Source organism: Arthrobacter sp. LAPM80, from assembly GCF_046736435.1.
Lineage (GTDB): Bacteria > Actinomycetota > Actinomycetes > Actinomycetales > Micrococcaceae > Specibacter.
Map to the genome: position 1 here is coordinate 1 of NZ_JBCHVD010000002.1, position 114,029 is coordinate 114,029.

The window sequence follows — 114,029 nt, forward strand, 5'->3', positions numbered from 1 at the left end:
CTAAAAATGACCCTTTGTTAGGGCTGGGGTTCCGCGGAAGGTGCAGTGCCGCTCGGAAGATCAGCCGCCTAGGACTGTTGATATGGCCTTGAGGCAGCTCATGAAATCTAGCGTTTTTGGGTTTTTGGAGACTGCGCTGCTTTTAGTCGACCCTTTGCAAGTTGATTTGCCGGGTCGGCTGGGTCTTCATATTAGTAGGTCGTTGTTGAATGGTGCCGGGGACTCTGCCGTGCATTCGTTAGCTGTGCATCTCAAAACATATCCGTTATTATGCTTTCGAGTCACAAGAGCTTACACCGGTACTTGCTTTCTCCTTGCCCCGAGAGCGCCCTTGCCCAAAATGATTAAGCGGAATTCATCAGCGCATGGCGTGACGGCGAATCCCGCCCGGACACTGGTCAGAACGTTTGAGCCCAGGGCTGCCGAATACGGCGATTTCCTGTCCGACTTGTGGCGTTTCTGCGTGGTTAGCTTCCCCTCTGCCGTAACAAGGTTCTGGACATCCCTGCCCTAAGAGTCCTTACGTCACTGCGCACCCCTTTGAACTACTGATCTAGGCCAGGGACAGGAACAGCTTCTCCAGCTTTCCGCTGTCAAGGTCTTCGCTTTTGCCGGAGGCGAGGCACTCCTTCAGGCTGCCCGCCACGAGGCCGAAGCCGGCACGGTCAAGGGCTTTGCTGACGGCCGCCATCTGCATCACGATGTCCTCGCAGTCGCGGCCTTCCTCAAGCATGCGGATGATTCCGGCCAGCTGGCCATTGGCGCGGCGGAGCCGATTGATGATGGGCTTTGAGGCCTCGTCGGAGAGTTGCATGATGGTCCTTTGTGGGTCAACGTCGTTTTTGGCATCATACCCCCGGGGGCATGTACGCTTGAAGTAGCAGATACCCATTGGGGTATCGAAAACCAAGGAGAAATCATGTGCCGTGCCGTGAAATGCCGTTCCTGCAAGAAGACCACCTGGGCAGGCTGTGGCAGCCACGTTGACGACGTCATGCGCCACATTCCCAAGTCCGAGCGTTGCTCCTGTGATCCCAACGCGTCCAAGGAAAAAGCCGGCGGCTGGTTGAGCAAGATCTTCGGTGGAAAGTAGGCGGTCGTGACCAACAAGGAAATGCCGTCTTCACCGCTTTTGAACGGGCGAACACGTTTCCTTCGCCCACTTCGGCCTGCCGTATCACGTGGGTGGCGTCATCGCAGATCGGGAAGATCTGCTCCTGCGCAGCCCCGTGTCGCTGAAGGCGGGATTCAACCTTGACATGCACGTCCGCCACGAGGTCACGGCCGTCAACGTCGACGCCAAAACTGTCACCCCGCCCCGGCAACCTCATCACGGGTGAAAGCTACAGTCGGACCCACCACGCGCTGGTCCTTCCGCCGTCGTAACGGGCGATCCACTCGTGCCCGGCCAACCACGCCGGCCATTACCCGGGCGCCATGGGGTTGTCGTTGAAACTGCTGGTGGATACGGCAACTGACACCATTCTCGGTGTGCAGGGCGAAGGCGTGACAAAGCACATCGACGTTATCGCCACGGCCTGGTGCGCCGGCATCACGGCAGGCGGACTTGCCGACCTTGAGCTTGCCTACGTGCCGCAATTTGACTCCGCGAAGGACCCCGTGAACATGCTCATCGTCAGCAACCTTGACGGCGGATTCCTCACCTGGCTCCGTGGCGTGAAAACCCTGGTTCCCGCTCACGCCTTGGCGGATTCCTACACCGGACCAGCAGCGCTCCCGCGGAACCTGGACAATTTTATTTGTCGGTGAAACAATGAAGCCATGTTGGACATAGCAGTCATTGAGGACGCGGCGGCCGCCGAGGCCGCACTCGACCCCCTGCGTGCCGCTATCCTGGCCGAATTGCGAGAACCGGGATCCGCAGCGTCGGTGGCAACCCGTCTGGGGCTGCCCGTCAAAAGGTGAACTACCACCTGCGAACCCTTGAAATACACGGCCTGGGTGAGCTTGTGAGGGAGCACCGGCGGGGCAATGTCACCGAGCGCATTATGGGCGCCACCGCCCGCTCCTATGTGATTTCCCCGGCCGCACTTCCCGCTGTGGATCCCGACCCTGCGCTTGCACCGAACAGGCTTTCGGCCCGGTGGATTCTCGCCCTCGCCGCAAGGCTTGTCAGGGATGTGGGCACCCTGATCACCGGGGCCGGCCGCGCCAAGCAGCGCCTTGCCACCTTCGCCCTCGACGGCGAGGTGACGTTTGCCAATGCGGCGGACAGGGCTGCCTTCGTAGCCGAACTCTCGGCAACCATGGCGGTGCTGGCGGAAAGATACCACAGCGACACCACCGCCGGCGGGCGCAAACACAGGATCGTGCTCGCACTTCACCCCAGCGTGAGGCAGAACCCGGCAACGGAACTGAAGGAGTAAGAGATGGCCAAGGAATTCAAGATTGTCCACGAGTCGGAGATCGAGGGCACGCCCCGGCAGGTCTTCGACGCGGCAACTCAGGGCACCTCCGGCTGGATGTGGCCCATGGAAATCGAGCCGAAACTCGGCGGCGCGGGACCGTTCGGCAGCACAGTCACCGTATGGGAGCCGCCGCACCGCTACGCGAACCACATGGAGGGCGAGAACGGCTTCTTCAACGATCGTCAGTTCGACATCTCCGAGTTTCCCGGCGGCAAATCATGGCTGCGCTACATCCACAGCGGCGTGTTCTTCGAGGACTGGGACAACCAGTACGACGGCGCCGCCAAGCACACGGCCTTCTACCAGCACACCCTGGGCCAGTATGTGCAGTATTTCGCGGGGCGCCAGGCCGCCTTCGCCGACGTCCAGGGCCCCCGGCATCCTCGACGCCGGAGGCCTTTGAGGCGGTAAAGGCCGCGCTGGGCATTCACGACGCCGGAGCGGGCGGACACGTCAGCGTCGCCATTGCCGGGCTCGGAGCTGCCGGGCTCGGAACGCTCGAGGCCGAGGTGGATTACCTTGACCCGAACTTTGTGGGGCTGCGCACGGAGAACGCGATGTACCGCTTCTTTGGCCGCAACGCCTTCGGCTCGGTGGTGGGCATGACGATCCACCTGTTCGAGGACGGCGCTGACGCCCAGGCGCAGGCCGCAGCCTGGGGAACGTGGCTGAACGGGCTGTTTGCCTAGCTGCCGGCCACTGATTGCCCGACCATGACGTCGAAACGGTCATCCGCTGCTGAAATATCACTAGCGGATGACCGTTTCGACGTCATGGCGGGATTCCGCCGTCGGTGCCAATCTGGTCCTCGGTGCCCAACCATTCTTGACGAGCGGGTAGTGCAGCAGATTTCCCGCGGACGTGCGGGCCAGGCCGCCCTGCCCGCCGGTGCCCCTGTAGAGCCGTATCTGGCCAGCCACAGTCTTGGCCAGCAAGTCCTGGCGGCCATCGCCATCAAAGTCCACACCACGATCATCAGCGGGCTCCAGCCAGCCTTCGTGGTCTTGACATAGCCACGTCCAATGTCGGTGGCACGCTTGTTCAGCAGGGCGCCCGGTGCTGGGCCGAGCCCATCCACCAGTCCACCACCTGATCGGCGGTGCCGTTGATGGACTTCAGGACCTGCGCCACGAATTCATCGTTCGCCACCGGTGCCCTCGGGGCCGGAGTAGGCGTCGGTGAAGGAGCCGCCAAGGGTGCAGCGCGGGGTGCGACGGGAGAGGTGGTCGCGGGCGCCGCGGCCAGGCGTCAGCCCGGGAGCAGTTGCTTGCTCATCCGCCGGGTCTCCTGGAGGAACGCGGTGAGGACGGCCTGCACGGCGGGGGAGCGCATCGACTCCGGCCGTGCGGCGGCCCAGAACTGGACGCGCTGCTCCACGTCGTCGGGAAGCACCCGGACAAACCCATCTTGGCCCTCGACCATGAAGGCAGGCAGCATGCCCAGCCCTGCGTTGGACCTGACGGCTTCAATCTGCGCGAACACACTTGTTGCCTGGAACTGTGCGGGCTCGGCCGTCAGGGACCGGCGTTGCAGGGCCAGTTCGGAGACCTGCAGGGTTGATTCCACATAAGAGATGAAACGGTGGCTGGCCAGGTCCGCCACCGAATCAGGCGTGCCATGGTCGGCGGCGTAGCCGGTCCCGGCGTACAGCCGCAATGAGTAGTCTGACAAGAGCACGGTTTCGGCGCGCCCTGCGTCGACGCTCCCGGCGACCACCTCAATGTCCACGCCGGAACGGTTTTGCCTCAGCCTGCGGGTGGCGCTGAGCAGTTCAACACGCAGCGATGGGTGTTCTTGCTGCAGCCGGACAAGGGCAGGGGTGGCGATGATCGCACCGAAACCGTCCGTGGTGCTCACCCGCACCACGCCCGATACGTCATCCATGCCGTCGCTGATGCCCGCAGTCAGGCGGCTGAGGCTCCTCTCGATCCCCTCGGCGGCGACGACGGCGGCCCGCCCAAGCTCCGTCAGTTCCCAGCCTTGTGGCGTCCGCTCCAGCGTGCGGCCGCCCATCTGCTTGTCCAGGGCAAGGATGCGCCGCGAAACAGTGGTGTGCGTGGTTTCCAGGGCGTCGGCGACAGCCGTAAAACGGCCCAGCCGGGCCACTGTCAACAGGATCAGCAGGTCCTCGGGACTGGGAAACCTCTTGAAATCCACCATCGGCCACTCCTTATATAGGGCTGCGCCATACAGGGCTGCGCCGCAGGGGCCCCGTTCTGCGCGGCCCGACTGCGCGGCCCGACTGTGCATATATGCACATACCCTCTGCTATTTTCGGTCTTGTTTGCACCATAGCAGAATGTGATGCTTGTCATAACCTGCCGATGGAAGACGGTCGGGGACATAATGGGAATCGTCAGCAAGGGAGCTTTCATCATGGCAGTTGTGGCATGGATCGGTTTGGGCAACATGGGCGGGCCCATGACGGCCAACATGGTCAAGGCCGGGCACACGGTCCGCGGCTTTGACTTGAGCGCTGCCGCCCTGGGCGCAGCCGTCGGCAACGGTGTCACCCCGGCAACGTCAATCCTCGACGCTGTCGCCGGCGCCGACGTCGTCTTCACCATGCTCCCCAAGGGCGACCACGTCCGGAGCGTCTACTTCGGCGACGCCGGCATCCTGGCCAACACCGCCAAGGAAACCCTGCTCATTGATTCCTCCACGATCGACATCGAGTCAGCGCAGGCCGTGCACGACGCCGCTGCTGCCGCAGGCTTCCGCTTTGTCGACGCCCCCGTATCGGGTGGCATGACCGGCGCGAGCGCTGGCACACTTACGTTCATGATTGGCGGCGAAAAAGGCGCGGTGGCCGACGCCTCCGCCTACATCGAACCCATGGCCGGGAACATCATCCCCACTGGCGGGCCCACCACCGGCCAGGCCGCGAAGATCTGCAACAACCTGATGTTGTTCATCAACCTTGCATCCACCGCTGAAGGCGCCGTGTTGGCGGACCGGCTCGGCCTGGACAAGCAGGTCTTCTGGGACATTGCCTCCGTCTCTTCGGGCGACAGCTGGGCGCTGCGCACGTGGTACCCGATGGCCGGAGTGGTGCCCAGCGCCCCCGTCAACAAGGACTTCGCACCCTCCTTCACGGCCGAGCTGGCCAATAAGGACATTGGCCTGGCCATTGCCGCGGCCCGAGCCACGGACACCCCGCTGGAAATCGGCGAGCACGTCCAGCAGCTATTCCAGCGCCTCATCGACGAGGGCGAGGGCGGCAAGGACTGCACCCGGATTGTCTCCCTCGTGGACGGGTCCCTGAAAACGTCCGCTTCCACCGCTATTGCCTAAGGAAAATGCCATGACTGATGTACAAGCAACCCACGCGGTCAAGGACTGGCCCATGTGGATCGGCGGCGAGGAAGTTGCCTCAAGCAGCGGGCAGTGGCGCTCCGTGGAGAACCCCGCCCGGCGCGACACAGTCATTGCCCGCGTCCCGTCAGGCAATGAAGCCGACGTGGACCGTGCCGTCGCCGCTGCCCGTGCGGCCTTCCCTGCCTGGCGCGCCCTGCATTTCACCGGCCGCGCGAAGGCCCTGCTGGACATCGCCGACGAACTCGAGGCCCGCACCGAGGAATTCGCCAAGCTCACGGCGCTGGACACCGGCAACGCGCTGCGCACCCAGGCCCGACCCGAGGCCGCCAGCATGGTCTCGATGTTCCGCTACTTTGCAGGGATTGCCGGGGAAGTTAAAGGCACCACACTCCCTGCCGGAGAGAACCAGTTGCAGTACACGCGTTTGGAGCCGCTGGGCGTGGTTGCTGCGATCCTGCCGTGGAACTCGCCGCTGTTGATTGCCGCGTTCAAGATCCCCGCAGCACTGGCAGCGGGCAACACCGTCATCATGAAGGCGGCCGACGACGCCCCGCTCACCATTTTGCGCCTCGCCGAGGTGTGCAACAACCACCTGCCGGGCGGCGTCGTCAATGCCATGACGGGCCGCGGATCGGTCATCGGCGAAGCCCTCGCCAACCATCCCGGCGTGGACAAGGTGTCCTTCACCGGATCCACCGAGGTGGGGCGCGGGGTGGCCGCCAAGACCGCGGCGCGCCTGGCCCACATGTCCCTGGAGCTGGGCGGGAAGAACCCCTCCATCGTGTTCCCCGATGCGGTCGACGACGAACTCATGGACGGGCTGCTGCTCGCCTCGCGCTTCACCCGCCAAGGCCAAAGCTGCACCGCCGGCTCGCGCCTGTTCCTCCATGAAGACATTTACGACGACGTGCTGACGCGGCTCACAGCCAAGCTCGGCGCGCTGAAGGTCGGCGACCCGCTCGATGAGGCGACCGACATGGGTGCCATCATCAACGCCAAGCAGCATTCCGCCATTACAGGCTATTTGGATGAAGGACGGGCCACCCCTGGCATGAAGGCGGTGCTCGGCGGCAACGCACCGACCGAAGGAGCGTTGACCGAGGGCTACTACCACCTGCCCACCGTTTTTAGCGGCGCCCGGAATGACTTCCGCCTGGCCCGGGAGGAGATCTTCGGCCCCGTCCTGGTGGCGATCCCGTGGAAAGACACAGCGGAGGTGATCCGCATGGCCAACGACACCAATTACGGGCTCGCCGCCTATGTGTGGAGCCACAACCTGGACGATGCCCTGAACACCGCCCACCAGGTTCAGGCTGGCTGGGTGCAGGTCAACCAGGGCGGCGGACAGGTGGCCGGGCAGTCCTACGGAGGCTACAAGCAAAGCGGCATGGGCCGGGAAGTCTCATTGGAGGGCATGCTGGTCGGGTTCACCCAAACCAAACAGATCAATGTCAGGCTGCGCGGGGTGCCCCATGGGTAAAGGATCAAGGAGCCAGCCGGTGCTGCCGCTGGAGAGCATCCGCATCATCGACCTCAGCCGCGCCCTGGCCGGACCGTACGCCACGTCGCTGTTGTCGGACCTGGGGGCGGAGATCATCAAGGTCGAGAGCATCAGGGGCGGCGACTCAAGCCGTGCCTGGCCGCCCTTCGAAAACGACCACAGCCTGTACTTTGATTCGGCCAACCGGGGCAAGCAGTCAATTGCCATCGACTTTTACAGCCAGCGCGGACGGGAGCTGTTGTGGAGGCTGGCCATGAGTGCCGACGTGGTCGTTGAGAACTTCCGTCCCGGGGTGTTGGCCACCATGGGCCTTGACCCTGACGAACTGCGTGCCGCCAAGCCGGGGTTGATTCTTGCCTCGGTGAGCGGCTTCGGCGCCACGGGACCCCTGTCGCAGGCGCCAGGGCTGGACCAGGTTGCCCAGGGGATGAGCGGACTCATGTCGGTGACGGGCCCCGACGCTGCGAATATGTACCGAATGGGCGTGCCCATCGTTGACATGGTCTCGGGCATCAACACGGCCCTTGCCATCGCCGCGGCACTCGTTGGCAGGGCCCGCACCGGGGAGGGGATGGAGGTTTCGACGTCGCTCCTTGAAACAGGGCTCGCCTTGGGCGCCTTCCAGGGGCAGAGATACCTCAGCACCGGCCAGGTGCCAGTGCCGCTGGGCAACACCCATCCGGCACTGACCCCGTATGGGGTGTTTGCCACGGCAGACATTCCCATCATTATCGCCGTGGGCAATGAAAAGCAGTGGCAGCAGCTGTGCGCGCTGCTCGGCGCCCCGGAGCTGGTGGACCGTGCAGAGTACGCCACCGGCAAGCTGCGCCACGGCAACGAGACGGCGCTCAAGGTTGAACTTGAGGGGCTGCTGGCCCACCGCAGCGCCAACGAATGGCTCCCTGTGCTGCGCGCAGCCGCCATACCTGCAGGCCCCATCTACAACTACGAGCAGGCCTTTGCCGACGAACAGGTCAAGGCCCTTGGCATGGTGGAAACCGTGCACAGGGCCGACGGATCCGAGCTGCCGCTGGTGCGCGGACCCATTTCGGTCAACCGGAAGTCGACGCGCATCCGCAAAGCGCCGCCGTCTCTGGGGGAGGACACCCTGGCCGTCCTGGCGGGACTGTCGCTGAGCGGGGAGCAAATTGCCGGGCTGGTGGAGGCCGGGATCGTGCTGCCGGCAGCCACGCCGGTGGTGAGCCCATGAGTGCTGACGTTGTGGAATCAGAGGGGCGCCCCGGTGTGCTGCGCATTGAACAGTCGGGGCCGGTGGCTACGCTCATCATGGACAACCCCGGCATGCGCAACGCCATCACGGCGGACATGTGGCAGCAGTTCGAGGATCGGCTGGCACAACTGGATGCCGACGATTCAGTCAAGGTTGTGGTGGTCCGCGGGGCAGGGGAACACTTTTCCGCCGGTGCGGACATAGCCTCGGTGCAAAGGATCCTGCACGATCCGGCCACCGGGCAGAGCAGCGGCGGTGACATCACTGTGGCGGAAAATGCGCTGGCGCACTTTCGCAAGCCCGTGATTGCCGCCGTTGACGGATACTGCGTTGGCGGCGGCTGGCAGATCGCCGGCGCCTGCGACATCCGGCTGGCCTCCGAACGGGCCACGTATGGAATCACCCCGGCCAAGATCGGCATCGTGTATCCGCTCTCAGGCATCAAGAGGCTCGTGGAATTGGCTGGCCCGGCAACGGCAAAATACCTGTTGTTCAGCGGGGACTTTGTGGACGCCCGCGAAGCGCAACGGCTGGGGCTGGCCACCAAGGTGCTCGCCATGGACTCCTTTTGGCAGGAGGTCCACGCCTTCGCGCTGCACCTTGGAGCGCGCTCGCAGTTCTCCGCGCAGGGACACAAGGCACTGATCAATGCGATGAGTGCCGGTGCCGGCGACGCTGCCGTGGCAGAGCTCAGTGCGTATTGGCAGGGCCAGATGGCTGTCAGTGAAGACGCGGCCATCGGTGTTGCCGCGTTCCTGGCCAAGGAAACCCCCACCTTCACCTGGCTCCGCCCCCGCAATCCATGACCCCACTTTTAGACTGACCCGCAATAAACGGCGACAAACACGCCCAATTTTCGTGTGGGCACAGCGTCAGGTGTGACGCAAAGCATGCAGAAGTGTAAAGTTTGCACTTGTGCAAGTTATGCGTGAGTGCATATACTGGGAGTATGCAAAAAACATCGATGCCACTGCGCGAACGCAACCGGCTGGATACCTGGGCGTTGATCCATAACGCGGCGTCATTAATGGCGTGTGAGCAGGGGATGGCCAAAACCACCGTGGAGGCAATTGCCGATGCGGCGGGAATCTCCAAGCGCACCTTCTTCAACTATTTCCCCACCAAGGAAGACGCCATCATGGGTCTTCAGCAGCCCACGCTGTCGGAGGAAACCCTGGCGGCCTTCCGGATGGAAAGCTCAGAGGACCTTTTTGGTCGCACAGTGCGCCTGATGCTCACTGTCATCCGCTCAATGTTTCCGGCAGAGTCCAGGTCTGACCGCCGGAAAATTTTGAAGGCGAAATATCCCGAGCTGAGCAAGCGCATCTTCGACCACTTGCGCGATTCCGAGGAATTGGTGGAAGCCGTTCTCCTTGAACGCTACCCGGACCCGGCACAGGAACTTGCCCTGCCGGGGTCCCTGCCCGGCAAAGACTCGGCGCTGGCCTTGTTGATGATGGCAGGAACCGTTATCCGGTTCGCCTTCTCCAAGGATTCAGGCGCCGCCACAAACGAACAAAGCACGGCCATCGATGAGGCCATTGAAATTTTCCGAGAGGCAATCAAAGCAACCTTATGAGTACCAAAACCATTTTTGAAGCACCGGTGGATCCGGGCCAAAAACGTAAAATAATCCTTCTCTTTTCCGGCCTGATGGTCACGATGCTGCTGGCGTCGCTGAACCAGACAGTGCTCTCCAGCGCCCTGCCCACCATGGTGGGCGAGCTCAACGGCGTCGAACACATGGCCTGGGCCATCACGGCCTTCATCCTCGCTTCCACCATCATGATGCCCGTCTACGGCAAACTGGGCGACCTCTTGGGCCGCAAGCCCATGCTGTTGTTCGCGATCTCCATCTTCACGGTGGGCTCCGTGATCGGCGCGCTGGCGCCTGACATGGGCACGCTCATCGTTGCACGCGTCATCCAGGGCCTGGGCGGCGGCGGTTTGATGATTCTCTCCCAGGCGACCATTGCCGACGTTGTCCCTGCCCGTGAACGCGGAAAGTACATGGGCGTCATGGGCGGCGTCTTTGCCTTCTCCTCAGTGGCCGGACCGCTCATTGGCGGCGGCTTGACGGAAGGGCCCGGCTGGCGCTGGACGTTCTGGATGAACGTGCCGCTGGCTCTGCTGGCCATTATCGCCACCGTGTTCCTGCTCCACATCCCCAAGGTTGTCCACGCCACGCGCCCCAAGATTGATTACCTTGGCATGATGCTCATTGCCGTGGCCACCACGGCGCTGGTTCTGGTGGGCACCTGGGGCGGTTCGCAGTACGACTGGAATTCCCCTGAAATCATCGGCCTGGCCGTCATTGCCGTAGTGACCGGTGTCCTGTTCGTGTTCGTGGAAAGCCGCGCCACTGAGCCGGTTATGCCCTTGATGCTCTTCAAGAGCCGCAACTTCAACCTGACCACACTGGCTGGCCTGCTCACAGGCATCGCCATGTTTGGCGCCATCGGCTACATGCCGACCTACATGCAGATGGCCACGGGCTACTCTGCAACCCAGGCCGGCCTGCTCATGATCCCTATGATGGCCTGCATGCTCGTCACCTCCGTGATCATTGGACGCCGCGTCTCCGCCACGGGCCGCTACAAGATGGCCCCCATCGTCGGCTCCGCAATCCTGGGCGTTGCGTTGGTGCTCCTGTCAACCATCCACGCCGACAGTCCCATCTACCTGATTTGCGTCTACCTGGGCGTCATGGGCATCGGCCTCGGTGCCAGCATGCAGATCCTCACGCTCGTGGCGCAGAACTCCTTCCCGCTAAAGTTTGTGGGCACGGCCACCGCCGGGCAGAACTACTTCCGCCAGGTCGGCGCAACCCTGGGTTCGGCCGTGGTGGGTGCCATGTTCGCCAGCCGCCTCAAGAGCATGATCGCCGAGAAGCTGCCCACAGGTTCCGGGGCCCCCGGCGGCGGAAACTCCTTCACCCCCCACCTGGTCAACAGCCTGCCGGAACCCATCAAGAACCTCATCATCGAGTCCTACAACGAGGCCCTGATCCCGATGTTCCTGTGGATGGTGCCGCTGGCCGTGCTGGCTGCGATCGTGCTGTGCTTCGTCAAGGAAGAGCCGCTGGCTACCAAGATCCAGCGCGAAACCCCCGTGGAGATCGCACCGGAAATGGCCGAGTTTGAAGCGGACGTCATCGTGGCAGAGCTGAAGAACGACGCCGGCCGTGACGGTGAGTTTGAAACGGCAGCTTCCAGCTCGCCCAAGTAAGCACCGCCCCACCCGTCTGTGACGCAGTAACTGCACCGAAAACCGTTGGAATACGGTTTCCGAGTGCAGTTACTGCGTCACAGTTGTTTAAGGCGGGTAGTCAGGCGTCCACGGGGTTCGCTGTCTTCGCTGGCACGGATCACCTTGGGCGTGTGGCCAGTGCCCAGGCAATGGCCAGGCGCTGCTGCTTGCCCCCTGAAAGCCGGTTCGACTTGCGGCCGTGCATGTCATCTGTCAGCCCCACCTGGTTGAGCAGTTCGGCTGGGCGTGCTCTTCGCTCGGCATGCGAAACCCCCGCAAATTCCCTATGCGGCATGACGTTTCCCAGGGCCGACAGGATTGACAGCAGTGTGCTCTTGCCGCTGCCGCTCTTGCCAAGGAGGGCTGCGAAGATGCCTAGCACGGAGCACCCTCGCGGTGGCCGTTCGTTTCCATGTTGTTCACATCCCTGTGGCGTTCATTGTGGGTCGGCTGTGAGTGGGCTGTGAGATGGTTGGCCGTTAGACTGGAGGCAGCGAACAACAGTCAACGTAATTGAGGGTCACTTGCCAGAATTTACTGCCCGATTTGCCACCGCCGCCGAGATTGACCAGTGGGACACGCTCGTCACGGCCAACCCGAACGGGGGCAATCTGCTGCAATCCGAGGCCTTTGCGGCCGTCAAGCGGAACTATGGCTGGGACATCCAGTACTTGGCTTTTGAGGGGCCCGACTACACCAGCTACAACCTCGTGCTGCAAAAGTCGTTCCCCTTCCTAGGTAAGCTCTGGTACCTCATCAAGGGTCCGGACGTTGCCGATGTAACCGAGATTCCCGCCATGCTTCAGGCCCTGCGTGCCTTCGTGAAGCGTGCCCGGCTCAATGTTTTCGCAGCCAAGATTGAACCCGACGTGGTGGCCTCCGAGGAGGCAGGTCCGGTGCTCTCGGGCGCCGGCCTGGTCAAGGTTCCCGACCTGCAGCCCAACGACAACACCGCCTTGCTCGACATCTCCGCTGAGCCGAACCAGTTGCTTCGCAACCTGCATTCACGCGGACGCAACGCCGTGCGAAGGGCCCAGCGTGAAGAGGTCGAGGTGGTCCGGATGGAACCCACCGAAGAAACCATGCGGACCATGTATGAGCTGATGGTCGGCACCATCACGGTCAAGTCCACCAGCAAGGCCCGCGACTTCGAGTACTACCGTCAGTTCTGGACCGAATTCACCAAGCGCGGCCAGGGACACTTCTACTTTGTGTTTGAAGACGGCGTCGCCTCCGTCGGTGCGTTTGTCATCAACTACGGATCCAAGGCAACGTACAAGGATGGAGGTTCGCTGCAAAAGCGCAAGCAGTACGGCGACTCGCACCTGGTGCAATGGGTGGCCATCAACGACATGAAGGAACTCGGGGCCGTACAGTACGACTTCTGCGGTACGCCGCCCTCGGACAGGCTTAAGGACCCCACCCACCCGCACCACGGCCTGGGCCTGTTCAAGACAAGCTTCTCCAAGACGGTCACCGACTTCGTAGGTTGCTACGACCTGGTGCTCAGCCCCATGCGGTATAAATTGTGGACGGTCGCGGGCGAACGGGTGTTCAGGCAGTTGTACTCCCGCCGCACCGGAAAACAGTTTTACTAGCCAAATCAACGGCACTGACCCACGGCACGCAAAGGCAGCAGATCCTGCCATTGGTGTCAGGAAAAAAGCCACAGGGAGAAGCAATGAGCGACAACACCGGCGGCCGGGAGCTAGGCGGCGCGGGCGGCACAAGGCCGCAGAACCCCAAGGTGCCCTTCGCTGGCATGATCCCGGTGGTGCCTGCTCCCCGGGCCAACAAGGCTGCGCGTTCGGTCCTGCGCAAATTGGTGCAGGGGGAGGCCCCGCCCACGGCGCCCATGAACATCGTGGACAGGCTGGCCGGAAGCCCGTACGCCAACTTCACCATCCAGGTGGGCAAGGCCGAGGAGTCAGCCCGGAAAACCATTGACTTTGCGCTGCGCATGGCCGAGACAATGTTCAGGTACGGCGCAGGCGCCCTCGAGGTTGAAACGTCCATCATCGCCGTTACCGCCGCCCTAGGGCTGCGCAACATCGAGGTCGACATCACGAACCAGTCGGTCATCATCAACTACGCGCCGCGCGACGCCGTGCCCATCACGCTGCTGCGGGTGGTGCGCTCCTGGACAAACAACTATGCGGGCCTGGTGGAGGTCCACGAACTTGTCACCGACATTGCCTCAGGCGGCGTCACCAGGGATGAGGCGCACAGGCGCCTTGACGTCATCATCCGCAAGCCCAAGCCGTTTCCGCGCTGGATGGTGTCAATGGCCGAGGCGGTATTCGCCGCAGCCGTTGTAGGCGTCATCGGCGGAACGGGCTTCGGCATGCTTGTGGCGTTCCTGACCATCCTGCTGGCGGGGCAGGTGGCCCGGATCCTTGGCAAGTGGCGCGTGCCCGACTTCTTCGTCACCGCCATCAGTTCCTTCATCGTCACGATGGTGGCGTTGCTGTGCTTCATTGTCCAGGTGCCGTTGAGTCCCTCGATCGTTGTGGCAGGCGGCATCCTGCTGATGCTGCCATCGGGCAGGCTTGTCTCCGCAGTGCAGGATGCCATCAACGGCTTCCCCGTGACGGCCGCCGGCAGGTTTCTCTCGGCGTTTCTTACCTTTGGCGCCATTGTTGCAGGCATAGCCGTTGCCCTCGTCACCGGCGCACTCTTTGGCGCCGACAGGCTCAGCGTTGCCGAAACAATCTCCGGAACCCTGCCGCTGACAGGGGTCCTTACCCTGGTCGCCGTGGCCACGGTGGCCATCTGCATTGCCGAACAAACAGCGATGAAGCTGCTGCTGCCGACCACGGCCGTAGCCCTGCTCGGCTACCTCGTGTACTATGCCGGCATGGAATTTGGCCTGGGCGGACGCTTTGCGCCTGCCGTCGCCGCCGTGGTGATCGGCATGCTGGCGCGGGTCATTGCACTGCGGCTGGGTGCGCCGCAGCTGGTGGTTGCCGTTCCGTCCATCATTTTCCTGCTGGTGGGGCTGTCCATCTTCCGGGCCATGTTCGTCATGACGCTGACGCCTGAGGACTCCGTCACCGGTGCCGTCGGCCTGTTCAACGCCCTCGTGGTCATCCTTGCCGTCGCCGCCGGGGTGGTGCTCGGGGACAACGCCGCGCGCCCCTTCACCCGCAGCAACGGCCAAAGGGACAAGCGCAGCAACCGCCGCCGTTAGGGAATTGTGCCGGGCTACAGGATCTGGCCGATGGGCTGCTTCTTCTCGGCTTGGAAGTAGTCCTCCGTGCGGCCGTACGCCCAGTAGCCGGAGAGGGAGACCTGTGAGCGCGCCAGCCCGCGCTGCTTGAACAACAGGTCGCGCAGTTGCTTCATGTATTCGCGTTCGCCGTGGACAAAGGCGTGGACGGTGCCCTCGGGCCAGGGGCCGTTCGCGACGGCGTCCAGTAGGACAGTGCCCTGGTCCGGGGCCGCGCCGTTGCGGAACACCCAAGTGAGTTCAACGCCGTCGGGCTTGTCCAGGATCAGGATGTCGGCAGCAGTGTCCACCTCGAGGTAGGCGTGGCCGCGGGTGTCCGCGGGCAGTGACTCCAACGCTGCGGCGATGGCCGGAAGCGCGGCCTCGTCACCGGCGAAAAGCTGCCAATCGGCGTCGGTGTCCGGCTTGTACGCACCGCCGGGGCCGGACATAATGATCCTGTCGCCGGGGGAGGCCGCCGCAGCCCACGGCCCGGCCAGGCCGGAATCGCCGTGCAGGACGAAGTCAACCGCGATCTCCCTGGCCGCCACGTCCACCCAGCGGACGGTGTAGGTGCGGGTGGTGGTCCAGTGCTCGCGCGGCATCGATTCGCGCAGACCAAACACGTCGACAGGCTCCGCATACTCCACCCCTGGCTGCAGGAAATGAATCTTCACATACATGTCGGTGGCGTCTTTAGGCGTGAAATTGGACAGGTCGGGGCCGCCCGCAATGATGCGTACCATGTGCCGGCTGAGCTGTTCGGTGCGGACCACGCGCAGTGTGTACTGGGCGCGCGGTTTGGCGGCGGGCGCCACGAACGGGGCGGCGGTGTCAGCTGTTCTCACGGTGGGCTCCTGGTGCCGGGCACGCGCCCGGCCGTGTGGGCGCGGGAGTCGCGCCAAGTTAGGTTCTCCTAACCATTCTAGTTCACGGGGAGGGCCCAGTCGATCGGGGCCGTGCCCTGTGCCGTGAGCAGATCGTTGACACGGCTGAACGGCTTGGATCCGAAGAAGCCGCGGGAGGCCGACAACGGGCTTGGATGCGCCGACTCAATGATCGCCGTTCCCTCCAGTAGGGGGGCAAGGCGCTGGGCATCCTTGCCCCACAGCACGCTGACAAGGGGCGTGTTTCTGGCCGCCAGTGCCGTGATCACGGCTTCGGTGACCTCCTCCCACCCGCGACGGCGGTGCGAACCTGCCTCTCCCGGCGCCACCGTGAGCACCCTGTTGAGCAGCATGACGCCCTGGTCGGCCCAAGCGCTGAGGTCGCCATGGGGCGCGGGGGTGATGCCAAGGTCGGTGTTCAGCTCCTTGTAGATGTTGCTCAGGCTGCGCGGCAGCGGGCGCGTTGCCCTGTCCACAGAAAAGGCCAGGCCCACCGAATGCCCCGGCGTGGGGTACGGGTCCTGGCCCACAATCAACACCTTCACCCCGGCCATGGGCGTGCCCAACGCACGCAGCACCTGGGTGGGCAGGGGCAGGAACCGGGTTCCGGCGTCGTACTCGCCGGCCAACATGGCACCGAGTCTGCGCAATGTCGCATCAAGGGGGGAGAGGGCCTGGGCCCAATCGGGGGCCAAGCCACTCAGGGGCGCCGTGCGCAGTGTGGCGAGCGCCTTGAGCTGGCGGCTGTCCCACGGTGCCGGGGCGGGGAGGTCAAAGAGGCCGGGTGCACTGTCCATGCAATCCATTGTGGGCCCTGCGAGCCGGGGGCGACATTGCTCCACAGGGGGAGCTTATGGCCCGGCCGTCCACCGCGGCCCAAATGACATCGCTGTAGTTCGCCCTTATTATGGATAGGGCAGGCCATGCATTGTGGCCCCGGTCGCGCGAGAATTCGGAAAGGAGGGCTGTTGTGGCCGAAGCAGTCCAGCACGGGCCCGACCCGCAGGACAACGCCGCACCCTCCGCCAGTGGACTCAGCGAACGTGATGCGCAAATGCTTGACCTTGAACGGCAGTGGTGGAAGTACTCCGGCGCCAAGGAACAAGCTATCCGGGACATGTTCGACCTCTCAGCGACCCATTACTACCAGGTGCTGAACGCGTTGATCGACACGGATGCGGCCCTGGCCCATGACCCCATGCTGGTCAAGCGGTTGCGTAGACTACGTACGTCCCGCCAGCAGGCCCGTTCTGCCCGCCGACTGGGCAATTGACGCGCCCTTCACCCAACGCACCCACAAGGACAGCACTGCACAATGAGTAATTACCCGCGGGATGAATTCGACGCCGTTGAGGAAAATTCGGCACGCCATGGCGTCCACAGGTCTTCGATGGAACTGCAGGGGCGCTCGCTGATGCCGCTGATGGTTGTCGGTGTGGCGGCCCTGTGCATCGGGCTGCTGGCGTTCTTCGTCATGCCCAAGGTCCTGAACAGCCCCGCAAACCCGCCGGCTGCGTCGACGTCGGCCCCCGCCGCTGCTGCCCCTTCCGCGACGCCGTCGGCAACAACGAACCCCACGCCGGCCCCCACCACGGCACCTGCCCCCTCTCCGACGCCAACCCCCACACCCGACTCGGTCGTCAACAAGGCAACCCCCGTGGCCATCTTCAACGCAACCGGCGTATCGGGTCTGGCTGCCCAATACGCAGGACAGGCCACCGGCGGCGGATGGTCGGTATCCCGGCAGGCGAACTGGGCAGGACAGCCGCAGACAGCATCCGTCATCTTCTACGACGGCATCGAACAGAAGGCCAACGCCGAAGCGCTCGGTAAATTGCTCAACATTCGTTCCCTGGTCGATACCGCAGAGCTGGGCATACCACTGGCCGTGGTGCTGGGCCCCGGAGCCTAAGCAGGCAACGTCCAAGAAACGCAGCGAGCGAGGGAAATGGCGGCCAACCCTGCGGGGTGGCCGCCATTTTCGTAGAATCGTCAAGTCAGGCGCGGGCTCCGTTCGGTCCCGGCCTTGGCGCTAGTCCTTGAGCGGGACGCCATTGCCGTCGGTGCGGTAATTCTCCTGGCCGATCAGGATCATGATGCCCTCGATGAGGCCCCACACGGCCATGAAGAAGTACAGTATGCCGAAGCTGATGACGGAGACCAGAAGCTGGATCAAGGCGATCTTGGTCTTGCCCAGGTAGAAGTTGTGGATGCCGAAGCCGCCAAGCAGGATGCCGAGGATGCCTGCAACCAGCTTTGACTTCTGCTCGACGCCCTGAGCCACTCCGTACGGGGGCTGCTGGTATCCCTGCTGGTAGCTCTGCTGCATTCCGGGCGGCGGGTAGGCCTGCTGCATGTTTTCCTGCGGGTATCCCTGCGGCACCCCCGACTGGGGGTATTCGGGGGTGGGGGCCGCTGCGGGCACTTCGTAGCTTGGGGCGGCAGGTGCGACATAGGGGGCGGGCTGCTCATAGCGCGGCGGCGCCTGGTAGCCCGGGGCGGGCTGATCGTAACCGGCGGGGACGTCAGTGCCGTTGGCCGGAGTTTGTTCGGGCTGAATATTTTCACTCATGGTGTCTCCTGGTACTGATGCTGAGTCACAAGGTGCTGCCGGAAGGCAGCGGTTCCAGCGCTTATGCGCAACTAGGAATATGTACAGACCCAACGCTAGTCGTTTGTGCCCGCCGCCGGTAGGGTACGCTGCGGTCCGTGGGAAATATGTCCGTTTGCCAGGCTTCCCCTCACGGGCAACGGTGGACCTCCGAGCGTTCGCCCGAAGCTCACAGCGGACCCTCCGCTTGCACTCTGGGGTGTCGAGTGCTAATTATTGACTTAGCACTCTGAGGCGGTGACTGCCAGTTATTGGCCGTTTCGCCGCCGTCGGGGTATTGAATTTTCCTCATGTGGTGAGGGTTCGTGGCCGTTGTAAAGAGATCAGCGGCTGCCGATCCGTCCGTCGCGGGCACCTCTGTGGGGATTTTGTATCCGAAATGACTGTCCCGAAAGGACTGAAGCCTCCATGGCCAAGCTCATTGCATTTGATGAAGAGGCACGCCGCGGTCTTGAGCGTGGGTTGAACATCCTCGCCGACGCCGTCAAGGTCACCTTGGGCCCGCGCGGTCGCAACGTTGTTCTCGAAAAGAAGTGGGGCGCCCCCACAATTACTAACGATGGTGTTTCCATCGCCAAGGAAATTGAACTTGACGATCCTTACGAGAAGATCGGCGCCGAGCTGGTCAAGGAAGTCGCCAAGAAGACTGACGACATCGCAGGCGACGGCACCACCACGGCAACCGTGCTGGCCCAGGCCCTCGTCAAGGAAGGCCTGCGCAACGTAGCCGCCGGCGCCGATCCGCTCTCCCTCAAGCGCGGCATTGAGAAGGCTGTTGCAGCCGTCATCGAGCAGCTGCTGGCTTCAGCCAAGGAAATCGAGACCAAGGAAGAGATCGCCGCGACCGCGTCCATCTCCGCCGGTGATCCCGAGATCGGTGCCCTCATTGCAGAGGCACTGGACAAGGTTGGCAAGGAAGGCGTCATCACCGTCGAGGAGTCCAACACCTTCGGCCTGGAGCTTGAGCTCACCGAAGGCATGCGCTTCGACAAGGGTTACATCTCCGCTTACTTCGTAACCGACACCGAGCGCCAGGAAACGGTTCTTGAAGACCCGTACATCCTGATCGTCAACTCCAAGATCTCCAGCGTCAAGGATCTCGTTGCAGTCCTGGAAAAGGTCATGGCTTCGAACAAGCCGTTGCTGATCATCGCCGAAGACATCGAAGGCGAAGCACTTGCCACGTTGATCGTGAACAAGATCCGCGGCCTGTTCAAGTCCGTCGCCGTCAAGGCTCCGGGCTTCGGCGACCGCCGCAAGGCCCAGCTGGCAGACATCGCCATCCTCACCGGTGGCCAGGTCATCGCCGAGGAAGTCGGCCTGAAGCTGGAAAACACCACCCTTGACCTGCTGGGCAAGGCCCGCAAGGTTGTTGTCACCAAGGACGAGACCACCATCGTTGACGGTGCCGGCGACGCAGAGGCCATCGCTGGCCGCGTTGCACAGATCCGTGCCGAAATCGAAAACTCCGATTCCGACTACGACCGCGAGAAGCTGCAGGAACGTTTGGCCAAGCTGGCCGGCGGCGTGGCAGTCATCAAGGCCGGTGCCGCTACCGAAGTTGAGCTCAAGGAACGCAAGCACCGCATCGAAGACGCTGTGCGCAACGCCAAGGCTGCTGTCGAAGAAGGCATCGTCCCCGGCGGTGGCGTTGCCCTGATCCAGGCCGGCGTGAAGGCCTTCGAAAGCTTGAACCTGACAGGCGACGAAGCAACCGGAGCCAACATCGTCCGCGTTGCCATCGATGCACCGTTGAAGCAGATTGCCTTCAACGCAGGCATGGAGCCCGGCGTTGTTGTTGACAAGGTTCGCTCCTTGCCCAACGGCCACGGCCTGAACGCTGCAACCGGCGTCTACGAAGACCTGCTGGCTGCCGGCGTCAACGACCCGGTAAAGGTAACCCGTTCAGCACTGCAGAACGCGGCTTCCATTGCCGGTTTGTTCCTGACCACCGAAGCCGTTGTCGCGGACAAGCCTGAAAAGGCCGCTCCGGCTGGCGGCGGCGGAGACGACATGGGCGGCATGGGCGGTTTCTAGCCCCCCGCACATCGTGCAAAAAAGGCGCCCCTGCTTTTCGGCGGGGGCGCCTTTTGCATGTCCCGGACAAACCCGAGGGTGACCGTAGAATGACAGCAAGGTGGCCAGTAGAAACCCGCCCGACGCGTGAGAGGCCCAGACATGTCAGACCCGAGCGACCTCATTGACTTCGACGCACTGCTCAGCGCGGAGGAACGTGCAGTGCGCGATTCCGTGCGGTCTTTCGTGGACAGCGACATCAAGGCGCACATTGGGCAGTGGTACGACAAGGGTGTTTTCCCACTCGAGATCGTTCCCGAACTCGCCCGGCTTGGCCTGCTGGGAATGCACCTTGAGGGCTACGGCTGTGCGGGCCGCTCCGCCGTCGAATACGGACTGGCCGGTGCGGAGCTGGAGGCGGGGGACTCAGGCCTGCGCACCTTCGTTTCGGTCCAGGGATCCCTGGCCATGGGTGCCATCCACAAACATGGTTCGCAGGCGCAGAAGGCCCAATGGCTGCCGCTGATGGCCGCCGGTGAAGCCATCGGCTGTTTCGGGCTGACGGAACCGACCGCCGGATCCGATCCCGCGGCCATGACGAGCTATGCCCGTCGCGACGGCGGCGACTGGGTGATCAACGGGACAAAGCGCTGGATCGGGCTTGCCTCCGTGGCGCAGATCGCGATCATCTGGGCACAAACCGACGACGGCGTGCGCGGCTTCCTCGTCCCCACCTCCACCCCGGGGTTCACCGCCACCCCGATCGAAGCAAAGCTCTCCATGCGGGCCTCGATCCAGTGCGACGTCGAGCTCGTCGATGTCCGCCTGCCCGCGGATGCGGTGCTGCCCGGCGCCGTCGGGCTCAGTGGGCCGTTTTCGTGCCTGAACGAGGCGCGGTACGGGATCATGTGGGGTGCCATGGGCGCCGCCCGCGACTCGTTCGAGGCGGCCCTGGCGTACTCGAAGGAACGGCTGCAGTTCGACAAGCCGCTGGCCGGGTACCAGCTGACGCAGCAGAAGCTCGTGAACATGGCCCTTGAAATCAACAAGGGCTTCCTGCTGGCCCTGCACCTGGGCCGTATGAAGGACGCAGGCAGGCTGGCCCCTGAGCAGATATCCGTCGGGAAGCTGAACAACTGCCGCGAGGCCATCAAGATCGCACGTGAGGCCCGCACCATCCTTGGCGGCAACGGCATCACCGTGGATTATTCACCGCTGCGCCACGCCAGCAACCTTGAATCGGTGCGCACCTACGAGGGTACCGACGAGGTCCACACCCTCATCATCGGCAACAAACTCACGGGCATCCCCGCGTTCCGCTGAGGGCGACTGCCGGGTGTTTTGTGATGCGTCCGGCATCGGCGGTGTCCGCCAATGTCGGTGGAGTCTGAAAGTATGGACTCATGACAATTGTTGCTGCCGCGGATGGTTCGGCTTTAGGAAATCCCGGGCCCGCCGGCTGGGCCTGGTACGTCGATGACAACTGCTGGCGCGCGGGGGGCTGGCCCCACGGCACCAACAACATGGGCGAGCTCATGGCGGTGCTGGACCTGTTCCGGTCAACGGCCCACCTGCCCGATGAACCGCTGCACATCCTGTGCGACAGCCAGTACGTCATCAACTCCGTCACGAAGTGGATGCCCGGCTGGAAGCGCAAGGGGTGGCGCAAGTCGGACGGCAAGCCCGTGCTGAACATCGACCTGCTCAAGGACATCGACGCCGCCATATCGGGCCGGAAATACACCTTCGAATGGGTCAAGGGCCACGCAGGCCACGACCTCAACGAGGCGGCGGATGACCGCGCCCGTGACGCCGCCACCGCCTATCAGGCCAAGCGCACCCCCAATGCAGGTCCGGGTTTCCCCGGAGCCAACCACAGCTCGCCGAGTGGAACGTCCGGTGCCGGAACGTCCGCCCCGGCGAAAAAGCCGCCTCTTGCGGACCGTGCCACGGCGGCAACGCTCCTTGATGACGGCGCGCTCTTTGCCGATCCGGAACAACCGGACCTGTTCTCCATGCTTGACGACGAACTGGATCCGGCCTTCGCCGCGCCCCTCGAGACAGTGCTGGAGACCGTCGTGGAGCTGGAACGGCTGCTCCTGGACCCCGCAGTACGTGCGGACCCTCTCCGTGCGGGGGAGCTCCTGCACCCCGACTTCGAGGAGATTGGTGCCTCCGGCAACCGCTGGTCGCGGCAGGACGTGCTGGAGATGCTCGAGGATGAGGAACCTGCCGGCTCTGACATGGAAGTCCTCACACTCACCAAGTTGGACACAGCCACCGCGCTCCTGACGTACAGGAGCTTCTCGCCCGACGGCAACGCCCTGCGCAGCTCCCTGTGGCAGCACAATAACGGCCAGTGGCGACTGCGCTTCCACCAGGGAACTCCGGAGTCGTAGCCGCCGCCTCACAGTGGGCGCCGCCGACCAGCCGCAGTGGCGGGGCAGTCGTCAGCGGGCCGTGAACATCCGGGTGTTGGCGTCCTCGGCCTGGGCGTATTGGGTTGCCGCCATCGACAGGGCCCCGTTGATGCTCTCCAATGAGGCTTCAACCCTTAACTCGGTGGCGTGCCATTCCTGCATGAGCGCGTGAAAGTTGGTGGCCGCGGCCCCTGTCCAGGTCGATTGCAGGTCCAGAAGGTTGCGCTTCATGGCGTCGACCTCCATGCGGATCCTGTCCACCGAACCCTTGACCGCCGTGCTCTTAAGCGCGAGGTCGTCGCTGTTGACGTTGAACTGTGCCATGGATGCTGCCTTGTCTGTGAAGAAGCTGACGGGAATGCCCTGACAAGGTCCAGCCTAGGATCAGCCGGCGGGCATGGCGACCGCACTTCAGGCAACCGTGGACACACAGGGTGCATGCCCCGGCTGTGGAGGAATCAACCACCTTGCAACGGTTCAATCCTGGAAGGAGTCGAAGTCGTCCTGGCTGCCGTCAGCATCGTCGTCGGAAGGCATCGGCTGGTACGGGAGTTCAATGGCCATGGTTGCACCGCCGCCGGGGGTCTGTTCAAGCCTGACGGTGCCTTGGTGAGAAGCAACAATGGCTGAGACGATCGCCAGGCCGAGCCCGCTGCCGCCGGTGTTCCTGTCGCGTGATGAGTCGGCGCGGTAGAAACGTTCGAAAATGCGGGGTGCCTCCTCATCGGAGATGCCCGGACCGTGGTCGCGGATCTTGATTACCGAGAATGCCGCGTCACCCTCAAAACGGGTGCCCACCATGATCTCGATGGGGGAACCCTCCGGGGTGTAGCGCAGCGCGTTGCCCATCAGGTTTGCCACGACCTGGCGCAATTTCGCCTCGTCCCCGACACTCGGCGCGGAGGTGCCTGGTCCGCCGTCGAGCCCCACAACGGCGAAGGTGCGATCACGTGCAGTGGCCCTGGCATCCAGTACGGCGTCGTGGCCAATGATCAGCAGGTCAACGGGCCTGAGCTGCAGGGGGCGCTGCTCGTCGATGCGTGCCAGCATGAGGAGGTCTTCGACGAGCTCGCCCATTCGCTTGGCTTCGCTCTCGATGCGGCCCATGGCCGTGCCGATGTCTTCGGGCGTCTGCAGGGCCCCATGGCGGTACAGTTCCGAGAACCCCCGGATGGTCACCAGCGGTGTGCGGAGTTCATGGGAGGCGTCGGCAACGAAGCGGCGCATCTTCTTTTCCGAGGCGGTCCTATCGGCAAAGGCCCGCTCGATGTGGGCAAGCATGGTGTTCAGGGAACCCGAAAGACGGCCCACCTCGGTGGCGGGATTTTCAATGTCAACGCGCCGGGAGAGGTCACCGGCGGCAATGGCTGCGGCCGTCTTTTCCACCCGGCTCAACGGGCGGAAGGACCGGGTGACAGTCCAGTAGGCGATCATGGTACCCAGCGTGATGGTCAGGATGGCAACCCCGGCGATGACAACGGCCAGGCGCTCCATGGTGAGATTCAGGCTTTCATACGGCAGGCCCACCACCACGTAGCCCTGGTACTCGGGCCGGCTTTGGGTCAGGCCTGCCGGTCCGAAGTTGAACTTCTGCGGTGCGATGACGGTGATCCGCCAGGCCGCCCCGCCATCACTGCTGGGAACGGTGAACTTCCTGCCGTTCAGGGCCTGCGCCTGCGCCATGGTGTAGGCGGGGTAGACGGGTTTGTCCTTGCCTGACCGGTTTTGGTCGGCCAGGGTCCCATCGGAAAAGTGGAAGCCCACGTAGTAGTCAAAACTAAAGGGAGCCTGGCCGGTGCTTTGGGAGTCAACCGTTCCGTTGACGATGATCGACTTCTGTGAAGTCGTCAGCTGCGTGTCCATCTGGTCTTCCAGAAAGGAGTGCAGCAGAAGAAACGTTGTGGCGCCCAGTGCCAGCAGGGACACGCAAAGGAGCGCGCTGATGATGGCCACCAGCTGGGAGCGCAGGGAGGCGTTCTTCCACAACGTAATCAAGGTGTCGGCTGTGCGCTAGCGCTTGTCGGCCGTCCGCAGCACGTAGCCCACGCCGCGCTTGGTTTGGATGAGGGCAGGCAGCGAGGCGTCAATGTCGACCTTGCGGCGCAGGTAGGAAATGTAGGACTCAACGATGGAGGCATCGCCGTTGAAGTCGTACTCCCACACATGGTCAAGGATCTGGGCCTTGGACAGCACGCGGTTGGGGTTGAGCATCAGGTAGCGCAGCAGCTTGAACTCGGTGGGGGAGAGCTCCACCGTCTTGCCGGCGCGGCGTACCTCGTGGGCGTCGTCGTCGAGCTCAAGGTCGGCAACGCGCAGGACCGCGTCGTCATCCTCCGTGGGCTGGGTACGGCGCAGGACCGCACGGATGCGGGCCACCACCTCGTCAAGGCTGAAGGGCTTGGTGACGTAGTCGTCCCCGCCGACCGTCAGGCCTGTGACCTTGTCTTCGGTGTCGTCGCGGGCGGTGAGGAACAGGACGGGGAAGTGCCGTCCCGCGGCACGGAGCCTGCGGGTCACGGTGAATCCGTCCATGTCCGGAAGCATGACGTCCAGGACCGCGAGGTCCGGGTTGTGTTCCTCGGCTGCAGCCAGGGCGTCACGTCCATTGGCTGCGGCAATGACCTCAAAGCCCGCAAAGCGCAGGGAGGTCGATAGCAGCTCACGAATATTTGGCTCGTCGTCCACAACAAGCAGCTTGGCTTCAGGTCCGGTCTTTTTCACCATTTCAGTCTCCGACCATTGGCTGGGAATATGCTGGGCATTCCGTGGGTAAGTACTGTCAGCTTACGCCCAGTTGGTTCCCAGCTCTAGTAGGGAACCCGAAAGATTTCCTGATGCTTGCCCTGCGAGGCCGACTCTGGCAGTACCAGCCGCTTCAGGAACTCACCATCCCCGGTCCCCTCGCACCAGCGCAGCAGCGCCGCGCGCATCCTTTCAAGCACGGGGGCAAACGCGCTTTCCACATGGACCGATAGGCTAACGTACTGCTCTCCTCGGCTGCCCCTACTGTCGGTGCCACCACCCTAGGCAGTGCGGGCCAATGATGTACCCGCCAGGATGGCCAATATCTGTGCGAAACGGGATTTAGTATTCATGGAATACACCTCGTGAAGTAGTTGTGTGGTGGCTCAGAACTTTGTGACATGACTCGAACAGCGTCGAAAGAGAGGAATCAATGAGTACTTTCAAAGTTCCTTTCCGGTCGTTCTTCTGTCGTGTGGCGTAACTCCGGGGCTGGCCTTGGTTGACGGGTGCAATCCAAGGGAGGGTTGTACCAAATGAGTCTTAAATACACCTTAGTTCTAGGCATTGGCCGATGAACTGCGCCGAGGAATTTTGGCAGGCACGTGGGCCGTGGGGGCCAAGTTGCCCACGAATGCACAGCTGTCGGCCGAGACCGGGCTGTCGCTGACCACTCTGCGCAGGGCATTTGACGAATTGGGGGAGACGGAGGTTGTGGGGCGCCGGTAGTTTTGTCGCCGATCGCCAACTCGGCTGGCGTAGTTCCCGGTTTACAGTGGGAGCGCTCCTGCCCGACACCCAGCTCTACTATCCACGTGGGCTGTAGGGCATCGAGGAAACACTGCCGGCCCAGGACGTTGGCGTGCAGCTGGCAACTTATAACTACCAGCCGGAACGGGAGGACTCGTTCATAGTGTTCCTCGTCGAGTTCGGCGTGGAAGGATTGATTTTTGTCCCCACGCTGGGCGGGATCGCTGATCCGCAGCAGCGGGTCAGCGAGCTGACCTCGCTGACCCGGACCCAGACCCCCATTGAACCAGCAATCGTTGCCGGCGACGAGCGTGCCTGTGCAGATCTGGGCTTTGCGACGTTGCCCCTTCGGGTCTTGAAGAAGGACTGGGAAGCCGGCGCCGCAGAGGGCCTGCTGGCGCAATTGCGCGAGGCAGGTGCAACCGCCGCCCACTGTGCAGGTGTCCAGGTCCCGCTGACGGCCGTTTCCCCGGCCAAGCACCGGATGGGAAGAATGGCCGCGGAAATTCTGCTGCGCTGCCTAGTGGAGGCGGACGCTTGCCCCATCCACCAAGTGAGGCTGCGCCCGCGGCTTGTTGTCAGGGAATCTTGCAACCCTGACCGAATCTCACCGTTGGATCACGTTTTGAGTGCCACCAAGTCTGGTGGTGATGAGGCGGGCGGTCTGCGAGCAGACCTCGCCCAAGGTCTGTAACCGTTCAGGGGAGACACGGAAACGCGGGGCTGGGATCAACACCGCCGCCACCAGGTCGCCGCGGTGGTCGAGGACGGGTGCGGCAACGCCCACCTCGTCCAATGAGGATTCGCCGTAGTTGGTGGCATAGCCGCGTGCGGCGGCATCCTTGAGCCGGAGGATGTACGCCTCTAGGCTGGCCTCGTCCACGCCGGCGTAAGTGATGGTGCCGTCCAGGATCAGGGCCCGCACGCGTTCTTCGGGCTCCTCGGCGAGGAACACCTGCACGGAAGCACTCATCGCGTCATGATAACGCGCCCCTAGCGGGGCGGTGTGTTTTACCTGTTGCGGGCTGGCAATTTGTTCCACGCACATGCTTTCGCGTCCGGTCCACACCATCAGCGCGCTGGTCTCCGACGTCCGTTCGGTTAGCTGTCGCAGAACGGGATAGGCCACGCGCCGTTCCTCCAATTCGGCCAGCAAGGGTCCGGCCACTGCGATCAGTCCAAGTCCCAGCTTGTAACGGCGAGATTCCGAATCCCGCTCCACCAGGTCCTCCTGCTCCAGCGTGGCAAGTATGCGTGAAACTGTACTTTTGTGCATGTCCACTCGCTGGGCGATTTCGGTGACGCCCAGCAAAGGTTCGGCGGCGGAGAAGCAACGCAGAACGGCAATGGCGTTCACTATGACCGATGCGCCGCGAGAGTCTGAGGAACCGTTGCCGGCGTCGGCCTTGCTTGCTGATGTCGTCATGGTCACCATCTTTCCCTATCTGAACGAAGTGTAGATGCACCTGCGGCGGCCCACGGGCCGCCGCAGGTGCATCTGCTAGGCGCCGATGATGTTGTGCTCCGGGCCAAACGGGAATTTGGTGATGTTCTCGGCACCATCCTCACCGACCACCAGGATGTCGTGTTCGCGGTAGCCGCCGGCGCCCGGCTGGCCGTCCAGAACGGTGATCATCGGTTCCATGGAGACGACCATGCCTGGTTCGAGGACGGTGTCGATGTCCTCGCGCAGTTCCAGTCCGGCTTCGCGGCCGTAGTAATGCGAAAGGACGCCGAAGGAGTGGCCGTAGCCGAAGGTGCGGTTGGCGAGCAGGCCGCGGTCCACGTAGATTTCGTTCAGTTCCGCGGCGATGTCCTTGCAGACGGCGCCGGGCTTGATCAGTTCCAATCCGCGACGGTGGACCTCGACGTTGACGTTCCACAGTTCCAGTGAGCGGGCGTCGGGCTCGCCAAGGAACAGGGTGCGTTCCAAGGCGGTGTAGTAGCCGCTGGTCATGGGGAAGCAATTCAGCGAGAGGATGTCGTGCTCCGCCAGCTTGCGGGTGGTGGCCCAGTTGTGGGCGCCGTCGGTGTTGATGCCGGACTGGAACCAGACCCAGGTGTCGCGGATTTCGGAGTTGGGGAAGGTGCGTGCGATCTCGTGCACCATGGCTTCGGTGCCGATCAGGGCGACTTCGTATTCGGTGATGCCGACCTTGATGGCATTGCGGATGGCTTCGCCGCCGAGGTCCCCGATGCGGGCGCCGTGCTTGATGACCGCAATTTCTTCCTCCGACTTAATCATGCGCTGGCGCATGGCGTCCTGGGCCACGTCGACCAAGGTGGCGCCGTCGAAGGCCGCTTGGAGCTTGTTGCGGTTATCCAACGGCAGGGAGTCGTCCTCCACGCCGAGACGCCGGACCTTAACGCCGCGGGTGCGCAGGGCTTCCTGGATGGCGAAGATGTAGTTGTCCCGGCGCCAGTCAGTGTAGACGATGTTTTCGCCATAGCCGCGGCGCCAGGGCATGCCGGCGTCGATGTTGGCGGTGACGGTAACCGTGTCATTGGGTGTGACGACCATGGCGTAGGAGCGGCCAAAGTAGGTGAACAGGAAGTCGGAGTAGTACTTGATGCCGTGGAAGCTGGTCAGCACGACCGCGTCGAGGTCCTTTGCTGCCATGATTTTGCGCAGGCCGGCGATGCGCCGCTCCATTTCGGTATCAGAGAACGTCAGTTCCACCTTTTGTCCGTTGTGCAGGACTTTCAGGCGCTCCAACTCTGCAACGGAGGTGGCGGTTTCCGGGGTGGTGATGCTCATAATGACTCCTTGTTGATTGTGCTTTTGTAGAGTGAGGTAAGTTGTGGGGGACGTGTGCCGGCGGAAGCCGGTATGGTCCGGGACTGCTAGTGCTTCAAGGGAGCCTGGGAGGTTTCCTTGGCCAGGGACACTGCGATCAGGGAGACGACAGCGGCCGCCATCAAATACCAGCCCGGGGCCAGATTAGAACCTGTGAGGTTGATCAGCAGCGTTGAGGCGAACAGTGCCGTACCACCAAAGAGTGCGTTGGTGAGGTTGAAGCTCACAGCAAACCCGCTGTAGCGGACCTTGGTGGGGAACAGTTCTGCCAAGAAACTAGGAAGTGTTCCGTCGTTGAGGGTCAGCATCGCACCCAGCAGGATCTGGACTAGGAGGATCACCAGGAAGTTTCCGGTACCCAGAAGCATGAATGCCGGCACTGTGAGCAGCACGAACAGGATCGAGGCAGACATCAACACTCGTTTCCGGCCGAACCTGTCCGATGCCATGCCGGTGAGGAAGATGAAGCCAATGTAGGTGGCGAGGGCAACGGTGGTGGCAATGAAGGACAGGGACGCGTTCAGTCCCACCACCTCGCTGAGATAGGTCGGCATGTAGCTGAGTACCACATAGAAGCCCACTGCGTTCAGAACCACCGCGCCAACTGCAATCAAGAGCGGGCGCCATTGTTCCTTGAACAAGGACAGGACAGGGGCCTTGATCGCCTCGTCTTCCTTTTCAAGGGCAAGGAACGCCGGGGTGTCCTCGAGTTTGACGCGAATATAGCGGCCGATCAGCCCCATCGGTGCCGCCAGCAGGAACGGCAGGCGCCATCCCCAGGAGTTGAGCTGGTCAGGTGAGAGGGAAATGGAAAGCAGCAAGGCGATGAGGGAGCCCAGCAGCAGCCCCGCGGCCGTGCTGGCCGGCACCACGGCGGCGTAGAGGCCGCGCTTGTTCGGCGGTGCATATTCAACCAAAAACGCGGAGGCGCCCGCGTATTCTCCTGCCGCTGAGAAGCCCTGCACTACACGGATGATCAGCAGCAGGATCGGTGCCCCAATGCCAATGATGTTGTAGTCCGGAATGAGGGCGATGGCGAAGGTTGCGGCGGACATGATCAAAATCGATAGGGACAAGGCATTCTTGCGGCCCACCCGGTCGCCGATGTGCCCCCAGATGAATCCGCCGAGGGGGCGGACGAAGAAGGAGATGGCAAAGAGGCCGAACGTCAGCAGCAGTCCGGTCTGCTTGTCTGTTTCGGGGAAGAAAGCGTGGGCGATGGTGACGGCCAGATAGCCGTACACGGCATAGTCAAACCATTCAACAAAGTTACCGATGAAGCTGGCGCCAACCACTCGGCGCAGGGTGCTTTTGGAAACCCCCTTGCCGTCATTGGGGCGGGGCTGGCCACTCAAACTCAACTGTTCGGGCGTGGTCGGCATCGTTGCCGACCGCCCGGTACTTGTGGGGTGCTCATTTGTCATTGGATCCACCAAGTGTTTGGGGTTGCGCCTAACGCAACGCTGTTGCACCAGACTATGTGTGGCCTGAGTCACTGTCAATGGTATTTCAAGCAGATTTTTCTATTTACAGACAAAACGCCGCCGCGGGACTTCATCCGCGGCGGCGCCTTTGTTGCATTCTGTGCAATTGTGTTGACCAGAATAATTACGGCACCTAGGCTACTACCCCCGCCGGTTCACGGATCAGCTCGGCGGCCAGGTCCAAGGTCAGGTGCTCAACTACTTGTTCGTACAGCAGGATGCCCTTGCTCTCGCTGGAACCAGCCGCGGATGACAAGCAGCCCGTGGCGGGTGTCCGCTCCGGCACCACCGGGAGTCGGTCGAAACGAGGCAGCACCGCGGCCGGACCGTCCGCCAGCCGGTCCAAGGCGACCCTGGCTGGTTCAAGGTGAAGCATGAGTGAGGTTTCCAGAACCCCGCCATGCTCGATGTCCCAGCCGGGGAAACCATCCGGGTAGACCAGAGCGAGCGTATCTTGGCTGACAAAGTCCCAATAGGACAGGAGCAACACGCTCTGGTGCGCCCCGGAGCCGATCCCCAAATCTTCCAGAGCAAGGTCGATCCCCTCGTAGAGGAACTGATAATTCTCAAAGTGGCCGTTGATAAATATCACGTGCCGGACGCCCTGATTGAGGAAGGACTTGACCAGATTCCGCGCCACACCGATCAGTGAGGCGCCATCCAGGCTGGTGGTTCCGGAGAGGTGATTTCCGCCCCCGGACTTCTGCTGTGACTTGTACCCGTATGCGATGGGCTGGGCAACAAGTGCACCCAGTCGCGTGGCGACACCCTCCGCGAATCGCGAGGACAAGATGGTGTCCGTCCCAAGTGGCAGGTGCGGCCCATGCTGTTCCAGCGATCCTACGGGGATTAAGACAATCGCGTCCCCGGATGCAAGGGCTTCCCGGTAGGCGAAGGCGTCCATGTCTTCCAGAAATACTGAGTCGTCCACGGTGATGATTCTCCTCATTGCATGTGGCTTATGAACTAGCGGGGTTGTGGCGCCATTTTGGGTCCGTGGCGCCGCGGATGAGTGCTTAGGGGTTGATGATGTTGTTGTTGGGGCCGTAGCCGAATTTGGTGATGTTTTCGGCGCCGTTTTCGTCGATGACGAGGATGTCGTGTTCGCGGTAGCCGCCGGCGCCTGGTTGACCGTCGAGGACGGTGATCATCGGTTCCATGGAGACGACCATGCCTGGTTCCAGGACGGTGTCGATGTCTTCGCGCAGTTCCAGGCCTGCTTCGCGGCCGTAGTAGTGGGAGAGGACGCCGAACGAGTGGCCGTAGCCGAAGGTGCGATTAGCGAGCAGTCCGTGGCTGATGTAGATCTCGTTGAGTTCGGCGGCGATGTCTTTGCAGACGGCGCCGGGCTTGATGAGTTCCAGGCCGCGTTCGTGGACTTCGACGTTGACGTTCCATAGTTCCAGGGAGCGGGCGTCGGGCTCGCCCAGGAACAGGGTGCGTTCCAAGGCGGTGTAGTAGCCGCTTGTCATGGGGAAGCAGTTCAGGGAGAGAATGTCTCCGCGCTGAAGCTTGCGGGTTGTGGCCCAGTTGTGGGCGCCATCGGTATTGAGGCCGGACTGGAACCAGACCCAGGTGTCGCGGACTTCTTGATCGGGGAAGGTCCGGGCGATTTCGTGGACCATGGCTTCGGTGCCGATGAGGGCGACTTCGTATTCGGTGATGCCTTCGCGGATGGCGGCCTTGATGGCTTCGCCGCCGAGGTCGCCGATGCGGGCACCGTGTTTGATGACTTCGATTTCCTCGGCGGACTTGATCATGCGCTGGCGCATGGCGGCCTGGGAGACGTCCAAGAGAGTCGCGTCGGGGAAGGCGGCCTGGAGTTTGTCGCGCAGCAGTACGGGTAGGGTGTCGTCCTCTACGCCCAGGCGGGTGGCTTTGATGCCGCGGCGGTTCAGTGCTTCCTGAAGGCCGAAGTAGAAGTTGTCGCGGCGCCAGTCGGTGTAGACGATGTTGTCGCCGTAGCTGGTGCGCCAGGGCATGCCGGCGTCAATGTTGGCTGTGACGGAGACGGAGTCGTCCGGGGTGACGACCAGTGCGTAGGAGCGGCCGAAGTAGGTGAACAAGTAATCGGAGTAGTACTTGATGTTGTGGTAGCTGGTCAGGACGACGGCGTCGAGGCCTTTTTCCGCCATGATCTGGCGCAGCCCTCCCAAGCGGCGTTCAAATTCTGCGTCGGAGAATGTCAGCGGCGACTTGGTGCCGTTGTGGAGGGTCTTCAGGCGCTCCAGTTCAGAAACGGACGTGGCGGCGGAGGAGATATCGATGGTCATGGTGTGTTCCTTAGTGTCTTGAGGATGAAATATAGGAGGCGGTGCTAGGAGATGTGAGCTGGCTCCACGTGCTTCTCCGCAGTGGCATCGCCGTGCTTTGCCAAAACGTCGTCTTCATGCAGTCCAGCGCGGATGCCGAGGGGTACGCCGGCCCTGATGCGCTTGCGGAAGCGGGGGTATCCAAGGACGAAGTAGAGGCCCGCCGAAGTGACTGTGCCGGCCAGCCAGGAGAGGTCGATTCCGCCCATAGCCGTTGCGATGGGTCCCTGAAGTGCCGGAATCCCGCCGTACATGAACATCCAGGTCATGAGGATTCCCACAAAGAACGCGATAAAAGCGATCGGATTAATGTTCTTCAGGGAGGTGGATTTCGGATCCAAGAACAAGTACGAGTAGTCCTTGTGGTGTCGTTCAAAGACGAAATAGTGGACTGCCATGATGCCGCCCCAGGTGGCTACCCAAGCCACAATGGTGCCGAGCCATGTGTCAAGGATCGTCGCGAAGTCCTCCGCGAACATGAAGAAGATGACGGCAATCATGGACAGGATTCCCACCATGATGGAAAGCTTGCGACGGGAGAGCTTCACATCCAGAGCCTGGAAAGCAACGCCAAAGGTGTAGAGGTTGATGATGTTGGTGGCAATGGGGCCGTGGATCACCAATAGGATGACAGGAATGGCCATGGTGCCGAAGTTGGAGACAATCAGTTCCCCGGGATCGGCCGAACCGTTCTTGGTTGCGAGGCTGGCCCCAAGGATGCCCAGCCATACGACCGGCAGGAACTGACCCAGAACGCTGACCAGGAACAGCTTGGCCGGTTTGACTTTACGGCTGACAAACCGGGAGTAGTCGGGGGCGTAGGTGAACCAGCCGATTCCCCAGCCAATGCCGATCACGGTCATGATCGCGGACATGGCCGCGATGCGCGGCATGCCCTCCAAAACGTGGCCGGCCGGTCCTGCGTAGCCCCAGTTGATGTCAAGGTGCGTCCACGCGATGATGGACATCGCTATCAGGACGATAACGGTAGGAGGCATTGTGATGCGCTCGAACTTGGCGATGGCACGGTAGCCGCGGTAACAGATGGCCACCTGAACGGTCATGATGACGGCGGCGACGGCGATGCGAACCAGCAGGTTGCGCTGGCTGGGGTCAACCCACCCGATCATGCCGAACAAGGCCATGACTAGGTCCAGGATGACCCACGTGTTCACGGCTGACCAGCCAATGGCGATGCTCGCCTGGATGGCGGCCGGGAGGTAAGCGCCCCGCCGGCCAAAGGCTCCGCGGGCCAGCAGCATGCCCGTAGCCCCGGTCCGCTGGCCCAGGATCACGAAGAATCCGAAGCCCGCCATGCCGATGGCGTTTCCGACGATCAGCACGATCAGGGTGTCGCGCAGGCCAAGACCGAGTTGGATACCCAGTGCCCCGAGTATCCAGTTGATCGGGGCCACATTGGCCCCTGCCCAGATCCAGAACTGGCCGGAGAGTTTGGTGGTTCGTAACGATTCGGGGATGGGTTGCAGGACGTCTTCAACCTCGACAATCGTAGTTTCCTGCGACTGTCGGCTAACTTTGCTCATGCAAATCTCGATTCACTTCGTCGTGATTGGTTTGGAAGATGGCTCCAGCTTATTAGTGACCTGAGGCACATGCCATATACATTTTGATTACACTAATTACAGATGTTGCGACATTTTGTCCACAATCAATGGCGGGATATTTATGATCACACTGGCAGAAGTCCTTGCTTCCACGGCCATGTCGGAGGCAGACCCGACGCTGCGCGGGAATGTTCCCGGTACGTTGCAGCGCATTGTCCGGTGGGTGCATTCAAGCGAAGTGCTTGAGATTGCCCCGCTTCTGCGAGGAGGAGAGTTGCTGCTCTCTGCCGGGGCGGCGCTGCTGGCCCTACCCCCGCAGGAGCAGGAACTCTACGTTCGGAGCCTGGCGACCCGGAACATCGCGGCACTGGCCCTGCAGACGGCCGGGCAGGGCGCACCCCTCTCTGCAACGCTCATAGCGGCTGCAGACAGCTATGGACTGCCCCTGATCGAGTTGCGCTCGGTAGCGCCGTTCGTTGACATCGCCGAGGCGGTGAACCGCCTTGTGGTCAATGAGCAAGCGGCTGCCCATCAGGTGGTGGATGACGTCTCCCGCCGCATTGCACGCCAGATCACCGATAAGGGCCCCCACCTGCCCTCGATCCTTGAAATGGTTGCCACGGCCTTGGCGGCTGAGGTGTCCATGGCCGCTTCTGACGGTCTGCCCATGGGCCATGCAGGCAGCGCCATCGCTGGGGACGGGCCAACAGTGGTGGCTGGCATTGTGGTTGGCGGGCAGCTGGCCGCCGAACTGACTCTCCGTTCGCGGTCGGCAGACCCATTTTTGTTGGAGCTGGCAGCCGATCGACTCTCTGGCATTCTGGCACTGGCACTAGCGCAGGCTTTTCGACCCACTCTGGCGCAAGTAGCCAATGCACGGCTGATGGAGGCCGTGATCGAGGGAGGCGGTGTCGGAACAGTCGAACGGCTATGGCTGGCGGCCGAGTTGCCGCCGGGGCAGGCGTCGGTCATGGCCGTCTTTCGGGCCGCAGGCAGGGAGGCTAACTTCTCCGCCGTTGAGAGGGTCCTCCGTGCCGGGGGAAGGAATTTCAAGTCGCATTTGTGGGACGGGGACCTGGCAGTGCTGTTCCCCGTGCCCCGCAACAAGGCGCGGAAGTCACGTGAAGCGCTGCTCCATGCCGCGCGTGAGGCCGTGCAGAACACTGACATCTGCGCTGCTTTCGGTCCCCCCGTGGATGACGGTCTTCGCGCACACGAATCGTATGTGGAGGCGAAGGAGACCATGGGGCTCGGCATGCCAGTAGCTGGCGAGGTGCTCGACTCCATTGAATTTTTGGGCCGGCGAATCGTGGGGGCGGTGCGCGGTGCGGGTTTTCTGGAAATCTATGTACGCGCGTGTATAGGGGAGGTATTGGACTGGGATCGAAAGCACGGCACGGCCCTGCTGGCAAGCCTGCTGTGCTGGTTGGAGTCGGGGTGCAACACGACGGCGTCCGCTGTCACCTTGAACATTGAGCGTCAGACCATGCACAAGCGGCTGAATAAGATTCAGGAGCTGCTGGGCGGGGATCCGCGCACCTCGGGCAGGCTGTTTGCCATCCACGTCGCCGCGGCTGTGGCCGCACACACTGCACCCGGTCCGCTTATACCCAAATGACCTACGCACGGGCTAGAGAACGCTGCGAATTGTCTTCTCAAAGCTGGCCACGTGCTCCAGCGCTAGGTTACCGGCCAATTCGGCATGGCCGTCGGCGATTGCATTGAGCAACTCGACGTGTTCAATGATGTGTCCGGCCACCGACGGGATCTTATCTAACACCAGGCACCAGATGCGAGTCGCAAGGTTGTCATACCGGATGAGCACGTCCTCCAGGTGAGGATTCGCAGCAGCCGCGTAAATCATGCGGTGCACCATGATGTCATAACGCATAAGCGAGAGTTGGTCCGTGCCGCCGGGGCCTGAACCTGCAATGTCGGCAGCCAGTTCTCGCAGCTGGCCTCTCATTGACAGCGTGGCGGTCTGTGCCGCTTTCCGGGCTGCCAGTGGCTCAAGGAGTTCGCGGATCTCGGAAATATCTGCCAGCTCCGTGATATCGACCCGGGTCGCGAATGTTCCCCTCCGAGGATAGGAGACCACCAGGTGGTCGCTTTCCAGGCGCTTAAGCGCCTCGCGCACAGGGGTGCGCCCAATCCCGAGCTTCGTCGCCAGGGCCGAGTCGTTGATCGCTTCACCAGGGCGGATCTCCAGCATGATGAGTTGGTCACGCAGGTGTCTGTAGGCCAGCTCCGATAATGGCAGCCCCGCTTGGGCGGCTGCCTCGTCGTTCTCTGCGAGACTCATCGGTGGCTCCTCTTTTGGTTCTGGATGGTGCCGCCGCTACTGGCGGGCGGCACCTTGTTTCAAAGACGCTCTTGACGTCGAGTGATCTACGACATATTGTTGCATTCAATCTAATATATCAGTCATGTATTAGTTGACTAGTAGTTGTTGACTACTTAAGACTTGCAAAGGAGCAACCCATGGTAGACGTTCTTACTGACACCCTTTCCAGCGTAGACGCCGAGGTCGACGCGGCCGTCACGGCTGAACTTCTCCGACAGCAATCAACGCTGGAGATGATCGCCTCCGAAAACTTTGCGCCCATCGCTGTCATGCAAGCCCAAGGCTCGGTGCTGACCAACAAATACGCAGAGGGCCTCCCGGGCAAGCGGTACTACGGCGGCTGCGAGCACGTTGACGTGGTTGAGCAGCTGGCCATCGAGCGGGTCAAGGCACTCTTTGGGGCAGAGGCCGCCAACGTTCAGCCGCACTCCGGTGCCCAAGCCAACGCGGCAGCCATGTTCGCCTTGCTGGATCCGGGGGACACCATCATGGGACTGGATCTGGCCCACGGCGGGCACCTGACACACGGGATGCGGATCAACTTCTCCGGCAAACTGTACAACGTGGTCCCGTACCATGTGCGCGAATCCGACATGACGGTGGACATGGCCGAGGTTCAGGCGCTGGCGCTGGAGCACCGGCCCAAGCTGATCGTGGCCGGCTGGTCTGCCTATACGCGCCAGCTCGACTTTGCCGAATTTCGACGCATCGCCGATTTGGTGGGCGCCTACCTCATGGTGGACATGGCTCACTTTGCGGGCCTGGTGGCAGCAGGTTTGCACCCGAACCCGGTTCCGTACGCCGACGTCGTCACCACCACAACGCATAAGACGCTGGGCGGCCCGCGCGGCGGCGTCATCCTCAGCAAGGAATCTTTGGCACGTAAAATCAACTCGGCCGTTTTCCCCGGCCAGCAGGGCGGGCCGCTGGAACATGTGATCGCGGCCAAGGCAGTGTCCTTTAAGATCGCCGCCACCGACGCCTTCAAGGACCGCCAGGAACGCACCCTGGCAGGTGCAAAGATCCTGGCTGAGCGCCTGCTCGCACCCGATGTTGCCCAATATGGAATCTCCGTGGTGGGTGGCGGCACCGACGTACACCTGGTCCTGGTGGATCTGCGCCACTCCGAACTGGATGGGCAGCAGGGCGAGGACCGACTGCACCGGATCGGCATCACAGTCAACCGCAACGCCGTCCCCTTCGACCCCCGCCCGCCGATGATTTCCTCCGGGCTGCGCATCGGTACCCCGGCCCTGGCCACCCGCGGTTTTGGACCGGCAGAATTCACCGAAGTTGCCGACATCATCGCCGAGGCCATCAAGGGAGAGCTCAGCGAAGATGCCGCCGTGCTGCTTCGGGACAGGGTCACCATCCTGGCTGAAAAGTTCCCGCTCTACCCACACCTTTCCGGCGAAGCCACTGCTGCGGACGCTGGAATCATTTCGAATGGAGTCGCCCAGTGAGCACCGAACACCTCCCCGAACACCCGGAATTCCTGTGGCGCAACCCGGACCCCAAGAAGTCCTACGACGCCGTGATTGTCGGCGGCGGCGGGCATGGGCTTGCCACAGCCTACTTCCTGGCGAAGAACCACGGGATGACCAACATCGCCATCCTGGAAAAGGGTTGGCTGGCCGGTGGCAACATGGCCCGCAACACCACCATCATCCGATCCAACTACCTCTGGGATGAAAGCGCAGCCATTTATGAGCACTCCCTGAAGCTGTGGGAAATCCTGCCAGAAGAACTTGACTACGACTTCCTCTTCAGCCAGCGAGGGGTCATGAACCTGGCCCACACGCTGGGCGATGTACGTGAAAGCATGCGCCGCGTCGGAGCCAACCAGCTCAACGGCGTCGACGCCGAATGGCTGGACCCGAAACAGGTTAAGGAACTGTGCCCGATCCTGAACATCAACGACAACATCCGCTACCCCGTCATGGGCGCCACCTACCAGCCCCGGGCCGGAATCGCCAAACACGACCACGTGGCCTGGGCATTTGCCCGCAAGTGCGACGAACTGGGCGTGGACATCATCCAAAACTGTGAGGTCACCGGCTTCATCAAGGACGGAAACCGCGTCACCGGCGTCAAAACCAGCCGCGGCACCATCAACACCGAAAAGGTGGGGCTCTGCGCCGCCGGACACAGTTCGGTGTTGGCAGAGATGGCAGGTTTCCGCCTCCCCATCCAGTCGCACCCGCTGCAGGCCCTTGTCTCCGAACTTCACGAACCCGTGCATCCCACAGTTGTCATGTCCAACCATGTGCACGTCTACGTCTCACAGGCCCACAAGGGCGAACTCGTGATGGGTGCCGGCGTGGACTCATACAACGGTTACGGCCAGCGCGGCTCGTTCCACGTGATCGAGGAGCAGATGGCGGCCGCCGTGGAACTGTTCCCCATCTTCGCCCGGGCCCACGTGCTGCGGACCTGGGGCGGGATCGTGGACACCACGATGGATGCCTCCCCGATCGTGGGCCTGAGCCCGGTGGAGAACATGTTCGTGAATTGCGGCTGGGGGACTGGCGGCTTCAAGGGCACGCCCGCGGCCGGGCTGACCTTCGCCCATACCATCGCCACGGGATCCCCACACGCCCTAAACAAGCCATTTTCGCTGGAACGTTTTGAAACCGGCGCCCTCATCGACGAGCACGGCGCCGCAGCCGTGGCCCACTAAGAGTAGAAGGAGCACGCCATGTTGCTGTTTTCCTGCCCCAACTGCGGGCCGCGGAACGAAACTGAATTCCATTACGGCGGTCAGGCGCACGTTGCCTACCCCGAAACCCCCGACTTGCTCTCAGATCGGGAATGGGCCGAGTACCTGTTCTACCGCGAGAACACCAAGGGACTGTTTGCCGAGAGATGGGTGCACAGCGCCGGCTGCCGGAAGTGGTTCAACATGCTCCGGGACACCGTGAGCTATGAAATCAAGTCCGTTTACGGGATGGGCGAACAGCCGCCAAGCGCGTCCGGCGCCCCTGAACACCCCGCAACCGCCCTCACAGCATCGGAAGGAGCAAAGTCATGACACAGCACAACCAGCAGCCGAACAGGCTCACCCACGGCGGGCGCATCGACCGTAGCACCACCTTGAAGTTTACGGTGGACGGCATCGGATATGTGGGCCATCGCGGCGACACGGTGGCATCAGCGCTGATTGCCAGTGGCCGCCTGGCCGCCGGCAACTCACTGTACGAGGACCGCCCCCGCGGCATCCTGTCCGCAGGCGTTGAGGAGTCCAATGCGCTCATCAAGGTGGCGGGGCGCTTCCCCGGCCATGCCGCCGAATCCATGCTGCCGGCCACCGCAGTGTCCCTCGTTGACGGGCTCGAGGTCGAGCTCCTCTCTGGCCTGGGTAGGCTCGACCCGTCCGAGGACGAGGCCGTCTACGACAAGAAATACGTCCACACGGACGTCCTGGTGGTCGGTGGCGGACCCGCCGGGCTCGCCGCAGCCCGGGAGGCGGCTCGCACCGGCGCCCGGGTCATCCTCATCGACGACCAGCCGGAGCTGGGCGGCTCCTTACTCTCGGGCCGCGATGAGTATGTGGACGGAACCCCGGGAATGGATTGGGTGTCCGGCATTGAGACCGAACTGGCAGCAGCCTCAGAATGCACCGTGCTGCACCGCACCACCGTGTTCGGCTCCTATGACAGCAACTTCCTGATCGCTGTGGAGAACCGCACGGACCACCTGGACACGGAGCCGGGCGACGGCGTGTCCCGCCAGCGCATCTGGCACATCCGGGCCAAGCAGGTGGTCCTGGCTACGGGCGCCCACGAACGCCCCATTGTCTTTGAAAATAATGACCGCCCCGGCATCATGCTGGCCTCGGCGGCCCGCACCTACCTGAACCGCTATGGTGTGGCCGCCGGATCCCGCGTGGTCATCGCCACCACCAACGACAGTGCCTACCAGCTCGCCGCGGACCTGCTCGCGGCCGGTATCGAGGTGGCCGCGATTGTCGACGCCCGCCCCCAGCTGTCAGTGCTGGCTCAGGCTGCCGCCATGAGCGAGGACGTCCGTGTGATCAGCGGGAGCGCCGTGGTCAACACCGCCGGCGTGTCGGCGTTGGAGGCTGTCATGGTCGCCGAAATCGACGCCGACGGCTCACCCGTCGGTGAGATCGAGGAAATTGCGGCGGACCTGCTCGCCGTTTCCGGCGGCTGGAGCCCGGTGGTACACCTGCACAGCCAGGCCCAGGGCAAGGTGCGCTGGGATGCTGAGTTGGTCGGATTTGTGCCCTCCACCGTGGTTAAGAACCAGCAGGTGGTGGGGGCCTGTCGCGGCAGCTACGCCCTGACGGACTGTGTGGCTGAGGGCGCCTCGGCCGGGGCGGTTGCCGCCCTCAATGCCGGCTTCGCCACGGCCGACGCCGTTGCTGCCGCCACCGCCGCGGCAGCCAGCCCGGCCCGCCCGGCGCAGCCTACGGCCCCGACCCGCGCTTTGTGGCTGGTTGGCGGCACCCAAGGAACGGCGTCGGACTGGCACCACCACTTCGTTGACTTCCAGCGCGATCAGAGCGTTGCCGACGTGTGGCGTTCCACAGGCGCCGGGCTGCGCAGTGTGGAGCACATCAAGCGCTACACCTCCATTAGCACGGCGAACGATCAGGGCAAGACCTCGGGCGTGAATGCTATTGGCGTCATTGCCGCCGCGTTCCGCCAGCAAGGCACCGTGGTGGACCCTGACATCGGTGCCATCGGCACCACCACGTACCGGGCACCATTCACCCCCGTGGCCTTTGTTGCTCTGGCGGGACGGCAGCGCCGGGACCTGTTCGACGCCGCCCGCCGCACCTCCATCCACACCTGGCACGAGGATCGCGGCGCCCTCTTCGAGGACGTTGGCCAATGGAAGCGGCCCTGGTACTACCCGCAGCCAGGGGAGGACATGGACGCGGCCGTGCTGCGCGAATGCGCCGCCGTCCGCGACTCGGTCGGCTACATGGACGCCACCACGCTGGGCAAGATTGAGATCCGCGGCAAAGACGCCGGGGAGTTCCTCAACCGGATTTACACCAACGCCTTCAAGAAGCTCGCCCCCGGCTCCGCCCGGTACGGGGTCATGTGCACCCCGGACGGGATGATCTTCGACGACGGCGTGACCCTGCGCCTGGATGAGGACCGCTTCTTCATGACAACCACCACCGGCGGCGCCGCGAAGGTGCTGGACTGGCTGGAGGAATGGCAGCAGACCGAATGGCCCGAACTGGACGCCACCTTCACCTCGGTGACCGAGCAGTGGACCACCATCGCCGTCGTCGGGCCCAAGTCCCGGGCCGTGCTGGCTAAGCTGGCACCTGAACTGGACCTCGCCAACGAGGCCTTTCCCTTCATGACGTTCAGGGAGACCGTGCTGGCCTCCGGAGTCGCGGCGCGGGTGTGCCGCATCTCCTTCTCCGGCGAGCTCGCCTACGAGATCAACGTCCCGGCCTGGTACGGGCTCTCCACCTGGGAAGATGTGACAGCGGCCGGGGAGGAATTCAACATCACCCCGTACGGCACCGAAACCATGCACGTGCTGCGCGCCGAAAAGGGCTACCCGATCGTCGGACAGGACACCGACGGCACTGTCACCCCGCAGGATGCGGGCATGGACTGGGTCGTCTCCAAAGCCAAGGACTTCATCGGCAAGCGCTCCTACCAGCGCGCCGACGCCGTTCGGGAGTGCCGCAAGCACCTGGTCAGCGTGCTGCCGGTGGACGGTTCCATCCGCCTGCCCGAAGGCACCCAGCTGGTGGCGGCCGGGATCACCGTGAACCCCGCCTACGGTCCCGTGCCCATGCAGGGATTCGTCACCTCCAGCTACCACAGCGCCGCCCTGGGACGGTCCTTCGGGCTGGCCCTGATCAAGGACGGACGCAACCGGATCGGTGAACGCCTTGTCGCCGCCGTCGGGTCCGATCTGGTCGATGTGGTTGTCGGGGAAACAGTACTTTTTGATGCCGAAGGGAAGCGCCGAGATGGTTAACACAGCAGCAAACACAAATGTACAGGCACAGCGACGGAGCCCGGCTGCGCACCTGTGGACGGACTTTGACACGGCAACGGTGGCGGGTGAACACGGGGTTGCCCTGCGTGAAATACCGTTCCAGCGAATGGTCGGGATCCGCGTGGACCCGCTGTCCGGGGCCGGGCAGCGGATCGGGGCGCTGACGGGTGGTCTGCCGATCACAGCCGGGCAGGTTACCGCGGGACCGGGCGGGGTGCACACCTTGTGGCTGGGGCCGGACGAGTTCCTCACCATCGCCCCGGACGACGGCGGCGCGGACGACGGCGGGCTGGCCACCAGCCTTGCCGCCGCGCTGGGCGATGAGGCCGGGCAGGCAATCGAACTCTCCAGCAACCGTACAACCCTTGAATTGACCGGACCCAGCGCCCGCGCCGTGCTCGAGAAGAGTTGCGCGGCCGACCTGCACCCGCGCTCCTTCCCCACCGGAACCGCCATCACCACGGAAATCGGCAAGATCCCCACTATCTTGTGGAAGACCGGCGAGGAAGCGTTCCTGATCTTCCCGCGGGCCTCGTTTGCCGACTACCTGGGCCGCTGGCTCCTGGACGGAATGCGGGAATTCGCCGCGGCAACGGACACGTCATGGCACTAAGTGTCCTGGACCTGTTCTCCATCGGCATCGGGCCCTCCTCCTCCCACACGGTGGGTCCGATGCGCGCGGCCAAGCGCTTTGCCGACGGCCTGGAGCGCGACGGCGAGCTAACCGCCGTCGTCCGGGTCGAGGCCGAGCTATTCGGCTCCCTTGGCGCCACCGGACGTGGCCACGGCTCGGACAAGGCCGTGGTGCTGGGACTGCAAGGTCAAGACCCGGAAACTGTCGACACCGCCACAGCCGACGACCAGGTCGCCGCGGCGGCGCTGGACGCCGAGCTGATGCTCGCCGGCAGCCACCGGATCGACTTCAACTACGGGCAGGACGTGGTGCTGCACAGGCGCGAGTCGCTGCCTGCCCACCCCAACGGCATGACGTTCAGGGCCCTCAACCATGCCAACACGGTGGTACGCGAACGCACCTACTACTCCGTCGGTGGCGGTTTCGTGGTCGACGAGCAGGCCGTCGGAGCGGACCGGGTGGTCATGGACGCAACGGTCCTGCCCCACCCGTTCAGCACCGCCGATGAGCTGCTGGCCATCTGCGCCCGGGAAGGCCTGAGTATCTCTGATGTGATGCTCGCCAATGAGCGGGTGTGGCACACGGAGGAGGAATTGCGGGCCAAGCTGCTTAACATCTGGTCTGTCATGCAGGCATGCGTGGTCAACGGCTGTGCCGCCAACGGCATCCTGCCAGGGGGACTCAAGGTGACACGCCGGGCGCCTGGACTGCTCCTGGACCTGCAGGCTCCCGAAGATTCATCCGACCCCCTGCGGGCCATGGAATGGGTCAACCTCTTTGCCTTGGCCGTGAACGAGGAAAACGCGGCCGGCGGGCGAATTGTCACCGCTCCCACCAACGGGGCGGCCGGCATCATCCCTGCCGTGCTGCATTATTATATGAAGTTCGTACCCGGAGCCAACGACGACGGTGTTGTGCGGTTCCTGCTGACGGCAGCAGCCATCGGCATTCTCTTCAAACTCAACGCCTCCATATCCGGGGCAGAGGTGGGGTGCCAGGGTGAAGTAGGCTCGGCATGCTCCATGGCTGCCGGTGCTCTCTGTGAGTTGCTCGGTGGCACGCCCGTCCAGGCAGAAAATGCCGCGGAAATCGGTATTGAACACAATCTGGGCCTGACCTGTGACCCTGTGGGCGGGCTGGTGCAGATCCCCTGCATCGAACGCAACGCCATCGCCAGTGTCAAGGCGATCAACGCCGCCCGGCTGGCCCTGCACGGGGACGGCAGCCAAAAAGTGTCATTGGACAAGGCCATCAAGACTATGCGAGAAACGGGTGCCGACATGATGAGCAAGTACAAGGAAACCTCCCGCGGGGGCCTTGCCGTGAATGTGATTGAGTGCTGAGATGAGCCACGCCTCAGAGCCTGCCGGGACCGCCCAATACGTGCTGACCCTGGACTGCCCCGACAGTCCAGGGCTGGTCCACGAGATCTCCGGTGTCCTCCTCGCGCACGGCGCCGACATCATCGACAACCGCCAGTTCAGCGATCGCCTGCACCTGCAGGCGATCGCCGGTGGGCCCGAACCTGACGGGCGCTTCTTCATGCGCCTGCACTTCAGTGCCCCTGCCGGGGAAGAAAGGCTGGCCCGCCTGCGAGCGGACTTTGAACCGCTGGCCACCCGGCATGACATGCGGTGGGAGCTGCGGGCCCATGGCGCCAAACGCCGGGTGCTGATCATGGTGTCAAAGTTTGAACACTGCCTGAACGACCTGCTGTTTAGAACTCGCACCGGTGAGCTGCCCGTGGAGGTTGTGGCTGTGGTCTCCAACCACCTAGACCACCAGCGGCTGGCGGAATGGCAAGGCATCCCGTTCTTTCATGTGCCGGTTACGGCCGCCACCAAGCCAACGGCTGAGGCACGGCTGCTGGAGCTGGTAGAGAAGTTCGACGTCGAACTTGTTGTTTTGGCGCGATACATGCAGGTGCTCAGCGATGACCTGACGCGTCGGCTGGACGGGAAGGCCATCAACATCCACCACTCGTTCCTGCCCAGTTTCAAGGGCGCCAAGCCATACCACCAGGCGTATGCACGCGGCGTGAAGACCGTGGGCGCCACTGCCCACTACGTCAACAGCGAACTCGACGAGGGCCCCATCATTTCCCAGCAGGTCATTGAGGTGGACCATACCTTTGGCCCGGACGACTTGGTGGCGGCAGGCCGGGACTCCGAATGCAAGGCGTTGAGCAATGCGGTGCGTTGGCATTGTGAGGGGCGCGTGATTGTCCAAGGCAACCGGACCATCGTGTTGCGTTAGCGTTGATGGGCCGGACCGGGCCGACGACGTCGCGCAAGAAGACCAGCATCAGGGCGCACATACCCACAGAGCAGCCACCACGGGGGTTGCGCCAAGTACGGTGCGGCGGGAAGAACTGTCCCGCCGCACCGGATTCTTGCCGCCGGGCACCTTCCCGTACTAGGAAGTCGTGAGCGTCCTCGGTGATGGAGTGGGTCAGGTAGGTGGTGGTTTCCTCGCGCTCGCCGTTGCGGTACATGGTGGCGCCGGTGTACGGACTGCCGCCGCCTTCGAGCCCGTCCCAGTGCACAAATCCCTTGCGCGGGGCGTCATTGGCTCCCACATGCCACTTTCCGGACAGTCCCATCCGGTAGCCGTGATCGGCCAACACGTCGGTGAAGATCTCCTGCCCGGCCAGGGAGTCCGGCGCCCCGTCACCGACCTCCACCCCCGTCAGGTAGTCGTGGACGCCGTGCCGGGACAAGATCTGCCCCGTCACGAGGCTGGCACGGGCGGGGGAGCGGACGGGGAGACGCAAAAGAAGTTCTCCCGGCGCGTGCCGTTGGCAGTCAGGGAATCCAGCACGGGCGTGTGGATGTCATCGTTGCCCGCGCAGACGGGTGCCCACGGGCCTTGATGGAAAGCGGTTTCCAAGTTACTGTGAGAGTTCACATGCTGCTGAAGGGGTCACCGTGCCATTGGCGTTTTCCACGTTGGGGTGTCCCGGCGATTCCCTGGCCCAGGTCATCGAGACTGCCCGCGCCACGGGAGCCACGGGCCTTGAGCTGCGGGCGGCCGACGGCGAATTTGTCCACCCCGGCATGGATGCGGCCGCCCGTGCCGTCATTGCCGGAGCACTGGCCGACGCTGGCCTGACGGTGGTGACGCTGGCCAGCTACGTGCGCATCTGCACCCCTGAAACTGACGAGGGCGGGATTCCCACCCCGGGCGCCGATGCCCCAGGCCGGTCCGGCACAACCGATCCGGTGCTCGCGGCGCTGCTGTCAGCAGTCGACCTTGCCGCTGATCTGTCTGCAGGAAACGCCGGACACCCCGCACAGCTGCGGGTGTTCCCCGGTGCCGAAATGGAACCTTGCGAACGAGGGGAGGAACCTTCGGTGCCGATGGCTGCCGCCGATCTGCTGGGGGCACGCCGGCTCAACGCCGCCGCCAGTCATGCACGGGAACGCGGGGTGGTGATGTTGTTGGAGACCCACGATTCGCACCCTCGGGCGTCGGACCTGCTGCGCATTCTGGCCCACGTCGATGCCGACGCCCCCGTGAAGGTCATTTGGGACCTCATGCACCCGTGGCGGCACGACGAGGCGCCGCAGCTGACGGCCGAACTGCTGGGCGGCTGGCTGGCGTACGCGCAATACAAGGACGGTGTCCGAACGCCCGGCACGAACTCCGTGACGCTCACGCTGCCGGGGGAGGGCGAGCTGCCGCTGGTGGAGATGAAAACCCTGGTTGCAGGCATCTCGGCCGCACACGGCGTGGACGATCCTTGGATATCCCTTGAATGGGAGCGTGCCTGGCACCCCGACCTCCCGCCCGTGGCCGCTGCGCTTGCGGCGCTGAAGGCCGCGTTGGCCTGAAAGCCCGGCGGCACTAACCCGCATCGTCACCTAGGCAAGGAAATGATCACTCATGCCATCGAGCGCAGAGCCCGGCCAGCCCAACATCACGGTCATCATTTCCGACGACCACGGCTAGGCCGACAGGGCACCTCGGATGGCAATGCGCAGGTCACGACGCCGGCCCTGACTATTTCCATGGACATCCTCCCGGCATGAGGCATGGGTGACGCCCGTCGAGGGCAGGCGGCAGCTGTCGGCACAAAGCTCCGGGGATTTCCCTAACGACCTCTTGTATTCCTAACGCCATTAGGCGCACACTGGGGAGATGGAAGCTGTCCAGGACAGGCGCGCAGCCCGCAGGCAGGCCACCATTGAGGAAATCCTCGCCGCGGCCGTAAAACTGATGGCGCGCGATGGTGTGGCCGGGATGTCGTTCTCTGGTGTCGCCCGCGCTGTCGGCATGAAGCCGCCCTCGCTCTACGAATACTTCCCGTCAAAGATGGCCCTCTACGACGCGCTTTTTGCCCAAGGCGCCGCGGACCTGACAGCCACGGTGCGCAAAGCCGGAAACCATCCGCGCCATGGCGGAGATCCCATCGCCGCCCTGCTTGCCGGGGCGCACGCCTATGCCGACTGGTCGTTGATGCATCCCGTCAGTGCCCAGCTGCTCAACTGGCGGCCGGTCCCGGGATTCGAACCGTCAGCCACGGCCTACGCCCCCAACGTCGCCATGGTTGCCGATATGCGGGCGCTGCTTGTGCTCGCCGTCGAGCGGGGCCGGCTCATTCCGGCCGCCACAAGCGATGACGCCCTGTTGCTGTTCACCTCGGTGACAGCCGGCGTCGTCTCCCAACAATTGGCCAATGAGCCCAACGCCACGGCCGGATCCGGGCGGTATGCCCGGCTGCTCGACCCCGCACTGCAGATGTGGCTGGCCCGCTACACTCCCCTAGAGAGGGCACCATGAACACCATCATCTCCGCCCGAGCCCTGGCCCAAACCAGCAGGCCCGACGCCGCCGACGCCTACCTCGCCGTCATGACCGCCCTGGCGGGCTCCTTGGAACGGCTGACCCCCGAACAGTGGGACGGGGACACCGAATGCGCCGGCTGGACAGTGCGGCACATGGCTTGCCACCTGATCGGCGCCCAGGAAGACATGACGGGGATACCAGCACTGCTGTGGCGCAGGGTCAAGGGACGACGGCGCTACCCGCATCTTTCGTCCCTTGACGCCGCGAACCAGGTGCAGGTTGACGACCATGCACACGAATCCACAACCCAGCTGGGCGCGCACTACCGGGCCAACATCCCCGCAGTGGTCAAACGCGTCGGCAGGTTCCCCAACGGCCCCGCAAGAATCACGGTGGAGCGGACCATGGCCCCGGGCAATACACCGCTGCGGATCGGCTATCTGTTCAACGTCATTTATGTGCGCGACGCCTGGATGCACGGCCTGGACCTGGCCCGGGCCACGGGAGAACCGCGGGTACGTACTGTGGCCGACAGGCTTGTGGTGGAACAAATAGTGCGGGACGCTGCAACGGCGTGGGGTGCCGGTCCCGGCGTCGAACTTGAACTGACGGGAGATGTGGCAGGGACCTGGCGGCTGGGTGAGGGGGCGGTGGCGGGCAAGCTGCGGGCCGACAGCCTTGAGCTGTGCCGCAGCCTGTCGGGGAGGCTGCCCGAATCGGGCGTCACCACGCTCTCAGGGGATTCGGCGCTCGGGGACAGGTTGGCACGGTTGCGGATACTGTTCTGACCGGCGCCGGGGCCCAGCAAATTCAGAGCAGGCGCGCGTAGATCTCCACGGGTGCCAGCAGTCCCGATCTGAACGCGGCCAGCAGGTTGGTCAGGGCGGGTGCTTCCACTCCCAACGGACCTCCTGACGCCAGTGCATTTTCCAGGAAGGCGATGCCCTCGGCCAGCGGCTTGGCTTCCTGGTCAACCAGGAATCCGGCCTGGGCCAGGGCATCTGTGTAGGCCAGTGGCGGTTGCAGGAACGAGGTCGCCGCAGTGGCCGCCCACGGCAGCGGATACTGCTCCACGTCCCCACCCATGAGCATGATGTCGTACACGGCCAGGACGCCGCCCGGGCGCAGCACGCGCGCGGTCTCGGCGAAGACCTTGTCCTTGTCCTGGATGTTCATGCCCACGTGGACCATGATGGCCGCGTCGAAGTCCGAGTCACCGAACGGCAGGGCCAGGATGCTGCCCGCACTGAAGGTGACTTGCCCTGAGAGGCCGGTGCGTTCGGTTATGGATCGCGCGGCGGCAACGAACTCCGGTGTCAGGTCCACGCCGTGGACCGTGGCGCCAAATTCCTGGGCCAGGTGGCGGGCCACACCTCCCATGCCGGAGCCGAGATCGAGCACCCGGGTGGCATGGCTGATGCCGGCCCGGGTGGCCACCCTGGTGGTGGCATCCGCCCCGCCGACGTGCAACTGGTCGGCACCGTGCAGCTTGGCCGGGGCAAAGGCCTCCGGATTCCCGCCACCAGCCTCGACGATGTCAAGCAACTGTTTTTCGACGTTGCCGCGCCCGTAGTGGGCGGCAACTGACTCCTCCGTGCCCATGGTGACCCCTTGACTTGACGAGCGATCCGCAGTGGACCCCTGATTTGTGATCCTACGCCTGACGGTGCCAACCGTCACCGGCGTCCGAAGTTTGGGTTTCAGCAGCCATGGCCTCGGTGGCAGGGGCACGGACTCAGAGTCGGCGTCGGAGGCTCACAGAGTGCAGTACGCTGCCGCCCATCATGAGAAACGCCAAAGGCAACGCGATCATGGCGATCCAGTTGAAGCCAGGCCACGGTGTTCCGCCGGCCCATTTGCTGACGAGAACAACGATCAGGGCGATCAATGCAAGCAGCGCCATGAGCATGGCCGTGTAGTTGAAAATTTGCCAGCCGCGGCCTACGTTTTGCGGGGCGGAATAAAGGGGGCTCATGCACATAACGCTAACAGCGGACAGTTGGGGCACAAAGCCGCCGACCATTGCCCGACACGGTAACCTAGAAGGTATTAGAGCTATTCGATCTGTCACCGCAGGTACCGGCCGCAGGATTCCTGGCCGTGGGTACGGCGAAGTACGCTGGCAATGGCACGGATCGTGATTCACGCCAACAAGACTTTTTAAGGGGTAAAGCAAGTGCCTATCGGCAAAGTGAAGTGGTACGACAACGAAAAAGGCTTCGGGATCATCGCCGCCGATGACGGCCGCGAAGTTTTTTTGCGCGCCAACGCCCTGCCCGCCGACGCCGGGGACATCAAGCCCGGCACGCGGATGGAATTCGGAGTGGCCGACGGCCGCAAGGGAGCCCAGGCCATGGCCGCAAAGATCCTGGACCGCAGTGCAACTGTGGCCAAAGCCAAGCGCATGCCCGCCCGCGACCTCGCCCCAATTGTCCAGGACCTGGTTTCATTGCTTGAGCACTCTGTAGGAACCCTGACCAACGGCAAGTATCCTGACGGTGACGCGAGCAAGATTGCCGCAGCGCTGCGCAAGGTTGCCGACAACTTCGACGCATAACGGTGCCCACGATGACCGATCTTTCAGGCGATACAACCGCCCCCTCCACCGCCGCAGCCACAGAGGTTGCCGACGAGCAGCGACCCGGCGTGCCCGTTTGGCGGGTAGGGAAGCCTGATGCCTTCCTGGCCGCCGAAGTCGACCCCGCACGCAACGCCGTGAGGTCCATTGCCAAGAATGAGGACATTGGGAGGCACCTGGGCGCGCGCAGTGAAGGAATCCGGTGCGTGACACATTTATTTGAGTCCAAGAAGGCCGGTTACCAGGGCTGGGTGTGGTTTGCCACGCTGGCACGGGTATCGCGCGGCAAGGAGGCAACTGTCAACGAAGTTGGCCTGCTGCCCACCGAAGATTCGGTGTTGGCACCTGCGTGGGTGCCCTGGTCGGAACGGGTCAGGCCCGAGGATCAGCAGGAGTCCGACGGCGCGGTCGCGGTCCGGGAGCTTCAGGCCCAGGAACACCTTGACCATGAAGAGGACACCCATGAGGAGGCCGACGGGGAAGACGCCGACGGTTTCTCTGATGATTCCGATGACGCCCCCACGGACGGCGTCGAAGAGTCAGCGGGCGCCGACAGTGCCGAATTCTACTAAAGACAGTCCCGCATAAAGCCATGGAATTTCGAGCCCCGCCAGAATCTGGCGGGGCTCGATTTTTTGACGTGTGAAGGACCGTCCCCAGGCACGTGCCGGAGGTGGGCTGGCCAACCAAGGCCGCATCCGCCGAACAGGGAAGCGGCCTTCACCGTTTTCTAAAGAGGTGGTTACATGTTCTCGATGACGTAGTCGATGCACCTGGTCAGCGCCGTGACATCCTCAGGATCGATGGCCACGAACGTTGCGACGCGCAGCTGGTTCCGGCCCAGCTTGCGGTAGGGCTCGGTGTCAACAATGCCGTTGGCGCGCAGGATCTTGGCGACGGCGGCGGCGTCCACTGAATCGTCGAAGTCGATCGTGACGATGACGTTGGAGCGGTCTTCCGGGTTCACCACGTACGGGGTGGCGACGCTGGAGGACTCGGCCCAGGAGTACAGGCGGCCGGCGGAATCTGCCGTGCGCGCCGAGGCGAAGTCGAGGCCGCCGTTGGTGTTGAGCCACTGGACCTGGTTGTTCAAGGTGACAAGGGTGGAGAGGGCAGGCGTGTTGTACGTCTGGTTCAACAACGAGTTGTCGATGGCGGTCTTGAGGTTCAAAAAGTCCGGAACCCAGCGGTCGGAGGCAGCAATGCGTGCCGCACGCTCAAGAGCCGCGGGGGAGAACAAGCCAAGCCAGATGCCGCCGTCGGACGCGAAGTTCTTCTGCGGGGCGAAGTAGTAGACATCGCTCTCACGCACATCCACGGCCAACCCACCGGCAGCGGAGGTGGCATCGATCAGGACCAAAGAGCCCTCGTCGGCACCGGCAACGCGCTTTACCGGGGCGGCAACGCCCGTGGAGGTTTCGTTCTGCGGCCACGCGTAGGTGTCCACGCCAGCCTCGGCGACGGCGACGGGGCGGGTGCCGGGGGCAGCCGTAATGATGGAGGAGGCCTCAAGGAACGGTGCGTTGTTGGTGGCAGAGGCAAACTTGGAGCCGAACTCGCCGAAAGACAGGTGCTGGGCCTTCTTCTCAACCAGACCGAATGTTGCAACGTCCCAGAATGCTGTGGAGCCGCCAACGCCAAGGATCACTTCGTAGTCATCCGGTGCGCCGAAGAACTGCTTTAGGCCGCTGCGGACATCGCCCACAAGGTTCTTCACGGGGGCCTGGCGGTGGGAGGTGCCAAGGAGTGTGGAGCCGGCTTCGGAGAGTGCTGCAACCTGCTCGGCACGGACCTTGGACGGGCCGGCGCCGAAGCGGCCGTCGGCCGGGAGGAGGTTGGCGGGAATGGTGAGGGGCGTGGATTCGCTCACGAGTTGCTCCAAAAATTAAGCGATGGAAGTTTCATTGGTTGCCAAGGGCTGGTGTCAATTCTGCCGTAGACCGGGCCCTAAGCGGAAAAGTGTCCGGTCGGTGGGAAATATTCACTGCCTTACAGTGGTTGCCTCGGATGCGGGTTTACCGGGTTTCGCGGCAATCAGGCTAACGTAGACACGAAAGTCCTTGCCCAAAAACCCCAATTAACAGGAGGATGCTGACGTGGCTGATCTGATTGACACGACCGAAATGTATTTGCGGACCATCCTGGAGTTGGAAGAAGAGAACATTGTTGCCCTGCGGGCGCGCATCGCCGAGCGCCTGCACCACTCAGGGCCCACCGTTTCTCAAACCATCGGACGGATGGAACGTGACGGTTTGGTCATCGTCTCCGGCGACAGGCACCTGGAACTGACCCCCACAGGCCGGGACAAAGCCACACGCGTCATGCGCAAGCACCGGCTGGCAGAACGCCTCCTCTCCGATGTCATCGGCCTGGAATGGGCTTATGTCCATGAGGAAGCCTGCCGCTGGGAACACGTCATGAGCGAGCGCGTTGAACGACGCCTCTATGAGCTGTTGGGCCAACCCAGCGAGTCCCCGTATGGCAACCCGATCCCCGGCCTTGAGGAACTGGGCGGAGAGATTTCGCCCAATTTTGCTGCGGGATTGGTCACATTGGTTGACGCCATGGCCACGTATGCGCCAGGGCAGGAAGTCGTTATTCACAGGCTTTCCGAGCGCATCCAGGTGGATCCGGAACTGCTCCAGCAGCTCGACGAGGGCGGTCTGCGCCCGGGGGCCCGAATCTCCCTCGCACAGGTGGGCGACTACATCTCGGTGCGCGTGCCTGACATCGAGGGAGCACTGGAACTGCCGCCGGAAGTCGCCTCGCATGTGTTTGTCTCCATGAGCTGACAAGCGGTTTCGCGCGACTCGGGCTGCACTGGCCCTGTCGCGAGTGACCGTTGTTGTTGCAGGCCCGGCTGGCACAAGCCGGGCCTGTTGCGTGCCCGGGCCATTCCTGAACCGTCCGTGTTGGCGAGGCCCGTTGGCCTTGCCCGCGCCCGTCGGAGTTGCCCTATCAGGGCCGACGCCGGTCCTGTCAACTGTCTTTTCGGTCAGCGTTGGGCCCACGGGATTTGACAGGACACTATTGACACTCTAGGTAACGGAATTGTTACGTTTACCGCCTGTACCGTATAGTAACTATCTGACGCTGTAACCAAAGCGTTACCGTTCCGCGACACCGAACCTTGCCTTCGCGGAACGGACAATAATCAATGAGGCAGGGGCGGGGGAACCACTTTTGGCAGACAGCCCAGTCTGCCTTGGGGTGAAGCCCACACTTGAAGCCGCACGAATCCTGGACGCATTCCATTGCGCCACGGGACGCCGTGTGCCAAAGCATGGGCCGGATCAAAAGCAAGACTCTCTGATCCGAATCCGACAGCTAACTTCGCAGGTGCCATACAGAGAGGTTTTTAGTGTCAGAGGTTAAACAGCGGGGACGCCGTCGTGCGTCGTCGCCGGTGACTCATGAGCTCACCGTGGTGCCCGGCGGTCGCCGTGAAGCCCTTGCTGTGGAGCGTGCAGCAGTTCCCAATAATTCAGTGGCCCAGCTTCTGCGTGCTGGGGCCGCCAGCGGTGCAGGTCAAAAAGTTGGCGTAGCCATGGCCGCAACCGGTCTGGTGCTCGCGGTCACGCTGCCTTCGGGTCAGGCTGTGGAAGCCCCCTCTTTCCAGGCTTCGACGGCGTCCTCGGTGGAAACCGTTGTGTCTGCCTCAGCCGAGATTCCCATTACTTTTGCCGCTCCCGGCATCACCAGCGCGTTGAACCCGGATGGCCGGCTCAAGGAAACGTTGAAGGTCAATGCCTCCAAGGTCACGCCCCAGGCCGCCAAGGGAACCCTGTCGGCCCCGCTGAAGGTGCTCACGCCAACCTCGCCGTTCGGCGACCGGATCAGCCCCATTACGGGCCAGGTTGATGAGCACCATACGGGTCAGGACTTTGCCGTTGCGAGCGGCACCGATGTGCTTGCAGCCGCCGGCGGAACCGTCACCTTCTCGGGGTGGCACAGCTACGGCGGTGGCAACCGCGTGGTGATCGACCACGGCAACGGGCTCTCAACCTCCTACAACCACATGAGCAGCAACTTGGTCAAGGTTGGTCAAAAGGTTGAACGTGGCGACGCGGTCGGGCTCAGTGGCTCCACCGGCGCATCGACCGGCCCCCACCTTCACTTCGAGGTCATCGTCAATGACGAGACCATCGATCCCATGGGCTGGCTTTAATTCCTCCACAGGCTGATTTAGATTACGACTTAGTCACAGAACCGTGACCTGAACGTGACATTGCGAAAAATCTGTTGTACCGTCGTAATCGCGCCAGCTTCGAATCAAGCCGGCGCCCGTGAGTGGATTGCCTAGCTCTGCCACTACTCATGGTCCGTTCGTATCAATCGTCTGGCAGGGGCGGGGGAACCAATAATCGGGTTTCGCATCACGTGCGAAATCCTTGGGGTGAAGCCGCGAAGCGTTCAGTCACAGTTTTAGGGAAGCAATTCCCTGTGCCTTGAAACGTGGAGCGACCGGGTGACTCCCATCCGAATCCGACAGCTTACCTCGCAGGCATTGGGAGAGGAATCCTTCTTGGCTTCAAACACTGCCCTTGGGCGCCACCGCGCCGAGGTTGTTAAGACCGGCACGATGTCCACCCTCACGAAAGCCGTCAGCTCCAATGTCGGCGGGGTTGGTCGCCAGGCTGCTGTTATCGCAGCAGCTTCCGGCTTGGTCCTTACGTCCGGCATCGCAGCAAACGCGGCTACTCCCACTGTGGAGCGCGCTTCAGACGGTGCAACCACGCTGAACCTGAAGACGGAACTTGCTTCCACCATCACGGCAGCATCCACGGTGAAGATCTCCTTCGCCACCCCCGCAATCACCTCCACCCCGGCTCCCGTTGTTGAAGCGCCGGCAGTTGTAGAGGCACAGAGCAGCGACGTTGCAGTGACACCGGTTGCAGAAATTGCACCGGCACCGGCACCGGCAGCCGCAGCAGCTCCGACTGTAACCACCAGCAACCCTGAGGTTGCTCCCAAGCCTGCAGTTGCAAGCGGAATTGGCGCCACCATTGCCAGCGCAGCCTTGGCTCAGCTTGGCGTTGGCCAGGACTGCACCGCGCTTGCCAGCAACTCCCTGGCTGCCGCTGGAATCAACTTCCACGGCTGGCCCGCCGGCTACCTGAGCCTGGGCCGCACGGTTTCCCAGGGCCAAGCCCAGCCCGGTGACTTGATCTACTACGCAGATGGCGGCATGGGCATGGCTCACATCGCTGTTTACATTGGCAACGGCCAGGCCGTACACGGTGGATGGGGCGGCGGCACGACCGCAGTCTTCTCCGTCAACGTCGGTTCAGGTCCCGTTTTCATTGCAATGGGTCACTAAGAACGTCTTTACCCCAATGAACCCCGTCCTCGGACGGGGTTCATTTATTTAACCCCCGCACCATGGCCGCCCGGTTGGGGCGGCCACTGTGCAGGTTAGGCCCCGCCGACTTTAGGACCCCCCGGGGTTAGGGGTCAAGGGTGCTGGGCGGCGGGATTTCCTTGACGAAGAGCAGCAGGACGGATGCCAGGATCAACAACGGCACCAGGCGTTAGAAGCGTGGCAAGGGGGGTCGCCAACAAGCTGCCGACGACGGCGGAGCCCAGGGCCGCGCCGATCTGCCGGAAGTAGTTGCTGGAGGCCGTGGCCATGCCGAGCTGGGGATTGGGGAACTGTTTCTGGACGATCAGCACCAGGGCGCCGGCCACGAAGGACAGGGCGGCGAGGGGCAGCCACTTGTACTTGTCGATGCCCATGCTGATGATCTGCGGAGAGTTTCAGTCTTATTGGTGCCCCCACGTGGCCACAAGTGCAGGCAGTGTTGAGGTGAGTGCCAGCGTGGCCATGCCGGCCACGAATGACAGGGCGAAGACGCCGTCCGTGAGCATCAAGCCGCCGCCCAACCCCCGGATGCCGCGGCCAATGATCAGCCACGTCATGTCCTGTGCCATGCCGCCCAGCTTGCCAAAAATGGGAAGCATGATGGTCGAGGCAAGGAGGTACATGGTGATGACCCACAGCATTTCCTCGACGCCGTGGAGCTGTCCGACGATGGTGGGCAGTGGCTTGAGTAGGCGCCTTCCTTGGTGCCGAAGTAGTTGAAGACCGTCCGGGGAGACGGAGTTTGCCGCGCAGATCATGTCGACTGGGACGTTTTCATAGCCGATTTCCAGACCATCCTCGCTGCGGGCACATGTGGTGTTGCGGTGCTCCTGATGGCTCCAAGGTGCGCAGCAGATGGCGAGGTTTTATTCCGGCAGTGGGAAACGCGTCCCGCACCGCCGGATAGCATGGCAGGCATGAAGACTTCCACTGGAACCGCATGCAGGCGCTGATCCTTGCCGGCGGACTGTCCCGCAGACTTAATGGCGTCCCGAAGGCAGGGCTCATGCTCGACGGTCAGACACTTCTTGCCCGCACCGTCGACGCCGCGGCGCGGGTGATCGCCGCCCAGGCCGGGACCGCCCATGTCCCGCTCGCCGCCCAACTTGGGATCGCCGTCGTGGGTCCCGTTGGCAGCATCGCCCAGTGGCTTGCCACGGCCCAGACGGTTGCGGGGGTGGCGGCAGTGCAGGAGGATCCGCCATATTCCGGACCGGCGGCGGGCATTGCGGCAGGCGTTGCGGCGTTGCCGGGCAGCGGCGGGTATGTGCTCGTGCTTGCGTGCGACATGCCGCATGCGGGGGAGCTCGCGGAGCTGCTCGCCGCCGAACTCCCCGGGTGTGCTGCGGGGGAGGGCGTCATGGCTGTTGCGGATGGCCGCCGGCAGCCGCTGGCCGCCATCTATCCGCTTGCGGTGCTGCGTGAGGCCTCCGATGCGGCGCGCAAGACCCAACGGCTGGAGAATGCTTCTGTTTTCTCCCTGGTTGCTAGTGTGAACATCAAGGAATGCGCCGTGCCTTCGGGGTTGACGGCTGACATTGACACTTGGGCTGACGCCCGCGCGCAGGGGATTGGCGCGGGGACGGCCGACGCGGAAGGCTGACAGTTGGAAAATCAAGACGAGGTTCTGCAGGCGTGGACACGGAAGCTGCTGGAGGCCTTTGAAATTGCCGACATCGACGTGGACGTCCACGCCGTGCTGAACCTGGCTGGTGTGGCCGCGCACTCGATCGTGCGCCCCGCAGCCCCGCTGACGACGTTCGTTGCCGGACTCGCCGCTGGCTTGGCCGCCGGATCGGGCCAGGCCAGTGATGCCGCGGCCATGAAGGCGGCGCTGGGGATGGCGAAGGCGCTGGCAGCCGCCGAGGTGCCTGCGCCGGCGGTGTCCGCCGAAGCCGGGGCCACGGAAACGGCCCCGGAAACCGCCGAAACACCAACAGGAAACTAGCGTTTCCATGGTGGAGCACGCCGAAACGGTTCTCCCGCACTCGTGGCAGGAAGCGCGCGAACGGGCGTGGGACGTGGCCCTGCCGCTGCCCGCACACCCCATCATGCTGGCCTCGGCCGTGGGCCGGATCCTCGCCGGCGACGTCTATTCGCGCCACGCCATGCCCCACTATGCCTCCTCGGCCATGGACGGCTGGGCCGTTGCGGGCAGCCCGCCCTGGATTCTCGCCGAACCGGGCGCGCAGCTGAGCCCCGGGCAGGCCGTGCCCATCGTCACGGGCGGACTTATTCCACGTGGTGCGAAGTCGGTGCTGCGCAGCGAATCCGGCACGCTTTCCACAGACGAGGACGGCCTGCCTGTCCTGGTGCGCGGCGAGAGGGCCCGCCCTGGGGAACCGAAAAACGGCCAACACATACGGCCCGCAGCCCAGGAGGCGGCTTCCGATGAACTCCTGGTCAAGGCCGGCACCACCCTCAACCCGGCCCACATTGCCCTTGCCGCCCTTGGCGGCCTGGACGAGCTCAACGTGCTCGGCAAACCTGCTGTGAAAATTGTCCTGACGGGAGACGAGGTCGTGGCCTCGGGCATCCCCGAGCCCGGATTTGTCCGCGACGCGTTTTCGCCTCAGCTCGGTGCGGTCGTGTCAATGCTCGGCGGCACTGTCGTTGGCCTGCAGCGGGCGGCCGACTCCCTTGCTTCCATGCTCGATGCACTGGCTGATGACGAAGACGACCCCGCCGACGTCGTCATCACTACCGGCGCAACCGGCCACTCCGACGTCGATTTCCTGCGCGAAGCGATCACGGCCATGGGCGGGACCTTCCACGTTCGGCACATTTCCATGAGGCCGGGCCACCCCACCATGCTGGCCGAATTGCCCGACGGCCGATTCATCGTGGGACTGCCGGGCAATCCGCTCGCGGCCATGGTGGGCCTGATCATGCTCGGTGCACCGCTGCTGGCGCGGCTGGGAAGCCTGCCCCGGCCCGCCACAACCGAGGTGGCCTGCGGATCTCCCATCAAGGAGTACCAGGGGCCCACCCGCCTCATGCCGTACCGCCTGGTCTACGGGCTGGCCTCCCCTTGCGCCTACACCGATTCCGCCATGATGCGCGGACTCGCCGCGGCCGACGGCCTGATGGTTGTGCCGCCGCATGGAGCGAAAATGGGTGAAACACTGACCGCGATGCCGCTGCCTTGGACTTAATTTTCACCTGCCCGGATGGCCGGGAACTGCACGGGACCTTCTTCGACGTGCCCGACGGCGTGGCGCGGCTGGGCACAGTGGTCATCGCCTCCGCCACGGCCGTGAAAGCGAACTACTACCACCGCTACGCCGCGTTCCTGGCAGTCAACGGGTTCGCCGCCGTGACCTTTGACTACAGGGGGATCGGGGCATCGAGGGGAGGCTCGCTGCGTGGCCAAAGGGTGCGGTGGTACGAGTGGGGCACGCTTGACATCGACACCGTGCTCGCCTGGGCGTTGGCGCAATCCGGCGGGCTGCCCGTGCACCTGGTGGGCCACAGCTTCGGCGGCTTCGGCGTGGGACTGGCCGGTCACGCGGCACGGTTGTCACGGATCCTCACCGTCGGGGCGCAGCACGCCTACTGGCGCGACTTCCGCTTCAGGCGCATGGCAGGCCACTGGGGCCGTGCCGTGCTCACCGTCCCGCTCGTTGCGGTGTTCGGGTACTTCCCTGCCAAGCGGCTTGGACTCATGGAGGACCTTCCTGCCGGTGTCGCCCTTGACTGGGCGCGCAGTCGCAAGGACTTTACGACGTCGGCCGCCGGCTACCGGCGCAGCGAGCTGAAGTCGCACCAGGCTGCGGTGACGGCACCCATCCTGGCGCTGGCGCCCGACGACGACTCCTACGCCACCCTCCCCGCCATGGAACGGGCTCTCGCATACACACCCAACAGCCGGGCCTGTGTCATCCACCTTCGCCCCGAAGACTACGGCGAAACCGGGCTTGGACACTTCGCACTGTTCCACAGCCGCTACAGGCACACGTTCTGGGAGCAGACGCTCGAATGGCTCCGCGACGGACAGTGGAGGGGCCAGTTCTGCCCACCCACGAACTGACCCGCAGAAAACGACGAAAAATCACGGTTGTGACGTGTTTTTCGCCGTTTACTGCGGGCTACTTGGTGGTTGGGTCGGTGCTCAGGCCACGGGCTCGAGCCGGATCACCACCGACTTGGATGTGGGGGTGCCGCTGACATCGGCCTTGGAATCGAGCGGGACAAGGACGTTCGTTTCAGGGTAGTAGGCCGCCGCGCAGCCGACCGGGGTGGAATAGGAAACCACACGGAAGCCCGGCGCCCGGCGGTCCACGCCGTCCTTCCACTCCGAGACCAGATCCACCATGGCGCCGTCGGCAATGCCGAACGCATCAAGGTCCTGCTGGTTCACGAAGACCACCCGGCGCCCGTTCTTGATGCCGCGGTACCGATCATCCTTGCCGTAGATGGTGGTGTTGTACTGGTCGTGGGAGCGCAGGGTCTGCAACAGCAGCCGGCCCTCGGGAACGCGGGGATATTCCAGCTCGTTGCCCGTGAAATGGGCCAGCCCCGACTCGGTGGTGAAGGTGCGGGAGTCGCGGGGACCATGCGGCAGCACAAATCCGCCGGGCCGCTCGATCTTGGCCTCAAAGTCCTCAAAGCCGGGCACCACGTTCGCAATGTGGGTTCGGATCAGGCTGTAGTCCGCCGCAAGGGCCGACCAGTCGGTGAGGGGCGCGCCCGGGCGGGTGCCGCCGTCGTGCGTTTCGAAAAGGAGCTTCGCGAGACGGCAGACAATCGCCACCTCGGAGAGCAGGTTGGCCGACGCGGGGGAGAGGCGCCCGCGTGAGGCATGCACGGCGCTCATGGAATCCTCCACCGTGACCCGCTGGTCGCCGCCCGCCTGCGTGTCACGTTCGGTGCGGCCAAGTGTGGGCAGGATCAGGGCCGAGCGGCCCGTGATCAGGTGCGACTTGTTCAGCTTTGTGGAAATTTGGGCGGTCATGGACAGCTTGCCCAGGGCTGCCTCGGTGACATCGGAGTCGGGGGTGGCGCGCACAAAGTTCCCGCCCATGCCCACGAACACCCCGGCCTTGCCGTCGCGCATGGCCTCGATGGCGGCGACCGTGTCGAAACCGTGGGGGCGCGGGGAGGCGAAGGAGAACTCCGCATCGAGGGCGTCGTGGAACTCCGCCGGCATGCGTTCGAAGATCCCCATGGTCCTATCGCCTTGGACGTTGGAGTGGCCGCGGACGGGGCACACGCCGGCGCCGGGCTTGCCGATGTTGCCCTGGAGCAACAGCACGTTGACCACGTCACGCAGCATGGCCACCGAGTGCTTGTGCTGCGTCAGGCCCATGGCCCAGCAAACAACTGTCGCCTTGGACGCGATCAGCCGCTGGCCCGTGGCCCGGATTTGTGCCTCAGTCAGGCCCGTGGCGGTCACAATTTCGGCCCAGGTGACGGCTTCGAGCTGTGTCAGGTAGTCGCCCAAACCCGTGGTGTGAGAGTCGATGAAGGCGGTGTCGAATACGCGGCCGGCGTTCGGCGAACCCGGGTTGCGCTGCTCCTCGAGCAGGAACTTGCCCAGCCCCTGGAACAAGGCCTGGTCGCCGCCGAGCTTGATCTGCAGGAAGTCATCGGCCAGTGCCGTACCTCCGCCCACGAGACCGCGCACCGTCTGCGGGTTCTCAAAACGCATCAGCCCGGCTTCGGGCAGCGGGTTCACAGCCACAATCACGGCGCCGTTCTTCTTCGCCTTTTCCAGGGCCGAGAGCATGCGGGGGTGGTTGGTGCCCGGATTCTGTCCGGCGATGATGATCAGCTCGGCCTTGTACATGTCCTCCAGCGACACCGAGCCTTTGCCGATGCCGATGGTCTCGGTCAGGGCCGAACCGCTGGATTCGTGGCACATGTTGGAGCAGTCGGGCAGGTTGTTGGTGCCCAGCCCGCGCACCATGAGCTGGTAGAGGAATGCCGCCTCATTGGAGGTGCGCCCGGAGGTGTAAAAGATGGCCTCGTTGGGATCGGCCAAGGCCTTGAGCTCATCGGCCAGCAGCCCAAGCGCACGCTCCCAAGTCACCGGGACGTAATGGTCGCTGCCTTCGGCCAGGTACATCGGATCCGTCAGCCGGCCTTGCTGGCCCAGGCGGAAATCGTCCCACTGACGCAGTTCGCTCACGCTGTGTTCTGCAAAGAACGACGGCGGCACGCGCCTCTTCGTAGCTTCCTCGGCGACAGCCTTGGCCCCGTTTTCGCAGAACTCCGCCGTGTGTCGCTTGTCGGCCTCCGGCCAGGCGCAGCCCGGGCAGTCGAAGCCGTCCTTTTGATTGACCTTCAGCAGCGTTTGGGCTGTGCGCGCAACGCCCATCTGCTTGATGGAGACCTCCATGGAGTGCAAAATGCCCGGAATGCCCACGGCCCTCTTCTGCACCTTGCCAACTTCAAGTTTCGCTTCATCAATGTTTTCGTGGGGCGCTTTGCCAGCCATGATGTGTCCCTTCACCGTTGAGGATCTAGTCTGATCATAGACGCATAAGCATTTGGGAGGATGTAGTGGGACGACTGGTTCAACGGGTTAAGGCCCTCAAGATTGACGTGGCCGGAGGCCGCCGCGTTGTACGCGAGGAGGCCTTGGCTGCTGAGGAGCCGCTGGAAATCCGGTTGGGGAACGAATCTTTCAGCGTCACCATGCGCACTCCCGGCGATGATTTTGACCTGGTGGCGGGTTTCCTGCTGTCCGAGGGCATCATTTTTGAGCCGGCACAACTGATTTCGTTGCGTTTTTGCGCCGGGGAGGACGAAAACGGACAGCAGACGTTCAACGTGGTCGAGGCCCAGCTGCGCCCTGACGTGGCAATGCCGCTGCCGGCGGCCCACCGCCACGTGACCACGTCAAGCGCGTGCGGGATCTGTGGCACCGCATCCATAGATGCAGTGCGCAAGTCCTCGCACTTCGGCATCGGCGCAGACCCTGATGAGCCGTTGATCGAAGCATCCGTGTTGGCCGGGCTGCCCGACACCCTGCGAGAGCAGCAAAAGCTATTTGAAAAGACAGGCGGCGTCCATGCTGCAGGCCTGTTCGCCGCCGATGGCGAACTGCTGAGCCTGCGCGAGGACGTGGGTCGGCACAATGCTGTGGACAAAGTGGTTGGTGCGGCGTTCCGGGACAAGCAGCTGCCGCTGGCCAACACCATTCTCCAGGTCTCGGGCCGCGCCTCGTTTGAGCTCGTGCAAAAGGCCGCGATGGCGGGGGTGCCGGTCCTCGCGGCCGTGAGTGCGCCGTCGTCCCTGGCAGTGGAACTGGCACAGGAGTCCGGGGTGACCCTTGTGGGATTCAGCCGCGGCAAAACCATGAATGTGTACACGCATCCCGGGCGCGTGGGCTGATCACTACTTGTTCGCGAACCCGCGGATGGCTTCGACGGTGGGGGATGGGTCAAGGCCAAGCGCATCAGGACGGATTCCGGTCTCCTGGGCACCCTCCGGGAAAACGTAGAAATAGACCGGGCTGAGTGGTTTGAGCGCCCCTGACGCGCTGGAAAAAGCCCTGAGTGAATCTCCAAGGACGGTTTCCAGTTCGGCGGTCGGGGACGCTGTGACACGGACTGTGATCGTGGCGCCCATTCCGCCCGGATCCGTGTACCTGACGGTGCTCGTCACAACGTTTGGAACAGCATCCAGACCAGCAGTGGCATTCGTGACAAAGGTGTCCCCGGCCGCTTGAGGGGTGCTGGCGCCGCATGATCCCAAGAGCCACGTTAGAAGTCCCACAATTATGACAGTAGCAATTTTTCGTAGCATTCTCTTCCTCATCATGGCCCCTAGCGGCTGAAAGCAACGTCAACGGCTGAGACCTTGGAGGGGTCCTCCGTCATGAACCTCTGGGTTGACTTGCTGTTTTCAAAGTCTGCGATGCCGGAGTATTTTGCTGTCTGCGTCAAGTCTGCCCTATAGGTGTTCTGGTCGTGCATGGCAGGGACGAATTCCCCAGGGGAGCCGTTGAACGCGGGATTGTCGGTATAGACAATGTTGACGTTGGGCGGCTGGTGGTAGACCTTGCCCGAGGCTAATAGTCCTTGGCCGTCGAAAAGTGGAACTATATCGTGAGTGTGGGCAATGGCCAGGTAATTGATGCCGGGATCAATTGCATAGGGCTGGGTTGGTGACCCGGCGGTCAGTACGTTGGTCACATTGAATTTTTGTGTGAACGACTTATCTGTTGCCAGTTCCTGGGCGATCATGCCCCCCTGGCTGTGGCCAACCAACATCACCGGCGCATTCGAGGGAATACCAGCATTCGCCATGGCCTCGGCAACAGCTTTGCTCGCGGCCGAGGATTGACCCGAGACAAGCCTAAGGTTGCTCGTGTAGTCCAAGGGGTTCTTATTTCCATTGGCTGAGTTGGTTTCCGTACCGGGCACGTTCACGATGTATGCGAATGATCCATCAGGCTGTTCGACCTTGACGATTCGTACGCTGGCGCTTTGATTTCCGTCGGCGTCCGTGGCTGAGTAGGCGCCCAGTACCCCGTCGAAGATTTTTGCCACGCTCGTTGGCTGCTGCAATGGGACATCACTGCTGTGCCCGACAGCAGTTGGGGTTCCCACCTTCGGCTCGGATTCCCGGAACAAGTTCAGGTTGACCAGGCCCCCCGTCACGTTGGTGACGCTTGCGTCCACCAAGCCACCGCCCACGAGTATAACGGAGGTAACCACGGACAAGAGCGACGGCGGATCTCCCCACAAGGGTTGGAAGGGCAGGGAGAACAGGTGTGCCAGGTTGCCGAAAACGTTTGCATTCGCCTGAAAAATTGGGCTGGCCTTGATCTCCTCACGAAGCCAACCGAGCCCGTCCTTGACCACGTCGACCGCGCCGGCAACACCGTCCTTGACGCCGTCGACCACGTTGCCGACACCTTCGGTGACGTCATCCCACAGGTCCTTGGCCCCGTCGATCAGCTCGGCCAAGGGACCGCCGCCGTCCACTGCGCTGGCCCGTTCCTGCTCTTCGATGTTGCGCAGCACCACCGCGGCCAGATCCTGAAGTTCCCTGGCCGTTTGCTGCAGGCGGCTGCGGTTTCCCGGCCACTGCGCTCTGAACCGCTGGCTGTCCGGGCCCTGCCAGCCGGTGCGTGAAACGGTCTGGTTCAGCTGCGCTGTTGCCCCGTCCAGCTGGTGCGCCGAATTTTTCAGCAATTTGACGAAGTCGCGGCAGTCCTGCGGGTCAAGCCCCTGCATTCCGGCGGTCATTGTGTGTTGCCCGTCCCGAGGGAGGCCAGTGCGTCGTGCGCCCCGACCACGGCAAAGAGGAGTTCGTTGGCAATGTGTCCCGCGGGAACCTCGGTCAGGCGCAGCTCGGGGTTGTCGCCCCCGCGGGTTGCCACCGAATACAAATGGTCGTCCTTCACCGACCACATGCCGGCCCAAACCCGGTTCGGGTGGCCCTGTGCCGCCGTCACGACGCTGAGGGTGATGTTGGCGTCCTCGTCATTGACAAGGCTTGCGGCCGGTTCGGCGAGGGTTGCCGGGCCGGTTCCGGCGCCGAGAACCACTGCCGGCTCCGCATCCATCGGCGCGGCGTGCGCCGCTGCCCGCACAACGTCCAGCGGCGGCAGCAGGCGGGCCGTGGCACCCCATACGTTTTCCTCATCGAACAAGGTGATTTCCAGGCTGTCCTCGCTGCCGGTGATGACGGTGCCCTGCCCGCGGCGTTCTGACAGGTGCCGCTGGTGGCAGGCAAGCCCGCGCCCCGCCCGCAGCCCCAGCACACTGGTGGTGCTCACGCCGTTGTAGGTGGCCCGGGCCGTGACCGTGATGGGTGCCGTCAGAAGAAGTGCGACGGCGCCCGCCCACTGCCGTGCCACCTCACCTGCCGCCGGGGACATGCCGAGTTCGTTCAATTCAGCCCATCCGGCTGCCGCGGCTTCCTCGGTCAGGGGAGTTGAACGGATGCCCTCCGCCGGTGCTGTGGCCAGTCCCAGTGTGGCGCTTGTCGCTTCGCACAGCAGCTGCCAGGCGGCAGTGCTGAGCTGGACCCGGCGTAAAACGATCGGGCGCGGTGTGGCTGGAGCAGTCATGGAATTCCCCTGGTGCAAGGTCGGAGTGCCCTCAAACGAAGGGCAAAGGGAGCAACTCTGTTCCAAGATACGGTACGGCTGCGGCGTCCGCGATGGGTTGTGCTGCCCATGGCCCGATTGTGACGACTGCCGGGGTAATCGGCAGCACCGGGTGTCCGCCAGGCGTGCCGGAGACCGCTGTGGTTCAGTCCCTGGTGGAATCATCCACCGCCCGCAGGATGAACCGACGGCTAGTTTTCGCGCAGGAGCCGGCCCACGAAGGCCTGGGTGCGTTCTTCCCGCGGGTTGCGCAGCACCTGGCTGGCCGGGCCGCGTTCGACCACCACCCCGCCGTCCATGAACACCACCTCGTCCGCCGTCTGCCGGGCAAAGGCGAGTTCGTGGGTCACGATCACCATGGTCCAGCCCTCGTCCGCGAGCTCCTTGATGACGGCAAGGACGTCGTCCACCAGCTCCGGGTCCAGCGCGGAGGTGGGTTCGTCAAAGAGCAGCAGCTGCGGCTTCAAGGCGAGCGCACGGACAATGCCAACGCGCTGCTGTTGGCCGCCCGACAGCTCGAACGGGTACGCGTCGCGCTTCTCCGCCAGACCCACCCGGGCCAACAGTGCCTCAGCGTCGGCCACGGCCTCCGCGCGCGGACGCTTGTGAACCTGGACGGGGCCCTCGATCACGTTTTGCAGGACGGTCTTGTGCGGAAACAAGTTGTAGTGCTGGAACACCATGGCACTGCGGTCGCGCAGCGCGGCAACCTCCTTGGGTGTCACCTTTTCATCAAAGTCCAGTGTCAGTGCAGGCAAGGGACGTTCGACGCCGGGGCCCCCGCCGCTGCCTGCCGCACCATCGGTGGTGGTGCCGCGGGCACCCACGGTGACCTGCCCGGCGTCGGGCATTTCAAGGCCGTTGAGGGAACGCAGGATGGTTGTCTTGCCGGAGCCCGAGGGGCCGATGAGCGCCACAACCTTGCCGCGCGGGACATCCAGGTCGATGCCGCGCAGCACCGTGTTGGTGCCGAACGACTTGGACAGGCCGCGGACCTGAAGGACTGAATCAGTGGGCGACATAGCGGTCCAACCTCTTTTCCACCCGGGTCTGGGCAGTCGACAAAACAAGGCAGATGGCCCAGTAGATCAGGCCGGCTTCCAGGTACAACAGCATGAACTCCTCGCTGAACGCGGCAATCTGCTGTGCCACCCTGAACATCTCGGTAACAAGGATCAGGGATGCAAGGGACGTGTCCTTCACGAGCGATATGAACGTGTTGGACAGCGGCGGGACCGAAACGCGGGCGGCCTGGGGCAAGATGATCCGCAGCAGCGTCTGGTTGCGCGACATGCCGATCATGTGCCCGGCCTCCCACTGCCCGCGCGGCACAGAGAGGATGGCCGCCCGGATGACCTCGGCCGCGTAGCCGCCAACATTCAAGGAGAAGGCGATGATGGCGCTGGGCCAGGGATTGATCATGACCCCGATGGCAGGAAGTCCGAAGAAGATCACGTACAGCTGGACCAGCAGGGGGGTCCCGCGGATGACCGACACATAAACACGTGCGACGCCGTTGGCCAGCCTGTTGTTGCTGATGCGCATGACGGCGACAAGCAGTGCGATCAGCAGGCCCAGGGCGAAGGATGCTAGTGCCAGCGGAATGGTGCCCTGGACGGCGCCAAGGAGCAGGGGCCCTAGAGAACTCCAAAATAAATTAAAGTCCATGGCTGAACTCTAACCCCCGATCTTTTCGATAATGGTGCGGCCCGGCCGCCGGGTCAACGGCTGACATCCTGGCCAAAGTACTTTTCGCCGAGCTTGGCCAGGGTTCCGTCGGCGGACAGCTGTTTCAGGGCAGTGTCGACGGCGCCTGTCAGCGCAACCGAGCCCCTGCGGAGGGCAAACACGGAGTCCGACGTGTCGGTGGTCGTGGCGGCGATTTTCAGCCCGGAGTCGGGATTGTTCTTCAGGTAGTCAAGGACTGTGAGCTTGTCGTTGACGAGGGCATCAACCCGGCCGTCCTTCAACAACGACACAGACTGCGCCCAGCCCTCTACGGCCTCGACCTTCGCGCCGCTGCTCAGGGCCAGTGTGTACCAGTTGCTTGTCAATGACTGTGCCGTGGTTGCGCCCTTCAGGTCCGTGAACGCCGTGATGCTGGTGTTGTTGTCCCTGACGACAATGACGCCGCGGGAGACTGTGTACGGGATGGACAGCTCATACTTTTCGACCCGGGTGGGGTTCACCGAGACCTGGTTGGCTATCGCGTCGAAGCGCTTGGTTGTCAGCCCGGCAAAGAGGGAATCGAACTGGGTTTCCGCAAAGTTCGCCTTCACGCCGAGCTTTCCCGCGACAGCCGTGGCAACCTCGACGTCGTATCCGGTAAGTGCGCCGGTGCCGGACGCGTGGAAGGTGAACGGCTTGTAGGTGCCCTCCGTGCCAAACACCATCTCGCCGGACTCCTTCACGCTGCCCAGGGACGTGTCGGCCCCGGGCGTTCCGCCTGCGCCGCCGCACGCCGCCAGAACCAGGGATGCCGCGGCCAACAGGCCAGCAAGTCCAACGCTGCGACGGTTCATGCGGTGGTGTTCCTTTGCTGTGGGGGATCCGTCCGGAGGAAGGATCCGCGGGGATGCTTGGCTCGGCCCGTCCATGACTGGAGGCTACTACTGGGCAACCCGGAAGGAGCGGCAAATATTTCGGATCAGGGGACAATTGTGACGCATGTGATGTCTCTCTCCAGGCCCGGGTGGGCCCTCGCTGCTGAGGTGGCGGCAGCCCGGCGTCGTACTCCGGCATTCCTCCGGTGGGGAATGCCGGTGTCGGTGCCGGACGTTAGGCTTATAGCTTGGCCTCTTAATGATTAAGGAACACACGCATGAGTATGGAAGGCGCGGCCTGGAGCTCACTTTGGAGCACCATGCGCTCGGACAAGTCCAACGGCGGCATCGCGAAGGACACCCTGCGCCGGACAATTCTTTTCGCCAAGCCCTACAGCCGCAAGCTGCTGGTCTTTGTGGTGCTGTCGGTGATATCGGCGGCGCTCGCTGTAGCCACCCCGGTGCTGGCCGGACAGGTGATTGACGCGATCGTGGCGAAAACCGCCGTCGACGTGGTGGTGAAGCTTGCGGTGCTGATCGCGATTGTCGCGGTGCTCGACGCAGGCCTGTCGCTGGTGATCCGCTGGATCTCGGCGAACCTTGGCGAAGGCGTCATCCTTGACCTGCGCACGGCGGTCTTTGACCACGTGCAGCGCATGCCCATCGCGTTCTTCACCCGGACCCGCACGGGCGCGCTTGTCAGCCGCCTGAACAACGACGTCATCGGTGCCCAACAGGCTTTTTCCGGCACACTGTCGGGCATTGTTTCAAACTCGGTCCAGCTCATTCTGACGCTGATCGTCATGCTGAACACATCCTGGCTTGTGACACTGCTGGCCATTGTCCTGCTGCCGATCTTCCTCATGCCTGCGCGCCGTTTCGGCCGCAGGCTGGCCGGGCTGCGCCGCGAGGCCGCCGATCTGAACGCCGACATGAGCACCCAGATGACCGAGCGATTTTCTGCACCGGGGGCCACCCTCGTGAAGCTTTTCGGCCGCCCCGCCGATGAATCACGCGAGTTTTCCGCCCGCGCCAGCCGGGTCCGGGACATCGGCGTACGCACGGCCATCATGCAGTTCGTGTTCTTCACGGCCCTGATGCTGGTCTCCTCCCTGGCGTTGGCACTCGTGTATGGCCTAGGTGGCGCGCTGGCCATCGGCGGTTCGCTCAACCCGGGCGACGTCGTCGTGCTGGCCCTGCTGCTGACCCGCCTGTACGCCCCGCTCACCGCCTTGGCCAATGCCCGGGTGGACATCATGAGCGCGCTTGTCAGCTTCGATAGGGTCTTTGAGATCCTGGATCTTAAGCCCCTGATCACCGAAAAGCCCACCACAACCGCCCTGCCCGACGGGCCGCTGGGCGTTGAATTCAACAATGTGCGCTTCGCCTACCCCTCGGCTGACAAGGTCTCGCTCGCCTCGCTGGAGGACGTTGCCGTGCTTGACAGCCGCGGCGGCGAGGAGGTCCTGCACGGGATTTCCTTCAGGGCCGAACCGGGGCAGACCATAGCGCTGGTGGGCTCCTCGGGTGCCGGAAAATCCACCATTGCCCAACTGGTTTCCCGCCTGTACGACGCCGACTCCGGCACCGTGACCCTTGGCGGCGTTGACGTTCGGGACCTGTCCTTCGACGGGCTGCGCGCAGGGGTTGGCATGGTCACCCAGGACGGGCACCTGTTCCACGAAACCATCGGATCCAACCTGCGCCTGGCCAAGCCGTCGGCAACGGACGCCGAGATTTGGGATGTGCTGCACAGGGCCCGTCTGGAAGATTTCGCCAAGGCCCTGCCGGACGGCCTTGACACCGTGGTGGGGGAGCGCGGCTACAGGCTTTCCGGTGGCGAACGCCAACGCCTGACCATCGCCCGGCTGCTGCTGGTCCAGCCCGCCGTCGTAATTTTGGATGAGGCCACGGCGGCCCTTGACTCGACGAACGAGGCTGCGGTCCAGGCAGCGCTGACCGAGGCCTTGGAGGGGCGGACAGCTCTTGTCATTGCGCACAGGCTCTCCACCATCCGCTCGGCCGACGTCATCCTGGTGCTCGAGGCTGGACAGATCGTCGAACGCGGCACGCATGAGGAACTCATCGGCGCGGGCGGCCGCTACGCCGAGCTGCACGACACCCAGTTCGCCCAGGCAGTGGCCGCCGTGACCGATGCGGCGGATACGGAAGACTGACCCGTCGTCCTTTCGTTCCTTCCCGGCGTCACAGCTGCGGATTAGGGCTGCCGGAGGCGGGGGAGGACGTACTCGGTCAGGAGCGGGGCGAGGTCCCCGAAGTCCTCGGCACGGGCCGGGTCCATCCAGCGCAACTCGGCGATTTCCGCCGTCGGGCGTATTGTTTCGGCGTCCCAGCTGCCCGGGGCGGTGAAAACGGTGGCCTCGATGTCAGTGTTGGACTCGTTGGCGGCAGTGCCCGTCCAGATGCCCAAGAGTTCCAGTTCGGCGGCGGCGATCTCGATGCCGACTTCCTCGGCCAATTCACGCACGCCGGCCTCGGCAGCACTTTCACCCTGCTCTGGCTTGCCGCCGGGATGCATGAACTTGGTGGTGCCCTGCTTGCGCACGGTCAACAGCCTGCCGTCGGGATCGTAAACGCAGACAGCTGAGACCTTGAGGATATTTTTCACGCCTTCGATCCTATCGGTGCACGGTTCCCCACTATTCCCGCATCGAACGTACATTAGATGGCAATGTTTGTTGCGGACATTGGCATCTAATGTACGTTCGCGGGTAGGGGTGGGTCAGGCCGGGTGGGTCAGGCGGCGCGCGGGGCGAACATGATGACGCTGACGCCCGCCAGCGCGATCAGTGCGCCAATCACGTCCCAGCGATCGGGGCTGAACTTATCGAAGATCATGCCCCAGATCAGGGATCCGGCAATGAAGACACCGCCATAGGCAGCCAGGACCCGGCCAAAGTTCGCGTCGGCCTGCAGTGTGGCGATGAATCCATAGGCGCCAAGGGCCACAACGCCCAAGGCTGCCCACCACCAGGCCTTGTCCTCGCGCACGGCCTGCCAGATCAACCAGGCCCCGCCAATCTCGGCCACCGCGGCAAGGGTGAACAGGATGGCGGTCTTCGTGATTGTCATGGCACCATTCTCCCAAGAATCACAGGCCGGGAACGCGCGAGGATCGCCGGCCATCAAGACCGAGGAGGAGCAGAGCCACCAAGATGGGCCCATACGTCAGCAGCGAGGACCACCCCAGGCTCTCGCCTAGAAGGACTGAAACTCCCACCAGCAACACCGGCTCAACGTACCCCAGCAGCCCGAACAGGGACAGCGGCAGCCACTTGCTGGCCAGCAAATACAACGCCATGGCCAGGCCGCCGAGCACGCCGATGGCCCCGACGGCCCACATGCTGGCGGAACCGGCGCCGAAACCGGCGCCAATCCCGTGCGGGCCCGCCACAATGAAATAGACGCCCACCGGCAGCAGGACCAGCAGCTCAGCGGCAAAGGCAGCCAGGTTGTCGAAGCCGATCCTGCGCCTCAACACAAAGTAAATGGGGTATCCAAGGCACACCAGCAGGGTCGGCCAGGCCAGCCCGCCGGCCGAGAACGCCTGGTGCGCCACACCGACGGCAGCCGCGGCGACCGCCACCTTTCGCAGCGGGCTGAGCCTGTCGGCAAAGAAGACCCGGCCCGCCAGCACCATCGTCAGCGGCAGCAGGAAGTAGCCAAAGGACACTGACAACGCCATGTTGTTCAGCGGTGCCCACATGAACAGCCACAGCTGCACGCCCACCAGCAACGCTGCAAGCACCCCCAACAGGGCCAGGGAGGGCCGACGTCGGACCCTCATCGCCAGCGAGCGGGCTTCGGCACGCGCCGTGGGCATGAAGGGCAGGATCACCGACAGCGTGGCAAGGGTCAGGACGATGCGCCAGCCGAAGATTTCCTCGGCACCCCAGCCCGGCAACAGTCCCGCAAGGAGGAAGATGACGGCGAAAAGGACGGATGCGGTGAGAGAAACCGCCACGCCGCGCCCTGACGTAGGGACGGGGTTGGGTGGGTGTGAAGAAACCGGGCCTGTGCCAGGGGTCATGGGCCGTCCTTGCTGTCTGCAACAGAACCCGCGGCCGGCCTCAAAAAAGGCGGCCGCGGGTTCGATTAATTGCGGGCATTAAAAGTGCCCCCGCCGGGGATCGAACCCGGATTTGCCCTTTAGGAGAGGGCTGTCTTATCCATTGGACTACAGAGGCGCGTCACCCAGCCTAGCGGAACTGGCAACCAAGCAAAAAACGAGTGCCTGAATCCGGCCCCTAGACCTGTGCCACGGCCTTGCTCCGCTTGCGTCCGAGGAAGAGCGCAACACCTATTGTCGCAAGGCTCAGGACCAGCAGCAGCCAGCTCAGCGAGACAAGGGTCGAGGCCAGGGAAACCGCACCGAGATCGAGGATTTTGGCGCCGAGCATGGTGTCAATGGCCACGTTTGTCCAGAGCTGCACCACGGCGAACAGGACCGGGACAACCCACATCATGCGGCGCAGCGACTTCTTGGCCACGTTCATGGCGATCACCGTCAAGGAGACGATGCCGAACACCAGCGGGAACAGCATTCCGGCGGTCTTGTGCACGAATTGCAGCTGGCCCAGGGCGTCGGAGTCCATGGCTGTGCGCAAAGCCTCAACCTGGGAAACGTCGAAACCGAAGATCATGGAGTCCGGCATGGCCAGGCCGTTGGAAAGATCCGTCATCTGGTTCAGGGTCAGCAGGTGCAGGTACCCGAAGAGGAACAAGGTGGCCACCGAACCGGCAATCAGGAGCATGTTGGCGTTGCCCTGCGCCTTCTGCGGGGAACGCTGGGTGCTGGTGTTGAGCGCGGGAGTGGTGGGGGGTGTGGCGGTATTGCCATGTTTTGCCGCACGTTGGGCGGGAGTCTTAGCCATGAATCCATTATCGCCCAGATTAGGCTTGGCCCATGGCAACAGATCCCAGCTCCGCGACCAACGACGCCGATTTGGCGGCGAAACTCATCCGCCACGCAGGTGCCCTTGCACACTCCATCCGTGCGGAGGGCTTGGCCGAGCTCCGGGCCGGCAGCTTTACCAAGAACAATGCCGCCGACTTCGCCACGTCCGCCGACTTTGCTGCGGAAAAATACCTCTTCGAACAACTGCGCCTCGCCCGCCCCCACGATTCCATCCTCGGGGAGGAGGGTGCCGTGCATGAAGGCACCTCGGGCCGGTGCTGGGTCGTTGACCCCGTCGACGGGACTTACAACTTCGCCAGCGGATCGACGTATTGGTGCGTGGCACTTGCCCTCGTGGAACCTCCGACATTTCAGGATTCAGGCACGACGACGGACCCGCTCGCCGACGCTGAGGTGCTGTTGGGCGCCGTGTACCAGCCACAGGAAGACAAGCTGTGGATGGGTGGCACGGCGCACCCGGCCACCCTCAATGGGCATCCGATCAGCGTGGACCCGAGCCAGAACATCAGGCAGTTGTCCGCCGGAACGTACATCCACCCTGGCTGGCTTGCCCGGCCAAGGGCGGCCCTGCCGTGGCAGCAGGCCGCCGTGCTGCCGGAAACGCTGCGCATGCTCGGCGCTGGATCGTGCGACCTGGCCCGGGTGGCCCAGGGGGAGCTGGGTGCCTGGTTCCAGCACAGCTGCCCGGCCTGGGACTGGCTGCCGGGGAAGGGGATCGTCCGGGCGGCGGGCGGGGACACCGCCGTCGTTGCGGTCAATGGCCTTGATTGGTTCGTTGCCGGACCCGCCGGCGCCGTGGTCCAGCTCAGGGCGGCACTGGAACGCGGCGCCCTTCCCTGACCCGCAGGCCACAACCGTTGAGGTTGGAGATAATGACGCCTCGCACCGGGGCTGAGGCGTCATTATCGCCAACCTCACCGGGCGCGCGGGGATTGTCAGCGGGGCGAACTACACTGGATGGCACCATGGATATGTTGTTTGACCCTTACCCGCAAAAGCCCAAACCCACGCACAGTGCAGGTACCGGGCTGCCCGCCTGGCGGCACTTTGAGCAGGACGATCCCGGCGCAGACATGCCCGAGCACGTCAGCAACGGCCCGTCGTCTGGTGGCGAACCGGCCGGTGAACCGGGCGCGGAGCCGCACCACGACCCCGACCATAGGGACGCCGGATTTGGCGGGAACCAGGACCACCCGGGAACCAGCCGCTGGCCGGATCCTGACGGGCTGCTCGAGGGCATGAACCCGCAGCAGGAAGCGGCCGTGGTGCACTCCGGGACACCCCTGCTGATCGTGGCCGGGGCCGGTTCGGGCAAAACCCGGGTGCTCAGCCACAGGATCGCGTACCTGCTGGCCACCGGGCAGGCACACCCGGGCCAGATCCTTGCCATCACCTTCACCAACAAGGCTGCCGCCGAGATGCGTGAACGCATCGAGGCGCTGATTGGCGACGCCGCGAAGTCCATGTGGATTTCAACATTCCACTCCTCGTGCGTGCGGATCCTTCGCCGCGAGGCCAAGACCATCGGGCTGAACTCAAACTTCTCCATTTATGATTCAGCCGATTCTCTGCGGCTCATCACGCTCGTGTCCAAGGGCCTTGACCTTGACCCGAAGAAATTCGCGCCCAAGGCCATCATGCACAAGATTTCGGCCTTGAAGAATGAGCTCATTGACGAGGAGGAAAACGCCCTCAATACCAATCACAATGAGCCCTTCTCCGCCGCAGTGGCCGAGGTCTATAAGGGTTACGCCCAACGTCTGCGCCAGGCGAACGCCATGGACTTTGATGACCTCATCGCCCAAACCGTGTACATGTTCCGGGCCTTCCCCGGCGTGGCCGACTACTACCGCCGCCGCTTCCGGCATGTGCTCGTTGACGAGTACCAGGACACCAACCACGCCCAGTACGCCCTGGTGCGGGAAATCGTGGGCACCGACGACGGCGGCACGGGGGCCCCTGCCGAGCTGACGGTTGTGGGCGACTCCGACCAGTCCATTTATGCCTTCCGCGGCGCCGACATCCGCAACATTGTGGAGTTCGAACAGGACTACCCCTCCGCCGAGACCATTAAGCTGGAGCAGAACTACCGCTCCACACAGAACATCCTGACCGCTGCCAACGCCGTGATTTCGCGCAACCCCAACCGCCGCGAAAAGCGCCTGTGGACGGCCGAGGGCGACGGCGAAAAGATCATCGGCTACGTTGCCGAGTCCGAACACGACGAAGCAAGGTTTATTGCCAAGGAGATTGACAGGCTCCAGGACGAGACAGACATCCGCCCCGGCGATGTCGCGATCTTCTACCGCACCAACGCCCAGTCACGCGCCATCGAGGACATCCTTGTCCGCGTCGGCCTGCCCTACCGTGTGGTGGGTGGCACCCGCTTTTATGAGCGCAAGGAAATCAAGGACGCCCTCGCCTACCTGCGTGCCCTGGTCAACCCGGACGACGACGTGAACCTGCGCAGGATTCTCAACGAACCCAAGCGCGGCATCGGCGACCGTGCCGAAGGCGCCGTGGCTTCCCTCGCGGAGCGCGAAAGGATCTCCTTCTCCGCTGCCCTTGCCCGGGCCGAGGAAGCGCCCGGCATTGCCTCACGCTCCCTGAACGCCGTCAACAGCTTTGCGAAGATGATGTCAGATCTCGGCGAGGTTGCCGCCTCCTCCAGCCCCGCCACAGCGCTGGAAGCCGTCCTGGAACAGACCGGCTACCTCGAGGCGCTGCGCACCTCAACCGACCCGCAGGACGAGTCACGCGTGGAAAACCTGGCCGAGCTTGTCGCCGTCGTGCGTGAATTTGGGCAGGAAAACCCCGAAGGGACGCTGGGTGAGTTCCTCGAGCAGGTTTCCTTGGTGGCCGACGCCGACCAGATCCCCGATGCGCCCGGCGGGTCCGAAGCCGAGGCGGCGGCCGCCGTCGCGGAGGCCAAGCGCTTGGGCGTCGTGACGCTCATGACCCTGCACACGGCCAAGGGGCTGGAATTCCCCGTCGTGTTCCTGACGGGCATGGAGCATGGCATCTTCCCGCATTCACGCTCCGCAACTGATCCGAAGGAACTGGCCGAGGAGCGCCGCCTGGCGTATGTGGGGCTGACCCGTGCGCGCAAGCGCCTGTACCTGACGCGTTCGGAAGTGCGCAGCCTCTGGGGTCAGAGCCAATACAACCCGGCCAGCCAGTTCATCGAGGAGGTGCCGGCCGAACTTATCGAGTGGAAGCGCGAGGGCACCGCCAGGATGGCACCGGCTGCCGGCAACTTTGGCAGCAGCCGGTACTCAGGTTCCTCGTGGGGTGCCGGAACGGCGGTGGGTGGGCTGGATTCGGGCTCCCTGCCGCCGAGCATTTCTCTCCGGACTGCCGCAGGACGTGTGCAGCCGCAAAAGGAAGTCGTCTCGGTCAGTGTGGGAGACAAAGTCAACCACACCTCATTTGGCACGGGTGTGGTGCTGGAAGTCAGTGGTGCGGGGGACAAATCCGTGGCGAAGGTGCGTTTCGAGATTGGTGAAAAGCGGTTGTTGCTGCGCTACGCGCCATTGACACTGGAAGAGTAAAAACCAGGCACGGGACCTGGGCCTATATTTTTTCCAGGATCAAGAACGTTACGATTCCTTCTGGAACTCATCCCGCCTACTTTCATAATCACATCATTTGAGGAACGTCATGGTCTCGCGTCCCCGTTGGTCTTACACCATGGGCTTTTTGCTGGCTCGGGTGCCTGGACTGGTCTCCGTAGGGGTGGTTTCACTGCCTGCGCAGGCGGCAGGCACCGCTGCGGCCCGGGTTCTTGTTGGACGGCGCAGCCCTTTGCGTTCCGCGGCAGCCCTGCTGGCTGCGGCCGCCGTCGCGATGCTCACCGGGTGCATCACGGTGCCGGTGGGAGACGGGCAACCGGGCGCAAGCGATGGACCCACGGCTCCCCTGACCTACGCGGACAGACTGAAGGCGACGCCCGTCAACGCCCCGACGGGGGATTCCGGCGCGACTGAATTGCCGCAGTTTGTCACGGACTCACGCAGCATTGCCTGTGTTTTCACCTCCTCAAGAGCCGGGAATCTCAACCAGCCGTGGGAGCCGAACAACTTCCCGGACCAAGCCAATGCCGCGGCGCCGCTCGTCCCGGTGGTCAACTGCCAGATGGCCCGCTATCCACAGGTTCAGGCGGGCGCCCGGCACGAGGACTGCGCCGGAACAAACATCGGCTTCCTTGGAGGTACGGCCCTGCTCACTCCCTACGCTGCCACTTATGGCGCCTGCCGGGCCGGGGTCACGGCCGTCGAGGCGGCCTTCGGCCCCCGCGGAATCGTCAATCAGGTGATGGGTGCCATCCCCGTACTGCCCCCGGGCAGTGCCATTGAGGCCCAGGGTTACCGCTGCGCCCCGATGGACGACGGCGTTGCGTGCGCCAATCTGGCCAGTGGCGTCGGTTTTTTTGTTGCCGAAGGAAAATACGAGCTTTTCGGTGCGGTCCCTGCCCCAGACGCTTCGCAACCCGCGGCGCCGGGCGCAACCGCGGGCTGAGCCCAGCCTCCCGTGGCGAAGAAACGGGCAGGGAACAGCAAAAAGCAGGCCAATACCCAACCATTTCTGCGGCGCTCCCGCATGGATGGATAAAAAAATGCGGCGGCCGTCCCATCCTTGAGGGAAGCGAAAGTGGCCGATGGAGGCCGGTGGCGGGGTCCGCCGTCGTGCGCCCAACGGCGGCCCCTGTGAGAGGAATAACCTGACATTACTGTGGCAAACTCCCCAAATATGTGCTTCACCTGTGAGACGGTAATGTGTGAAAGGGGTCAAGGCCCCTCAACATCACTACTTCGACGTAGAAGGACACCAATCCGTGGACCTGTTTGAATACCAGGCGCGCGACATGTTTGAGGCTCACGGCGTTCCCGTGTTGGCCGGCATCATTGCGCACACCCCTGAAGAAGCAAAGGCAGCAGCCGAGAAGATTGGCGGCGTCACCGTCGTCAAGGCACAGGTAAAGGTCGGTGGCCGAGGCAAGGCCGGCGGCGTCAAAGTTGCCAAGACCGCTGACGAAGCGTTCGAGCACGCCTCCGCGATCTTGGGCATGGACATCAAGGGCCACACCGTCAACACGGTCATGATCGCCCAGGGTGCAGACATTGCCGAGGAGTTCTACTTCTCCGTATTGCTGGACCGCGCCAACCGCAACTACCTGGCCATGTGCTCGGTGGAAGGCGGCATGGAGATCGAGGAACTCGCTGTCGAACGCCCCGAGGCCTTGGCCCGCGTTGCCGTTGACCCGGCCGTCGGCATCGATGCAGCAAAGGCTGACGAGATCGTCGCCACTGCCGGTTTCAACGCCGAGCTGGCACCGAAGGTTGCCGCCGCGATCATCAAGCTGTGGGACGTCTTCAAGAAGGAAGACGCAACCCTCGTTGAGGTCAACCCGCTGGTTCTCACCGGCGCCGGTGACATCGTTGCTCTCGATGGCAAGGTCTCCTTGGATGAGAACGCTGACTTCCGTCACCCGCACCACCTTGACCTCGAGGACGCAGCAGCTGCTGACCCGCTCGAAGCCAAGGCTAAGGCTGCGGATTTGAACTACGTCAAGCTCGACGGCGAAGTTGGTGTCATCGGTAACGGTGCAGGCCTGGTCATGTCGACGCTGGATGTTGTTGCCTACGCAGGCGAAAACCACGGCGGCGTCAAGCCCGCCAACTTCCTGGACATTGGTGGTGGAGCATCCGCCGAGGTCATGGCCGCAGGTTTGGACGTCATCCTCAATGACCCCCAGGTCAAGAGCGTTTTCGTGAACGTCTTCGGTGGCATCACCGCCTGTGACGCTGTCGCCAAGGGCATTGTCGGCGCTCTCGCCGAGCTCGGCTCAGCTGCCAACAAGCCGCTGGTTGTCCGCCTCGACGGCAACAACGTTGAAGAAGGCCGCCGCATCCTCAACGAAGCCAACCACCCGTTGGTCACCCTGGCCGCCACGATGGACGAGGGCGCCGACAAGGCTGCCGAGCTCGCCAACGCTTCGAAGTAGAGGTCTAGAAAACACATGTCTATCTTCTTGAACAAAGATTCAAAGGTCATCGTCCAGGGCATCACCGGCGGCGAAGGCACCAAGCACACCGCCTTGATGCTCAAGGCAGGAACCCAGGTAGTTGGCGGCGTGAACGCACGCAAGGCCGGCACCACCGTTGTCCACGGCGACGTTGAACTGCCCGTATTCGGTGCAGTTGCCGAAGCCGTTGCCGCCACGGGCGCCGACGTCTCCATCGTCTTTGTCCCCCCGGCATTTACCAAGGACGCTGTTGTTGAGGCCATCGAAGCCGGCGTTCCGCTGGTAGTTGTCATCACCGAAGGCGTGCCGGTTCAGGACTCTGCCGAGTTCTGGGCACTGGCCCAGTCAAAGGTTGACGCTTCAGGCAACCAGGTCACCCGCATCATCGGGCCGAACTGCCCCGGCATCATCACCCCCGGCGAAGCACTTGTCGGCATCACCCCGAACAACATCACGGGCAAGGGCCCCATCGGCTTGGTTTCCAAGTCCGGTACCTTGACCTACCAAATGATGTTCGAGCTGCGCGACCTGGGCTTCTCCACCGCCATTGGCATCGGTGGCGACCCCGTGATCGGCACCACCCACATCGACGCCCTGGCCGCGTTCGAGGCCGACCCGGAAACCTTGGCCATCGTGATGATCGGTGAGATCGGCGGCGACGCTGAGGAGCGCGCAGCCGAGTACATCAAGGCCCACGTCACGAAGCCCGTTGTTGGCTACGTTGCAGGCTTCACCGCTCCCGAGGGCAAGACCATGGGCCACGCCGGCGCCATTGTCTCCGGCTCCGCGGGCACGGCCCAGGCCAAGAAGGAAGCCCTTGAGGCTGCAGGCGTGAAGGTCGGCAAGACGCCGTCCGAGACCGCCGCACTGCTGCGCGAAGTGTACGCAGCACTGTAATTCTTCACTCAGTAAGCGAGGCCCCGCGGAATTTTCCGTGGGGCCTCGTTTTTTTGGCTTCCCCGCCGGATTGCGTCGAGTCAGGGGGAGGTACGACGGCGTGGAGCTGGGGGAGAACCTGAACCAGCGGTGCCTGCTCGGGGACAGGACGGGCTTCCTCCAGCAACTCCAGTCCTGCCGGTGTCAGTTCCGTGGCCCGGCCCAGTTGCTGCATGCGCATGTGCCAGCCGTCCTGGCGCTTCAAAGCATCAAGGACTGTGTACTCCACGACCGAGAGTTCGGCTGGGCCCTGAAGCGCCTTTTCCATGGTTGCCTCGATGAGGCCGTAAAGTGTGGCCACCGGCTGGCTCATTTCCGGGCAGGCGCTCAGCTTCGTCATTGGCGTACCGTTCGGAACCATGCTGGGGCAGGTGGCAGGGCCGCTGGCTGCAAGGTAGACAGGACACTCCTAACAGTACGGTCCGTGCTGGTCGTCATCCTTGCACAGTTCGCCATGACAACCACCAGCCAGCCCGCGACCGTCGCTGCACTGTTCCTGACGGGCGGCTTCGGCTTCGCCCCGGTTCCAGGACTCCGGATGAGGGTCATGAAGTACGCATCGTCGGCACCAACGCTTGCCTCCGGAGCCAACATCGGTGCATTCAACCTTGGCAATGCACTCGGCGCACGGCTCGGCGGGGTCACCATCACAGAGGACCTGGGCTACACCTCACCCATCTTCTCAGGCGCCGCCCTGACCCTGCTGGCCGTAAGTGTCATGGCCTATGCCGCAGCCAGCGGTAGGAAACAAGACCGCACCAACGAAACAACCGCCGTCGTGCAAGTGCCGCCTCAGGGCTGGCGCGCGAGGACCTGTTCATCACCGCCAAGGTGTGGATCGGCTACCTCGATTTGTACCTGATCCACTGGCCCGCTCGATCGAAGCCTCCAACTTCCTGCCGGAGCAGCTCGAGCACGTCATAGCGCTGGGTGGAACCGTCCCCGCGGTGAACCAGGTTCAGACGCATCCGGCCCTGCAGCAGCGCGATATCCAGGCTTTTGACGCAAAGCATGGCCTCTTCACCGAGGCGTGGAGCCCACTGGTCCGGGGTGCCGTCCTTGATGCCCGTCCAGTGCTGGCCGCGGCCCATACCCTTGGCCGCACGCCCGCACGCCCGCACGCCCGCACGCCCGCACAGGTCGTCCGGCGCTGGCAGCTGCAGCAGGGTCGGAAAATCATCCCGCAGTCTGTCACGCCGTCACGCATCGCCGAGAACCTGGACATTCTCGACCTTGAGCTCTCCGACGCCGAGCTTGCCTGGATCGATGCGCTCGAGAACGACGGCCGCACTGTACCGCCCCCTTCAACGGCTAATCCGGTGGGAAGGACCCCGAAACGGTCATCCGCTGGTGAAATATCACCAGCGGATGACCGTTTCGGGGTCCCGGGCCGGCACGGAGCGAGCAGCGAAACGAGCGTGTGGCTAGGCTGGAGGCGTGAACGCACCCCTGGCGCCCCGTGGCCGCAACCTTGAGATTGAGTCGCTGCCGCGCTTTGACGAGCTGGTGGCCGGAGGCGCGAAATCCATGCGTGGCTGGTATTTCCAGTCGGTTGACCTGCGCGGGAAGTCGGCCGATCTGCTGCGGCTGCACGCCTCCGGCGCCGTGTTCATGGGGTGCACCTTCGGCCATGGCATTGAGGATCAGCTGCGGTCAGGTGGCGCGCTGATCTTTCCCGCGCTCAAGCACGTCCCGTTCAACGCCTACCGAGGCCACCTGTACACGGGGGCTGAGCTGTTCGCCGGGATCGCCGGGGCCGAGTATGAAGCAGTCCCCGACGCCCGCATCTACCAGTGGAGCATGCAGGCCGGCCGTGCCCCCACGCTGCACTCAACGCTCGCCACCGCCATGCATGACCACGCCATTTCCGACGCCCTCGACGACTTTCTGTCCGCGCTCACCCGGCCCGTTGTTGGTGTCATGGGCGGGCATGCGGCGGCGCGGGGGAGCGGGCAGTATGCGCAGGCCGCGGAGTTGGGCCGTGCCCTGAGCCTTGCGGGGTTCCTCGTCGCGACAGGTGGCGGGCCTGGCGCCATGGAGGCCGCCAACCTTGGTGCCTACCTATCAACATACGACGCCGGGACCCTCGAAGGTGCCTTGCTCACCTTGGCAGCCGTCCCCGGCTTCCGCCCCTCGGTCACCGAGTGGGCAAGGGCCGCGTTCGAGGTGGTCGAGGAATACCCGCAGGGGGCGCCGACCCTTGGCATTCCCACCTGGTTCTACGGTCACGAACCGCCCAACGTCTTTGCCACGAAAATTGCCAAGTACTTCACCAACGCCCTGCGCGAGGCGGTCCTGCTTGACAGGTCCCGGGGTGGCATTGTGTTCCTGCCCGGCGCCGCGGGGACGGTTCAGGAGATCTTCCAGGACGCGTGTGAGAACTACTACGCCGCAGAGGGCGCAGTCGCCCCCATGGTGCTGGTGGGTCGGCGCTATTGGGAGGAAGAGGTGCCCGTGACGCAGCTGTTGACAACATTGGCCGCGGGCCGTGCCATGGCGGCCCACGTGCACATTGTGGATTCAGTGCAGGAGGCTTGCGCCGTCGTCGCCGGTTAGCCGCCTGCGGGCGCCGGGCACTCCCATCCTCACCGGGAACTGCGGGATTATGACCCGATCAGGCCGCCAGACGCCAGGCCGAGAAGGTACGTCGCGGCGGCGGCTCCCATGCCGATGCCCAGCTGGCGCAGGCCGCGCCACAACGGGGAAGCGCCCGAAAGCAGGCCCACCACGGCGCCAGTTCCCATGAGTGTGATGCCGACAAGCACGCAGGAGAGCAGGAGCGCACCCATCCCTGTCAGGCCAAAGAGGAACGGAATGATGGGGATGATGGCACCCGAGGCGAAGAAGCAAAAGCTCGACGTCGCGGCCCCCCACGCGGTGCCGAGGGTCTCGTGCTCGTCGACTTCCTCGAACTTGTCCGGCTGCAGCGACGTGCTGGGGTCGCAGTCGCAGCTGTACTGGCCCAGGCGCTCGGCCGCACGGTGTTCCGCAGTTTCACGGGACATGCCGCGCGCCAGATAAACGAGTACGAGTTCGTTGTTCTCAAGATCCAGGGAGGGGGCCGCTGTCAGCGTAACCTGGGTCGGCTGGGAAGCGTCGATCAGCTCACGCTGGGACCTGACGGAGACATATTCCCCGGCGCCCATGGACAGTGCACCCGCCAGCAGACCGAACACGCCGCTGAACAGGACCACTTGGCTGGACACCCCGGTCGCCCCCATGCCAACAACAAGTGAGAGGTTGCTGACAAGGCCGTCGTTTGCGCCGAAAACCGCGGCACGGAAGGATCCAGAAAGGCGGATGCGTCCACGGGTTGCCAGACCGCGGACAACCTCCTCGTGGATTGCCTCGTCGGCAGCCATGGTGTCGGTGGCGTCGGCGTCAGTGGCGTAGGGGGAGCGGGACTCCGCGCGTTGGGCCAGTGCCAGCACGAAGACCGAACCAAAGCGCCGGGCCAGCAGGCCAAGCAGGCGGTTGTGCAGGGATGGGTGGACGGGCTTTTTCGCGTGTTCGCCCAAAAGCCCGAGCCAGTGCTGCTCGTGGCGGCCCTCGGCTGCCGCCAGGGAGAGCAGGATGGTCTGCTCCTCACCGTCACGGCGCATGGCAAGGTCACGGTATACGGAAGCTTCAGCGCGTTCGTCGGCCAGGTATTGGCGCCAGCGCTTGATTTCAGCGGCTGTTGGTATGCGTTCAGGCACGGTGATGCTCCTCAAAGTCAGCCATCACTGTAGCGCCTTATTGGCCGTAATAGTGGCCGGTGGGCCTAGGGAAGCGGTTTCGGTCCGCCGCAATTCTGGCCGGGGCCTGCGCCCGACCGATCCATTCCCTGCGCCGAGGAACTGGCATAGGCTGTGTAGCCAACGGCCGTCCGTATCGGCGCCGCTGTCCTGAAGGCGGTTGTCGAATGCCCGAGATCCTGTTCCCGATGATGACGGGAGACGCCTCCGAGCCTGGCGTGCTGTCCACCTGGTACGTAGCCGACGGCGATCCGGTGCAGGAAAAGCATCTCCTCGCCGAGGTGTCCATTGACAAGGTCGACGCCGAAATTTACTCCCCGGCGGCCGGAACGGTCCGCCTGCGGGTCGCCGAGGGGGACGAAGTTGCCCAGGGGGCCGTGATCGCCGTCATCGAATGACAGGGGACAAGCATGCCGCCGCGTCGGGACAGCCCTACTGTTTCGCCAGCCTGAAGCCGACGCCACGCCCGGCCCGCACTCCTGTCTGCGCCACCGTGACAACCAAGGTGCCGATGCCAGGAATCCACCTGGCCGGGCGCACCGCCTGGGTCAGCGCCTGCACCAGTTGTTCTGCCTCCGCAGACCAATAGGCATGGTGTCCTGCGGGCGTGACAAACGTAACGGTGCCAAGATTCAAGTCCACGGCAGGAAGTACGGGGATGCCGGATGGACGTGCCAGAGCGCCGGCCTGAAGGGATTTTGCGGGTGCCACATTTGTAACAGTCATGGTCAGGACCTTTGTGTGCTCTTGCCTGCGCCGGACGGCAGCGGGCCGCTTCGTCATCTGAACCACCCATGAAGCCTGGGGTTGGCGTGCGACCAGTCGGAGCTTGGCATCGCATCTCTTGAAGTTGGAACAACACTACTCCCGTCGCATGCGGCAGCGGCTGGCGGCGTCATATATGACGTAGCCAGCCGCCGTCGTACTTTAAGTAACCAGCCCGCAAAAAACGACGAGCAATCACGATCTCTGGGTGATTGCTCGCCGTTTTTTGCGGGCTGGTTGCAAAGCGGGAGGCTACTTGGAGGCAACCGTTTCAATGTCGTCTGCATTGGAGTCGGTGGATGCTGCTGCCAGGCGGTCGTCCCAGGCCTTGCGGATGTGGGCCGGGGTTGCCGGGGTCCGCAGGGAAACCACGACGTAGACCACAAGCGCGGCGATGAGGCCGAAGTAGATGGGCTCGTTGGCGTAGATGCCATCGGCACTGGGGATCGCCCCTGTGGCGTACAGGACAAGCAGGACGATGGTCAGGACGCAGCCGACAGCGATGGACCAGGCGGCGCCCAGGCCGGTTCCGCGCTTCCATACCAGGCCACCGATGATGGCGACGAGCAGGCCGCCGACAAGGATGTCGTACGCGATGGTCAGGGCAAACACCACGTCATTGACCACGATGGAGATCAGCACCACCACGATGCCAAGGACCAGCACATACAGGCGGTTGGCGTTCACGTCGTGCTCGGGGTTGGAGGTGTCAGAGCTGTCGATCTTCTTGCCGAACCAGCTGGCCACGAACGGGACGACGTCCTTGCGTGCCACCGTTGCGGCGGCGATCAGGGAGCCTGAGGCCGTGGACATCATGGCAGCGACGGCGGCGGCCAGAACGATGCCGCCGATGCCCATCGGCAGCAAGTGGGTGGCAACTTCGGCATATACAACGTCCTTGCCCAGGGTGGCGACATCAATGTCGGGGAGGGCCACACGGGCTGCCAGGCCGATCAGGGCGCCGGCAACACCGTACAGGATGCAGTACATGCCGGCCGTGGCGCCGCCCCAGCGGGCAACTTCGGGGGTGCGGGCGGTGAAGACTCGCTGCCAGATGTCCTGGCCGATGAGCAGGCCCAGCGTGTAGACAACGAAGTACGTGATGATGGTCTGGGTGCCGATGCCGTCCCACTGGAAGAAGCTTGCATCAACGCGTTCCTTGATGCCGTCAATCCCGCCGGCTGCATTCCAGGCGAAGGGGAGCATGAGGAGGAAGACGCCGACTGTCTTGATGACGAACTGCACCTGGTCGGCCAGGGTGATGGACCACATGCCGCCAATGGTGGAGTAGACCAGCACGATGGCGCCACCGACGGCGATCGCCAGCCAGCGGTCCCAGCCGAAGAGCACCACGAAGATGGTGGCGTAGGCGCCGGTTGAGGTTGCCGAAATCATGATGGTGTAGGCCAGCATGACGATGCCTGAAACCTTCGTTGTTTCCTGGCCGTAGCGCAGGCTCAGCATTTGTGAGACGGTGTAAATCTTCAGTTTTTGCAGGGTGGGTGCGAACAGCACGCTCAGCAGCAGCACGCCGACGCCGATGGCGACCACCAGCCACATGCCCGAGATGCCGAACTTGTAGCCGAGCCCCACGCCGCCAACTGTTGACGCGCCACCGAGGACGACGGCGGCCATGGTGCCTGTGTACAGGAAAGGGCCAAGGCGGCGGCCGGCAACGAGGAAGTCACTGTTGCTCTTGGTCCGCGACTTGCCCCACCAGCCAAAGGCCAGCATGGCGACCAGATAGAAGGCGACTATGGCAATATTTAAGTCCATGTGATGCTCCAGTGCGTGAAATAGATGGGATCCCCCGGAAGTATTGCCTCTAAAGCAACATTTGTTGTCTATTAGGCTAAACTGTGATGACAGTTACAGTCAAAGTGCCGCTTGTATCAGGGCAGCCCTGATGTGAGGAGCCGCCATGAAAGCTTTGCCCCTGGAACCCAGTTCCGACCCGGTTGCCATTGGTTCGCGGATCCGCGCCGCACGCCAGGACCAGCGCCTGACCATTGAACAAGTCGCCGATGCAACGGGCCTGACCAAGGGATTTTTGAGCCGTGTCGAACGGGACCTCACCTCCCCGAGCGTCGCTTCGCTGGTGACGCTGTGCCAGGTTCTCTCGATTTCCATTGGCGATCTGTTTGCCGCACCCGAAACGCACCTGACCCGCAAAGGCGAGGGCCCGCGCATCTCCCTGGGCGGGGACGGCATTGTTGAACGCCTCCTGACCTCCCGCTCCGAGCGCCGCCTGCAAATTCTTTGCGCCACGATCGAACCGTACGGACGGGGCGAATCCGAACTGTACGCAGTTGACTGCGACGTCGACGTTTTGCACATCATCAGCGGCGAACTGACCTTGCGCATGACCCAGGAGTCCTACGATCTGAAGGCGGGAGACACGCTTACGTTCCCCGGCCGTGAGCCGCATTCCTGGGAAAACCACACGCCCCACCCCGTCGAGGCCCTGTGGGTGCTCGTCCCGGCAGCATCGGGCTCCGGCACCGCCTGACATCGAACCACCCTGCTTTTCCTAAGTTTCCAACGGCTGGTTCCAAGCAAACTCAAAGCCAAGTCGTGGATTGTTGAGTCAACAACAATCGCTCTGAAACGGATTTGGGAGCAGGCCGGCCATGAAACAGCCAAGCAGCGGCAGGAAGCTCTCCACCACGCTCACGTCGGTCGTGGCCGTCGGGGCCGTGGGTTGTGCCGGCCTGGGCAGCGTCGCCATGTACGGCACCATCACGGCCGCCGCCGCCCATGGCACCACAAGTACGACGCCGGACACCTCCGGCTCGTCTTCAGGTTCCTCCTCCGACGGTTCGTCCTCATCCGACGGTTCGTCCGGCACCCAACTCCTTCCCGGCAGCGGTGGCTACAGCCATTCCAGGTCCTCGGGCTCATGAGGATCTCCCACGCCGCCCCCACAGCAGAGGGCCCTCCGGCACAGCGTTCCTGGCAGGTCTGGGGTCTCGCCGCTTCCGTGGTTGTCACCAGTCCGGTCGCGTTGGAGGAGGCCGTGAGCCTTGCCCGCTGCGTGCTCGACGGCGTCGACCTCGCCTGCAGCCGCTTCCGCCCCGACTCCGAGCTGGCGCTGCGCCGCCGGGAGCTGGCCACCGGGGCGAAGGTGACCCCGCTGCTCGCCTCCCTGGTGGACGCCGCCCTTGAAGCAGCGCGGTGGACAGGCGGCGCCGTCGACCCCACCCTCGGCAACGACCTCATCTCCCTTGGCTATGACAGGGACTTTTCCCGGCTGCAGTCAGCTGGCACTGCACCGTTCCTGGCGGCCCTGCCGCATCGCCTGCTTGAGCGGAGCACCCCCGGATGGCGGAGCATCACCCTCGACGGCACCTTCCTGACCGTCCCCGCCGACGTCACCCTGGACCTGGGTGCGACGGCCAAGGCGGTGGCGGCTGACATGGCCGCGGCGCGCATCGCCGTCGAACTTGGCTGCGGGGTGCTCGTCAACCTGGGCGGGGACATCGCGACGGCGGGGCCTGCGCCCGAGGACGGCAGCGGCCCTGCCGGGCACTGGCAGATCATGGTCCAGGACACCCCGGCGGACCCGGCGCAACAGGTGTCTCTGCCTGCCGGACATGCCCTCGCCACCTCAAGCACGCTCAAACGGCGGTGGCGGCAGGACGGGGCGCTGCGCCACCACATCCTTGACCCCCGTTTCGGACTGCCCGTGGAGACGGTCTGGCGCAGTGCCAGCGTTGCCGCAGCCACGGCCCTTGAGGCCAACGCGTACAGCACGGCGGCGCTCGTGAAAGGCCATGCCGCGCCCGGCTGGCTCCGTGGGCGTGGTGTCAGCTCCCGCCTAGTGGACCAACAAGGCCGCACCCTCACGACCATGACCTGGCCCGCTGCCGGGCTTCCGTGGGTGCTTTCACATGGATGATGCGATGTGGGCCTTCGGCCGGGTGAGCGGCATGATCTCCATGGTGCTGCTGACTGTCTCCGTGCTGCTTGGCATCCTTTCCCGGTCGGGGCGTCCGCTCTTCAGTATCCCGCGGGTCTCGTTGTCGCTGCTGCACCGCAACGTCTCGCTGCTGGCTGTCGTGTTCCTTGTTCTCCACGTGGGGGCGCTCATGCTGGACTCCCTCGCCAACATCAGCGTGGCCGACGTCGTGGTGCCGTTCCTTGGTAGCTTCAAGCCGTTCTGGCAGGGCCTAGGCACTGTGGCACTTGACCTGCTCGCGGCCATTGTCGTGACAGGCGTTTTCCGGCGCCGGCTGGGGCAGCGCGCCTTCAAGGTGGTCCACTGGTTCACCTACGCCGCCTGGCCGCTGGCCCTGGCCCACTCGTTGGGAAACGGCAGCGACGGCACAAGTCCTGCCATTGTGGCGTCCGCCGTTGTGCTGGCGGTGGCCGTGGTCGCAGCCGTGGTGTGGCGTGTGTCCGCCAGGTTCTCCGAGACGGCAGCGGTACGCGGGGCGAGCCGGAACCTTGCCGACCGGAACCGGGCGCGGCAGCCATGAACGCGGACACGGCCATGGTTCCCACCGCGGACAGTGCCCCGCAGCTGGGTGTGGCCAGGCTCTTCGCCGCAGGGCCGGAAGCCCGGCATCGGGACCATCTTGCCGCCTACGGGCCGCTGCCGGACCCCGGCAATGCTTCGGCATTCCTGTCGGCGCTCGAGGCATCCGGGCTGACGGGGCGCGGGGGCGCGGGCTTTTCCTCCTGGCGCAAGTTTGCCGCCGTCGAACAGGCCCGGCGCACCAGGAGGTACACGCCCCGGGCGGGCGGCCCGGTGCTTGTCGCGAACGGTGCCGAGGGCGAGCCGCTGAGTTTCAAGGACGCCACGCTGCTGCACAGTTCCCCGCACCTTGTCATCGACGGGCTGCTGGCCGCGGCCCGCGTGCTCGGTGCATCGAAAATGGTCATCTATACGGCCGCCGCCAACCTGGAGCCCGTGGCGGCGGCGCTGGCCGAAAGGCCGCAGGCCCGGGACATTGAGCCCGTGGCCTCACCCGAGGCGTTCATCTCCGGCCAGGCAAGCGCCGTGGTGAACTTCCTCGAAACCGGCCGTGCGCTGCCAACCGACCCCGCCGGGCGGTTGGCAGCGCGCGGGTTCAAGGGCAGGCCAACCCTCATCCACAACGCCGAGACGTGGGCCCACATTGCGCTGATCGCCCGGTACGGAGGCAGCTGGTTCCGCCGGCTTGGCACTCCCGGCGACCCTGGGACGCGGCTGCTCTCGATCACCGGCGACGTCCCCGCCGAGCTAGTCCTTGAGGTTCCCGGCGGCGCCCTTTTGGAGGGCGTCTTGGCCTCGGCAGGTGTGAGGCCCGACGCCGTCTGCGCCGTTCTCGTCGGTGGCTACCACGGGCGGTGGGTGCGTCCGGCGGGCACGGTTCTTGACGTGGCGGGCGGTGCCGCGGCTTCCAGCGTTCGTCCGGGGGCCGGCGTCGTGCACGTCATGGGCCACGGGCGCTGCGGCCTGGCCGAAACCGCGCGGATCGTTGGATACCTGGCCGGGCAGTCGGCACGCCAGTGCGGGCCCTGCCTGTTCGGGCTGCCCGCGCTGGCAGAGGTCATGCTCAGGCTGGCGGCCGGGCGCGGCGGGCCCGAACTGGTGCGGGAGGTGAACCGGCTCTCGGCACTGGTGGCCGGGCGCGGCGCATGCCACCACCCTGACGGGACCGTCCAGCTGATCCACAGCGCCCTTGAAACCTTTGCCGACGATGTGCCCTGGCACCTTGCGGGGCAGTGCCAGGCGAGCGGCGGTGCGTTGTGAACCCGGGCGCAGGGTCAGGTAGCCAGGCGGCGCGGCTGCACATCGACTGGACCAGGTGCGACGGGCGCGGGCTGTGCGTGGAACTTCTGCCCGAGGCCCTGCGGCGCGACGAATGGGGCTATCCGGTGGTGAACCCGCGGCGGGTGGCCGTGCCGGGGGACAGGTCGGACGTGCCCCTCACGGGCGCGGAATTTGACGGTGCCGTGGAGGCCGTCAAGCTGTGCCCGCTGCTGGCACTGCGCCTCTCCCGCCCCTGACGCCCAGTCAACGCTCGGTTGCTTTCTGTTGCGTTTTGCCCGACGCTCGGTCACTTTCTGTTGCGTTTTGCCCGACGCTCCTGCAGTTGCAGGCCGCGCAAGGTCGCGGGCGGGCCTTTCGGCTCACCGTGCCAGGACCTGACGGCAAACATGGAGGATGTGATCAGGCCACCCGTCGACAGTAGCCACAGCGGCAACGCGCCAATGTCACCGGCGGCACCCTCGGGGCTCCCCATTGACAGAAGCGCTCCGCCGACCAGCGCCGAGCACATCGCCGAAACTGCCGTTGCAACCAGCAGCCAAAGAAAAGCGCGGTTGCGTCTGAACAGGCCCCTGGGCGACACCAGCAGGAGGGCCACCGGCGTGGTGAGGGTGAAGGTGATGGCTGCGATGTCCCAGCGCGGGATTCCGGCCAGCCTACCCGGCCGGAATACGGAAATCGCGATGGGGTACACGACCTAAAGTAACCGAGGGCCAGCCAAAACACGACCAAAAGCAACCGAGCGTTTCCGGAAAAGGAACCGAAACTAACCGAGCGTTGGGTCAGCCGACGTGGACCCAGGGTCGCTGCGTGAGCTCGGGTTCGGCCTCGCGCAGGACCTCACGGGTGACAGGGGCAATCTCGCCCTCACCGACAAAGATGAACTTGAGCATGTTGGTGATGGGGTTGCCCTCGTTCCACCGGAAGTAAATGTGCGGAATGAGCCCTGTCGCATCGCGGATGTGCAGCAGCACTGCCGCTATCGTGTTGGGGACATTTGATGAGTGGACCTGCAGGATCTTGAACCCGTGCCGGGTGATGCCTCGGACTTCCAAAGCCGTTTCAAAGTCCGAGGAATCATCCACAATGACCTCCATGAACAGCACGTCGCTCAGGTCACCGAGCTCGTTGACCTCGGCGGCATGGGCAAGCTTGCGCCTGTAGGCCGCCGCATTGCGGGTCTTGGGGTCGTGCGAAATGATGCGGATCGTGCCCTCGTCCACGGCAGCGACGAAGCCCATGGCTGCCTCATCCATGCGAATGTAAGTTGCCCGCAACTCGAAGGAGCGGCGCAGGCGCGAAAGCAGGCTGACAAGCACGATGCCAAGGATGAACAACAGCGCGATCTTCAACCCGTCGGGGCGTTCGATCGAATTGGCCACCGTTGTGTAGATGAACGCCAGCGAGACAGCGCCGAAACCAATCGTCTTTCCCCGCTCGCCCTTGCGCCGGGCGGAGAGGGTCACAGCTATCGCCGCGGACGTAATCAGAACCAGCACACCCGTCGCGTACGCGCCTCCCTGGGCATCGACGTCGGCCTTGAAAATGATGGTGATTACGACGGCGACGGCGGCGAACACCAGAACCAGCGGGCGGACGGCGGCGGCCCATTGCGGTGCCATACCGAAGCGGGGCAGGTAACGCGGGACAAGGTTGAGCAGCCCGGCCATGGCGCTTGCACCGGCGAACCACAGGATCGCGATGGTGCTCACATCGTAGACGGTTCCGAAGCCCTCGCCGAGGAGGTGGTGGGCAAGGAATGCCAGCGCTCGGCCGTTGGCGGCCCCGCCGGGCTGGAATTCGGCGGCCGGGATGAGGATTGTGGTGGCCAGCGAGGACGTGATGAGGAAGCTGCTCATGATGACGGCGGCAGTTGTCAGCAGCCGGTGGGCTCCCTTGATGCGGCCCTCGGGGTTTTCCTCGGTGTCGGTGGCACGTCCCTTGATTTGGGGCATGACGGCGACGCCGGTTTCAAAACCGGATAGGCCTAGCGCCAGGCGTGGGAAGACCAGCAGTGCGATGGCGACCACCATGACAGGGTTGCCGTGCTGGGTTGTCAACGCCGTCCACCAGTCGTTTGTCAGCAGCGGGCTGTGGACTACCTGGACAAGTGCCACGCCGATGACAACAAGGTTCAGGGTCAAAAAGACCGCCACCAGAACAACCGCGATGCCAATGGCTTCCTTGAAGCCGCGCAGGAATATGGCGGCGAGGGCGGCGATCAGTACGAGCGTGATGATGACGTTTTGGCCGCGCAGGAAGCTCGGGGCGAAAGGGTTTTCAATGACGTGGGCCGTGGCGTCGGCCGCGGAAAGGGTAATGGTGATCATGAAGTCGGTGGCGGCGAATCCCAGCAGTGACAGGACAAAGGCCTTTCCCCACCAGCGCGGCAGCAGGCGTTCGAGCATGGCGATGGATCCGGCGCCGCGCGGGCTTTCCCTGGCAACGCGCTTGTACACGGGCAGGGCGCCGAACAGCGTGACCAGGACCAGTACGATCGTGGCCAGAGGAGCCAGCACACCCGCAGCAAGGGCCGCGATGGCCGGCTGGTATCCAAGGGTCGAGAAGTAGTCAAGGCCCGTCAGGCACATGACCCTCCACCATGTTTGCGGCTTGTGGTTTTCAGTGGGGCGGCCGTGGGGTCCCTGCCGTTTTCCCGAACCTTCCGGCATGCCGTCGAGCAACCAAAGGCGCAGAGCCGCCCTGCCCCGCAGTTTCCCGCTCGTTCCGGGGTCTGAAGGAGCTTTGGCAAGGGATGTCACTGACGGCCTTTCGTTTCGTCGCTGCCCGGTCGCAGCCGATGCACACCGGCGTCGGGGTCTTCCGAATGCCACTGGCAACTGGAGACTAGCACCGCTTTGGCTCGAAAAACCCTGTCTTGATGAAATCTTTACGCCCCTGGAGCCCCTCTTTTCCCGCGGTGCCGCCGGTGCCGGTGGCGTGCTCCGGGACTCACCCCGAAGGGCATGGCGAAAGTATCTAATGTGAAACATTTGGTTCACAATAGGCAACATCGGTTGTACTATGGTGAACACCCTCCGGGTGTGACGCACGTCTACCGACGCAGTCTCAGGCCGGGAAAATGCCACAAGAATTGAGGACATCCATGAAAGAGCTCCGCATTGAGGCCAACGGGAACCTTGGCCCCATCGATTCCTCCCGGATCCCGCGCTACGCGGGGGCCGCGACCTACGCACGCCTCCCGCGTCTTGACCAGGTCGCCAGGGCCGATGTCGCCGTCGTCGGTGTCCCCTTTGACAGCGGCGTTTCCTACCGCCCCGGTGCCCGCTTCGGCGCCAACCACGTGCGTGAGGCCAGCCGCCTGCTGCGCCCGTACAACCCGGCCTGGGATGTGTCCCCGTTTGAAAACTGCCAGGTTGCCGACGCCGGCGACATGGCCGTGAACCCCTTCAACATCAACGAGGCCATCGAAACCATCCAGCAAAACGCGCTGGACTTGACGGCCAACGGCGCAAAGCTCATGACCATCGGTGGCGACCACACGATCTCCCTGCCGCTGCTGCGCGCCGCCGCCGAGCGTGCCGGCGAGCCCGTCGCGATGCTGCACTTTGACGCACACCTTGACACCTGGGACACCTACTTCGGTGCCGAATACACCCACGGCACCCCCTTCCGCCGCGCCGTCGAGGAAGGCATCCTGGACACCGAGGCCATCTCCCACGTGGGCACCCGCGGCCCGCTCTACGGCAAGAAGGATCTGGACGATGACCACCGCTTCGGCTTCGGCATCGTCACCGCGGCCGATGTCTACTACCAAGGCGTGCTCGAGACAGTTGCGAAGATCCGCGACAGGATCGGCAAGCGCCCGCTGTACATCTCGGTGGACATCGACGTCCTTGACCCGGCACATGCGCCCGGCACCGGCACCCCCGAGGCCGGCGGCATCACGAGCAGGGAGCTCATCGAGATCATCCGCGGCTTCCGGGGCATGAACCTCGTCGGCGCCGACATCGTCGAAGTTGCTCCTGCCTACGACCACGCCGAAATCACCGGTGTCGCCGCAAGCCACGTCGGCTTCGAACTTGTGACATTGATGGCCGATAACCACGTCGAGGGAGAGCGCTTCGGCACCCCGAACGGTTACGCCGCCCAGGCACTTGATGCAGAAGAACGACGCCGGCCCGCTGGCTTCGCCCCGAACCTCACCCCAGGAGAGACCAAGTGAATCCCCAGCAGCTCCCCAACCTCGCAAGCTCGGCTGGGAACCCCTCGCTGCCGGAGGCCCCAAGCCAAAGGAACGGTGGCGACCTCGTCGTTGAGACCCTGACGGCGCTCGGCGCCCAGACCGTTTTCGGCATTCCAGGCCAGCACGCCCTGGGGCTTTTTGACGCGCTCAGCCGCTCGCCCCTGCACTTTGTCTCCTCCCGCGTGGAGAACAATTCGGCGTTTGCCGCCGACGGCTACTCCCGCGCCACGGGCGAAGTGGGCGTGCTGTTCCTGTCCACGGGCCCCGGCGCGCTGACGGCCCTTGCCGGCCTGCAGGAAGCCTACGCAACGGGCGTGCCCATGATTGTTGTGGCGAGCCAGATCCCGCTTGAGGGATTGGGTGCCCGCCGCAAGGGCATGCTGCACCAGCTCGATGACCAGAAGGCTTCCGCCGCCAACGTCACCAAGAGCCAGCGGCTCATCCAGCACGCATCGGGCATCCCCTCCGCCATCCAGGACGCGTGGACGGAAGCCGTTTCCTCCCCGCAGGGCCCTGTCTGGGTTGAGGTGCCGCAGAACGTTCTGCTGGACCCCATCTTTGTGCCGGCCGTCGAGGATGCGCTGGCCGAACCGTTCGACAACCCGCCGCGGGTCGAGCTCATCCGTGAAGCCGTGAAGTGGCTCTCGGCCGCCGAACGCCCCGCGATCGTTGCCGGTGGTGGAACACGACGCGGCCACGCGGAAAAGCAACTGCTCTCCATCGCCGAAAAGCTCAACGCCCCCGTGGTCTGCACCCCGGGCGGAAATGGCGCGTTCCCGTGGAACCATGAGCTGTCGATGCAGTCCTGGGTTGAGGACCGCCACGTCACCGAAGTGTTGGAAGACGCCGATGTCCTGGTGGTCATCGGCTCATCCCTGGGCGAGGTGTCAAGCAACTACTTCACCATGGAGCCGCGCGGGCGCATCATTCAGATTGACGCCGAACCTCGCGTGCTGGAATCCAACCGGCCCGCGCTTGGCATCCGTGCAGACGCCGGCCAGGCGCTCAGCGCACTCGATGCGGCGCTGACCGAACCGCACGGCGAAAAAGCCAACTGGCACGGCGCCACGCCGCAGGCCGTTGTGGCGGAAACCCTCGCCAAGGTCCAGGCCCGCCTGGACAGCCAGGACCTGGCACTTGAACGCAAGTTCATGGCCGATATCCGCGAGGCCGTTCCGGCCGACATGCAGACGTTCTGGGACATGACCATCTCCGCCTACTGGGGCTGGAGCTGCTGGGATGCCAAGGACGGCCAATTCCACTCCGCCCAGGGTGCCGGCGGCCTCGGCTACGGCTTTCCGGCTGCCATCGGCGGTGCGCTCGGATTGCAGAGCCACGGCAAGCCGGCCCGGGTTTTGGCGGTGGCAGGCGACGGTTCCTCCATGTACTCCATCTCTGAACTGGCAACGGCCAGGCAGCACAATGCCCCCGTGACCTGGCTCATCGTTGACGACGGCGGCTACGGCATCCTGCGTGAATACATGATTGACACCTTCGGCAAGGCGACCCACACCGAGCTGGCCCGCCCCGACTTCGTCAAGCTGGCCGAGTCCTTCGGTGTTCCTGCCAAGCGGGTGGCGCCGCAGGACGTCGGGGACGCCCTGCGGGAAGGCTTCGCCGCCGACGGTCCCAACGTCGTCGTGGTTGACGCGTTGTTGAAGATGTTCGGCCCCACCCACCTGGACATTTAGTGCGGTGACTGGCGGCGTCCGGTTTCGTGCGGGCGCCGCGCAGGGATTGGAAAGAAGGCCTTCGGATGAAGGGCGGGGGACGTGCACAAGGTCCCCATCCGGGAACCGGGGGCCTTTTTCATGTCAGGTGCCGCCGTTACTCGACGGCCTGCCCAGGGGAAGGAAGCTAAAAAGACGCGCCGTGGCAACCCCATTGACATTATGGTATGGATCACATCTACTTTGGGTAACATCATGTTACCAATTGGGTCGTGATGTCTGGAATCATCCAATCCATACCTTATTGAGGGGAATCATGCAGGTCTCTGAACCAGCGGCGCAGCACAGCGCCGCACCACCACACCATCAATCTCCGCGGGCGCGCCGCAGACGCCGACGACGCGCGGCCATCGGTACTGCCGCAGGCGCGGTCCTGCTTGCAAGCTTCATAATCCCGCTGGCCGGTGGCCCCGCCCAGGCGGCCACGCAAACGCTGTTCGAGGCCGAGGCCGCCACCAACGTTTTCACCGGGAAGGCCGTGGCCCAGAACCGGACAGGGGCTTCCGGAGGCAAGACAGTTGGGTTCGTCGGCGGTGGCAACGGCAAAATTGGTGTCAAGATCAACATCGTGGATCCCGCGCGGACCACCTTGCGCCTGCAATATGTCTCAGGTGAGGACAGGGACATCTCCATCCAGTGCAACGACGGCGCTGCCGCCCTGGCGGACCTCTCGCCCAGCCCGAACTGGGAGACTGCAAGCCGCTACACGTTCAGCTGCGCCAACCTGGTGGCAGGCGAAAACATCATCACCTTCTTCAACGCCACAGGCCCGGCCCCGGATATTGACGCCGTCGTGGTTGAAACGGCGGCGCAAACACTCTTTGAGGCCGAGGCTGCAGGAAACGACTTCGTTGGCCGTGCGGTGGTGCAAAACAACGCGGCCGCGTCGGGCGGCAAGACCGTGGGCTATGTTGGCGGAAACAACGGCCAAATCGGCATCAAAGTCAGCATGGAAACCGCAGGGGACAAGGTTTTTGAGCTCCAATACCTTTCTCCAGACACGGGCAAGCGCAACGTCAATCTCCAGTGTGAAGGCAGTGCCAAGGTCCTGCTGGACCTCGCCGTCGCGCCCAACACGAGCACGCCGCTGCGCAAGGAATTCGCCTGCTACCTGCACGTGGGTATCAACACGATCACGGTCTGGAACGCCGACGGCCCTGCGCCTGACATCGACGCGATTATCTTGAAGACTGACGGGTCCGACGGCGGCACCCCCACCACGCCACCGCCCACCACCGCGCCGCCCGTGGGCGACACGCCAGACCCTTACGCACAGAACCCCTCCGCCGCCATGCCCATGGTGGATCCGGCCAACACGGGCAAATGGACAAAGATCGAGGACTACTCCTCGGAGTTCAACGGCGTTGACCTTGACCAGGGCTTCAAACGCTTCACCGACCAATGGGGCTGGCGTGCCGAATGGCGGTGGGAAGATAACGCGTCCGTGGTCAAGGACGGAAATTTGGAGCTGAAACAGTCCTACGATCCCACCAACGAATACAACATCACCCCCAGCAAGTGGCAGACCAACACCATTGACGTGAACCTGCAGAACTCCAACACCGACACCGTCACCTCCTACGCCGCACGGACCGGTAAGACGGGGCTGCGCCACACCTATTACAACCAGTACGGAACCCGCACCCAGCAGAGCTTCTCCGGCCTCGCCGCCGGAACGTACACGTTCTCGGCCTGGGCCAAGACCGTCGGCTCCAAGGGTGCTGTGAGCCTTGTTGCTGCTGGCTGCGACGGGACGGCAAACGTCAAGGAAACGGCAATTCCCCGCAACAACGGCGCCTGGACCCAGTACTCCCTGCCTGTCACCGTGGCGGCCGGGGCCAACTGTGCCGTGGGCCTACAGTCAAGCGGCGCCGATTTTGCCGACGTCGCCATGTTTGACGACGCCTCCTTCGCCGCGGATTCCGCCCCGGCCGCCAACAAGCTGGCAAATCCGGGCTTCGAGGAAGTCAACACCACCTACAACAAGTCAGGCGGCATCCAACTCAAGGAGGCAGTCAAATTCGGCTACTTCGAAGTTCGGGCCCAGTCAGGAACCCCCTTCCCCGGAACGTGCCTGGCCTTCTGGCTTGATGGGCGCGAAGGGGATTATGCGACCGAACTGGACATGGTGGAACTGGGCCAGAACCCGAACCAGCCCGGCTCCATTGACTTCGCCAAGCACCGCTGGCCGTCCCAGGCGCTCGGGCCCAATCACCAGTCCGACGGCGGATCCTCCTATATGGCGCCCTGGAACCCCGCTGAAAACATGCATAACTATGGCTTTGAATGGGGACCGGGCATCCAACGCTGGTACGTCGACGGCGTGCTGCGCAGAGAGACCAAGGACCCCGTGTACGACCCCGCCGAGCAGATCATGATCCTCTCCGTGGGCCTGCGTGCACCCTACGTCAACAACCCGGCCGGCTACCCCAACGCCTACGACAACGCCAAGCCTTCCAAGTTCGACTACGTGCGCGTATGGAAGAAGCAGTCCATGACGATCGACAGCGCGACCGAAGGAAACTACCAGTCCTCCTTCGTATTCCCCGCTGACTGGGGGACGACGCCGGTCACTGGCGCCTTGGGCGGGACGGTGCGCTCATCGAGCACGGCGGGCTCCTCCTGGAGCATGCGCTTTGACGGAGACGGCGTGGCCGTCACCGCACCCGTGGGGCCCGGCCAGGGCAAGGTTGCCTATTCGATCGACGGGGGAGTCCCCGTGATTGTCAGCCACCAGGCGGGCGCTGATGCCATCTCCACCGTGTGGACCAGCCCAACGGTCAAGCGCGGCAAGCACATTCTGACGGCCACTGTCGTGGGCGAGGGTGCCGCCCGGGCGGCAACCCTTCCCGTGGCAGTTGATGCCGTCGCTGTTCTCAACAGCGGCAAGGCCGACTTCACCGACATCAAGGTTGTTCCGGCAGCGGTCAGCTTCGATCCCGCGGCGGGCACCTACACGGTTCCCAGCACGACAGGAATTGAGTACGTGGTGGATGGTGCGGTGGTTCCGGCAGGCAGACACCCGCTGCCCAAACTGGTGACCGTCGCTGCGCGAAGCGTGGACGGCTATGCCATTGCCGAGGGTGCCGTTGCATCCTGGCACTTTGCCGCAGACGTGGAGCCAACGGCAACGGCCACGGCGGACCCGACAGTCACGGCAACGGCAACGGCGGAACCGACAGTCACGGCAACGGCAACGGCCACGGTAACGCCCACGACCATGGTAACGCCGACGGCGACACCCTCAGCAACGGCAACACCCAGTGCAGAGCCGACCACCTCGCCGGCAACAACGCCTTCGAATGCCGGGACGCCCAGCAGCCCGGTTGAAACACCGAAGGCATCCGCCACAGGCGCAGCCACATCTGGCGCCCCGGCACCGTCAACGCCGGCAAAGAGCCCATCCGTGGATGAGCTGGCCAGCACTGGTGCTGCGTCGCCGGTGCTCGCCCTGGGCATCCTGGTGCTTGTGGCCGTGGGAGGTGCCATGGTGCTGGGCGGCAGGGGCCGCCGTCGTGCCTAGTTAGCCTCATCAGGCACTGACGGCACAAAAAGAGGGGCTGGCTTCCAACGGAAGCCAGCCCCTCTCGTGTAGGAATCAGGCGCCGGGCGCTGACGGCACACCTGGTTTCACGTACCGCTGGGAATCCTGTGCTGCGACCCAGACCGGGGAGGTTTGCCCCAGGCCCGTGACAGGCCGGTCAAAGGCGTCAAAGCGGGGCTCGGAGTGGGCTGCGAACCAGCCAAGCAATTGAGCATGGAGATCATCCCTGACGGCGGAGAATGCCGCGTTGTTGTACTCATTGCGTAGTTCCTGCGGGTCCGCCCGGAGGTCGTACAGCTCGCAGGGGGCATCGCCGTGGCGCAGCACAAACTTGTGCGTTGCCGTGCGGATCATCCGGGTGCCGCCATATTCGTCGAAGATGACAATGGCGTCCTTCCTCGCCGCATCGAGTTCCTGCGCCCCGCCCAGGAAACGCGGTGCGATGGACTCCCCGGCAATGAGCGGATCCACGGGTGCAGGGGCCCCTGCCAGTTCCAGTACCGTGGCATGGAGGGAAGCGGCCGTCGTGAGGGCATCATCCAGCCGCGGCGAGATGGTGCCGGGCCGGTTGATGATGAACGGCACGAGGATGGAGTCGTCCCAAACATTCAGGGGCACGGTTCCGTTGCCCTTGCCCCAAATGCCGTGGTGGCCGCAGCTGAAGCCGTTGTCAGAGGTGAAAATGACGTATGTGTCCTCCCTGATCCCGGCCTCCTCGAGGACGTTGAGCAATTGCCCCACGCCCCTGTCCACTGCCGTCAGGGCTGCGCAGAAGCCGGCAAGGTTTTCCCGCGGGCTGTCCATGGCCGCCGCAAGGTCACCGTGGTCCCAGTTGAACCAGTCGTGGGCGGGCAGCCGCGGGACGCTGGGGAACTCACAATCAGCGTAGAGGTCCACGTATTCCTGCGGATGGTTGCCGCCTGTCCACGGCGAATGCGGCGCCGTGTAGTGCACCTGTAGGTAAAAGGGGTCATCACCGTCTGCCAGCGTCGTGAGCATCCTTACGGCGTTCTCCGTGATGGCATGCGTGATGTAGCCGTTCTCGGTGCCCAGGACGCCGTCGGAAATGACGGGGGCGCCAAAATAATTGCCGCCGCCGTCCCTGTGGCTGTACCAATGGGTGAAGCCTGGCGCGGCGGCTCGGGCATCACCCAGATGCCACTTGCCCGCATGCGCACAGGTGTAACCGGCCCGGTGCAACAGCTCAGGGGTGGTCTCAAAGTCCTTCAGGTAGTGCACGCCCTCGGTGCTGACGCCGCTGTTTTCACTGCGCAGCCAGTCGTGGACACCGTGGGCCGAGGGCATTCTTCCCGTCACGAGCGAGGCACGGGCTGGTGAGCATACCGGTGAGGTGCAAAAGAAGCGTGTGAGCTCCAGACCCGATGCGCCCAGTTCGTCAAGGACGGGGGTGATCAGTTCGGGCATCGTGCGTCCCCTTGCCCAAGCGCCCTGGTCGTCGGTCATGATGACAACAAAGTTGGGACCCCTGCCGCGGCCATGGTTCACATCGGTGCTCATTTGTCCGCCCCTGCGACGATTCCGCTCTGGAAGTAGCGCTGGCCAAACAAGAACAGTACCACCACGGGAATGCTGATGATGAGCACGGCGGCCATGAGCAGGTTCCACTGGGTTGAGTCCTGTTGGAAGAACACCGTCAGGCCAAGCTGAAGGGTCTGCATGTCATTTGAGCGCGTCATGATCAGCGGCCACAGAAAGTCATTCCAGGCGCCTTGGAAGGCAAGCACGGCAACAACGGCCACGGCAGGGAAGGCGAGGGGTGTGTAAATCTGCCAGAAGATCCTATACTCACTTGCTCCGTCCAGCCTTGCCGCCTGGCCCAGCTCGTCGGGCAGGTCGATGTAGAACTGGCGCATGAGAAACACGCCAAGGGCACTCGCAAGATGGGGAACCATAAGGCCAAAATACGTGTTGAGGAGTCCGCCGCCGCCGGCACCGAAAATATCGTTGCCGCCAAGAAGGGGGAACTTGGTCAAGATGATGAACAAAGGAACCATGATGACTTCCGGCGGAACCACGAGCAGTGCAATGAGCCCGCCAAGAACCAGGCCGCGGCCGCGGAAGTTGATCCTTGCCAGTGCATAGCCTGCCATGCACGACAAGATGACCTGGCAGGCGGAGGAAACCACCGTGACAAGGGCAGAATTGGCGAAGTACAGGGCAAAATCGGCGCTTTGAAACGCCTTGACAAAGTTTTCTGGATGCAGCCCATCGGCGAACAAGGCGGCCCCGGATGCGGTGTTTGTGCCCAAGGCAACCCCCACAACGTAGAGCATGGGGACCAGGTACACGGCGCACACCAGCAGCGCAATGGCGTACAGGCGCGCCTTGCCCGGGCGGCGCCGTCGTGCCTTCCGAGGCTGGACCAATGCAGGCCCGTGCGTTGCAACGGGCTCGTCGAGAACAATGTTCATGGTGTCACCACTTCCTGTCGGGAGAACAGCTTCTGGCCCAGCTTCAGCAGCAGCGAGGCAATCACCACGGCAAGGAAAAGCATGACGGCGATGCTGCTCGCCGCACCGATGTTCAGCTCGGTAAACGCTGAATCGTACATGCGGTAGACCAGGGTGCGGGTTGCGTTGACAGGCCCTCCCTGAGTCATCACGTAGGACTGCGTGAACATTTGCATCGCGCCCAGGAACCACGTGACGAAGACGAACAGCAGCGTTGATTTCAGCTGCGGGATGGTCACCATGAAGAAGCGCTGGAAGGCATTGGCGCCGTCCATGTGCGCGGCTTCATTGATGGAGGTGGGGATGGCCTGGATGCCGGCGAGCAGGATGACCATGAAGTAGCCAAGGTTGCGCCACAGGCTCATGGCCATGATGGAGGGCATGGCCCACTGTTGATCCGTGAGGAAGTAGATCGTGTCGATGCCCAGGCCGTTGAGCACCACATTGATGGGCCCGATCGCCGGGTCAAACAGGAAGGTCCAGATCAGTGAGATGACAACATAGGAGGCCGCCTGCGGAATGTAGACGATGGTGCGCATGGCGGCACCGCCCTTGAGTGCCTGGCTGAACAGCATGGCGACCATGAGTGCCACGACTACGCCGATGACCACTTGGCCGAACGCGAAGTAGAACGTGTTCCCGGCAGCTTCCCAGAAGGCTGCGTCGCCGAAAAGCCTGCGGTAGTTCTCCAGGCCCACCCACTGGGGCGCGGTGATCATGTCGAACTTGGTCAGGCTGAAATAGCCGGCCACGATCAACGGGATGATGCTGATGAGCAGAATGGCTGCGACGGCCGGCGAGACCAGGACCACGCCGGCGCGCCGCATTTTCCGTTCCGCCAGTGAATTAGGCGACGCCATTAATTTCGTTCACCTTCTTATCGATTTCAGCCAGGGCCTCATCAGTGGTTGCCTGGCCGAGGACGGCCTTTTGCAGCACAATCTTGATGGCGGGTCCGATGGCAAGCATGTTGGGGCTCGTCGGCTGCGTGCGGACGTAATCGCCGGCCTTGCTGAAGCCTTCGGGAAGGCTCTTGAAGAACTCCGAATTGACGGCATCGCTGCGGGTGGGCAGCGCGCCAACGCGCTCATTGAGGGTTTCCATGGTGGTCGCGCTGGTGAGGATCTTGACCAGTTCCCAGGCCTCATCCTGGTGCTTGGTTCCTGCCGCAACGCCAAACTTGTTGACCCAAGCCGAGGAGACAGGCTTGCCCGCTGCCGTGGCCTTCAACGGCGGGCCCGCCACGATCTTCGGCGTCGGCTTCTGGGCAAAGTCCTTGGTGTTGCGGTACACGAGAAGGCCCGAGTATTCGGCGCTGGAGCGTCCGGCCGCGACGGCGCCCGCCCCGGTTCCGGTGAACACGTCGTTGAAATCCGAGAGCCCGTCCGTGTAGAAAGAGACCAGGTAGTCCAGCGCGTTTTTGCCGGCGTCGCTGGAGAAGCTGGCCTTGCCGCTGGCATCCCAATAGGAGCCGCCAGCCTGGAACATCAGCTGTGCGAATGACTGCTGGATGCCGATTGACTTGTCATTGAACCAGGAGAGGGGGCTCTTGGCGGGGCCGCCGTTCTTGGCTGAGAGCTTGATAGCCATGGCCTTATACTCGTCCCAGGTGGTGGGCAGGGAGTCCTCGGTGTAGCCGACCTTTTCCAGGTGGTCCATGCGGTAGCAGGCGGTGCGGATGTCTGCGGCGTAGGGGACGGCGTAGAGCTTGTCCTCGTAGCGGGCATCGGTGAGCATGTTGGGGTTGAACGCGGCGTTCTCATCCCAGGCGGCAAACTTTTCATCAAGGGGCAGCAGTGCCTTCTTGGAGGCCAGCGGTGCAGTCCAAATGCCGCCCAGCGTGACGACGTCGGCCAGGGAACCGCTCGCCGCGGCCGTCACCATCTTCTGGAACCCCGAGGCCCAATCGGAGGTGCGCAGCTCAAGGCCGAACCCAGTCTTTGCCTTGAATTGTTCCGCGACGGTGGTCTTGAGGAATTCAATGGTTTTCTCATCCGCTCCCAGCAACTGCAGCGAGAGGGTCTTGCTTGCGCCGCCGGCCCCACCCACGGCGGAATTGGTACCCGTGCCACAAGCCGCCAGGGTGGCGAGCGCCCCAAAGCCGGCTGCGAGCGTGCCAGCCCGCAAGATGGTGCGGCGGGATGGAAGATGTGAATTTGTGTGCGCTACATTGGGCATTTCTCTTCGCTTTCATAAAGGAATCGGCTCGGGTGATGGGCTGGGTGCAACATGCTCGCCATCATGTTGGTAACATGATGTTACTAAGGTTGCTGTGTCTTAGGCCACTATGTCAAGGGTGGGCGGTAATCTTGGAATTGAACCAGTCAATGGGCTTACTGAACGGTAATAATGACAACTTCCATGACCCAGGGCGATGTAAAGCGCCACAACCAGGTCCGGGTGCTCCGAGCCGTCAGGGATCGCAGCGGCATCTCCCGGGCACAGCTCGCCGAGGCGTTGGGGTTGACGAAGGTGGGGGTGTCCCGCCCTGTCATGGAACTCTTGGCCGCCGGGATCATCGTGGAGGAGCAAACCAGCCATTCAGGTCCGGGGCGACGCCCCATCGGACTGCAATTGGCCGCCGGGAAACTTGCGTCGCTGGGGTTTGACATCCGCGTTGACAGGGCCATTGAGATCCTGCGTGACGTGGATGGGGCTGTTGTTTCACGCAGGGTCATAGAGCTGCCGGCAGGCGTCAGCGCACCTGCGCTGCTGGCCGTTCTGGCCCAGCGGATCAGTGCCGCCGCGGAACTGCCGAACTACAGCATTGTCGGTGTTGGTGCGGCGCTCCCGGCAGAACTAGACCATTCCCTGCGCGGCGTGAGGCTCTCTCTGCCGATGGGTTGGGGGGAGGTGTCCTTTTGCGATGAGCTGGAAGCGATGACCGGGAACAAATTCCGGGTGCGCCTGGCCGATATTTCAGGTGCGGCAGCCTTGGCCAACAGCCGGCTGGACCTGCCGAACCTGGCCCACCTGCAAATTGGCTACGGTGCGGGGCTCTCGTACATCAGGGCAGGGTCGCTGGGCAGTCTTGGCGTGGTGGGGGAGTTCGGTCACATGCCAATGCTTGCCGACGGACCCGCCTGCCTGTGCGGCCGCCGCGGCTGCCTCGATGCGGTAGCCGGATTCCAGGTCCTGGTCGACGGCGCAAGGGGCTTGGGCATTGACTACGCCAACGTCCCCGGTGGCATGGATGACCTCGGCGCCAGGTTGGCGGCGGCGGCCGACGGCGGCAATGCCCAGGTCACCGCCCTGATCGAGGGAGTCGCCACGTGGCTGGCCAGGGTGGTGGCGGCCGTCATCACCGTCAGGCCCGCGGCGTCCATGACAGTCGGCGGCTATCCATTGGCCCTCGGAGACGCTTTCTGGGTGCCCTTCATTGCCGGGCTTGAACAGCTGAACCCCCGCGCGGCCGCGCTGATGGTCAAATCCCCCCTCGGCGACGAGGCTTCCACAGTGGGGGTCGGGCTGCTGGGGGCCGAGGTCCTTTTTGAAGATCCGCTGGGATGGAAAGCGGCGCACACCTTCCTTGCGCAGTCCGGTTGAGAGCCGGCTGCGCCCTGACGCCTGCCGTGAGGACTCTTTGAGGCGGCGGCCATATTGGAGCCTGCCGATAGAATTGGGTGCATGAGTTCCGCTGTGGGGTCCGCGACCCGTCCGTTCCAAGTTGACCTGCACGGCGTTGTCGACCTGCTGAGCCGGCACATTTATTCGGGCCCGCAGGTTTACCTGCGCGAACTGATCCAGAACGGGCGCGACGCCATTGCAACCAGGCGTGCAGCCGAGGGGAAAAGCGGCCGTTGGGAGATCCGCATCTTCCCGTCGACGCCGGCGAACCCGGAATTCCGGCTCGAGGACGACGGCATTGGCCTCAACGCCGACGAGGTCGCCCAGCTGCTGGCCACCGTGGGTCGGAGCTCCAAGCGTGACATTTTTGACCTGCCGCGGCAGGACCTGCTGGGGCAGTTCGGCATTGGCCTGTTGTCCTGCTTCATGGTGGCCGATGAAATCGAGGTCGTCTCGCGCAAGGCCGGCGAGAGCGCAGTGCAGTGGGTGGGGTCCGCTGCGGGAACGTTCACGGTGACGGTGCTCGAGGACCTCGACCTTCCCGTGGGGACGAGTGTGCGCCTGCGCCCGCGCGGCGACGAAGCCGAACTGTGCAGCCACAAAAAGGTGACCGAACTGGCCATCCGGCATGCCGGCTACCTGCCCGTCCCCATCCTCATCGCCAATGATTCAGGCGGCTTCGACACGATCAACCGCGCCCCGGTGTTCGCTCTCACCGGAGATGACCGCAGGGACGCGCGCAGTGAAATTGTGGAGCTCGGCACGACGCTGATCGGTGCGCGGCCGTTTGCCGCCGTCGAGCTGGGCGGGCCGTCAACAGGCACACGCGGCACGGCCTACATCCTGCCGTTTGCCCCGCCGCCGTCATCCAGGGCCGCCCACTCGGTGTACTTGGGCGGCATGCTCGTTGATGACAGGAACCAGGACCTGCTGCCGGAATGGGCGTTCTTTGCCCGGGCCGTGGTCGATTCCACCGGGCTCAAGCCCACGGCCTCACGCGAGTCGCTTGTCGCCGACGAATCGCTGGCGGCAACCCGTGAGGAGCTGGGTGCTGCGCTGCGAGCCTGGATCATCCGGATGGCGGCCGGCCAGCCGCACAAACTCGCGGAATTTGTATCCATCCACCATTTGGGGCTGAAGTCCCTGGTGGCCCACGACGACGAACTGGCCGCGTTCCTGACCCGCTGGCTGAGCGTTGAGACGACCGCCGGACGGATGAGCATCCAGGACCTGGTGGCCAGCCAGAAACACATCCGCTACACCGAGTCGCTCGAGGAATTCCGCCAGATCGCCGCCATTGTGCCCGTCGAGGCTCCCGTGGTCAACGGCGGCTACGTGTACGACGCGGACATCATCCGGCGCCTGCCCTTCCTTTTTGACGGCACGAGCGTGGAGAAGGTGGAGCTGGCATCGCTGCTTGACTCCCTCGCCGTGCCTGCGCTGACCGAACGTGCCGCCGTGCTGGAGTTTGAACAGCGGGCCACTGCCGTGCTGAAGGCCTTCGACATCCAGGTCACCGTGCGCAGTTTTGCGCCGGGCGACGTCGCGGCGTTGTACCTGGCCGACGACTCCGTCCTGCGCGGCATGCAACGCAGTTCCGCACGCCGGGTGGCAAGTTCCTTGTGGAGCGGTGTTCTGGCAAAGGCTGAAAAGTCCTTGGCAGCGGCCGCGGAGCTCAACAACGCGCTGGCCAAGGCCACAGTGTGCGTGAATTGGGAGAACCCGCTGGTCCGTACCCTGGCCCACAGTTCGGATGATGCGGTGTTCAACCGGACGATCAGGCTGCTGTACGTGCAGGCGATGCTGGCAGCCCACCTGCCGCTCGGTGTCGCCCAGCGCAGCCTGCTCACCGAGTCCTTGGGCGATCTCGTGCAATTGAGCCTCACCCACTAATCCACTGTCAACGCATGTCCTGGCCGGCAGGTTTCGGCAAGGCTGTGCCGCCGCACGTCGATGGGGCCCGCGGCAATGCCCACCCACCTTGAGGGAGCAACGAATGAATACCACCGACGAACTTGAAGACCTGATTGATGAAGCCCTGGATGCCATGTGGGGGCCCAGGCTTGCCGCCCACCTGGACAAGGCGCTGGCCCTGGCCATCGAGCAGGGAGATGAGCCCGGCGAATACCGGGTGCGGCTGCTCATCGGCAACAACGCCCAGATGTCCGGCGACACCGACAAGCTCCTCTCCAACTTCGCCTGGTGCCTTGCCAGGCACGACGGCGATCCCGTCAGGTTCCCCATTGAACCGGATGAGGGCAGTGACCTCATGTGGCAGTTCAAGTGGATGGCGGAGGTCCTCGGGGCTGACCCGCAGTTCTCCACGGAACAGATCCATGGCGTCCTTGACGACATGGAGGGACATTACCTTCGTGCCAACCTTGGCCTGTCGGGAGTGGCCATGGCGCGCTTTGAATCGGCATTCCAAAACGGCCATGTCGATGAGGCACGCGCCGCCTACGCCAGGCTCGCGTCCATTGAACGTGACGAACATTCCCACTGTGACGCCTGTGTCCGCTCGGTGTCCATGGGCTACCACTTCAGCACCGGGGACACGCAGCAGGGCATCAAGGAATTTGGCGAGATCATGGACGGTGGATTCACCTGCGGCGAAGAACCAGAAAATGCCATGTCCTTGGCACTCGTGCCGCTGCTGCGCGCCGGCGGGTCTGACAACCTGGCATCGATGCATATGCGCAGCTACCGTGAGGCCCGGGGCAATGCCGACAACATCGGAATCATTGCCAACCACATCGCCTTCTGCGCCATCACCGGCAATCCGGCCAGGGGACTGTCCCTCGCCGAACGCCATCTGGCCTGGCTCGCCCACGATCCGCTGTCCCACCGCAGCCACTTGAACTTCCTGTCCGCACTGGGGCTCCTGCTGGAAAAGGCCATTGCGGCCGGGCACGGCACGGTGCCTGTCCGCGGTTCAGACAGCGCCATGCTCAACCAGTTCTTCGGCCGCCGGGACGGCGTGTTGAGCGCAGCCGAGCTGGCACCCCTGTGTTGGGCGGCATCTGACGCCCTGGCTGCGGACTTTGATGCCCGCAACGGCAATGGTTGGCATGCCCAGCTCGTGGCCGACCGCCGGAAGATGGTCGGGGAATCCCATGACCTTCCGCTGGGCGCCGAGGCCTTCAACAGCGTCACACCCAGGGTTGTTGCCGAACCTGACACCAGTGATGGGTGGCATCTGCGGACGCTGGACCTTGCCGCCGTCGGCCAGTACGACGCCGCACTGGCAGCCTGCGCGAACGGCGTCCGGCTTGGCCCGGATCCCCGTGGGCTGGCTGCCCTCCACCATGCAGCCATCAGGATCCATGCCCAGATGCCTGGTGAGGAGCATGCAGCCGCACTCCGTGGAGCCGTGGGATCGCGCGCCGCCGCGCAGCGGGACGCAGGCGATGAGGCACTGGCCGGGTTGACGGAACGCACCTGCGAGCTGCTGGCCGGACCTGAGGACGCCGAAAACAACGCCGAAAAGCTGGCGCTCATCAGCCGCGAACTGCAGGCAATGGAGTCGCATCCCGAGGCGCTCTACATCCTCAACGCCGAACGAGCCCACATCCTGATGCTCAACGGGGACCATGGCCAGGCACGATCCGCCCTTGAAGCCATGGGTGCGGCCATCGCTGCGTGGGAAACCGGCGACGCTCCGCAGGCAACACTGCGCAGGGCGCACGCCGTGCATTCGTCCCTGATGTTCAGGTTGTGCTCCGAGGAGGACGACGTCGACGGCGCCATGGCATGGGTCGAGAAGAACCTGGAGCTGGAGACGTCGGACGCGCACAGGGCCGCAGCCCTTGACCTGCGCTCACGGCTGCGGGCGCAGCGCGGCGAACTGGCGCAGGCCCTCGCCGACGCGGAAGCGGCCACCGACTACCTTCTTGGACTTGGGGCACGTGAGGGCGTGGCTAGGGCGGCCCAGCTTTCGGCAGCCATTTTGCAGGAGATGGGGCGCACCGAGGAAGCCCGTGCGCGGCTGCGCTTTGGCATCCAGCAGGCGCAGATGGCCGAATCGCCCATGGTCGTGGCCCTGGCCTACGCCCTGGCACAGGACGTGCTGGAACACGGATCTCCCGACGAAGCCATCGAACTGCTGGATGAGGCGGTCGGCAACGCCTCCATTGAGATTGGAGATCATGACAGGGGCGAGCTCTACGAACTCATGGGCGCCGCGATGCGCACCGCCGGTGAGCCAGGTGGCGCCCTGAGTGCCTGGACCCTTGGAATTGAGTCATTTGAGGCCAACGGTGAACCTGTCCGCGCAGCCCAGTTGCATCTGGCGGCCAGCTCCACGTACCAGGAGGCCGGGTACCTTGAACCGGCCGCCGGGGAGGCCCGGACGGCCCTGGAGGTGCTGCTGGCGGCCGCGGATTCGGGGGAGCACGACGTCGATCCGCGGTCAGTTGTCGCCGCCCGCATGCAGTTGGCCGAGGCGATGAGCCTTGGCGGGGTCGACGGCGCACATGAAGCCATCGCTGCGGCCGCTGCCCTGGCGCGGGAGGCCGACTCGGCGCACCAGGAGGCAGAAATCCAGCTCATCAATGCCCGCCATCTGTTCCGCAGCGGCGACGTTGACGCCGCGGTGGCCTCGGCGCTGCAGGGGTCCAGCACCTTTGAACGGGTCCAGGGAGCGGAACAGCAAACCGTGTGGGCGCTGCTGCAGGCGGCCCACCTGCTTGACAACGCCAAGCGGCACGACGATGCCGTGGCGCTGTACAAGCAGGTTCTCGACGCGCTCGCAGGGGACCGGCAGGGGCAGGAAACCGTCAGGTACCAGCTGGCTGACTGCCTCGAGGCAGGCGGTCGGGGAGCGGAAGCGGCGGCTGTCCGTGCGGACGCCTAAACGCTCAGCCGGCGGCCCCACGGGCAGCGGTCGCCTCTAGACTGGGTGCCATGGCTATTGTTTATGCTGCGCAGCTGCGCCCCTCCAAGATGGAACTTCTCGCCGCCTGGCTGCCGCAGCAGCCGTGGTTTGCTGCGGATGCGGCCCAGCTTGTCAGCCTTGGCTCCTTCCGTTTCGATGATCCGGACGGCGAGGTGGGCGTTGAAAGTCATTTTCTGAGCGCAGGACAGCATGTTTTCCATGTCCCGTTGACGTACCGCGGCACACCCCTGGAAGGTGCTGAAGCGTTCCTTGTAGGCACCATGGAACACTCGGTTCTCGGGCACCGCTGGGTTTATGACGCCACGGGCGATCCCGTATACGCCGCGACGCTCTCGGCTGCAATATTTACCGGCAAGCCCCAGGCGGTGCAGTTGCGGGAGGTCGACGGCGTGAGAACCGTTTTGTCCGAAACAGCCACTATCGCAGCCACGGGGGTCCTGCTGGGGAGTGCTCCGGCGCTTTCTTTCCTGGTGCCGGTGGCGACAGGCAGCGTGACCACCATCAGCTGCGGTGGCGTTGAACTGTGCGTGCTGCACGTGCTCGATCCGGGCATCGGGCCAGACACCGGACACGGTTTGACTGGTGTCTGGGACGGCCAGGATTCTCCGGTCCTGTTTGCCACAGCCACGGCAGCCTGAGGTCTTCCCGTTTTAAGAAGTACCATTTTCAGAACCCGTCGGCAGGCCATCTCTGCCGAGGCATCCAGGCAGCCGCATTTTTTGTTGCCGCCAACCTCTGGCAGGTACCTTGCCGGGGCAGTGCGCTGGCTCTAGCCCTGCCTGGACGGGTATAGAAGACTGGAATTGCAGGCGCCGGATCCGTGGCAACCCGACTGGAGTCCCTGTACACGGATCTTCAGCTGAACCCTGAACTTTCCTTTGGCGAACACCGCACAGCTGTGGTGGGCATCCTGCGCAACGGCAACCGCGACGCGCCCGTTGTCATGGCGCGGCCCACTGAGCCCGCCACGCTGGTCAGTTTCATCGGCAAGACGTTGGTGGGTGCTCAGTTCGTCATTCATGGCCCCCGCATGCAACACCAGCCTGACAGCCAGCCTCGGGCCAGTCGGTACAGATTGGATTACATGGGCCATGTCGTGCTTTACTCATATTTGAACACGTTCAAAAGATGGGGAGACAGTGGACGGCAAGAGCGCACAAACCAGGTCTTTGGTGCTGGCGACAGCCCTGGAAATGTTCCGCAGCAAGGGCTTCACCAAGACCACCATGCGCGGCATTGCCACGGCGGCAGGTATCTCACTAGGCAGCGCCTACTATTACTTCGCCTCCAAGGATGAGCTCGTCCTTGAGCTCTACCGCGAGTCCGTAGCCGAGCAGCGGGTGGCCGCAACGGCAGCCCTGGCCGACAGGGAAGGCCTGGCGGACAGGCTCAAGGCCGCACTCCACGCAGGGATCGACGCGCTCGCCCCGTACCACGGCTTCGGTGGCGCCTTCATCGGAAGTGCCCTGCCGCCGGAATCGGCCGTCAACCCGTTTGGTGGCGCATCCAGCGAAGCGCGGGAGGACGCCGTCGGAATTTTCAGTGACGTCATTGAAGGCACCAAGGTCCCGCAGTTCCTCCGCGCGCAGTTACCCGAACTGCTGTGGCTGGCCTACATGGGCGTCGTGCTGTTTTGGGTGTACGACCGCTCCGAGAACCAGCGCCGCACACGCACACTGATCGACGGGGCCGCGCCACTGCTCGCCAAGCTGGTGTCGTTCTCGCGCCTGCCCGTGGTGAAACCGCTCGTGGAGGAAGCCCTGGCGTTGAAGGCCCGGGTGCAGTCATGAAAACCGTCGTGATCGCCGGCGCCTCCGGATTCATCGGCACCCATTTCCGCCGCCAGTTCGCCGCTGCCGGGTGGCAGGTGCGCACGGTAGGCCGCAGGGCCGAGGCCAATGACGCCGTGTGGGGTGACACGGCCTCCATCACCGCCCTCCTCGACGGCGCGGATTTGCTCCTCAACCTCGCCGGAAAGTCGGTCTCGTGCCGCTACACCCCTGCGAACAGGGCAGAGATCCACCGCTCCCGACGTGAGACAACCGCCGAACTCGGCCGCGCCGTCGCCGCCTGCGCCCGCCCGCCGCGGGACTGGTTCAATGCCAGCACCGGAACCATCTACCGCGATGCCCGGGACCGCCCCCAAGACGAGTACGACGGCGACCTTGGCTCCGGCTTCTCCGTCGAGGTGGCGCGGGGCTGGGAGGAGACGCTCGCAGCCGCAGAGACACCTGGCACGCGCCGGATCCCGCTGCGCATCACCATCGCCATGGGGCCAGGAGGCGGCGTCATGGGCCCGTTCAACAACCTGGCCCGTTGGGGGTTGGGCGGACGCATGGGCGACGGCGGGCAAAAATTCAGCTGGATCCACATCGATGACCTCTTCCGGGCGGTCCTGTTCCTCCATGAACATCCCGAGATCACCGGCCCGTCAATATCGCCGCCCCGGACGTGGTGACGAATACGGCCCTGATGGCGGCTGTACGCCGCAGGAATCGAGTACCGCTGGGACTGCCCACTCCGGCCTGGCTGCTGCGGATGGGTGCCGTGCTCATCGGCACGGAGACCGAACTGGTGCTCAAGAGCCGTTGGGTGGTGTCACGAAAACTTCATGACGCCGGGTTTGT

111 protein-coding genes, 1 tRNA gene, 2 pseudogenes and 3 riboswitches (1 of these 117 running past the window's edge) are annotated in these 114,029 nt (G+C 63.8%); of the genes and pseudogenes, 70 read left to right on the top strand and 44 right to left on the bottom strand.

What is annotated here, in order from left to right; genetic code table 11:
* Positions 1-553: 553 nt before the first annotated feature.
* Positions 554-814: a metal-sensitive transcriptional regulator gene (locus tag AAGW05_RS02320; protein ID WP_411802857.1), complete on the bottom strand. Its 261-nt coding sequence runs from the start codon at positions 812-814 to the stop codon at positions 554-556.
* A 105-nt stretch (positions 815-919) separates the two neighbouring features.
* Here AAGW05_RS02320 and AAGW05_RS02325 point away from each other — a divergent pair, with 105 nt between their 5' ends.
* The 8 genes from AAGW05_RS02325 to AAGW05_RS02360 all read left to right on the top strand — a co-directional run bounded on the left by AAGW05_RS02325 (position 920) and on the right by AAGW05_RS02360 (position 3,442).
* The gene (locus tag AAGW05_RS02325; RefSeq protein ID WP_411802858.1) at positions 920-1,093 is read left to right on the top strand and encodes a hypothetical protein; all 174 of its coding nucleotides are present in this window, start codon (positions 920-922) and stop codon (positions 1,091-1,093) included.
* An 88-nt stretch (positions 1,094-1,181) separates the two neighbouring features.
* Positions 1,182-1,340, top strand: a complete 159-nt coding sequence (locus AAGW05_RS02330; RefSeq protein WP_411802859.1) for a hypothetical protein — start codon at positions 1,182-1,184, stop codon at positions 1,338-1,340.
* A gap of 97 nt (positions 1,341-1,437) precedes the next feature.
* The gene (locus tag AAGW05_RS02335) at positions 1,438-1,770 is read left to right on the top strand and encodes a hypothetical protein (RefSeq protein ID WP_411802860.1); all 333 of its coding nucleotides are present in this window, start codon (positions 1,438-1,440) and stop codon (positions 1,768-1,770) included.
* 12 nt (positions 1,771-1,782) lie between these two features.
* On the top strand, positions 1,783-1,926 hold the full coding sequence (locus tag AAGW05_RS02340) for a hypothetical protein (RefSeq protein ID WP_411802861.1): 144 nt from the start codon (positions 1,783-1,785) through the stop codon (positions 1,924-1,926).
* The gene (locus AAGW05_RS02345; protein ID WP_411802862.1) at positions 1,923-2,387 is read left to right on the top strand and encodes an ArsR family transcriptional regulator; all 465 of its coding nucleotides are present in this window, start codon (positions 1,923-1,925) and stop codon (positions 2,385-2,387) included. Before AAGW05_RS02340 ends, AAGW05_RS02345 begins: the two co-directional genes overlap by 4 nt.
* Before the next feature lie 3 nt (positions 2,388-2,390).
* Positions 2,391-2,840 carry a hypothetical protein gene (locus tag AAGW05_RS02350; protein WP_411802863.1) on the top strand — a complete coding sequence of 150 codons (450 nt, stop codon included), beginning with the start codon at positions 2,391-2,393 and terminating at the stop codon, positions 2,838-2,840.
* 98 nt (positions 2,841-2,938) lie between these two features.
* Positions 2,939-3,118 (top strand): hypothetical protein, encoded by a 180-nt coding sequence (locus AAGW05_RS02355; protein WP_411802864.1) that lies wholly within the window; start codon positions 2,939-2,941, stop codon positions 3,116-3,118.
* 150 nt (positions 3,119-3,268) lie between these two features.
* Entirely contained in the window at positions 3,269-3,442 is a 174-nt protein-coding gene (locus AAGW05_RS02360; RefSeq protein WP_411802865.1) for a hypothetical protein, read from the top strand.
* Between the two features lie 235 nt (positions 3,443-3,677).
* On the opposite strand, the gene AAGW05_RS02365 is transcribed toward AAGW05_RS02360, so the two are convergent.
* Positions 3,678-4,589, bottom strand: a complete 912-nt coding sequence (locus AAGW05_RS02365) for a LysR family transcriptional regulator (protein WP_411802866.1) — start codon at positions 4,587-4,589, stop codon at positions 3,678-3,680.
* A 216-nt stretch (positions 4,590-4,805) separates the two neighbouring features.
* On the opposite strand from AAGW05_RS02365, the gene mmsB reads away from it, so the two are divergent.
* From mmsB to AAGW05_RS02395, 6 genes are all read left to right on the top strand, one after another.
* Positions 4,806-5,723 (top strand): 3-hydroxyisobutyrate dehydrogenase, encoded by a 918-nt coding sequence (mmsB, locus tag AAGW05_RS02370; RefSeq protein ID WP_411802867.1) that lies wholly within the window; start codon positions 4,806-4,808, stop codon positions 5,721-5,723.
* A gap of 10 nt (positions 5,724-5,733) precedes the next feature.
* Positions 5,734-7,227, top strand: a complete 1,494-nt coding sequence (locus AAGW05_RS02375; protein WP_411802868.1) for an aldehyde dehydrogenase family protein — start codon at positions 5,734-5,736, stop codon at positions 7,225-7,227.
* 19 nt (positions 7,228-7,246) lie between these two features.
* The gene (locus AAGW05_RS02380) at positions 7,247-8,458 is read left to right on the top strand and encodes a CaiB/BaiF CoA transferase family protein (protein ID WP_411802869.1); all 1,212 of its coding nucleotides are present in this window, start codon (positions 7,247-7,249) and stop codon (positions 8,456-8,458) included.
* Positions 8,455-9,285: an enoyl-CoA hydratase/isomerase family protein gene (locus tag AAGW05_RS02385; RefSeq protein ID WP_411802870.1), complete on the top strand. Its 831-nt coding sequence runs from the start codon at positions 8,455-8,457 to the stop codon at positions 9,283-9,285. Before AAGW05_RS02380 ends, AAGW05_RS02385 begins: the two co-directional genes overlap by 4 nt.
* A gap of 143 nt (positions 9,286-9,428) precedes the next feature.
* Positions 9,429-10,058 (top strand): TetR/AcrR family transcriptional regulator, encoded by a 630-nt coding sequence (locus AAGW05_RS02390; RefSeq protein WP_411802871.1) that lies wholly within the window; start codon positions 9,429-9,431, stop codon positions 10,056-10,058.
* A complete protein-coding gene (locus tag AAGW05_RS02395; protein ID WP_411802873.1) occupies positions 10,055-11,707 on the top strand; it encodes an MDR family MFS transporter in 1,653 nt (550 codons plus the stop codon). Before AAGW05_RS02390 ends, AAGW05_RS02395 begins: the two co-directional genes overlap by 4 nt.
* 139 nt (positions 11,708-11,846) lie before the next feature.
* Here the strand turns inward: AAGW05_RS02395 and AAGW05_RS02400 are convergent, their stop codons facing one another.
* Positions 11,847-12,110: an ATP-binding cassette domain-containing protein gene (locus AAGW05_RS02400; protein ID WP_411802874.1), complete on the bottom strand. Its 264-nt coding sequence runs from the start codon at positions 12,108-12,110 to the stop codon at positions 11,847-11,849.
* Between the two features lie 142 nt (positions 12,111-12,252).
* Here AAGW05_RS02400 and AAGW05_RS02405 point away from each other — a divergent pair, with 142 nt between their 5' ends.
* Entirely contained in the window at positions 12,253-13,326 is a 1,074-nt protein-coding gene (locus tag AAGW05_RS02405; protein WP_411802875.1) for a lipid II:glycine glycyltransferase FemX, read from the top strand.
* A gap of 83 nt (positions 13,327-13,409) precedes the next feature.
* A complete protein-coding gene (locus tag AAGW05_RS02410) occupies positions 13,410-14,918 on the top strand; it encodes a threonine/serine exporter ThrE family protein (RefSeq protein WP_411802876.1) in 1,509 nt (502 codons plus the stop codon).
* 14 nt (positions 14,919-14,932) lie between these two features.
* On the opposite strand, the gene AAGW05_RS02415 is transcribed toward AAGW05_RS02410, so the two are convergent.
* Positions 14,933-15,784, bottom strand: a complete 852-nt coding sequence (locus AAGW05_RS02415) for a siderophore-interacting protein (RefSeq protein WP_411802877.1) — start codon at positions 15,782-15,784, stop codon at positions 14,933-14,935.
* 77 nt (positions 15,785-15,861) lie between these two features.
* Positions 15,862-16,620, bottom strand: coding sequence for a uracil-DNA glycosylase (locus tag AAGW05_RS02420; protein WP_411802878.1), 759 nt, complete (start codon positions 16,618-16,620; stop codon positions 15,862-15,864).
* Between the two features lie 173 nt (positions 16,621-16,793).
* Here AAGW05_RS02420 and AAGW05_RS02425 point away from each other — a divergent pair, with 173 nt between their 5' ends.
* The gene (locus tag AAGW05_RS02425) at positions 16,794-17,096 is read left to right on the top strand and encodes a DUF3263 domain-containing protein (RefSeq protein ID WP_411802879.1); all 303 of its coding nucleotides are present in this window, start codon (positions 16,794-16,796) and stop codon (positions 17,094-17,096) included.
* A gap of 42 nt (positions 17,097-17,138) precedes the next feature.
* Positions 17,139-17,735, top strand: coding sequence for a LytR C-terminal domain-containing protein (locus AAGW05_RS02430; RefSeq protein ID WP_411802880.1), 597 nt, complete (start codon positions 17,139-17,141; stop codon positions 17,733-17,735).
* 120 nt (positions 17,736-17,855) lie between these two features.
* Here AAGW05_RS02430 and AAGW05_RS02435 read toward each other — a convergent pair whose 3' ends face one another.
* Positions 17,856-18,395 carry a TM2 domain-containing protein gene (locus AAGW05_RS02435; protein ID WP_411802881.1) on the bottom strand — a complete coding sequence of 180 codons (540 nt, stop codon included), beginning with the start codon at positions 18,393-18,395 and terminating at the stop codon, positions 17,856-17,858.
* A gap of 447 nt (positions 18,396-18,842) precedes the next feature.
* Here AAGW05_RS02435 and groL point away from each other — a divergent pair, with 447 nt between their 5' ends.
* The 3 genes from groL (at position 18,843) to AAGW05_RS02450 (ending at position 22,849) form a co-directional block, all read left to right on the top strand.
* The gene (gene groL / locus AAGW05_RS02440; protein WP_411802882.1) at positions 18,843-20,471 is read left to right on the top strand and encodes a chaperonin GroEL; all 1,629 of its coding nucleotides are present in this window, start codon (positions 18,843-18,845) and stop codon (positions 20,469-20,471) included.
* A gap of 141 nt (positions 20,472-20,612) precedes the next feature.
* Positions 20,613-21,773: an acyl-CoA dehydrogenase family protein gene (locus AAGW05_RS02445; RefSeq protein WP_411802883.1), complete on the top strand. Its 1,161-nt coding sequence runs from the start codon at positions 20,613-20,615 to the stop codon at positions 21,771-21,773.
* 80 nt (positions 21,774-21,853) lie between these two features.
* Positions 21,854-22,849 carry an RNase H family protein gene (locus AAGW05_RS02450; protein ID WP_411802884.1) on the top strand — a complete coding sequence of 332 codons (996 nt, stop codon included), beginning with the start codon at positions 21,854-21,856 and terminating at the stop codon, positions 22,847-22,849.
* A 51-nt stretch (positions 22,850-22,900) separates the two neighbouring features.
* Here AAGW05_RS02450 and AAGW05_RS02455 read toward each other — a convergent pair whose 3' ends face one another.
* The 4 genes from AAGW05_RS02455 to AAGW05_RS02470 all read right to left on the bottom strand — a co-directional run bounded on the left by AAGW05_RS02455 (position 22,901) and on the right by AAGW05_RS02470 (position 25,833).
* Positions 22,901-23,194, bottom strand: coding sequence for a WXG100 family type VII secretion target (locus AAGW05_RS02455; protein ID WP_411802885.1), 294 nt, complete (start codon positions 23,192-23,194; stop codon positions 22,901-22,903).
* Between the two features lie 153 nt (positions 23,195-23,347).
* The gene (locus tag AAGW05_RS02460) at positions 23,348-24,865 is read right to left on the bottom strand and encodes a sensor histidine kinase (RefSeq protein ID WP_411802886.1); all 1,518 of its coding nucleotides are present in this window, start codon (positions 24,863-24,865) and stop codon (positions 23,348-23,350) included.
* A 15-nt stretch (positions 24,866-24,880) separates the two neighbouring features.
* Entirely contained in the window at positions 24,881-25,591 is a 711-nt protein-coding gene (locus AAGW05_RS02465; RefSeq protein WP_062294031.1) for a response regulator transcription factor, read from the bottom strand.
* Between the two features lie 86 nt (positions 25,592-25,677).
* A complete protein-coding gene (locus tag AAGW05_RS02470; protein ID WP_411802888.1) occupies positions 25,678-25,833 on the bottom strand; it encodes a hypothetical protein in 156 nt (51 codons plus the stop codon).
* Between the two features lie 346 nt (positions 25,834-26,179).
* Between AAGW05_RS02470 and AAGW05_RS02475 the strand changes: the two genes are divergently transcribed.
* Positions 26,180-26,341, top strand: a complete 162-nt coding sequence (locus tag AAGW05_RS02475) for a GntR family transcriptional regulator (protein WP_411802889.1) — start codon at positions 26,180-26,182, stop codon at positions 26,339-26,341.
* Positions 26,342-26,474: 133 nt separating this feature from the next.
* Positions 26,475-27,056, top strand: coding sequence for a substrate-binding domain-containing protein (locus tag AAGW05_RS02480; RefSeq protein ID WP_411802890.1), 582 nt, complete (start codon positions 26,475-26,477; stop codon positions 27,054-27,056).
* Here the strand turns inward: AAGW05_RS02480 and AAGW05_RS02485 are convergent.
* From AAGW05_RS02485 to AAGW05_RS02510, 6 genes are all read right to left on the bottom strand, one after another.
* A complete protein-coding gene (locus AAGW05_RS02485; protein WP_411802891.1) occupies positions 26,970-27,797 on the bottom strand; it encodes an IclR family transcriptional regulator in 828 nt (275 codons plus the stop codon). The two genes, AAGW05_RS02480 and AAGW05_RS02485, sit on opposite strands and share 87 nt — an antisense overlap.
* A gap of 66 nt (positions 27,798-27,863) precedes the next feature.
* A complete protein-coding gene (locus AAGW05_RS02490; RefSeq protein WP_411802892.1) occupies positions 27,864-29,120 on the bottom strand; it encodes an aminopeptidase P family protein in 1,257 nt (418 codons plus the stop codon).
* Positions 29,121-29,206: 86 nt separating this feature from the next.
* Complete coding sequence (locus AAGW05_RS02495) at positions 29,207-30,541, bottom strand: MFS transporter (protein WP_411803185.1); 1,335 nt, start codon at positions 30,539-30,541, stop codon at positions 29,207-29,209.
* A gap of 235 nt (positions 30,542-30,776) precedes the next feature.
* Positions 30,777-31,574 carry a creatininase gene (locus AAGW05_RS02500; protein ID WP_411802893.1) on the bottom strand — a complete coding sequence of 266 codons (798 nt, stop codon included), beginning with the start codon at positions 31,572-31,574 and terminating at the stop codon, positions 30,777-30,779.
* Positions 31,575-31,659: 85 nt separating this feature from the next.
* Positions 31,660-32,916: a M24 family metallopeptidase gene (locus tag AAGW05_RS02505; protein ID WP_411802894.1), complete on the bottom strand. Its 1,257-nt coding sequence runs from the start codon at positions 32,914-32,916 to the stop codon at positions 31,660-31,662.
* Between the two features lie 44 nt (positions 32,917-32,960).
* Positions 32,961-34,499, bottom strand: a complete 1,539-nt coding sequence (locus tag AAGW05_RS02510; RefSeq protein ID WP_411802895.1) for a purine-cytosine permease family protein — start codon at positions 34,497-34,499, stop codon at positions 32,961-32,963.
* A gap of 142 nt (positions 34,500-34,641) precedes the next feature.
* Between AAGW05_RS02510 and AAGW05_RS02515 the strand changes: the two genes are divergently transcribed.
* Complete coding sequence (locus AAGW05_RS02515; RefSeq protein ID WP_411802896.1) at positions 34,642-36,138, top strand: PucR family transcriptional regulator; 1,497 nt, start codon at positions 34,642-34,644, stop codon at positions 36,136-36,138.
* Positions 36,139-36,150: 12 nt separating this feature from the next.
* Here the strand turns inward: AAGW05_RS02515 and AAGW05_RS02520 are convergent, their stop codons facing one another.
* Complete coding sequence (locus AAGW05_RS02520; RefSeq protein WP_411802897.1) at positions 36,151-36,822, bottom strand: GntR family transcriptional regulator; 672 nt, start codon at positions 36,820-36,822, stop codon at positions 36,151-36,153.
* Positions 36,823-37,001: 179 nt separating this feature from the next.
* Here AAGW05_RS02520 and glyA point away from each other — a divergent pair, with 179 nt between their 5' ends.
* From glyA to AAGW05_RS02575, 11 genes are all read left to right on the top strand, one after another.
* Positions 37,002-38,327: a serine hydroxymethyltransferase gene (gene glyA, locus AAGW05_RS02525; protein WP_411802898.1), complete on the top strand. Its 1,326-nt coding sequence runs from the start codon at positions 37,002-37,004 to the stop codon at positions 38,325-38,327.
* Positions 38,324-39,544, top strand: a complete 1,221-nt coding sequence (locus tag AAGW05_RS02530) for a sarcosine oxidase subunit beta family protein (RefSeq protein ID WP_411802899.1) — start codon at positions 38,324-38,326, stop codon at positions 39,542-39,544. The genes glyA and AAGW05_RS02530 overlap by 4 nt, the downstream gene beginning before the upstream one ends.
* 18 nt (positions 39,545-39,562) lie before the next feature.
* Positions 39,563-39,895 carry a sarcosine oxidase subunit delta gene (locus AAGW05_RS02535; protein ID WP_411802900.1) on the top strand — a complete coding sequence of 111 codons (333 nt, stop codon included), beginning with the start codon at positions 39,563-39,565 and terminating at the stop codon, positions 39,893-39,895.
* The gene (locus AAGW05_RS02540; protein ID WP_411802901.1) at positions 39,892-42,840 is read left to right on the top strand and encodes a sarcosine oxidase subunit alpha family protein; all 2,949 of its coding nucleotides are present in this window, start codon (positions 39,892-39,894) and stop codon (positions 42,838-42,840) included. Before AAGW05_RS02535 ends, AAGW05_RS02540 begins: the two co-directional genes overlap by 4 nt.
* Positions 42,833-43,474, top strand: a complete 642-nt coding sequence (locus AAGW05_RS02545) for a sarcosine oxidase subunit gamma (RefSeq protein WP_411802902.1) — start codon at positions 42,833-42,835, stop codon at positions 43,472-43,474. Before AAGW05_RS02540 ends, AAGW05_RS02545 begins: the two co-directional genes overlap by 8 nt.
* Positions 43,465-44,838 carry an L-serine ammonia-lyase gene (locus tag AAGW05_RS02550; protein ID WP_411802903.1) on the top strand — a complete coding sequence of 458 codons (1,374 nt, stop codon included), beginning with the start codon at positions 43,465-43,467 and terminating at the stop codon, positions 44,836-44,838. The genes AAGW05_RS02545 and AAGW05_RS02550 overlap by 10 nt, the downstream gene beginning before the upstream one ends.
* A 1-nt stretch (position 44,839) precedes the next feature.
* On the top strand, positions 44,840-45,751 hold the full coding sequence (gene purU / locus AAGW05_RS02555; protein WP_411802904.1) for a formyltetrahydrofolate deformylase: 912 nt from the start codon (positions 44,840-44,842) through the stop codon (positions 45,749-45,751).
* 169 nt (positions 45,752-45,920) lie between these two features.
* Positions 45,921-46,367: a hypothetical protein gene (locus AAGW05_RS02560; RefSeq protein WP_411802905.1), complete on the top strand. Its 447-nt coding sequence runs from the start codon at positions 45,921-45,923 to the stop codon at positions 46,365-46,367.
* A gap of 55 nt (positions 46,368-46,422) precedes the next feature.
* Positions 46,423-47,328: a sugar phosphate isomerase/epimerase family protein gene (locus tag AAGW05_RS02565; protein WP_411802906.1), complete on the top strand. Its 906-nt coding sequence runs from the start codon at positions 46,423-46,425 to the stop codon at positions 47,326-47,328.
* A gap of 307 nt (positions 47,329-47,635) precedes the next feature.
* Positions 47,636-48,277 carry a TetR/AcrR family transcriptional regulator gene (locus tag AAGW05_RS02570; RefSeq protein WP_411802907.1) on the top strand — a complete coding sequence of 214 codons (642 nt, stop codon included), beginning with the start codon at positions 47,636-47,638 and terminating at the stop codon, positions 48,275-48,277.
* Entirely contained in the window at positions 48,274-49,071 is a 798-nt protein-coding gene (locus AAGW05_RS02575) for a maleylpyruvate isomerase family mycothiol-dependent enzyme (protein WP_411802908.1), read from the top strand. Before AAGW05_RS02570 ends, AAGW05_RS02575 begins: the two co-directional genes overlap by 4 nt.
* A 22-nt stretch (positions 49,072-49,093) precedes the next feature.
* Here the strand turns inward: AAGW05_RS02575 and AAGW05_RS02580 are convergent, their stop codons facing one another.
* Complete coding sequence (locus tag AAGW05_RS02580; protein WP_411802909.1) at positions 49,094-49,885, bottom strand: class I SAM-dependent methyltransferase; 792 nt, start codon at positions 49,883-49,885, stop codon at positions 49,094-49,096.
* A 133-nt stretch (positions 49,886-50,018) separates the two neighbouring features.
* Complete coding sequence (locus tag AAGW05_RS02585; protein ID WP_411802910.1) at positions 50,019-50,258, bottom strand: hypothetical protein; 240 nt, start codon at positions 50,256-50,258, stop codon at positions 50,019-50,021.
* 201 nt (positions 50,259-50,459) lie between these two features.
* Between AAGW05_RS02585 and AAGW05_RS02590 the strand changes: the two genes are divergently transcribed.
* Positions 50,460-50,840 (top strand): cold-shock protein, encoded by a 381-nt coding sequence (locus tag AAGW05_RS02590; RefSeq protein ID WP_411802911.1) that lies wholly within the window; start codon positions 50,460-50,462, stop codon positions 50,838-50,840.
* An 11-nt stretch (positions 50,841-50,851) separates the two neighbouring features.
* The gene (locus AAGW05_RS02595; RefSeq protein WP_411802912.1) at positions 50,852-51,433 is read left to right on the top strand and encodes a DUF3027 domain-containing protein; all 582 of its coding nucleotides are present in this window, start codon (positions 50,852-50,854) and stop codon (positions 51,431-51,433) included.
* 170 nt (positions 51,434-51,603) lie between these two features.
* Here AAGW05_RS02595 and serC read toward each other — a convergent pair whose 3' ends face one another.
* Positions 51,604-52,731: a phosphoserine transaminase gene (gene serC, locus AAGW05_RS02600; RefSeq protein ID WP_411802913.1), complete on the bottom strand. Its 1,128-nt coding sequence runs from the start codon at positions 52,729-52,731 to the stop codon at positions 51,604-51,606.
* Between the two features lie 226 nt (positions 52,732-52,957).
* Between serC and AAGW05_RS02605 the strand changes: the two genes are divergently transcribed.
* From AAGW05_RS02605 to AAGW05_RS02615, 3 genes are all read left to right on the top strand, one after another.
* On the top strand, positions 52,958-53,653 hold the full coding sequence (locus AAGW05_RS02605) for a metal-dependent transcriptional regulator (protein WP_411802914.1): 696 nt from the start codon (positions 52,958-52,960) through the stop codon (positions 53,651-53,653).
* 344 nt (positions 53,654-53,997) lie between these two features.
* Positions 53,998-54,220, top strand: a riboswitch (cyclic di-AMP (ydaO/yuaA leader).
* Positions 54,221-54,222: 2 nt separating this feature from the next.
* Entirely contained in the window at positions 54,223-55,029 is an 807-nt protein-coding gene (locus tag AAGW05_RS02610; protein WP_411802915.1) for a M23 family metallopeptidase, read from the top strand.
* 151 nt (positions 55,030-55,180) lie between these two features.
* Positions 55,181-55,382: riboswitch (cyclic di-AMP (ydaO/yuaA leader) on the top strand.
* 4 nt (positions 55,383-55,386) lie between these two features.
* A complete protein-coding gene (locus AAGW05_RS02615) occupies positions 55,387-56,181 on the top strand; it encodes an NlpC/P60 family protein (protein ID WP_411802916.1) in 795 nt (264 codons plus the stop codon).
* Positions 56,182-56,315: 134 nt separating this feature from the next.
* On the opposite strand, the gene AAGW05_RS02620 is transcribed toward AAGW05_RS02615, so the two are convergent.
* Both AAGW05_RS02620 and AAGW05_RS02625 read right to left on the bottom strand, forming a co-directional pair.
* Positions 56,316-56,597, bottom strand: a complete 282-nt coding sequence (locus tag AAGW05_RS02620) for a hypothetical protein (protein ID WP_411802917.1) — start codon at positions 56,595-56,597, stop codon at positions 56,316-56,318.
* A gap of 27 nt (positions 56,598-56,624) precedes the next feature.
* Positions 56,625-56,981 carry a hypothetical protein gene (locus AAGW05_RS02625; protein ID WP_411802918.1) on the bottom strand — a complete coding sequence of 119 codons (357 nt, stop codon included), beginning with the start codon at positions 56,979-56,981 and terminating at the stop codon, positions 56,625-56,627.
* Positions 56,982-57,163: 182 nt separating this feature from the next.
* Here AAGW05_RS02625 and AAGW05_RS02630 point away from each other — a divergent pair, with 182 nt between their 5' ends.
* The 4 genes from AAGW05_RS02630 to AAGW05_RS02645 are packed head-to-tail and all read left to right on the top strand — an operon-like array spanning position 57,164 to position 60,253.
* Positions 57,164-57,826 (top strand): molybdenum cofactor guanylyltransferase, encoded by a 663-nt coding sequence (locus AAGW05_RS02630; protein WP_411802919.1) that lies wholly within the window; start codon positions 57,164-57,166, stop codon positions 57,824-57,826.
* A gap of 3 nt (positions 57,827-57,829) precedes the next feature.
* Positions 57,830-58,171 (top strand): DUF6457 domain-containing protein, encoded by a 342-nt coding sequence (locus tag AAGW05_RS02635; protein ID WP_411802920.1) that lies wholly within the window; start codon positions 57,830-57,832, stop codon positions 58,169-58,171.
* 7 nt (positions 58,172-58,178) lie between these two features.
* Positions 58,179-59,378 (top strand): molybdopterin molybdotransferase MoeA, encoded by a 1,200-nt coding sequence (locus tag AAGW05_RS02640; protein WP_411802921.1) that lies wholly within the window; start codon positions 58,179-58,181, stop codon positions 59,376-59,378.
* Positions 59,369-60,253 (top strand): alpha/beta fold hydrolase, encoded by an 885-nt coding sequence (locus AAGW05_RS02645; protein ID WP_411802922.1) that lies wholly within the window; start codon positions 59,369-59,371, stop codon positions 60,251-60,253. Before AAGW05_RS02640 ends, AAGW05_RS02645 begins: the two co-directional genes overlap by 10 nt.
* A gap of 81 nt (positions 60,254-60,334) precedes the next feature.
* Here the strand turns inward: AAGW05_RS02645 and AAGW05_RS02650 are convergent, their stop codons facing one another.
* Complete coding sequence (locus tag AAGW05_RS02650) at positions 60,335-62,662, bottom strand: FdhF/YdeP family oxidoreductase (RefSeq protein ID WP_411802923.1); 2,328 nt, start codon at positions 62,660-62,662, stop codon at positions 60,335-60,337.
* A gap of 65 nt (positions 62,663-62,727) precedes the next feature.
* Here AAGW05_RS02650 and fdhD point away from each other — a divergent pair, with 65 nt between their 5' ends.
* On the top strand, positions 62,728-63,561 hold the full coding sequence (gene fdhD, locus AAGW05_RS02655; RefSeq protein ID WP_411802924.1) for a formate dehydrogenase accessory sulfurtransferase FdhD: 834 nt from the start codon (positions 62,728-62,730) through the stop codon (positions 63,559-63,561).
* Between the two features lie 3 nt (positions 63,562-63,564).
* Here fdhD and AAGW05_RS02660 read toward each other — a convergent pair whose 3' ends face one another.
* From AAGW05_RS02660 to AAGW05_RS02685, 6 genes are all read right to left on the bottom strand, one after another.
* Positions 63,565-63,945 carry a hypothetical protein gene (locus AAGW05_RS02660; protein WP_411802925.1) on the bottom strand — a complete coding sequence of 127 codons (381 nt, stop codon included), beginning with the start codon at positions 63,943-63,945 and terminating at the stop codon, positions 63,565-63,567.
* A gap of 50 nt (positions 63,946-63,995) precedes the next feature.
* Complete coding sequence (locus tag AAGW05_RS02665; RefSeq protein WP_411802926.1) at positions 63,996-65,411, bottom strand: hypothetical protein; 1,416 nt, start codon at positions 65,409-65,411, stop codon at positions 63,996-63,998.
* 8 nt (positions 65,412-65,419) lie between these two features.
* On the bottom strand, positions 65,420-66,250 hold the full coding sequence (locus AAGW05_RS02670; protein WP_411802927.1) for a hypothetical protein: 831 nt from the start codon (positions 66,248-66,250) through the stop codon (positions 65,420-65,422).
* Positions 66,251-66,480: 230 nt separating this feature from the next.
* A complete protein-coding gene (locus AAGW05_RS02675) occupies positions 66,481-67,311 on the bottom strand; it encodes an amino acid ABC transporter ATP-binding protein (protein ID WP_411802928.1) in 831 nt (276 codons plus the stop codon).
* Positions 67,298-67,957, bottom strand: coding sequence for an amino acid ABC transporter permease (locus AAGW05_RS02680; protein ID WP_411802929.1), 660 nt, complete (start codon positions 67,955-67,957; stop codon positions 67,298-67,300). The genes AAGW05_RS02675 and AAGW05_RS02680 overlap by 14 nt, the downstream gene beginning before the upstream one ends.
* A 53-nt stretch (positions 67,958-68,010) precedes the next feature.
* Positions 68,011-68,811, bottom strand: coding sequence for a transporter substrate-binding domain-containing protein (locus tag AAGW05_RS02685; protein WP_411802930.1), 801 nt, complete (start codon positions 68,809-68,811; stop codon positions 68,011-68,013).
* A gap of 299 nt (positions 68,812-69,110) precedes the next feature.
* On the opposite strand from AAGW05_RS02685, the gene AAGW05_RS02690 reads away from it, so the two are divergent.
* Entirely contained in the window at positions 69,111-71,009 is a 1,899-nt protein-coding gene (locus tag AAGW05_RS02690; RefSeq protein ID WP_411802931.1) for an ABC transporter ATP-binding protein, read from the top strand.
* 41 nt (positions 71,010-71,050) lie between these two features.
* On the opposite strand, the gene AAGW05_RS02695 is transcribed toward AAGW05_RS02690, so the two are convergent.
* The 5 genes from AAGW05_RS02695 to AAGW05_RS02715 all read right to left on the bottom strand — a co-directional run bounded on the left by AAGW05_RS02695 (position 71,051) and on the right by AAGW05_RS02715 (position 73,727).
* On the bottom strand, positions 71,051-71,461 hold the full coding sequence (locus tag AAGW05_RS02695; protein WP_411802932.1) for an NUDIX hydrolase: 411 nt from the start codon (positions 71,459-71,461) through the stop codon (positions 71,051-71,053).
* 128 nt (positions 71,462-71,589) lie between these two features.
* Complete coding sequence (locus AAGW05_RS02700; protein ID WP_411802933.1) at positions 71,590-71,925, bottom strand: YnfA family protein; 336 nt, start codon at positions 71,923-71,925, stop codon at positions 71,590-71,592.
* Between the two features lie 19 nt (positions 71,926-71,944).
* Positions 71,945-72,883: an EamA family transporter RarD gene (rarD, locus tag AAGW05_RS02705; protein ID WP_411802934.1), complete on the bottom strand. Its 939-nt coding sequence runs from the start codon at positions 72,881-72,883 to the stop codon at positions 71,945-71,947.
* Between the two features lie 85 nt (positions 72,884-72,968).
* Positions 72,969-73,040 (bottom strand) — tRNA-Arg (locus AAGW05_RS02710).
* Positions 73,041-73,100: 60 nt separating this feature from the next.
* Positions 73,101-73,727, bottom strand: a complete 627-nt coding sequence (locus tag AAGW05_RS02715; protein WP_411802935.1) for a hypothetical protein — start codon at positions 73,725-73,727, stop codon at positions 73,101-73,103.
* 32 nt (positions 73,728-73,759) lie between these two features.
* Between AAGW05_RS02715 and AAGW05_RS02720 the strand changes: the two genes are divergently transcribed.
* The 5 genes from AAGW05_RS02720 to sucD all read left to right on the top strand — a co-directional run bounded on the left by AAGW05_RS02720 (position 73,760) and on the right by sucD (position 80,693).
* Positions 73,760-74,611 (top strand): inositol monophosphatase family protein, encoded by an 852-nt coding sequence (locus AAGW05_RS02720; RefSeq protein WP_411802936.1) that lies wholly within the window; start codon positions 73,760-73,762, stop codon positions 74,609-74,611.
* Between the two features lie 131 nt (positions 74,612-74,742).
* Positions 74,743-77,322, top strand: coding sequence for a DNA helicase PcrA (gene pcrA, locus AAGW05_RS02725; RefSeq protein ID WP_411803186.1), 2,580 nt, complete (start codon positions 74,743-74,745; stop codon positions 77,320-77,322).
* A gap of 109 nt (positions 77,323-77,431) precedes the next feature.
* Positions 77,432-78,289 carry a hypothetical protein gene (locus tag AAGW05_RS02730; RefSeq protein ID WP_411802937.1) on the top strand — a complete coding sequence of 286 codons (858 nt, stop codon included), beginning with the start codon at positions 77,432-77,434 and terminating at the stop codon, positions 78,287-78,289.
* A gap of 316 nt (positions 78,290-78,605) precedes the next feature.
* On the top strand, positions 78,606-79,775 hold the full coding sequence (gene sucC, locus AAGW05_RS02735) for an ADP-forming succinate--CoA ligase subunit beta (RefSeq protein WP_411802938.1): 1,170 nt from the start codon (positions 78,606-78,608) through the stop codon (positions 79,773-79,775).
* Between the two features lie 15 nt (positions 79,776-79,790).
* Complete coding sequence (sucD, locus tag AAGW05_RS02740; protein ID WP_411802939.1) at positions 79,791-80,693, top strand: succinate--CoA ligase subunit alpha; 903 nt, start codon at positions 79,791-79,793, stop codon at positions 80,691-80,693.
* Positions 80,694-80,787: 94 nt separating this feature from the next.
* On the opposite strand, the pseudogene AAGW05_RS02745 reads toward sucD, so the two are convergent.
* A pseudogene (locus tag AAGW05_RS02745) lies at positions 80,788-81,072 on the bottom strand (hypothetical protein); the annotation flags it as partial.
* Positions 81,073-81,156: 84 nt separating this feature from the next.
* Here AAGW05_RS02745 and AAGW05_RS02750 point away from each other — a divergent pair.
* Genes AAGW05_RS02750 through AAGW05_RS02760 form a run of 3 tightly spaced genes read left to right on the top strand, consistent with a single transcriptional unit; the run spans position 81,157 to position 83,288 of the window.
* Positions 81,157-81,594 (top strand): hypothetical protein, encoded by a 438-nt coding sequence (locus AAGW05_RS02750; RefSeq protein WP_411802940.1) that lies wholly within the window; start codon positions 81,157-81,159, stop codon positions 81,592-81,594.
* Positions 81,566-82,207 (top strand): aldo/keto reductase, encoded by a 642-nt coding sequence (locus AAGW05_RS02755; RefSeq protein WP_411802941.1) that lies wholly within the window; start codon positions 81,566-81,568, stop codon positions 82,205-82,207. Before AAGW05_RS02750 ends, AAGW05_RS02755 begins: the two co-directional genes overlap by 29 nt.
* Positions 82,170-83,288 (top strand): LOG family protein, encoded by a 1,119-nt coding sequence (locus AAGW05_RS02760; protein ID WP_411802942.1) that lies wholly within the window; start codon positions 82,170-82,172, stop codon positions 83,286-83,288. Before AAGW05_RS02755 ends, AAGW05_RS02760 begins: the two co-directional genes overlap by 38 nt.
* Before the next feature lie 47 nt (positions 83,289-83,335).
* Here the strand turns inward: AAGW05_RS02760 and AAGW05_RS02765 are convergent, their stop codons facing one another.
* Positions 83,336-84,430 (bottom strand): VIT1/CCC1 transporter family protein, encoded by a 1,095-nt coding sequence (locus AAGW05_RS02765; protein WP_411802943.1) that lies wholly within the window; start codon positions 84,428-84,430, stop codon positions 83,336-83,338.
* A gap of 206 nt (positions 84,431-84,636) precedes the next feature.
* Between AAGW05_RS02765 and AAGW05_RS02770 the strand changes: the two genes are divergently transcribed.
* Positions 84,637-84,867 carry a biotin/lipoyl-containing protein gene (locus tag AAGW05_RS02770; protein ID WP_411802944.1) on the top strand — a complete coding sequence of 77 codons (231 nt, stop codon included), beginning with the start codon at positions 84,637-84,639 and terminating at the stop codon, positions 84,865-84,867.
* A 34-nt stretch (positions 84,868-84,901) separates the two neighbouring features.
* Here the strand turns inward: AAGW05_RS02770 and AAGW05_RS02775 are convergent, their stop codons facing one another.
* Together AAGW05_RS02775 and AAGW05_RS02780 are read right to left on the bottom strand one after the other, a co-directional pair.
* Positions 84,902-85,195, bottom strand: coding sequence for a hypothetical protein (locus AAGW05_RS02775; RefSeq protein WP_411802945.1), 294 nt, complete (start codon positions 85,193-85,195; stop codon positions 84,902-84,904).
* 12 nt (positions 85,196-85,207) lie between these two features.
* Positions 85,208-85,319, bottom strand: a riboswitch (SAM riboswitch).
* A gap of 167 nt (positions 85,320-85,486) precedes the next feature.
* Complete coding sequence (locus AAGW05_RS02780) at positions 85,487-87,010, bottom strand: sodium:solute symporter (protein WP_411802946.1); 1,524 nt, start codon at positions 87,008-87,010, stop codon at positions 85,487-85,489.
* A 145-nt stretch (positions 87,011-87,155) separates the two neighbouring features.
* Here AAGW05_RS02780 and AAGW05_RS02785 point away from each other — a divergent pair, with 145 nt between their 5' ends.
* The 6 genes from AAGW05_RS02785 to AAGW05_RS02810 all read left to right on the top strand — a co-directional run bounded on the left by AAGW05_RS02785 (position 87,156) and on the right by AAGW05_RS02810 (position 91,228).
* Complete coding sequence (locus AAGW05_RS02785) at positions 87,156-87,743, top strand: helix-turn-helix domain-containing protein (protein ID WP_411802947.1); 588 nt, start codon at positions 87,156-87,158, stop codon at positions 87,741-87,743.
* 121 nt (positions 87,744-87,864) lie between these two features.
* On the top strand, positions 87,865-88,137 hold the full coding sequence (locus AAGW05_RS02790) for a hypothetical protein (protein WP_411802948.1): 273 nt from the start codon (positions 87,865-87,867) through the stop codon (positions 88,135-88,137).
* A complete protein-coding gene (locus tag AAGW05_RS02795; protein WP_411802949.1) occupies positions 88,134-89,132 on the top strand; it encodes an FAD:protein FMN transferase in 999 nt (332 codons plus the stop codon). The genes AAGW05_RS02790 and AAGW05_RS02795 overlap by 4 nt, the downstream gene beginning before the upstream one ends.
* A complete protein-coding gene (locus AAGW05_RS02800) occupies positions 89,125-89,712 on the top strand; it encodes a ferric reductase-like transmembrane domain-containing protein (protein WP_411802950.1) in 588 nt (195 codons plus the stop codon). Before AAGW05_RS02795 ends, AAGW05_RS02800 begins: the two co-directional genes overlap by 8 nt.
* Positions 89,709-90,971: an NADH-ubiquinone oxidoreductase-F iron-sulfur binding region domain-containing protein gene (locus AAGW05_RS02805; protein WP_411802951.1), complete on the top strand. Its 1,263-nt coding sequence runs from the start codon at positions 89,709-89,711 to the stop codon at positions 90,969-90,971. Before AAGW05_RS02800 ends, AAGW05_RS02805 begins: the two co-directional genes overlap by 4 nt.
* The gene (locus AAGW05_RS02810) at positions 90,968-91,228 is read left to right on the top strand and encodes a ferredoxin (protein WP_411802952.1); all 261 of its coding nucleotides are present in this window, start codon (positions 90,968-90,970) and stop codon (positions 91,226-91,228) included. Before AAGW05_RS02805 ends, AAGW05_RS02810 begins: the two co-directional genes overlap by 4 nt.
* A gap of 50 nt (positions 91,229-91,278) precedes the next feature.
* On the opposite strand, the gene AAGW05_RS02815 is transcribed toward AAGW05_RS02810, so the two are convergent.
* Both AAGW05_RS02815 and AAGW05_RS02820 read right to left on the bottom strand, forming a co-directional pair.
* Positions 91,279-91,683: a hypothetical protein gene (locus AAGW05_RS02815; protein WP_411802953.1), complete on the bottom strand. Its 405-nt coding sequence runs from the start codon at positions 91,681-91,683 to the stop codon at positions 91,279-91,281.
* Positions 91,684-91,771: 88 nt separating this feature from the next.
* Entirely contained in the window at positions 91,772-93,751 is a 1,980-nt protein-coding gene (locus AAGW05_RS02820) for an amino acid permease (RefSeq protein ID WP_411802954.1), read from the bottom strand.
* A 344-nt stretch (positions 93,752-94,095) separates the two neighbouring features.
* Between AAGW05_RS02820 and speB the strand changes: the two genes are divergently transcribed.
* The 3 genes from speB to AAGW05_RS02835 all read left to right on the top strand — a co-directional run bounded on the left by speB (position 94,096) and on the right by AAGW05_RS02835 (position 100,449).
* Positions 94,096-95,175: an agmatinase gene (gene speB, locus AAGW05_RS02825; protein ID WP_411802955.1), complete on the top strand. Its 1,080-nt coding sequence runs from the start codon at positions 94,096-94,098 to the stop codon at positions 95,173-95,175.
* Between the two features lie 47 nt (positions 95,176-95,222).
* The gene (locus AAGW05_RS02830) at positions 95,223-96,887 is read left to right on the top strand and encodes a thiamine pyrophosphate-binding protein (RefSeq protein ID WP_411803187.1); all 1,665 of its coding nucleotides are present in this window, start codon (positions 95,223-95,225) and stop codon (positions 96,885-96,887) included.
* A gap of 295 nt (positions 96,888-97,182) precedes the next feature.
* The gene (locus AAGW05_RS02835) at positions 97,183-100,449 is read left to right on the top strand and encodes a family 16 glycosylhydrolase (RefSeq protein WP_411802956.1); all 3,267 of its coding nucleotides are present in this window, start codon (positions 97,183-97,185) and stop codon (positions 100,447-100,449) included.
* Between the two features lie 75 nt (positions 100,450-100,524).
* On the opposite strand, the gene AAGW05_RS02840 is transcribed toward AAGW05_RS02835, so the two are convergent.
* Genes AAGW05_RS02840 through AAGW05_RS02855 form a run of 4 tightly spaced genes read right to left on the bottom strand, consistent with a single transcriptional unit; the run spans position 100,525 to position 105,119 of the window.
* A complete protein-coding gene (locus AAGW05_RS02840; protein ID WP_411802957.1) occupies positions 100,525-101,988 on the bottom strand; it encodes a sulfatase-like hydrolase/transferase in 1,464 nt (487 codons plus the stop codon).
* Positions 101,985-102,902: a carbohydrate ABC transporter permease gene (locus AAGW05_RS02845; RefSeq protein ID WP_411802958.1), complete on the bottom strand. Its 918-nt coding sequence runs from the start codon at positions 102,900-102,902 to the stop codon at positions 101,985-101,987. Before AAGW05_RS02845 ends, AAGW05_RS02840 begins: the two co-directional genes overlap by 4 nt.
* Positions 102,899-103,801, bottom strand: coding sequence for a carbohydrate ABC transporter permease (locus AAGW05_RS02850; protein WP_411802959.1), 903 nt, complete (start codon positions 103,799-103,801; stop codon positions 102,899-102,901). Before AAGW05_RS02850 ends, AAGW05_RS02845 begins: the two co-directional genes overlap by 4 nt.
* Positions 103,788-105,119: an extracellular solute-binding protein gene (locus tag AAGW05_RS02855; RefSeq protein ID WP_411802960.1), complete on the bottom strand. Its 1,332-nt coding sequence runs from the start codon at positions 105,117-105,119 to the stop codon at positions 103,788-103,790. The genes AAGW05_RS02850 and AAGW05_RS02855 overlap by 14 nt, the downstream gene beginning before the upstream one ends.
* Before the next feature lie 171 nt (positions 105,120-105,290).
* Here AAGW05_RS02855 and AAGW05_RS02860 point away from each other — a divergent pair, with 171 nt between their 5' ends.
* The 6 genes and pseudogenes from AAGW05_RS02860 to AAGW05_RS02885 form a co-directional block, all read left to right on the top strand.
* The gene (locus AAGW05_RS02860) at positions 105,291-106,487 is read left to right on the top strand and encodes an ROK family protein (RefSeq protein ID WP_411802961.1); all 1,197 of its coding nucleotides are present in this window, start codon (positions 105,291-105,293) and stop codon (positions 106,485-106,487) included.
* Positions 106,488-106,568: 81 nt separating this feature from the next.
* Positions 106,569-108,401, top strand: coding sequence for an HSP90 family protein (locus AAGW05_RS02865; RefSeq protein WP_411802962.1), 1,833 nt, complete (start codon positions 106,569-106,571; stop codon positions 108,399-108,401).
* A 103-nt stretch (positions 108,402-108,504) separates the two neighbouring features.
* On the top strand, positions 108,505-111,360 hold the full coding sequence (locus AAGW05_RS02870; RefSeq protein WP_411802963.1) for a hypothetical protein: 2,856 nt from the start codon (positions 108,505-108,507) through the stop codon (positions 111,358-111,360).
* Between the two features lie 50 nt (positions 111,361-111,410).
* Positions 111,411-112,040: a CG0192-related protein gene (locus AAGW05_RS02875; RefSeq protein ID WP_411802964.1), complete on the top strand. Its 630-nt coding sequence runs from the start codon at positions 111,411-111,413 to the stop codon at positions 112,038-112,040.
* Between the two features lie 501 nt (positions 112,041-112,541).
* Complete coding sequence (locus AAGW05_RS02880) at positions 112,542-113,192, top strand: TetR family transcriptional regulator (protein ID WP_411802965.1); 651 nt, start codon at positions 112,542-112,544, stop codon at positions 113,190-113,192.
* Positions 113,189-114,029 (top strand): annotated as a pseudogene (locus AAGW05_RS02885) (TIGR01777 family oxidoreductase) (it continues 67 nt past the right edge of the window). The gene AAGW05_RS02880 and the pseudogene AAGW05_RS02885 overlap by 4 nt, the downstream one beginning before the upstream one ends.

Coding starts and splice junctions, on each gene's coding strand:
- mmsB (WP_411802867.1), top strand. CDS start 4,806: ATGGCAGTTGTGGCATGGATCGGTTTGGGCAACATGGGCGGGCCCATG.
- AAGW05_RS02785 (WP_411802947.1), top strand. CDS start 87,156: ATGAAAGCTTTGCCCCTGGAACCCAGTTCCGACCCGGTTGCCATTGGT.
- AAGW05_RS02365 (WP_411802866.1), bottom strand. CDS start 4,589: ATGGTGGATTTCAAGAGGTTTCCCAGTCCCGAGGACCTGCTGATCCTG.
- AAGW05_RS02350 (WP_411802863.1), top strand. CDS start 2,391: ATGGCCAAGGAATTCAAGATTGTCCACGAGTCGGAGATCGAGGGCACG.
- AAGW05_RS02540 (WP_411802901.1), top strand. CDS start 39,892: ATGACACAGCACAACCAGCAGCCGAACAGGCTCACCCACGGCGGGCGC.
- AAGW05_RS02545 (WP_411802902.1), top strand. CDS start 42,833: ATGGTTAACACAGCAGCAAACACAAATGTACAGGCACAGCGACGGAGC.
- AAGW05_RS02620 (WP_411802917.1), bottom strand. CDS start 56,597: ATGGGCATCGACAAGTACAAGTGGCTGCCCCTCGCCGCCCTGTCCTTC.
- AAGW05_RS02450 (WP_411802884.1), top strand. CDS start 21,854: ATGACAATTGTTGCTGCCGCGGATGGTTCGGCTTTAGGAAATCCCGGG.
- AAGW05_RS02520 (WP_411802897.1), bottom strand. CDS start 36,822: ATGAGTCTCGCAGAGAACGACGAGGCAGCCGCCCAAGCGGGGCTGCCA.
- glyA (WP_411802898.1), top strand. CDS start 37,002: ATGGTAGACGTTCTTACTGACACCCTTTCCAGCGTAGACGCCGAGGTC.
- AAGW05_RS02625 (WP_411802918.1), bottom strand. CDS start 56,981: ATGATCTGCGCGGCAAACTCCGTCTCCCCGGACGGTCTTCAACTACTT.
- AAGW05_RS02720 (WP_411802936.1), top strand. CDS start 73,760: ATGGCAACAGATCCCAGCTCCGCGACCAACGACGCCGATTTGGCGGCG.
- AAGW05_RS02430 (WP_411802880.1), top strand. CDS start 17,139: ATGAGTAATTACCCGCGGGATGAATTCGACGCCGTTGAGGAAAATTCG.
- purU (WP_411802904.1), top strand. CDS start 44,840: ATGAGCCACGCCTCAGAGCCTGCCGGGACCGCCCAATACGTGCTGACC.
- AAGW05_RS02510 (WP_411802895.1), bottom strand. CDS start 34,499: ATGAGCAAAGTTAGCCGACAGTCGCAGGAAACTACGATTGTCGAGGTT.
- AAGW05_RS02870 (WP_411802963.1), top strand. CDS start 108,505: ATGAATACCACCGACGAACTTGAAGACCTGATTGATGAAGCCCTGGAT.
- AAGW05_RS02780 (WP_411802946.1), bottom strand. CDS start 87,010: ATGGACTTAAATATTGCCATAGTCGCCTTCTATCTGGTCGCCATGCTG.
- AAGW05_RS02435 (WP_411802881.1), bottom strand. CDS start 18,395: ATGAGTGAAAATATTCAGCCCGAACAAACTCCGGCCAACGGCACTGAC.
- AAGW05_RS02535 (WP_411802900.1), top strand. CDS start 39,563: ATGTTGCTGTTTTCCTGCCCCAACTGCGGGCCGCGGAACGAAACTGAA.
- AAGW05_RS02580 (WP_411802909.1), bottom strand. CDS start 49,885: ATGGGCACGGAGGAGTCAGTTGCCGCCCACTACGGGCGCGGCAACGTC.
- groL (WP_411802882.1), top strand. CDS start 18,843: ATGGCCAAGCTCATTGCATTTGATGAAGAGGCACGCCGCGGTCTTGAG.
- AAGW05_RS02790 (WP_411802948.1), top strand. CDS start 87,865: ATGAAACAGCCAAGCAGCGGCAGGAAGCTCTCCACCACGCTCACGTCG.
- AAGW05_RS02445 (WP_411802883.1), top strand. CDS start 20,613: ATGTCAGACCCGAGCGACCTCATTGACTTCGACGCACTGCTCAGCGCG.
- AAGW05_RS02860 (WP_411802961.1), top strand. CDS start 105,291: ATGACAACTTCCATGACCCAGGGCGATGTAAAGCGCCACAACCAGGTC.
- AAGW05_RS02420 (WP_411802878.1), bottom strand. CDS start 16,620: ATGGACAGTGCACCCGGCCTCTTTGACCTCCCCGCCCCGGCACCGTGG.
- AAGW05_RS02575 (WP_411802908.1), top strand. CDS start 48,274: ATGAACACCATCATCTCCGCCCGAGCCCTGGCCCAAACCAGCAGGCCC.
- AAGW05_RS02455 (WP_411802885.1), bottom strand. CDS start 23,194: ATGGCACAGTTCAACGTCAACAGCGACGACCTCGCGCTTAAGAGCACG.
- AAGW05_RS02385 (WP_411802870.1), top strand. CDS start 8,455: ATGAGTGCTGACGTTGTGGAATCAGAGGGGCGCCCCGGTGTGCTGCGC.
- AAGW05_RS02770 (WP_411802944.1), top strand. CDS start 84,637: ATGCCCGAGATCCTGTTCCCGATGATGACGGGAGACGCCTCCGAGCCT.
- AAGW05_RS02640 (WP_411802921.1), top strand. CDS start 58,179: ATGGTGGAGCACGCCGAAACGGTTCTCCCGCACTCGTGGCAGGAAGCG.
- AAGW05_RS02800 (WP_411802950.1), top strand. CDS start 89,125: ATGGATGATGCGATGTGGGCCTTCGGCCGGGTGAGCGGCATGATCTCC.
- AAGW05_RS02845 (WP_411802958.1), bottom strand. CDS start 102,902: ATGAACATTGTTCTCGACGAGCCCGTTGCAACGCACGGGCCTGCATTG.
- AAGW05_RS02835 (WP_411802956.1), top strand. CDS start 97,183: ATGCAGGTCTCTGAACCAGCGGCGCAGCACAGCGCCGCACCACCACAC.
- AAGW05_RS02390 (WP_411802871.1), top strand. CDS start 9,429: ATGCAAAAAACATCGATGCCACTGCGCGAACGCAACCGGCTGGATACC.
- AAGW05_RS02550 (WP_411802903.1), top strand. CDS start 43,465: ATGGCACTAAGTGTCCTGGACCTGTTCTCCATCGGCATCGGGCCCTCC.
- AAGW05_RS02775 (WP_411802945.1), bottom strand. CDS start 85,195: ATGACTGTTACAAATGTGGCACCCGCAAAATCCCTTCAGGCCGGCGCT.
- AAGW05_RS02685 (WP_411802930.1), bottom strand. CDS start 68,811: ATGAACCGTCGCAGCGTTGGACTTGCTGGCCTGTTGGCCGCGGCATCC.
- AAGW05_RS02485 (WP_411802891.1), bottom strand. CDS start 27,797: ATGGTGACCATGACGACATCAGCAAGCAAGGCCGACGCCGGCAACGGT.
- pcrA (WP_411803186.1), top strand. CDS start 74,743: ATGTTGTTTGACCCTTACCCGCAAAAGCCCAAACCCACGCACAGTGCA.
- AAGW05_RS02515 (WP_411802896.1), top strand. CDS start 34,642: ATGATCACACTGGCAGAAGTCCTTGCTTCCACGGCCATGTCGGAGGCA.
- AAGW05_RS02690 (WP_411802931.1), top strand. CDS start 69,111: ATGAGTATGGAAGGCGCGGCCTGGAGCTCACTTTGGAGCACCATGCGC.
- AAGW05_RS02320 (WP_411802857.1), bottom strand. CDS start 814: ATGCAACTCTCCGACGAGGCCTCAAAGCCCATCATCAATCGGCTCCGC.
- AAGW05_RS02675 (WP_411802928.1), bottom strand. CDS start 67,311: ATGTCGCCCACTGATTCAGTCCTTCAGGTCCGCGGCCTGTCCAAGTCG.
- speB (WP_411802955.1), top strand. CDS start 94,096: ATGAAAGAGCTCCGCATTGAGGCCAACGGGAACCTTGGCCCCATCGAT.
- AAGW05_RS02805 (WP_411802951.1), top strand. CDS start 89,709: ATGAACGCGGACACGGCCATGGTTCCCACCGCGGACAGTGCCCCGCAG.
- AAGW05_RS02680 (WP_411802929.1), bottom strand. CDS start 67,957: ATGGACTTTAATTTATTTTGGAGTTCTCTAGGGCCCCTGCTCCTTGGC.
- AAGW05_RS02595 (WP_411802912.1), top strand. CDS start 50,852: ATGACCGATCTTTCAGGCGATACAACCGCCCCCTCCACCGCCGCAGCC.
- AAGW05_RS02410 (WP_411802876.1), top strand. CDS start 13,410: ATGAGCGACAACACCGGCGGCCGGGAGCTAGGCGGCGCGGGCGGCACA.
- AAGW05_RS02730 (WP_411802937.1), top strand. CDS start 77,432: ATGGTCTCGCGTCCCCGTTGGTCTTACACCATGGGCTTTTTGCTGGCT.
- AAGW05_RS02795 (WP_411802949.1), top strand. CDS start 88,134: ATGAGGATCTCCCACGCCGCCCCCACAGCAGAGGGCCCTCCGGCACAG.
- AAGW05_RS02670 (WP_411802927.1), bottom strand. CDS start 66,250: ATGACTGCTCCAGCCACACCGCGCCCGATCGTTTTACGCCGGGTCCAG.
- AAGW05_RS02840 (WP_411802957.1), bottom strand. CDS start 101,988: ATGAGCACCGATGTGAACCATGGCCGCGGCAGGGGTCCCAACTTTGTT.
- AAGW05_RS02335 (WP_411802860.1), top strand. CDS start 1,438: ATGGGGTTGTCGTTGAAACTGCTGGTGGATACGGCAACTGACACCATT.
- AAGW05_RS02855 (WP_411802960.1), bottom strand. CDS start 105,119: ATGCCCAATGTAGCGCACACAAATTCACATCTTCCATCCCGCCGCACC.
- rarD (WP_411802934.1), bottom strand. CDS start 72,883: ATGACCCCTGGCACAGGCCCGGTTTCTTCACACCCACCCAACCCCGTC.
- AAGW05_RS02505 (WP_411802894.1), bottom strand. CDS start 32,916: ATGACCATCGATATCTCCTCCGCCGCCACGTCCGTTTCTGAACTGGAG.
- AAGW05_RS02570 (WP_411802907.1), top strand. CDS start 47,636: ATGGAAGCTGTCCAGGACAGGCGCGCAGCCCGCAGGCAGGCCACCATT.
- AAGW05_RS02850 (WP_411802959.1), bottom strand. CDS start 103,801: ATGGCGTCGCCTAATTCACTGGCGGAACGGAAAATGCGGCGCGCCGGC.
- AAGW05_RS02375 (WP_411802868.1), top strand. CDS start 5,734: ATGACTGATGTACAAGCAACCCACGCGGTCAAGGACTGGCCCATGTGG.
- AAGW05_RS02395 (WP_411802873.1), top strand. CDS start 10,055: ATGAGTACCAAAACCATTTTTGAAGCACCGGTGGATCCGGGCCAAAAA.
- AAGW05_RS02715 (WP_411802935.1), bottom strand. CDS start 73,727: ATGGCTAAGACTCCCGCCCAACGTGCGGCAAAACATGGCAATACCGCC.
- AAGW05_RS02495 (WP_411803185.1), bottom strand. CDS start 30,541: ATGCCGACCACGCCCGAACAGTTGAGTTTGAGTGGCCAGCCCCGCCCC.
- AAGW05_RS02700 (WP_411802933.1), bottom strand. CDS start 71,925: ATGACAATCACGAAGACCGCCATCCTGTTCACCCTTGCCGCGGTGGCC.
- AAGW05_RS02865 (WP_411802962.1), top strand. CDS start 106,569: ATGAGTTCCGCTGTGGGGTCCGCGACCCGTCCGTTCCAAGTTGACCTG.
- AAGW05_RS02875 (WP_411802964.1), top strand. CDS start 111,411: ATGGCTATTGTTTATGCTGCGCAGCTGCGCCCCTCCAAGATGGAACTT.
- AAGW05_RS02665 (WP_411802926.1), bottom strand. CDS start 65,411: ATGCAGGGGCTTGACCCGCAGGACTGCCGCGACTTCGTCAAATTGCTG.
- AAGW05_RS02630 (WP_411802919.1), top strand. CDS start 57,164: ATGCAGGCGCTGATCCTTGCCGGCGGACTGTCCCGCAGACTTAATGGC.
- AAGW05_RS02325 (WP_411802858.1), top strand. CDS start 920: ATGTGCCGTGCCGTGAAATGCCGTTCCTGCAAGAAGACCACCTGGGCA.
- sucD (WP_411802939.1), top strand. CDS start 79,791: ATGTCTATCTTCTTGAACAAAGATTCAAAGGTCATCGTCCAGGGCATC.
- AAGW05_RS02585 (WP_411802910.1), bottom strand. CDS start 50,258: ATGAGCCCCCTTTATTCCGCCCCGCAAAACGTAGGCCGCGGCTGGCAA.
- AAGW05_RS02650 (WP_411802923.1), bottom strand. CDS start 62,662: ATGGCTGGCAAAGCGCCCCACGAAAACATTGATGAAGCGAAACTTGAA.
- AAGW05_RS02340 (WP_411802861.1), top strand. CDS start 1,783: ATGTTGGACATAGCAGTCATTGAGGACGCGGCGGCCGCCGAGGCCGCA.
- AAGW05_RS02490 (WP_411802892.1), bottom strand. CDS start 29,120: ATGAGCATCACCACCCCGGAAACCGCCACCTCCGTTGCAGAGTTGGAG.